General features: G+C 36.1%; 108 protein-coding genes, 1 tRNA gene and 2 other RNA genes (2 of these 111 running past the window's edge). 49 read left to right on the forward strand and 62 right to left on the reverse strand.

From position 1 onward, the window contains the following. The 3 genes from FORMA_RS08535 to FORMA_RS08545 form a co-directional block, all read left to right on the forward strand. Positions 1–494, forward strand: the final stretch of a protein-coding gene (locus FORMA_RS08535) for an isochorismate synthase (RefSeq protein ID WP_069675268.1). It extends 571 nt beyond the left edge of the window; only the last 494 of its 1,065 coding nucleotides appear in the window; its start codon lies off the left edge, out of view; it ends in the stop codon at positions 492–494. 54 nt (positions 495–548) lie between these two features. Beyond that, positions 549–2,234: a 2-succinyl-5-enolpyruvyl-6-hydroxy-3-cyclohexene-1-carboxylic-acid synthase gene (gene menD / locus FORMA_RS08540; protein ID WP_069675269.1), complete on the forward strand. Its 1,686-nt coding sequence runs from the start codon at positions 549–551 to the stop codon at positions 2,232–2,234. A gap of 95 nt (positions 2,235–2,329) precedes the next feature. Continuing rightward, entirely contained in the window at positions 2,330–2,668 is a 339-nt protein-coding gene (locus FORMA_RS08545; RefSeq protein WP_069675270.1) for a DUF2853 family protein, read from the forward strand. 9 nt (positions 2,669–2,677) lie between these two features. On the opposite strand, the gene purU is transcribed toward FORMA_RS08545, so the two are convergent. Then, complete coding sequence (gene purU / locus FORMA_RS08550; RefSeq protein WP_069675271.1) at positions 2,678–3,532, reverse strand: formyltetrahydrofolate deformylase; 855 nt, start codon at positions 3,530–3,532, stop codon at positions 2,678–2,680. Positions 3,533–3,614: 82 nt separating this feature from the next. Here purU and FORMA_RS08555 point away from each other — a divergent pair, with 82 nt between their 5' ends. The 6 genes from FORMA_RS08555 to FORMA_RS08580 are packed head-to-tail and all read left to right on the forward strand — an operon-like array spanning position 3,615 to position 9,275. Further along, positions 3,615–4,454, forward strand: coding sequence for a CvfB family protein (locus tag FORMA_RS08555; RefSeq protein ID WP_069675272.1), 840 nt, complete (start codon positions 3,615–3,617; stop codon positions 4,452–4,454). Between the two features lie 5 nt (positions 4,455–4,459). Beyond that, on the forward strand, positions 4,460–5,299 hold the full coding sequence (locus tag FORMA_RS08560; protein ID WP_069675273.1) for a 1,4-dihydroxy-2-naphthoyl-CoA synthase: 840 nt from the start codon (positions 4,460–4,462) through the stop codon (positions 5,297–5,299). Between the two features lies 1 nt (position 5,300). Continuing rightward, positions 5,301–6,209, forward strand: a complete 909-nt coding sequence (gene menA, locus FORMA_RS08565) for a 1,4-dihydroxy-2-naphthoate octaprenyltransferase (protein ID WP_069675274.1) — start codon at positions 5,301–5,303, stop codon at positions 6,207–6,209. An 18-nt stretch (positions 6,210–6,227) separates the two neighbouring features. Beyond that, positions 6,228–7,262, forward strand: coding sequence for an o-succinylbenzoate synthase (locus FORMA_RS08570; protein ID WP_069675275.1), 1,035 nt, complete (start codon positions 6,228–6,230; stop codon positions 7,260–7,262). Positions 7,263–7,266: 4 nt separating this feature from the next. Beyond that, a complete protein-coding gene (locus FORMA_RS08575; RefSeq protein ID WP_069675495.1) occupies positions 7,267–8,193 on the forward strand; it encodes a CPBP family intramembrane glutamic endopeptidase in 927 nt (308 codons plus the stop codon). 59 nt (positions 8,194–8,252) lie between these two features. Continuing rightward, the gene (locus FORMA_RS08580; protein ID WP_197500758.1) at positions 8,253–9,275 is read left to right on the forward strand and encodes an AMP-binding protein; all 1,023 of its coding nucleotides are present in this window, start codon (positions 8,253–8,255) and stop codon (positions 9,273–9,275) included. On the opposite strand, the gene FORMA_RS08585 is transcribed toward FORMA_RS08580, so the two are convergent. Both FORMA_RS08585 and FORMA_RS08590 read right to left on the reverse strand, forming a co-directional pair. Further along, positions 9,255–10,883: an acyl-CoA carboxylase subunit beta gene (locus FORMA_RS08585; RefSeq protein ID WP_069675277.1), complete on the reverse strand. Its 1,629-nt coding sequence runs from the start codon at positions 10,881–10,883 to the stop codon at positions 9,255–9,257. The two genes, FORMA_RS08580 and FORMA_RS08585, sit on opposite strands and share 21 nt — an antisense overlap. An 87-nt stretch (positions 10,884–10,970) precedes the next feature. Continuing rightward, a complete protein-coding gene (locus FORMA_RS08590; protein ID WP_069675278.1) occupies positions 10,971–11,471 on the reverse strand; it encodes a hypothetical protein in 501 nt (166 codons plus the stop codon). Between the two features lie 63 nt (positions 11,472–11,534). Here FORMA_RS08590 and FORMA_RS09350 point away from each other — a divergent pair, with 63 nt between their 5' ends. Together FORMA_RS09350 and ettA are read left to right on the forward strand one after the other, a co-directional pair. Beyond that, positions 11,535–11,711, forward strand: coding sequence for a CAL67264 family membrane protein (locus FORMA_RS09350; protein WP_197500759.1), 177 nt, complete (start codon positions 11,535–11,537; stop codon positions 11,709–11,711). Next, positions 11,711–13,408 carry an energy-dependent translational throttle protein EttA gene (ettA, locus tag FORMA_RS08595; protein ID WP_069675279.1) on the forward strand — a complete coding sequence of 566 codons (1,698 nt, stop codon included), beginning with the start codon at positions 11,711–11,713 and terminating at the stop codon, positions 13,406–13,408. Before FORMA_RS09350 ends, ettA begins: the two co-directional genes overlap by 1 nt. A 6-nt stretch (positions 13,409–13,414) precedes the next feature. Here the strand turns inward: ettA and FORMA_RS08600 are convergent, their stop codons facing one another. Genes FORMA_RS08600 through rlmD form a run of 3 tightly spaced genes read right to left on the reverse strand, consistent with a single transcriptional unit; the run spans position 13,415 to position 16,086 of the window. Then, complete coding sequence (locus FORMA_RS08600; protein WP_231924987.1) at positions 13,415–14,209, reverse strand: DUF6048 family protein; 795 nt, start codon at positions 14,207–14,209, stop codon at positions 13,415–13,417. Next, on the reverse strand, positions 14,163–14,666 hold the full coding sequence (locus FORMA_RS08605; RefSeq protein ID WP_069675281.1) for a DUF6452 family protein: 504 nt from the start codon (positions 14,664–14,666) through the stop codon (positions 14,163–14,165). The genes FORMA_RS08600 and FORMA_RS08605 overlap by 47 nt, the downstream gene beginning before the upstream one ends. A 7-nt stretch (positions 14,667–14,673) precedes the next feature. Beyond that, positions 14,674–16,086 carry a 23S rRNA (uracil(1939)-C(5))-methyltransferase RlmD gene (gene rlmD, locus FORMA_RS08610; RefSeq protein WP_069675282.1) on the reverse strand — a complete coding sequence of 471 codons (1,413 nt, stop codon included), beginning with the start codon at positions 16,084–16,086 and terminating at the stop codon, positions 14,674–14,676. 175 nt (positions 16,087–16,261) lie between these two features. Between rlmD and rocD the strand changes: the two genes are divergently transcribed. Continuing rightward, the gene (gene rocD / locus FORMA_RS08615) at positions 16,262–17,539 is read left to right on the forward strand and encodes an ornithine--oxo-acid transaminase (RefSeq protein ID WP_069675283.1); all 1,278 of its coding nucleotides are present in this window, start codon (positions 16,262–16,264) and stop codon (positions 17,537–17,539) included. Between the two features lie 65 nt (positions 17,540–17,604). On the opposite strand, the gene FORMA_RS08620 is transcribed toward rocD, so the two are convergent. Then, on the reverse strand, positions 17,605–17,928 hold the full coding sequence (locus FORMA_RS08620; RefSeq protein ID WP_069675284.1) for a CCC motif membrane protein: 324 nt from the start codon (positions 17,926–17,928) through the stop codon (positions 17,605–17,607). Further along, positions 17,925–18,209 (reverse strand): DUF2752 domain-containing protein, encoded by a 285-nt coding sequence (locus tag FORMA_RS08625; RefSeq protein ID WP_069675285.1) that lies wholly within the window; start codon positions 18,207–18,209, stop codon positions 17,925–17,927. Before FORMA_RS08625 ends, FORMA_RS08620 begins: the two co-directional genes overlap by 4 nt. 116 nt (positions 18,210–18,325) lie before the next feature. Between FORMA_RS08625 and FORMA_RS08630 the strand changes: the two genes are divergently transcribed. Both FORMA_RS08630 and FORMA_RS08635 read left to right on the forward strand, forming a co-directional pair. Then, positions 18,326–18,532, forward strand: a complete 207-nt coding sequence (locus FORMA_RS08630) for a hypothetical protein (protein ID WP_069675286.1) — start codon at positions 18,326–18,328, stop codon at positions 18,530–18,532. Further along, positions 18,529–19,086 carry a Smr/MutS family protein gene (locus FORMA_RS08635; RefSeq protein ID WP_069675287.1) on the forward strand — a complete coding sequence of 186 codons (558 nt, stop codon included), beginning with the start codon at positions 18,529–18,531 and terminating at the stop codon, positions 19,084–19,086. The genes FORMA_RS08630 and FORMA_RS08635 overlap by 4 nt, the downstream gene beginning before the upstream one ends. Here the strand turns inward: FORMA_RS08635 and FORMA_RS08640 are convergent. Further along, positions 19,083–19,964 (reverse strand): hypothetical protein, encoded by an 882-nt coding sequence (locus FORMA_RS08640; RefSeq protein WP_069675288.1) that lies wholly within the window; start codon positions 19,962–19,964, stop codon positions 19,083–19,085. The two genes, FORMA_RS08635 and FORMA_RS08640, sit on opposite strands and share 4 nt — an antisense overlap. Positions 19,965–20,068: 104 nt before the next feature. On the opposite strand from FORMA_RS08640, the gene FORMA_RS08645 reads away from it, so the two are divergent. Then, on the forward strand, positions 20,069–21,223 hold the full coding sequence (locus FORMA_RS08645; protein ID WP_069675289.1) for a cysteine desulfurase family protein: 1,155 nt from the start codon (positions 20,069–20,071) through the stop codon (positions 21,221–21,223). Here the strand turns inward: FORMA_RS08645 and FORMA_RS08650 are convergent. Together FORMA_RS08650 and FORMA_RS08655 are read right to left on the reverse strand one after the other, a co-directional pair. Further along, entirely contained in the window at positions 21,220–23,682 is a 2,463-nt protein-coding gene (locus tag FORMA_RS08650; RefSeq protein WP_442856317.1) for a TonB-dependent receptor, read from the reverse strand. The genes FORMA_RS08645 and FORMA_RS08650 overlap by 4 nt on opposite strands. Before the next feature lie 11 nt (positions 23,683–23,693). After that, a complete protein-coding gene (locus FORMA_RS08655; RefSeq protein ID WP_069675290.1) occupies positions 23,694–25,379 on the reverse strand; it encodes a M23 family metallopeptidase in 1,686 nt (561 codons plus the stop codon). Positions 25,380–25,523: 144 nt separating this feature from the next. On the opposite strand from FORMA_RS08655, the gene FORMA_RS08660 reads away from it, so the two are divergent. The 3 genes from FORMA_RS08660 (at position 25,524) to rny (ending at position 27,907) form a co-directional block, all read left to right on the forward strand. Next, the gene (locus FORMA_RS08660) at positions 25,524–25,814 is read left to right on the forward strand and encodes a hypothetical protein (RefSeq protein ID WP_069675291.1); all 291 of its coding nucleotides are present in this window, start codon (positions 25,524–25,526) and stop codon (positions 25,812–25,814) included. Between the two features lie 9 nt (positions 25,815–25,823). After that, on the forward strand, positions 25,824–26,126 hold the full coding sequence (locus tag FORMA_RS08665) for a cell division protein ZapA (protein ID WP_069675292.1): 303 nt from the start codon (positions 25,824–25,826) through the stop codon (positions 26,124–26,126). 203 nt (positions 26,127–26,329) lie between these two features. Then, positions 26,330–27,907, forward strand: a complete 1,578-nt coding sequence (gene rny / locus FORMA_RS08675) for a ribonuclease Y (protein WP_069675293.1) — start codon at positions 26,330–26,332, stop codon at positions 27,905–27,907. A gap of 47 nt (positions 27,908–27,954) precedes the next feature. Here rny and xerD read toward each other — a convergent pair whose 3' ends face one another. Further along, the gene (xerD, locus tag FORMA_RS08680; RefSeq protein ID WP_069675294.1) at positions 27,955–28,854 is read right to left on the reverse strand and encodes a site-specific tyrosine recombinase XerD; all 900 of its coding nucleotides are present in this window, start codon (positions 28,852–28,854) and stop codon (positions 27,955–27,957) included. A gap of 216 nt (positions 28,855–29,070) precedes the next feature. On the opposite strand from xerD, the gene FORMA_RS08685 reads away from it, so the two are divergent. Beyond that, positions 29,071–29,155: transfer RNA gene (locus FORMA_RS08685), tRNA-Ser, on the forward strand. A gap of 107 nt (positions 29,156–29,262) precedes the next feature. On the opposite strand, the gene FORMA_RS09315 is transcribed toward FORMA_RS08685, so the two are convergent. Continuing rightward, positions 29,263–29,652 carry a CsbD family protein gene (locus FORMA_RS09315; RefSeq protein WP_069675295.1) on the reverse strand — a complete coding sequence of 130 codons (390 nt, stop codon included), beginning with the start codon at positions 29,650–29,652 and terminating at the stop codon, positions 29,263–29,265. Between the two features lie 190 nt (positions 29,653–29,842). On the opposite strand from FORMA_RS09315, the gene FORMA_RS08695 reads away from it, so the two are divergent. Beyond that, positions 29,843–30,475 carry an NAD(P)H-dependent oxidoreductase gene (locus FORMA_RS08695; protein ID WP_069675296.1) on the forward strand — a complete coding sequence of 211 codons (633 nt, stop codon included), beginning with the start codon at positions 29,843–29,845 and terminating at the stop codon, positions 30,473–30,475. 3 nt (positions 30,476–30,478) lie between these two features. Then, complete coding sequence (locus FORMA_RS08700; RefSeq protein ID WP_069675297.1) at positions 30,479–31,672, forward strand: DegT/DnrJ/EryC1/StrS family aminotransferase; 1,194 nt, start codon at positions 30,479–30,481, stop codon at positions 31,670–31,672. Here the strand turns inward: FORMA_RS08700 and ribB are convergent. From ribB to FORMA_RS08770, 14 genes are all read right to left on the reverse strand, one after another. Further along, complete coding sequence (gene ribB / locus FORMA_RS08705; protein ID WP_069675298.1) at positions 31,669–32,820, reverse strand: 3,4-dihydroxy-2-butanone-4-phosphate synthase; 1,152 nt, start codon at positions 32,818–32,820, stop codon at positions 31,669–31,671. The genes FORMA_RS08700 and ribB overlap by 4 nt on opposite strands. Positions 32,821–32,859: 39 nt before the next feature. Then, the gene (locus FORMA_RS08710) at positions 32,860–34,842 is read right to left on the reverse strand and encodes an LptF/LptG family permease (RefSeq protein WP_083236591.1); all 1,983 of its coding nucleotides are present in this window, start codon (positions 34,840–34,842) and stop codon (positions 32,860–32,862) included. Positions 34,843–34,849: 7 nt separating this feature from the next. Then, positions 34,850–35,503, reverse strand: a complete 654-nt coding sequence (locus FORMA_RS08715; RefSeq protein WP_069675300.1) for a LolA family protein — start codon at positions 35,501–35,503, stop codon at positions 34,850–34,852. After that, on the reverse strand, positions 35,490–37,856 hold the full coding sequence (locus FORMA_RS08720; protein ID WP_069675301.1) for a DNA translocase FtsK: 2,367 nt from the start codon (positions 37,854–37,856) through the stop codon (positions 35,490–35,492). Before FORMA_RS08720 ends, FORMA_RS08715 begins: the two co-directional genes overlap by 14 nt. Positions 37,857–37,983: 127 nt before the next feature. Beyond that, the gene (locus FORMA_RS08725; protein ID WP_069675302.1) at positions 37,984–38,241 is read right to left on the reverse strand and encodes a DUF6952 family protein; all 258 of its coding nucleotides are present in this window, start codon (positions 38,239–38,241) and stop codon (positions 37,984–37,986) included. Then, positions 38,222–38,536: a thioredoxin family protein gene (locus tag FORMA_RS08730; RefSeq protein ID WP_069675303.1), complete on the reverse strand. Its 315-nt coding sequence runs from the start codon at positions 38,534–38,536 to the stop codon at positions 38,222–38,224. Before FORMA_RS08730 ends, FORMA_RS08725 begins: the two co-directional genes overlap by 20 nt. A gap of 9 nt (positions 38,537–38,545) precedes the next feature. Beyond that, entirely contained in the window at positions 38,546–39,184 is a 639-nt protein-coding gene (locus tag FORMA_RS08735; protein WP_069675304.1) for a peroxiredoxin, read from the reverse strand. A gap of 127 nt (positions 39,185–39,311) precedes the next feature. Beyond that, entirely contained in the window at positions 39,312–40,793 is a 1,482-nt protein-coding gene (gene nhaC, locus FORMA_RS08740) for a Na+/H+ antiporter NhaC (protein WP_069675305.1), read from the reverse strand. Between the two features lie 72 nt (positions 40,794–40,865). Further along, positions 40,866–43,274 (reverse strand): alpha-ketoacid dehydrogenase subunit alpha/beta, encoded by a 2,409-nt coding sequence (locus FORMA_RS08745; RefSeq protein ID WP_069675306.1) that lies wholly within the window; start codon positions 43,272–43,274, stop codon positions 40,866–40,868. Positions 43,275–43,432: 158 nt separating this feature from the next. Next, entirely contained in the window at positions 43,433–46,261 is a 2,829-nt protein-coding gene (locus FORMA_RS08750) for a hypothetical protein (RefSeq protein WP_069675307.1), read from the reverse strand. A gap of 35 nt (positions 46,262–46,296) precedes the next feature. Continuing rightward, on the reverse strand, positions 46,297–46,983 hold the full coding sequence (locus FORMA_RS08755) for a TIGR00730 family Rossman fold protein (RefSeq protein ID WP_197500760.1): 687 nt from the start codon (positions 46,981–46,983) through the stop codon (positions 46,297–46,299). Positions 46,984–47,004: 21 nt separating this feature from the next. Further along, the gene (uvrA, locus tag FORMA_RS08760) at positions 47,005–49,851 is read right to left on the reverse strand and encodes an excinuclease ABC subunit UvrA (protein WP_069675309.1); all 2,847 of its coding nucleotides are present in this window, start codon (positions 49,849–49,851) and stop codon (positions 47,005–47,007) included. A gap of 4 nt (positions 49,852–49,855) precedes the next feature. Next, positions 49,856–50,476 (reverse strand): L-threonylcarbamoyladenylate synthase, encoded by a 621-nt coding sequence (locus FORMA_RS08765; RefSeq protein ID WP_069675310.1) that lies wholly within the window; start codon positions 50,474–50,476, stop codon positions 49,856–49,858. A gap of 2 nt (positions 50,477–50,478) precedes the next feature. Further along, positions 50,479–52,803 carry an ATP-dependent helicase gene (locus FORMA_RS08770; protein WP_069675311.1) on the reverse strand — a complete coding sequence of 775 codons (2,325 nt, stop codon included), beginning with the start codon at positions 52,801–52,803 and terminating at the stop codon, positions 50,479–50,481. A 209-nt stretch (positions 52,804–53,012) separates the two neighbouring features. Here FORMA_RS08770 and FORMA_RS08775 point away from each other — a divergent pair, with 209 nt between their 5' ends. Together FORMA_RS08775 and recG are read left to right on the forward strand one after the other, a co-directional pair. Further along, positions 53,013–53,534, forward strand: coding sequence for a DUF7935 family protein (locus FORMA_RS08775; RefSeq protein ID WP_069675312.1), 522 nt, complete (start codon positions 53,013–53,015; stop codon positions 53,532–53,534). Between the two features lie 7 nt (positions 53,535–53,541). Continuing rightward, the gene (gene recG / locus FORMA_RS08780; RefSeq protein ID WP_069675313.1) at positions 53,542–55,647 is read left to right on the forward strand and encodes an ATP-dependent DNA helicase RecG; all 2,106 of its coding nucleotides are present in this window, start codon (positions 53,542–53,544) and stop codon (positions 55,645–55,647) included. Here recG and FORMA_RS08785 read toward each other — a convergent pair. Further along, positions 55,644–56,228 carry an acyl carrier protein phosphodiesterase gene (locus FORMA_RS08785; RefSeq protein ID WP_069675314.1) on the reverse strand — a complete coding sequence of 195 codons (585 nt, stop codon included), beginning with the start codon at positions 56,226–56,228 and terminating at the stop codon, positions 55,644–55,646. The genes recG and FORMA_RS08785 overlap by 4 nt on opposite strands. Before the next feature lie 69 nt (positions 56,229–56,297). Between FORMA_RS08785 and glmM the strand changes: the two genes are divergently transcribed. After that, positions 56,298–57,680 (forward strand): phosphoglucosamine mutase, encoded by a 1,383-nt coding sequence (gene glmM, locus FORMA_RS08790; RefSeq protein ID WP_069675315.1) that lies wholly within the window; start codon positions 56,298–56,300, stop codon positions 57,678–57,680. A gap of 22 nt (positions 57,681–57,702) precedes the next feature. On the opposite strand, the gene FORMA_RS09425 is transcribed toward glmM, so the two are convergent. Together FORMA_RS09425 and FORMA_RS09430 are read right to left on the reverse strand one after the other, a co-directional pair. Next, positions 57,703–58,023 carry a lysophospholipid acyltransferase family protein gene (locus tag FORMA_RS09425; protein WP_335583341.1) on the reverse strand — a complete coding sequence of 107 codons (321 nt, stop codon included), beginning with the start codon at positions 58,021–58,023 and terminating at the stop codon, positions 57,703–57,705. Positions 58,024–58,025: 2 nt separating this feature from the next. Then, complete coding sequence (locus FORMA_RS09430) at positions 58,026–58,574, reverse strand: lysophospholipid acyltransferase family protein (RefSeq protein ID WP_335583342.1); 549 nt, start codon at positions 58,572–58,574, stop codon at positions 58,026–58,028. A gap of 63 nt (positions 58,575–58,637) precedes the next feature. On the opposite strand from FORMA_RS09430, the gene FORMA_RS08800 reads away from it, so the two are divergent. Next, complete coding sequence (locus FORMA_RS08800; RefSeq protein WP_069675316.1) at positions 58,638–59,279, forward strand: rhomboid family intramembrane serine protease; 642 nt, start codon at positions 58,638–58,640, stop codon at positions 59,277–59,279. Here FORMA_RS08800 and FORMA_RS08805 read toward each other — a convergent pair. Beyond that, on the reverse strand, positions 59,276–60,409 hold the full coding sequence (locus FORMA_RS08805; protein ID WP_197500761.1) for a TlpA disulfide reductase family protein: 1,134 nt from the start codon (positions 60,407–60,409) through the stop codon (positions 59,276–59,278). The two genes, FORMA_RS08800 and FORMA_RS08805, sit on opposite strands and share 4 nt — an antisense overlap. Positions 60,410–60,504: 95 nt before the next feature. On the opposite strand from FORMA_RS08805, the gene mnmE reads away from it, so the two are divergent. Then, on the forward strand, positions 60,505–61,893 hold the full coding sequence (gene mnmE, locus FORMA_RS08810) for a tRNA uridine-5-carboxymethylaminomethyl(34) synthesis GTPase MnmE (RefSeq protein WP_069675318.1): 1,389 nt from the start codon (positions 60,505–60,507) through the stop codon (positions 61,891–61,893). 91 nt (positions 61,894–61,984) lie between these two features. Here the strand turns inward: mnmE and FORMA_RS08815 are convergent, their stop codons facing one another. From FORMA_RS08815 to FORMA_RS08825, 3 genes are all read right to left on the reverse strand, one after another. Continuing rightward, positions 61,985–63,103: a T9SS-dependent choice-of-anchor J family protein gene (locus FORMA_RS08815; protein WP_069675319.1), complete on the reverse strand. Its 1,119-nt coding sequence runs from the start codon at positions 63,101–63,103 to the stop codon at positions 61,985–61,987. Between the two features lie 306 nt (positions 63,104–63,409). Further along, a complete protein-coding gene (locus FORMA_RS08820) occupies positions 63,410–63,973 on the reverse strand; it encodes a hypothetical protein (RefSeq protein WP_069675320.1) in 564 nt (187 codons plus the stop codon). A gap of 80 nt (positions 63,974–64,053) precedes the next feature. Further along, positions 64,054–64,704: a hypothetical protein gene (locus tag FORMA_RS08825; RefSeq protein ID WP_069675321.1), complete on the reverse strand. Its 651-nt coding sequence runs from the start codon at positions 64,702–64,704 to the stop codon at positions 64,054–64,056. 162 nt (positions 64,705–64,866) lie between these two features. On the opposite strand from FORMA_RS08825, the gene dld reads away from it, so the two are divergent. Beyond that, positions 64,867–66,552 (forward strand): D-lactate dehydrogenase, encoded by a 1,686-nt coding sequence (gene dld, locus FORMA_RS08830; protein ID WP_197500762.1) that lies wholly within the window; start codon positions 64,867–64,869, stop codon positions 66,550–66,552. Positions 66,553–66,555: 3 nt separating this feature from the next. Here the strand turns inward: dld and FORMA_RS08835 are convergent, their stop codons facing one another. Continuing rightward, positions 66,556–66,867, reverse strand: coding sequence for a DUF3784 domain-containing protein (locus tag FORMA_RS08835; protein WP_069675323.1), 312 nt, complete (start codon positions 66,865–66,867; stop codon positions 66,556–66,558). An 83-nt stretch (positions 66,868–66,950) separates the two neighbouring features. On the opposite strand from FORMA_RS08835, the gene pdxH reads away from it, so the two are divergent. After that, positions 66,951–67,598 carry a pyridoxamine 5'-phosphate oxidase gene (gene pdxH / locus FORMA_RS08840; RefSeq protein ID WP_069675324.1) on the forward strand — a complete coding sequence of 216 codons (648 nt, stop codon included), beginning with the start codon at positions 66,951–66,953 and terminating at the stop codon, positions 67,596–67,598. Positions 67,599–67,614: 16 nt separating this feature from the next. Here pdxH and FORMA_RS08845 read toward each other — a convergent pair whose 3' ends face one another. Further along, positions 67,615–68,196 (reverse strand): tRNA-(ms[2]io[6]A)-hydroxylase, encoded by a 582-nt coding sequence (locus FORMA_RS08845; RefSeq protein ID WP_069675325.1) that lies wholly within the window; start codon positions 68,194–68,196, stop codon positions 67,615–67,617. 3 nt (positions 68,197–68,199) lie between these two features. Beyond that, complete coding sequence (gene dnaX, locus FORMA_RS08850; protein ID WP_069675326.1) at positions 68,200–69,921, reverse strand: DNA polymerase III subunit gamma/tau; 1,722 nt, start codon at positions 69,919–69,921, stop codon at positions 68,200–68,202. Between the two features lie 92 nt (positions 69,922–70,013). Between dnaX and rnpB the strand changes: the two genes are divergently transcribed. Beyond that, positions 70,014–70,319, forward strand: an RNA gene (gene rnpB, locus FORMA_RS08855) — RNase P RNA component class A. Here the strand turns inward: rnpB and rsmD are convergent. The 3 genes from rsmD to FORMA_RS08870 are packed head-to-tail and all read right to left on the reverse strand — an operon-like array spanning position 70,318 to position 72,366. Continuing rightward, positions 70,318–70,851, reverse strand: a complete 534-nt coding sequence (rsmD, locus tag FORMA_RS08860) for a 16S rRNA (guanine(966)-N(2))-methyltransferase RsmD (protein WP_069675327.1) — start codon at positions 70,849–70,851, stop codon at positions 70,318–70,320. The genes rnpB and rsmD overlap by 2 nt on opposite strands. Beyond that, on the reverse strand, positions 70,851–71,672 hold the full coding sequence (locus FORMA_RS08865) for a DUF3822 family protein (protein WP_069675328.1): 822 nt from the start codon (positions 71,670–71,672) through the stop codon (positions 70,851–70,853). Before FORMA_RS08865 ends, rsmD begins: the two co-directional genes overlap by 1 nt. Further along, the gene (locus tag FORMA_RS08870) at positions 71,635–72,366 is read right to left on the reverse strand and encodes a hypothetical protein (RefSeq protein WP_231924988.1); all 732 of its coding nucleotides are present in this window, start codon (positions 72,364–72,366) and stop codon (positions 71,635–71,637) included. Before FORMA_RS08870 ends, FORMA_RS08865 begins: the two co-directional genes overlap by 38 nt. A gap of 117 nt (positions 72,367–72,483) precedes the next feature. Here FORMA_RS08870 and FORMA_RS08875 point away from each other — a divergent pair, with 117 nt between their 5' ends. From FORMA_RS08875 to FORMA_RS08890, 4 genes are read left to right on the forward strand one after another with little or no spacing between them, the layout of a single operon-like run. Continuing rightward, entirely contained in the window at positions 72,484–73,908 is a 1,425-nt protein-coding gene (locus FORMA_RS08875; RefSeq protein WP_069675329.1) for an ATP-dependent DNA helicase, read from the forward strand. A gap of 60 nt (positions 73,909–73,968) precedes the next feature. After that, a complete protein-coding gene (gene kdsB, locus FORMA_RS08880; protein ID WP_069675330.1) occupies positions 73,969–74,721 on the forward strand; it encodes a 3-deoxy-manno-octulosonate cytidylyltransferase in 753 nt (250 codons plus the stop codon). Positions 74,722–74,725: 4 nt separating this feature from the next. After that, on the forward strand, positions 74,726–75,805 hold the full coding sequence (locus tag FORMA_RS08885) for an iron-containing alcohol dehydrogenase family protein (protein ID WP_069675331.1): 1,080 nt from the start codon (positions 74,726–74,728) through the stop codon (positions 75,803–75,805). 2 nt (positions 75,806–75,807) lie between these two features. After that, positions 75,808–76,350 (forward strand): 1-acyl-sn-glycerol-3-phosphate acyltransferase, encoded by a 543-nt coding sequence (locus FORMA_RS08890; RefSeq protein ID WP_069675498.1) that lies wholly within the window; start codon positions 75,808–75,810, stop codon positions 76,348–76,350. Here the strand turns inward: FORMA_RS08890 and FORMA_RS08895 are convergent. From FORMA_RS08895 to fahA, 7 genes are all read right to left on the reverse strand, one after another. Continuing rightward, entirely contained in the window at positions 76,347–77,060 is a 714-nt protein-coding gene (locus FORMA_RS08895; protein ID WP_069675332.1) for a YebC/PmpR family DNA-binding transcriptional regulator, read from the reverse strand. The genes FORMA_RS08890 and FORMA_RS08895 overlap by 4 nt on opposite strands. Before the next feature lie 62 nt (positions 77,061–77,122). Further along, a complete protein-coding gene (locus tag FORMA_RS08900; RefSeq protein ID WP_069675333.1) occupies positions 77,123–77,956 on the reverse strand; it encodes a sugar nucleotide-binding protein in 834 nt (277 codons plus the stop codon). A 9-nt stretch (positions 77,957–77,965) separates the two neighbouring features. Continuing rightward, positions 77,966–79,048, reverse strand: coding sequence for a glycine cleavage system aminomethyltransferase GcvT (gene gcvT, locus FORMA_RS08905; RefSeq protein ID WP_069675334.1), 1,083 nt, complete (start codon positions 79,046–79,048; stop codon positions 77,966–77,968). Between the two features lie 49 nt (positions 79,049–79,097). After that, on the reverse strand, positions 79,098–80,393 hold the full coding sequence (gene thrC, locus FORMA_RS08910; protein WP_069675335.1) for a threonine synthase: 1,296 nt from the start codon (positions 80,391–80,393) through the stop codon (positions 79,098–79,100). A gap of 12 nt (positions 80,394–80,405) precedes the next feature. Beyond that, positions 80,406–81,326: a homoserine kinase gene (locus FORMA_RS08915; RefSeq protein WP_197500763.1), complete on the reverse strand. Its 921-nt coding sequence runs from the start codon at positions 81,324–81,326 to the stop codon at positions 80,406–80,408. 2 nt (positions 81,327–81,328) lie between these two features. Continuing rightward, positions 81,329–83,779, reverse strand: coding sequence for a bifunctional aspartate kinase/homoserine dehydrogenase I (gene thrA / locus FORMA_RS08920; RefSeq protein ID WP_069675336.1), 2,451 nt, complete (start codon positions 83,777–83,779; stop codon positions 81,329–81,331). 261 nt (positions 83,780–84,040) lie between these two features. Continuing rightward, entirely contained in the window at positions 84,041–85,315 is a 1,275-nt protein-coding gene (gene fahA, locus FORMA_RS08925; RefSeq protein ID WP_069675337.1) for a fumarylacetoacetase, read from the reverse strand. A 115-nt stretch (positions 85,316–85,430) separates the two neighbouring features. Here fahA and glyA point away from each other — a divergent pair, with 115 nt between their 5' ends. Further along, positions 85,431–86,702 carry a serine hydroxymethyltransferase gene (gene glyA / locus FORMA_RS08930; RefSeq protein ID WP_069675338.1) on the forward strand — a complete coding sequence of 424 codons (1,272 nt, stop codon included), beginning with the start codon at positions 85,431–85,433 and terminating at the stop codon, positions 86,700–86,702. Positions 86,703–86,747: 45 nt separating this feature from the next. Here glyA and FORMA_RS08935 read toward each other — a convergent pair whose 3' ends face one another. From FORMA_RS08935 to FORMA_RS08945, 3 genes are read right to left on the reverse strand one after another with little or no spacing between them, the layout of a single operon-like run. Beyond that, positions 86,748–88,322 carry a right-handed parallel beta-helix repeat-containing protein gene (locus FORMA_RS08935; protein WP_069675339.1) on the reverse strand — a complete coding sequence of 525 codons (1,575 nt, stop codon included), beginning with the start codon at positions 88,320–88,322 and terminating at the stop codon, positions 86,748–86,750. A 52-nt stretch (positions 88,323–88,374) separates the two neighbouring features. Then, positions 88,375–88,764 (reverse strand): acyl-CoA thioesterase, encoded by a 390-nt coding sequence (locus FORMA_RS08940; RefSeq protein WP_069675340.1) that lies wholly within the window; start codon positions 88,762–88,764, stop codon positions 88,375–88,377. Then, the gene (locus tag FORMA_RS08945; protein WP_069675341.1) at positions 88,764–89,801 is read right to left on the reverse strand and encodes a glutaminyl-peptide cyclotransferase; all 1,038 of its coding nucleotides are present in this window, start codon (positions 89,799–89,801) and stop codon (positions 88,764–88,766) included. The genes FORMA_RS08940 and FORMA_RS08945 overlap by 1 nt, the downstream gene beginning before the upstream one ends. Before the next feature lie 87 nt (positions 89,802–89,888). On the opposite strand from FORMA_RS08945, the gene ffs reads away from it, so the two are divergent. From ffs to fsa, 3 genes are all read left to right on the forward strand, one after another. Then, positions 89,889–89,987: signal recognition particle sRNA small type (gene ffs / locus FORMA_RS08950), an RNA gene on the forward strand. A 59-nt stretch (positions 89,988–90,046) separates the two neighbouring features. Next, on the forward strand, positions 90,047–90,850 hold the full coding sequence (locus tag FORMA_RS08955; protein ID WP_069675342.1) for an SDR family oxidoreductase: 804 nt from the start codon (positions 90,047–90,049) through the stop codon (positions 90,848–90,850). Between the two features lie 106 nt (positions 90,851–90,956). Beyond that, entirely contained in the window at positions 90,957–91,610 is a 654-nt protein-coding gene (fsa, locus tag FORMA_RS08960; RefSeq protein ID WP_069675343.1) for a fructose-6-phosphate aldolase, read from the forward strand. 134 nt (positions 91,611–91,744) lie between these two features. On the opposite strand, the gene FORMA_RS08965 is transcribed toward fsa, so the two are convergent. After that, positions 91,745–91,960 (reverse strand): hypothetical protein, encoded by a 216-nt coding sequence (locus tag FORMA_RS08965; protein ID WP_069675344.1) that lies wholly within the window; start codon positions 91,958–91,960, stop codon positions 91,745–91,747. After that, entirely contained in the window at positions 91,960–92,907 is a 948-nt protein-coding gene (locus FORMA_RS08970) for a hypothetical protein (RefSeq protein ID WP_157506062.1), read from the reverse strand. Before FORMA_RS08970 ends, FORMA_RS08965 begins: the two co-directional genes overlap by 1 nt. Positions 92,908–93,497: 590 nt before the next feature. On the opposite strand from FORMA_RS08970, the gene fabG reads away from it, so the two are divergent. From fabG to FORMA_RS09030, 12 genes are all read left to right on the forward strand, one after another. After that, entirely contained in the window at positions 93,498–94,244 is a 747-nt protein-coding gene (fabG, locus tag FORMA_RS08975; protein ID WP_069675346.1) for a 3-oxoacyl-[acyl-carrier-protein] reductase, read from the forward strand. Between the two features lie 15 nt (positions 94,245–94,259). Then, positions 94,260–96,287 (forward strand): hypothetical protein, encoded by a 2,028-nt coding sequence (locus FORMA_RS08980; protein ID WP_069675347.1) that lies wholly within the window; start codon positions 94,260–94,262, stop codon positions 96,285–96,287. An 18-nt stretch (positions 96,288–96,305) separates the two neighbouring features. Further along, positions 96,306–97,118 carry a prohibitin family protein gene (locus FORMA_RS08985; RefSeq protein WP_069675348.1) on the forward strand — a complete coding sequence of 271 codons (813 nt, stop codon included), beginning with the start codon at positions 96,306–96,308 and terminating at the stop codon, positions 97,116–97,118. A gap of 209 nt (positions 97,119–97,327) precedes the next feature. Further along, the gene (gene hisG / locus FORMA_RS08990) at positions 97,328–98,185 is read left to right on the forward strand and encodes an ATP phosphoribosyltransferase (protein WP_069675500.1); all 858 of its coding nucleotides are present in this window, start codon (positions 97,328–97,330) and stop codon (positions 98,183–98,185) included. Continuing rightward, positions 98,185–99,477: a histidinol dehydrogenase gene (hisD, locus tag FORMA_RS08995; RefSeq protein ID WP_069675501.1), complete on the forward strand. Its 1,293-nt coding sequence runs from the start codon at positions 98,185–98,187 to the stop codon at positions 99,475–99,477. Before hisG ends, hisD begins: the two co-directional genes overlap by 1 nt. Then, positions 99,467–100,501 carry a histidinol-phosphate transaminase gene (hisC, locus tag FORMA_RS09000; protein ID WP_069675349.1) on the forward strand — a complete coding sequence of 345 codons (1,035 nt, stop codon included), beginning with the start codon at positions 99,467–99,469 and terminating at the stop codon, positions 100,499–100,501. Before hisD ends, hisC begins: the two co-directional genes overlap by 11 nt. A 1-nt stretch (position 100,502) precedes the next feature. Continuing rightward, positions 100,503–101,636 carry a bifunctional histidinol-phosphatase/imidazoleglycerol-phosphate dehydratase HisB gene (gene hisB, locus FORMA_RS09005; protein ID WP_069675350.1) on the forward strand — a complete coding sequence of 378 codons (1,134 nt, stop codon included), beginning with the start codon at positions 100,503–100,505 and terminating at the stop codon, positions 101,634–101,636. Next, positions 101,636–102,217, forward strand: coding sequence for an imidazole glycerol phosphate synthase subunit HisH (gene hisH, locus FORMA_RS09010; protein WP_069675351.1), 582 nt, complete (start codon positions 101,636–101,638; stop codon positions 102,215–102,217). The genes hisB and hisH overlap by 1 nt, the downstream gene beginning before the upstream one ends. Positions 102,218–102,221: 4 nt before the next feature. Further along, positions 102,222–102,938: a 1-(5-phosphoribosyl)-5-[(5-phosphoribosylamino)methylideneamino]imidazole-4-carboxamide isomerase gene (gene hisA / locus FORMA_RS09015; RefSeq protein ID WP_069675352.1), complete on the forward strand. Its 717-nt coding sequence runs from the start codon at positions 102,222–102,224 to the stop codon at positions 102,936–102,938. Between the two features lie 9 nt (positions 102,939–102,947). After that, a complete protein-coding gene (gene hisF, locus FORMA_RS09020; protein WP_069675353.1) occupies positions 102,948–103,703 on the forward strand; it encodes an imidazole glycerol phosphate synthase subunit HisF in 756 nt (251 codons plus the stop codon). Then, positions 103,703–104,293 carry a bifunctional phosphoribosyl-AMP cyclohydrolase/phosphoribosyl-ATP diphosphatase HisIE gene (hisIE, locus tag FORMA_RS09025; RefSeq protein ID WP_069675354.1) on the forward strand — a complete coding sequence of 197 codons (591 nt, stop codon included), beginning with the start codon at positions 103,703–103,705 and terminating at the stop codon, positions 104,291–104,293. The genes hisF and hisIE overlap by 1 nt, the downstream gene beginning before the upstream one ends. Positions 104,294–104,329: 36 nt before the next feature. After that, entirely contained in the window at positions 104,330–105,112 is a 783-nt protein-coding gene (locus tag FORMA_RS09030) for a pseudouridine synthase (RefSeq protein ID WP_069675355.1), read from the forward strand. On the opposite strand, the gene FORMA_RS09035 is transcribed toward FORMA_RS09030, so the two are convergent. The 10 genes from FORMA_RS09035 to FORMA_RS09080 form a co-directional block, all read right to left on the reverse strand. Continuing rightward, complete coding sequence (locus FORMA_RS09035) at positions 105,109–105,507, reverse strand: hypothetical protein (RefSeq protein WP_069675356.1); 399 nt, start codon at positions 105,505–105,507, stop codon at positions 105,109–105,111. The genes FORMA_RS09030 and FORMA_RS09035 overlap by 4 nt on opposite strands. Beyond that, positions 105,491–106,717: a mechanosensitive ion channel family protein gene (locus FORMA_RS09040; protein ID WP_069675357.1), complete on the reverse strand. Its 1,227-nt coding sequence runs from the start codon at positions 106,715–106,717 to the stop codon at positions 105,491–105,493. Before FORMA_RS09040 ends, FORMA_RS09035 begins: the two co-directional genes overlap by 17 nt. 19 nt (positions 106,718–106,736) lie before the next feature. Then, complete coding sequence (locus tag FORMA_RS09045) at positions 106,737–107,021, reverse strand: DUF3817 domain-containing protein (protein WP_069675358.1); 285 nt, start codon at positions 107,019–107,021, stop codon at positions 106,737–106,739. A gap of 141 nt (positions 107,022–107,162) precedes the next feature. Further along, positions 107,163–108,428, reverse strand: a complete 1,266-nt coding sequence (ilvA, locus tag FORMA_RS09050) for a threonine ammonia-lyase IlvA (RefSeq protein ID WP_069675359.1) — start codon at positions 108,426–108,428, stop codon at positions 107,163–107,165. A 10-nt stretch (positions 108,429–108,438) separates the two neighbouring features. Next, positions 108,439–109,920 (reverse strand): ketol-acid reductoisomerase, encoded by a 1,482-nt coding sequence (ilvC, locus tag FORMA_RS09055; protein WP_069675360.1) that lies wholly within the window; start codon positions 109,918–109,920, stop codon positions 108,439–108,441. A gap of 13 nt (positions 109,921–109,933) precedes the next feature. Next, entirely contained in the window at positions 109,934–110,464 is a 531-nt protein-coding gene (gene ilvN, locus FORMA_RS09060) for an acetolactate synthase small subunit (RefSeq protein WP_069675361.1), read from the reverse strand. Positions 110,465–110,472: 8 nt separating this feature from the next. Then, the gene (gene ilvB, locus FORMA_RS09065) at positions 110,473–112,206 is read right to left on the reverse strand and encodes a biosynthetic-type acetolactate synthase large subunit (protein WP_069675362.1); all 1,734 of its coding nucleotides are present in this window, start codon (positions 112,204–112,206) and stop codon (positions 110,473–110,475) included. A 17-nt stretch (positions 112,207–112,223) separates the two neighbouring features. After that, positions 112,224–113,903 (reverse strand): dihydroxy-acid dehydratase, encoded by a 1,680-nt coding sequence (gene ilvD / locus FORMA_RS09070; protein ID WP_069675363.1) that lies wholly within the window; start codon positions 113,901–113,903, stop codon positions 112,224–112,226. A gap of 171 nt (positions 113,904–114,074) precedes the next feature. Beyond that, entirely contained in the window at positions 114,075–114,611 is a 537-nt protein-coding gene (locus FORMA_RS09075) for a CIA30 family protein (protein ID WP_069675364.1), read from the reverse strand. Then, positions 114,608–115,343: the 3' end of a DEAD/DEAH box helicase gene (locus tag FORMA_RS09080; protein WP_069675365.1), read on the reverse strand. It continues 809 nt past the right edge of the window; only the last 736 of its 1,545 coding nucleotides appear in the window; its start codon lies off the right edge, out of view; the stop codon is at positions 114,608–114,610. The genes FORMA_RS09075 and FORMA_RS09080 overlap by 4 nt, the downstream gene beginning before the upstream one ends.

Below are 115,343 nucleotides of genomic sequence, written 5' to 3' on the forward strand. Positions count from 1 at the left end.
ACGTTCAATGGGATTTAAAAAATCATGAAGAACACTCCTTTGTAACTTCATATTTAAAAAACAAACTTTCTGATTATATTTCTGACATTGAAATATCATCCCCAAAGACCATAAGAGCAGGCAAGCTTCTTCATTTACAAACTTCCTTGAGTGGTGTCCTAATTGACAATCCAAACGCTTTAAAAGCGCTTATATCAAGTATTCATCCAACACCTGCAGTTTGTGGGACTCCTAAAAAAGAGGCGATGCTATACATTAACAAATTTGAGCCTATTGACCGCGCCTTCTATTCCGGTTTTTTAGGAGAAATAAATATTTTGAAAAATAATTCAACTGTCACAAACTTAGTCGTCAATTTACGTTGTATGCATATAAATGATCTTAAAGCTACTTTATTTGCAGGGGGTGGTATAACTTCAAAGTCAGATCCAGAAAAGGAGTGGGAGGAAACAGAAGCTAAGTTACGTACTATAAGTTCTGTTTTTACAACTTAAATAACAATGTTTTAACAATGTTAAACCACCCAAAATCAATACCTTTGCACACTGATGAAATGGCCAAAACACGATTTAGCGCAGTTCATAATTCAGCTTTGTAAAGTCAAAGGGCTAAAGCATGTTGTTATTTCTCCTGGCAGTAGAAATGCTCCTCTTACAATAGGTTTTACAAATCAAAATTTTTTTAGATGCTACAGCGTAGTCGATGAACGATCAGCGGGTTTCTTTGCTTTAGGTATTGCGCAACAAACTTCTGAGCCTGTAGCCGTAGTGTGTACTTCTGGTAGTGCTTTGCTAAATTATTACCCAGCTGTAGCTGAGGCTTATTATTCGGGTTTACCGTTAGTAGTTATTTCTGCTGACAGACCACAACATTTAATCAATATTGGTGATGGTCAAACGATTATCCAACCTCACGCATTTGGTAAACATGTTCTTTTTGAAGCCAATTTAAAGCCTCCAACAAAAACACTTTTCAATAGTACTCAGTTTGCACGCGATAAAGCACAAAAATTAATCAATAAAGCCCTCGATACGGCTAGTCGAATGATGGGGCCTGTTCATATTAATGTCCCTTTTGAAGAACCTTTGTATGATACTGTACCTGAACCTTTAAGCTTAAACATCTCCTTTAAAAAAGATATAAAGACAGCATATTTTTATCTTAGTCCTTCCTTCCAAAAAACATGGCAAAACGCTAAGCGTAAATTAGTTTTGGTAGGGGTAAACCCACCAAATTCATTAGATTCAGCGGTAATTGATCAACTAGCTAATGATCCCTCAGTGATAGTTCTCACAGAAACAACATCTAACTTGCACCACAGTAATTTCTTTCCCTTTATAGACCAGCTAATTGCACCACTAAATGAGGAGGGTTATGAAGCGCTTCAGCCAGATTTGCTTTTAACTTTTGGAGGATTAATAATATCAAAAAAAATCAAAGCTTTTTTAAGGGCTTATAACCCCAAACACCATTGGCATGTTGACCCCTACAAAGCCAATGACACTTATTTTTGTTTAAATAAACATTTTAAGATAAATCCAAATGATTTTTTTCGTCAATTATTTAAGAATACTCCTTCAAACAAAAGCTCCTACTTTGATTTTTGGAATAGAGTAAAACTACAGCGTAAAAAGGCTCATAATGAGTATTTAAAATCTATGCCTTTCAGTGATTTCAAGGCTTTTGAGTTGATTTCACATGCTATCCCTCAAAACTTTGTGGTTCAATCAGGTAACAGTTCTGCTATTCGCTATTTGCAGCTTTTCGAATTTCACCCATCCATTTCATTGTATTGCAACAGAGGGACAAGTGGAATAGACGGTTCCACCAGTACTGCAGTTGGAGCTTCTATTGTTTCAAAAGAACCTACCCTTTTGATTACTGGAGATTTAAGCTTTTTCTATGATATTAATGGCTTGTGGAATAAGTATATCCCTTCAAACTTTAGAATAATAGTAATCAATAATAGTGGGGGAGGAATTTTTAGAATTTTACCTGGAAACGATAATTCAGAACTATTTGAAACTTATTTTGAGACAAAGCACAATCGAAATGCAAAAGCTCTAGCTACAGATTTTGGTTTTGCTTACAGTTCTGCAAACTCGGAGCAAACTTTAGCCCTTACTTTAGCTGAATTTTTTAAAAGTTCATCAAGTCCAAAACTTCTAGAAATTTTCACACCCTCTTCTCAAAATGACAAAATTCTTTTATCTTATTTTGACCAAATAGCTTAAAATAATCTCTTGAAATGTGACTTTTGTTGTGATTGCGTGTCTTATGTAACTGAGAAACTGTCCAAGCAGTAATATTAATTCAAACCCAAATTATTATGAACAAAAGAGAGCAATTGATTCAAAAATATGCAAACGATTTAAGAATAAAATGCAATATTAACCCAGATATGAATCTCCTTACTAAAGTGACAATTAATTGTGGCCCATCTATTTACAACAAAGACGCTTCTATGGTTTCTTCAACAGATCCTTCCGAAGTAGACACCATCCGCAATAACTTTTTGATTAAAAAATTAAAGTTGAGAGAGTCACCACTTCTCGATGAGGGGATCAATCAAGTGTTTGAGCTGTATGGCCTATCCAACCGAAATAAATACCGCGCTGTTGTGTATTATCTCTTGACTAAGCACTTTGGTAAAGAATCAATATTTTAACCATTCATTTTAAGAAAATACCACTGTTTTGTTGCCGTACACCATTACTTTTTGGTTTATATGGTGTTTAATGGCTGTAGAAAGAACAATTTTTTCTAAGTCACGACCTTTATTGATTAAATCTTTGATTGTATGTGTATGCGAAACATGAACTACATCTTGTTCAATAATAGGACCCGCGTCCAATTCGGTGGTTACATAATGCGAAGTAGCCCCAATAATTTTCACCCCACGTTTAAAGGCAGAATGGTAAGGCTTTGCGCCAACAAATGCAGGTAGAAAAGAGTGATGAATATTGATGATTTTTGACGGATAAGCATCAATTAGTCTTTGAGGGATAATCTGCATGTAACGTGCCAAAACAATAAAATCAACCCTGTACTCCTTGAGTAACTTTAAATGCTGACGCTCTGAATCAGCACGTGTGTCTGGAGTAATTGGAATATGAAAAAACGGAATTTCGAAGCTATCTGCAATGGGCTTTAAATCCGTATGGTTACTCGCTATAAATGGAATCTCTATATTGAGTTCACCAGATTTAAATCGACCTAAGATATCATATAAACAATGATCATACTTTGACACAAAAATAGCCATTTTTGGTAAAAATTCGGCATCAAATATAGTCCAATCCATTGCAAAAATTTGCGCAACAGAAACATCAAAAAGTTGCTTAAGCTCGTTTGTTGTTATTGAGTTGTTTTCAAAAGTGCATTCAAGTCGCATAAAAAAAACTTCTTGCTCGTGGTCAACATGTTGGTCAACATAAGTAATATTCCCTTCTTGTTTAAAAATAAAACTTGTTGTAGCTGCGATGATACCCGATTGATCTTTACAGTTAATGAGAATTGTAAATTTTTTCATCCAACAAAATTAGAAAAAACTTTAATTGATTAACAGATTTTTTGCAAGTTATTATTACCTCTAATATGCTTACCTTTGTATCATGATTCAGATAGGGGAAATTAACAGATTAAGAATTTTAAGGGATACAGATCCAGGTTTGTTTTTGGGTGATAATGAAGACAATGAGGTTTTGTTACCTAATAGGTATGTACCTGCTAATTTCCAAATTGATGATTTTATTGATGTTTTCGTTTACCTAGACAATGAAGAACGTCTGGTGGCGGTTACAGACACTCCATATATTCAAAGGGGAGAGTTTGCGCTTTTGCGTTGTAATGCCGTAAATGAATTTGGTGCATTTTTAGATTGGGGCATGCTAAAAGAGCTGTTTTGTCCGTTTAAAGAGCAAGCCTATAAAATGAAAAAGGGAGGCTGGTACTTGGTACACTGTTATTTAGATGAGAAGACAGACCGACTTGTAGCCTCCAGTAAAACAAACCGCTTTTTGGACAACAGTGATCTTTCTGTTGCTTTGTACGATGAAGTTGATTTGATTGTTTCGCATCCATCTGATATTGGCATGAACGTTATTATTAATAAACAACATCTAGGGCTTGTTTTTAGTGGAGATATTTTCAAAGACCTAAGTGTTGGTGATCAATTGAAAGGTTTTGTTAAGAAAATACGACCAGGCAATAAAATAGACATTAGCTTGGCCCAAATCGGTTATAGAAATATTGAACCAAGTGCACAAGCATTGCTAGAACTTATAACAGATCACAATGGGTTCTTAGACATAACAGACAAATCAAGTCCTGAAACCATAAAGTCCGTAGCGCAAATGAGTAAAAAAAGCTTTAAAAAAGCAGTTGGTTCGTTATACAAGCAACGACTGATTCGCTTGGAATCAAACGGTATATATTTATCAAGTAAAAACTAATAATTATGAGTTCAATACAATGGAAAACAGCGATTGAATTTGAAGACATTACTTACAAAAAATGTAGAGGTGTTGCCCGCATTGCCTTTAATCGTCCAGATGTACGTAATGCATTTCGCCCGCAAACTACATCAGAATTACTCAAAGCTTTTCACGACGCAAATGAAGATACATCTATTGGAGTTGTATTGCTTAGTGCTGAAGGGCCCTCATCTAAGGATGGCGTATTTTCGTTCTGTAGTGGAGGGGACCAAAAAGCACGTGGTGATGAGGGTTACATAGGTAAGGATGGTTATCACCGTTTAAATATTTTAGAGGTTCAACGGCTTATTCGTTTCATGCCAAAAGCTGTAATTGCTGTAGTTCCAGGTTGGGCTGTTGGTGGTGGTCACAGTCTTCACGTTGTATGCGATTTGACATTAGCGAGTAAAGAGCATGCAATTTTTAAACAAACTGATGCTGATGTTACCAGTTTTGATGGTGGTTATGGATCTGCTTATTTAGCCAAAATGGTTGGTCAGAAAAAAGCACGTGAGATCTTTTTTCTTGGTCGAAATTATTCTGCTCAAGAGGCTTTTGAAATGGGAATGGTGAATGCTGTTGTTCCACACGATCAGCTCGAAACTACTGCTTTTGAATGGGCACAAGAAATTTTACAAAAATCGCCAATTTCCATCAAAATGCTTAAGTTTGCAATGAACCTGACTGATGACGGTATGGTAGGGCAACAAGTCTTTGCTGGCGAAGCCACACGATTGGCCTACATGACTGATGAAGCAAAAGAAGGGAGAGATGCATTTCTTGAAAAACGCTCTCCAAACTTTAATAAAAAGTGGATCCCTTGATATGGCTAACCTAAAAGCTTGGATATCTGCAGCCCGCCTGCGTACATTACCACTTTCTATTTCTGGGGCATTAGTAGGATCAGCTTACGCTTTTCATCTTGGATTTTTTAACACCCTAATATTTTCACTTATCATTTTGACAACACTTAGTTTTCAGATTCTCTCAAATTTTGCTAATGATTATGGAGATGGTATAAAGGGGACAGATAATGAAAGTAGAATTGGACCCAAGCGCGCACTACAGAGTGGTGCAATTAGTCCCAGTCAAATGCGTACTGCCGTAGCAATTAATGCTCTAATTAGTGCAATTTTGTCTATTGCTCTCATTCTTGTTGTTTTTGGATTAAAGCAGTTGTTTACTGCCGCAGTTTTTGTTTGTTTAGGAGGACTTTCAATTTATGCCGCCATCACTTACACGGTCGGAAAATCTGCTTATGGCTATAATGCCCTTGGAGATTTAATGGTGTTTTTGTTTTTTGGCTTTCTCAGTGTTTTAGGCACTTTTTTCTTATTCACTAAGCACATTGATCCTTGGCTATTCCTTCCAGCTTCATCTATTGGGTTATTAAGTGCAGCTGTACTTAATTTGAATAACATGCGTGATTTAGAATCTGATCGAAAATCAAAAAAGAATACTTTGGCTGGTTATTTTGGGCCGAATAATTCTAAGGTATACCATTTCTCCATTGTTCTTCTCGCTATCATTTTTATGCTTGTTTTTGTACTTGTCATGCCCTTTTCATATACGGTATTTTTTAGTTGTTTGGCATTTATTCCTTTGTTACTTCATCTTAAGTCAGTGTATTACATTAGCAATCCAAAAGAATATGACCCACATTTAAAAACTGTTGCACTTTCAACCTTTACTTTAGCGCTATTATTTGCTCTAGGGATAATTTTTGGACAGTAACAAAATTCTTTAATTTTAATGAAGGCATCATTTTTTCCATACCGATTAGAATTCAAGCAAGCCAGTGGGACGTCTCGTGGTATATTAAAGACCAAAGAAACATGGTTTATCAAAATTGAAGATGAACATGCGACCGGTTTTGGAGAATGTGGGATGTTTCGCGGGTTAAGTTGTGATGATCGTCCTGATTTTGAGTCAAAATTAAAATGGGTTTGCAATCACATTGACTTGGGTCTTGAACAACTTTTGATAGAGTTGATCGATTTCCCATCGATTCAGTTCGGCTTAGAAATGGCTTTTTTAGATTTACTATCCGATTCCTCTAATGTTTTGTTTCCTTCAAAATTTACATCCGGTAAGGCATCTATACCTATAAACGGGCTTATATGGATGGGCGATGAGCAATTTATGAAATCTCAGATTCGATCTAAAATTGATGCGGGTTTTGATTGTTTGAAAATTAAAATAGGCGCTATTGATTTTGATACTGAACTGTCCTTAATTAAAGCCATCAGAAAAGAGTACGATGTCGAGACAATAGAACTTAGAGTTGATGCTAATGGCGCATTTTCCCCTTTAGAAGCGATGGAAAAACTCAAACGTTTGTCAGATTTTAATTTACACTCAATAGAACAGCCTATTCGACAAGGTCAGCATGATGCAATGGCAAAACTTTGTGCACATGCACCTTTACCAATTGCTTTAGATGAAGAGCTAATTGGAATTCACGATGTAACAAAACGAGGACTTTTGCTACAAACAATAAACCCCCAATACATTATTTTAAAACCTACTCTTATAGGTGGTTTTTCTGGCAGTCAATCATGGATTGATTTAGCCGAAAAACAATCCGTTGATTGGTGGATTACTAGTGCTTTAGAAAGCAATATTGGGCTAAATGCAATTGCACAATGGACTTACCAACTGAATGTTAATCGCCCTCAAGGTTTGGGCACCGGTGCCTTATACACCAATAATATTGAGGCACCATTGAAAATAGATAATGGGCGTTTAATTTATGCGCCCTCAGTTAAATGGACAATTAATTTTTAGAGATATGTATATTAAACAAGCATTTAAAGTTGAACATGATTGGTGGTTATACCTTGTTGGGGTGATTTTGATTTTTATTGGTGTCATTCTTGGGCAAATTCCTTTTACCCTTGCAGCGTTCGCAAAGGCCATTGGTAATGGAGATGATTTGTCAAAAATGGATACAAATTCCATGATGTCACTATTAGACTCGAATTTGAATTTATTTCTAATGTTGTTGTCATTTGCGGTTGGCTTAGCTTTTCTTTTTTTTGTAGTTAAATACCTTCACAAGCAATCTTTAAAAAGCATTACAACTTCAAGAAGCACCATAGATTGGAGTCGTTTTTGGTTTGCTTTTTTAGCTTGGGGTGCAACAACCTTTTGCTTTATTTTATTAGAATATTTTTCTTCACCAGAAGACTTTAGTTTTAATTTTAAGCCGATTCCTTTTTTGATTCTTGTCTTAATTTCAATTGTTTTTATTCCATTACAAACAAGTTTTGAGGAATATTTCTTTAGAGGATATTTAATGCAAGGCCTAGGAGTCTTGGCTAAAAACCGATGGCTGCCACTTATTTTCACTTCAACGTTATTTGGATTGATGCATATTGCTAACCCAGAAATCGGAAAATTGGGTTATATGTTAATGGTTCATTACATCGGAACAGGTTTTTTATTGGGTATTATGACGCTCATGGATGAAGGTTTGGAATTGGCACTTGGTTTTCATGCCGCAAATAACCTCATTGCTGCCCTTCTTCTTACTGCCGATTGGACAGCTTTTCAAACTAATTCTATTTTAAAAGATATTTCGGAACCTGAGATGTCAAACCTAGAAGTCTTTTTTCCAGTGTTCGTTATTTACCCGTTGATTTTGATTGTTTTTTCTAAAAAGTACCAATGGACAGATTGGAAAGAAAAGCTTTTTGGCAGCGTTACTGCTGATTAATTCTATTTAAATACTTGAGCACCACGGCTAAACATATTAACCCTCACGATTTTTTTCAGTTGAATAACAAAAATTATTCATTTGAAACAATTTCAAACTATGCTCAAAATCTTATAAAAACCGGTACTGAGAACGAATATAATTTAGGTTTATTTATTCTTAAATGGGTTGATGAAAATGAACACATAGATCTTAAAACTTCCGGAACAACTTCTGAACCAAAATTCATTACTATTTCTAAAACTGCTTTTGTTAATTCTGCAAAGGCAACAGGAAGTTTTTTTAATTTAAGCCATGGCGACTCTGCCTTATGCTGCTTACCATTCTCATACGTTGCCGCAAAAATGATGTTTGTCCGTGCTTGGGTTTTAGGTTTGAAATTAGATTTTATTGAACCTTCATCTCAGCCTTTGCAGCATATCACTAAGGTTTACGATTTTTCAGCTATGGTACCTTTACAGGTCCACAATTGTTTTTTAAAAATAAACAAGATCAAAACGCTTCTTATTGGTGGTGCACATGTGTCAGATTCCTTGGCTACTAAATTGAAGAACCATAGATCTGCTGTTTTTGAAACCTTTGGAATGACCGAAACAGTCAGTCATATTGCAGCTAAAAATTTGACTAAAGAGGAAGAAGATTTCAAAGTTTTACCAGATATTTCTATAGCCACAAATGACAATGGTTGCCTAATAATAAACGCACCAAAATTGAGCTCAAAGGTTTTGCATACAAAAGATGTGGTTTCGTTAACGTCCAAGAACTCTTTTGTTTGGTTAGGTCGTTACGATAATGTCATCAACTCTGGTGGTCTAAAAATCTACCCTGAGCAGTTAGAAAAAATAATGCAAAATCAGATTAAAAGTCGATTTTTTATTACTTCAATGCCAGATACTGTATTGGGGCAAAAGGTGGTGTTAATAATTGAAGGAAAACCTAAAACATTACATTTAAATTACAGCACTATTGAACCACAGAAGCATCCTAAAAACACTTATTTTGTAGATAAGTTTTGCACAACAAATTCAGGAAAGGTTCAACGTCAAAAAACACTTGAAACACTAAACTTGGATCACCCCTAAATTGAATTCTTTTTCAATAGGAGCGTGGTTAGCGGCCTCAATTCCCATACTAATCCACGTACGAGTTTCTAAGGGGTCAATAACTGCATCTGTCCAAAGTCTTGCTGCGGCATAATAAGGCGATACCTGTTCGTCATATTTTTGTTTTATACTTGATAACAACTCAGCCTCTTTTTGATCAGATATTTTTTGTCCTTGCTTTTCAAGTGAAGCCTTCTCTATTTGAAGCAGTACCTTTGAAGCGCTAGATCCACTCATTACTGCCAACTCCGCACTTGGCCAAGCAACAATCAATCTTGGGTCGTAGGCTTTACCGCACATGGCATAATTACCAGCGCCATAACTGTTCCCCATAATTACAGTAAATTTTGGCACAACGCTATTGCTGACCGCATTTACCATTTTTGCGCCATCTTTTATGATTCCGCTGTGTTCGCTTTTGCTTCCTACCATAAATCCAGTAACATCCTGAAGAAACACTAGGGGTATTTTTTTCTGATTACAGTTAGCAATAAATCGTGTTGCTTTATCGGCACTGTCGTTATAAATGACACCTCCAAATTGCATTTCTCCTTTTTTGGTTTTAACCAATTTTCGTTGATTTGCTATAACACCAACAGCCCAACCGTCAATTCGGGCGTAGGCTGTTATTATTGTTTTTCCATAGCCAGCTTTATATTCTTCAAACTCTGAATTGTCAACCAATCTTTTAATAATTTCATAAGTGTCATACTGCTCGGCTCGTGAGTAAGGTAAAATCCCAAAAATATCTTCTGGATTTTCTTTTGGTTTTACAGCTTTTGTTCGGTTAAAACCTGCTTTTTCGGCAGCGCCCATTTTATTTATTATGGATTTAATTTTGTCTAAAGCATCTTTGTCATCAGTGGCTTTATAATCTGTAACCCCACTGATCTCGCAATGCGTAATTGCCCCACCAAGAGTTTCATTATCAATGCTTTCACCAATTGCTGCTTTTACCAAGTAACTTCCAGCCAAGAAAATACTTGCTGTTTTGTCTACAATAATTGCTTCGTCGCTCATAATTGGAAGGTAGGCACCGCCAGCCACACAACTGCCCATTATGGCCGAAATTTGAGTGATTCCCATACTGCTCATAACCGCATTATTTCTAAAAATACGGCCAAAATGTTCTTTATCGGGAAATATTTCATCTTGCAAGGGTAGGTATACACCAGCTGAGTCTACTAAATAAATTATTGGAAGTTTGTTTTCGATGGAAATTTCTTGTGCCCGTAAATTCTTTTTAGCCGTTATAGGAAACCATGCTCCAGCTTTTACTGTGGCATCATTCGCTACAACAACACATTGTCTTCCTGAAATATATCCGATTTTTACAACGACCCCAGCAGAGGGACATCCTCCGTGCTTTTTATACATATCTTCCCCAGCAAATGCGCCGATTTCTATAGCCTTTGATTTTACATCCAAAAGATAGTCTATTCGTTCACGGGCACTCATTTTCCCTTTAGCGTGCTGTTTTTCAATTTTATTTTTTCCGCCGCCCTGTTTAACTTTTGTAAATCGCTTTCTGAGATCTGATAAAAGAAGTTTATTTTGATCTTCGTTTTTATTAAAATTGAGGTCCATCTAATAATCTTTAAAACAAAAGTAACAATAATCTAGATTCAACCGATTTTGTTTAACGAAGATTTACAATTAAAACATTAATTTTACTTATTTGGTTGCACCTACAGCTTTGTCAATAAGACCAATAATTTTATTTTTATCGAACCCTAATTCTTGCAGTTCAGATATTGCTGAATTCAAATCAGCTAAAATTTTTGATTTTTCACTCATAAGCTTAGCTTCAAACTCCTTTTCCTGAAGCTCTATCAATTTGTTGGCTACCATTTGAAACAGCTCTATTTGTTCTTTAGATACGTTGTTATATAAACTTTCATTTAATCTGTAAAGAATACTTCTTGAGAGATTTAGAGTTGCTGATTCTGTTGCTAGTTTTTGAATATTATTGGTCAAAGATGTTAATAATTCCGCTTCTGCTTTTATGCTTTCCTCACTTTTATTGCCAATTTTCATTCCAGCTTTTGCGGTAAGGGTTTTTACAAACTCTCGTGCGACATCTGGTTGTTCCTCAGCTAAATACTTTACATAATATTCGTTCACAGTCCTAAAGACTCTAGTTGTGCTAAAAAACATAAAAATTAAATTTTTCATAAAACATAAAAGTTAAGTTTTAGATTTTCACGATATTTGATTTTCAATTTAGAATTTAGAAAAATGAATAAAAACACAGTTTTGGCATGGGCCACATTTATTATGATTTTTGTAGGCTTTGCGTTGATTGGTCTAGGGGCTTTTCGTTACAATGATATAGCTGGCTGGGGCTTCGCTGCAGTAGGAATTGGTTTTTTCGCTATAGCTTGGGTTTTTAATGCACTTAAAGGACGTGTTTAATGAGTAATAGCGACGATAAAAAGATAATTTTCTCAATGACGGGGGTAACCAAAACCTTCCAAAGTGCTAATACACCAGTACTTAAAAATATATACCTCAGTTTTTTCTATGGTGCCAAAATAGGTATTCTTGGGTTAAATGGCTCGGGTAAATCAACTTTGCTTAAAATAATTGCTGGGGTTGACAAGAACTATCAAGGTGATGTGGTTTTTTCTCAAGACTACTCCGTGGGTTATCTTGAACAGGAACCTCAACTGGACAGTGATAAAACAGTCCTTGAGGTTGTTAAAGAGGGTGTTGCTGAAACTGTAGCTGTTCTAGACGAGTATAATAAGATCAATGATATGTTTGGACTTGAGGAGGTGTACTCCGATGCCGAACGTATGGAAAAGCTTATGAATCGTCAAGCAGAGCTGCAAGATCAAATAGACGCTTCCAATGCTTGGGAGTTAGACACAAAGCTTGAAATTGCAATGGATGCTTTACGCACACCTGATGGTAATCAGAAAATTGGTGTATTGTCTGGTGGTGAACGCCGAAGAGTAGCTTTATGTCGTTTACTTTTGAAAGAACCTGATGTTTTGCTTTTGGATGAACCGACTAACCATTTAGATGCTGAGTCTGTTCATTGGCTTGAACAACACTTGGCTCAATATAAAGGTACAGTAATCGCTGTAACGCACGACCGTTATTTTTTAGACAATGTTGCGGGGTGGATCTTAGAACTTGATAGGGGAGAAGGTATACCATGGAAAGGAAATTATTCTTCTTGGCTAGATCAAAAGTCAAAACGTTTAGCTCAAGAAAGTAAAACTGCTTCAAAACGTCAAAAAACCTTAGAGCGTGAGCTCGAGTGGGTACGTCAAGGAGCCAAAGGACGCCAAACTAAGCAAAAAGCTCGCCTTAAGAATTACGATAAATTATTAAATCAAGACCAAAAGCAATTAGACGAAAAATTAGAAATATACATTCCTAACGGTCCACGTTTGGGAACAAATGTGATAGAAGCAACAGCAGTAAGTAAAGCTTATGGAGATAAATTACTTTATGATAATTTAAATTTTAATTTACCTCAAGCAGGTATTGTTGGTGTAATTGGTCCTAACGGAGCTGGTAAAACCACCATTTTTAGAATGATTATGGGTGAGGAGGCAGCCGATAAAGGGGCCTTTAAAGTTGGTGAGACAGCTAAAATTGCCTACGTTGATCAAAGCCATTCTAATATAGACCCTGAGCAATCTATTTGGCAAAATTTTTCTGATAATCAAGAACTCATAATGATGGGTGGGCGGCAAGTTAATTCTCGCGCATACTTGAGTCGTTTTAACTTTTCTGGAAGTGAACAAAATAAAAAAGTTAAACTGCTTTCTGGTGGAGAGCGTAACCGATTGCATTTAGCTATGACTCTCAAAGAAGAAGGTAATGTTCTACTTTTAGATGAGCCTACCAATGATTTAGATGTAAACACCTTACGTGCTTTAGAAGAAGGTCTTGAAAGCTTTGCAGGTTGTGCCGTAGTCATCAGCCATGACCGTTGGTTTCTAGATCGAATTTGTACACACATCTTAGCCTTTGAAGGTAATTCGGAGGTTTATTTTTATGAAGGTAGTTTTAGCGAATATGAAGCCAACAAGCGTCAACGTTTGGGTAGTGATTTGATGCCTAAGCGTATTAAGTACAAAAAACTGATACGTTGAGTTTAGCTATTCAACGGCTGTTTTTTCATTGTCCTCTTCACTAAGCTTTTGGATACGTGTTTTTTTATAAATCGGCAGAAGGTAGGTTATTGTATAGCTAAAACCAGTTCCTATTTTACTGCTGTCGTATGTACGCCCAAATCCAGGAATGTATAAATTTTCAAAATTTGACGGACTTTTTTCTGCTAAGCGCGCTTTTATCTGCACATTTAATCCTAGAAATACATTGTTTAACAATTCGGCTTTAATACCAAAAATAAGCTCTAACCATGCAGCAGTCAATCCAGCGAATTCTTTACTGTCCTCGTTGATGATTCCTCCCCATGTTTGTCCATTTGTATCGTAAATGGTATATCGGTCTCTTGTTTGACTAAAACTAGAAAAACCAAAGCGCAATCCACCAATAATTAAGTTTTCCATGCCTAACCAGTTCTCATATAGGTTGTAATCTATTCCTGCTTTGAAATAATTTCCTTTTGCTTTTGAGTCCAAATAACTGGTTGATGTTGATTTTTCTTCAAAACCAAGCTCACCAGCGGTATATAATTTTTTACTAAGCCTGTAATCAGCATTCAATTCAAACCCAGAGTAATCAGATTCAAAAGCTGTCCTTGCTAACCGACTGATGTCAACACCAAAGCGCAAACCATATTTTTCTTGAAAAACAACACTGTCTTGTTGAATGTTAGGTTTTTTTTCTTCTACATTATTTTGGGCAGATGTAAGACCAAAAGCCAAAATTGAACAAAGTATACTAATGGAATATTTTGACATGACTTTCATTTTCATTAGTAACTTCATTGATTGTAATTTCAGTGCTAATCATCCAGAGATCGATATCCTGCTCAATACTAAAACCCTGAATGCTATAATTGTTCTTGTAACCACAAGCACGAGAGACATAAAACGATTCAGTTTCATAGGCAATGGTTATAACATCAGGATTTCCTTCAACTTCATTGTCTATTATATCATAGTTAGAATACAATTTAAATTGTGTTTGATTTTCAGAACCGTTGAGTGGTAATTCGATTATTGAACGTGAATTAACAACTTCTCCAAGGATTGTAACTTCATTACCCAGATCATCCAAACCTACTGCGAACAGGCCAGGTACAGTCTTTGGAGCTTCAAAATTTTCAATGTCGAAAAACTCAATTACCAATCTAGGGGTTGTTTGTGTATTTTCACTGCAAATGTCATCTGGTTCACAGGAAACCAAGCTAGTAAGAATGTATAAGAACAATATTTTTTTCATAAAAAAGCTAAATTCTTTTTTCCAAAAGTACAACATTTTCTACATGATGTGTCTGTGGAAACATATCTACTGCTTGAGTTTTTGTAATGGAGTAAGATGGATTTAAAATTTCCAAGTCACGTGCCTGTGTAGCACTATTGCAACTAACATATACAATCTTTGAAGGTAAGATTTTCAAAATTTGTTGAACTACATCTTTGTGCATTCCGTCTCTAGGAGGATCCGTAATGATCACATCTGGGTGCCCATTTGTTTTAATAAAAGTATCATTGAAAATGGTTTTCATATCGCCAACAAAAAAATCGATATTATCAATTTTATTATGCAGGGCATTTTCCTTAGCTGCCTTAATAGCATCTGGAACAGCTTCGACGCCAATAACTTTTTTTGCCTTTTTAGCAATAAATTGTGCAATTGTCCCAGTTCCTGTGTACAAGTCATAAACCAACTCACTCCCAGTCAATCCTGCAAAATCTCTCGTAATTTTATATAAATTGAGTGCTTGTTCAGAATTGGTTTGATAAAATGATTTGGCGTTTATTTTAAATTGTAATCCCTCCATTTCCTCAACTATATAAGTTTGTCCACTATAGCAAACAACCTCTAGATCATAAATAGTATCATTGCCTTTTGGATTGATTACGTATTGTAAAGATGTGATCTCTGGAAATGAGTTTTTTAAAAACTCCATAACGATTTCAATTTGCTGTTTTCTGCCTGAAAAAAATTGAACAACAACCATGATTTGTCCTGTACTGCTCGTACGAATCATCAATGTACGGAGTGCACCTTCTTGCTGTCTTGGATTAAAAAATGGAATATTTTGATCTGTCGCAAAATTTTTAAGACCATTTCGAATTGCATTGGAAGGATCGGCTTGCAGCCAACATTTGTCAATATCTAAGATTTTGTCCCACATACCCGGGATATGAAATCCCAATGCATTTCTATTTTCGATGGTTATATCTGCATTAATTTCTTCGAAAGAAAGCCAGCGGTTATTACTGAAGGAAAACTCCATTTTATTTCTGTAAAAATAAGGTTCAGTACAACCCAAAATAGGAGTTACTTTTGGCAATTCAATTTTGCCAATACGTTCCAAATTATTTATGACTTCTTTTTCTTTGAAATAAAGTTGTTGTTTGTAATCCATATGCTGCCACTTACATCCTCCACAAGTACCAAAATGCTCACATTCAGGTTTTACTCTGTGCTTGGAGTATTTGTGGAACTTTATCGCTTTTCCTTCGTAATAGCCTTTTCTTTTTTTGAAAGTTTGAACATCTACCACATCGCCGGGAACGGCATTAGATAAGAACACAATTTTTCCGTCGGGCGCTTTAGCTAAACTTTTTCCTTTAGCCCCAGCGTCAAACACTTCTAATTCAAAAAATTCTTTTTTTGTATTTTTTCTGCGCATACTTGCAAAAATAATGCAAAAATATATGCTCTTCCCATTGAAAGTTGATAAATAAAATATTTTTAAATCTTCTTTTCTAATAATTATAAAAAATCTTACTAATTTGCAGTCCATCTTACGCCATTCAGGCTTATTGGAAATCGATTTTTACCTAATATTTTAATTTTTAATTTATATGTCCGTTCTCAATACTATTTCGTCAAAAGAAGCTATCGATTTAGAGTATAATTTTGGTGCACATAATTACCATCCGTTACCGGTGGTTCTCAACAAAGGCGATGGTGTATTTGTTTGGGATGTTGAGGGTAATAAATACTACGATTTCCTGTCTGCATATTCATCTGTTAATCAAGGTCATTGCCATCCAAAAATTGTTAATGCCATGATTGATCAAGCCAAAACTTTGACCCTTACTTCTAGAGCTTTTCATAACGATCAATTGGGACGATACGAACAGTTTATAACCTCGTATTTTGGGTTTGATAAAGTTTTACCAATGAACACTGGAGCCGAGGCTGTCGAAACGGCACTTAAAATTGCTCGTCGATGGGGATATGAAGTTAAAAAGCTCCCTATTAATAAAGGTAAAATTATAGTATGTGAAAATAACTTTCATGGCCGGACTACCACAATAATTTCATTTTCAAATGATCCTATTGCTCGAGATAATTTTGGCCCCTACACAGATGGTTTCATCAAGATTCCCTACGACGATATTAATGCTCTTGAAATTGTTTTAAATAAACATGATGATATTGCTGGATTTTTAGTGGAACCAATCCAAGGTGAAGCAGGCGTCTATGTGCCTGCTGATGACTATTTGAAGAACGCTAAGGCACTTTGTGTAAATCACAATGTATTATTTATTGCCGACGAGGTTCAAACTGGAATAGCGCGTACCGGTCGTTTATTAGCATCTTGTGGGAATTGTAGTTGTCCAAATAAAGATTGTTCTGCTACTGCAGAAGTAAAGCCCGATATTTTGATTTTAGGTAAAGCCTTGAGCGGCGGTGTTTATCCTGTTTCTGCTGTGTTGGCTAATAACTCTATAATGAATGTAATAACACCAGGCTCTCATGGCAGTACATTTGGTGGTAATCCAATAGCTGCAGCCGTAGCTGTTGCAGCACTTGAAGTTGTAAAAGAAGAGCAATTAACTGCCAATGCTGATCGTCTTGGTAAGCTTTTTAGAGCCCAACTTAATAATTACATACTAAGCAGTTCAATAGTTAAGCTGGTAAGAGGAAAAGGATTGTTAAACGCTATTGTTATTAATGACTCAGAGGATAGTGATACGGCTTGGAATATATGCCTTAAACTAAGAGATAATGGATTATTGGCTAAACCAACTCATGGTAACATCATACGTTTTGCTCCTCCGTTAGTTATGACGGAGGAACAATTACTTGATTGTGTTCAAATTATCGTCAATACCCTAAAGACTTTTGAATAAAGAAAGGCCTTTTAGATTAACTTAAACTAAATCGCTAAAAGGGTTGTTTGATAAGAGCAATGCGCTTATGCACTTTGGTTTATCTCCTCCATCATTTTTCTCCACTCTTCCTGGACTTCACTCATATCCCCAGTGGCAAGAGCATAGATTGTGTACAAAAGATAAAGCACATTGATGATAAGAATGACTAGTGCTACAGTTTTTGCGGTTTCCATACTGTTAGCATTACCTTCATACTCATCAGGATTCAATTTTGCGTCTTTAAGTTTTTTGTTTGCTATCAAGTATGCAGGTCCAGAAAGCAAAAAGCCTAGTCCAGCAAAGCAACAGCACAATAGACCCAAAATACTGAGTACATAAATCAGTGTTGTATTTAGTGATTTTTTCATAAAAAGAATTGTTTTATAATATAGTTAGTAATGATTGTACCAATAGAAATTAATGAAAAGATATTGATGCTTTTTTGGTAAAATTTAAATTTGAAAAATCGAGTAAGGATGATTAATACAGCTAAAATCAGTAGTGGGTAAATTGCAGGGTACATCCAAAATGCAGCTACAAATTTTCCTTGAAAAACGAATAAAAGGGAGCGTTGAAATCCACAGCCCATACATTCCAAACCAAAAAGTGATTTGCTAAGGCAAGGAAACATGTAATTCTCGAAAGTCATATTGGTTTTGAATATCAAAGAAATAAATAATTTATCGATTTTAAAAAAAAATCAAGCATCAATGTTGAATTTAGCTTAAAGACCTTATTTTTATATAATATATATGAAAGAATTATATGGGAACAAATTCTTTAAAGTACATCTTATTTTTAACTGGTAGTGGTATACTTGTTTATGATGATATTTCTACTGAATCAAAGGGACTTCTTTCTTTAATTGGTCTTATTTTGATGGTTATTGGCATTTATTTAATCTCAAAAGGGATTGGAGAAAAGCCCAAAGTTGATCCTTATGCTGTTCAATCTTATGACGAAGAAGAATGAAGTTTAACATCAATGATTACGTATCTGTTTTAGATGATGATCTCTCAGGCTTTGTTATAGCCATTTCTGGATCAGGCATCACTATTGAAACCACTTCAGGATTTGAAGTGATTTACGATGCATCTGAATTGGTTAAAATTGACAATAATTTATTGAAATCATCTTCTTTTAAAGGTCAATCACTACAAAAAATTATTTCTGAAAAAGAATCAAAACAAAAAAAGTCATTAACAAAATTTAAAACCAAATCACGCCTGCAACCACCTATGGAAGTAGACTTACATATACATCAATTGGTCAAATCAACCAAGGGCATGCAAAATCATGATATACTAAACCTGCAATTGGACACTGCAAAAAAGCGACTCGAGTTTGCACTTTCAAAACGTATACAGCGTATTGTATTTATTCATGGTGTAGGATCTGGAGTTCTTAAATTGGAATTGGAATATCTATTGAAAAGATACGATCAGTTGAAGTTTTATGCAGCAGACTACCAAAAATATGGACACGGCGCCACCGAAGTGTATATTTTTCAGCAAAAAAGGATTTAGAATGTAATAATCGTTTCGTAGGTTCCTAGCTCAAGACTATCAGCAGAGAGTACTGAAATATCAATATTAAATAGTGTAATAGTAATTGTTACAATGCGCTTGAATTGATTAGGGTTTGTGGTTTGTACTGCATATGAATTTGAGAAATTTTCGTCTAAAAATCTTGCAGATGATGATCCAGTAGCGATGTCATCAAATAAGTTGCCATTACCATTTTCATCTTCATTAATTGTGAGGGTACCATCACCATCATCATCTTGGTCTAAATAGTCAGGTATTGAATCCCCATCACTATCTTGAGCATCAGCCAAATCCCCATCGTTGTTTGGGTCAGGTTTTTCATTAATGGTGGGTACGTTGTCTCCATCGTCGTCATAATCTTTGTAGTTTGGTATACCATCCCCATCTGTATCCCCATCAAATTCTAGTGCTGTAGGAATCCCATCATCATCATCGTCCTCAAAAAGTGATACGAACTGAGCTGTTCCGCTTGTTGAGGCATAGTTTTGTGTAACAGAAATCCCTGCTGGAGGAATTACAGCACAAATTAAATCATTGGGGTCTCCATTGTATGATCTGTAGTGAAATTGCTTGCTATTTCCATCAATGGCGACGTTTTGCGTGGCACCAGATTCTTCAGGATTAAACATAGCCTCTGTGGTGGTTGTTCTTGGAATCAACAATGTAAGTGATTCAAATGGATCTGTGCGTGTATCGTAAAATAAAAAACTAGATGTTATATTAGATCCATCATCGGCAGTTTGAATTTGACATAAGGATAGTTCTTTATCAAAATCTAATTGAACTTGTAATACATCTCCATCATCACAAGCTGATATCAGCAATAAAACTGAAAATAAATAAAACCATTTGTACATACAGCAATACTTTGATACAAAAGTAACAGAATTAAGAAATAAAAGTATTGTTATTGCCAATTATTTAATTTGATTATTTTTGTTCAACTTAATACACAATTTTTATGTTGCCTATTTATTTAGATAATGCTGCCACCACACAGGTTCGCGAAGAAGTAGCGGATAAAATGGCTGCTGTTTTGAAATCTAATTATGGCAATCCCTCGTCAACACACAGTGTAGGGCGATCATCCAAATCAATACTTGAACAATGCCGTAAGCGAATTGCAGCACATTTTAATGTAAAACCATCTGAAATTATCTTTACCGCCGGTGGTACCGAAGCCGATAATTTAGTTTTGCGTTCTGCAGTATGTGATTTAAATGTAGAGCATATCATAAGCTCAAAAATTGAGCACCATGCTGTTGGCCACACTGTTAGTGCTTTAGCACAAACAACAAATATTAAGCTTAGTTATGTAGATGTGTTATCTGACGGTAGTATTGACTTGAAGCATTTGGAGGAACTTTTAACCAATTCAGCAAAAAAAACTCTTGTTTCATTAATGCACATCAATAACGAAATAGGGACAATATTAGATTTAAAGTTTGTTGCCGATTTATGCAAAACCCATAATGCTTTATTTCATAGCGATTGCGTTCAGTCTGTAGGTCATTATCCACTTGATTTAGAATACATTCCGATTGATTTTTTGGCTGCTAGTGCACACAAATTTCATGGTCCAAAGGGTATAGGCTTTGCTTTTGTGAGAAGTGGTTTAGGGGTGCAGTCTATAATTACGGGTGGTTCACAAGAGCGTGGCTGTCGTGCTGGAACAGAAAGTCTACACGATATTGTTGGAATGGATGAAGCCTTGTCTTTGGCTTATGAGAATTTATCTTCTGAAAAGGTATATGTGGCTGATTTAAAAGCTCATTTTATTAAGTTATTGAAGTCTGAAATACCAGAGGTTAAATTTAATGCAAATTGCGATGACTCTATCAAAAGCACCTATACACTAGTCAACGTTTGCTTACCAGTGTCGGAAGCTAAAGCCCCTTTATTTTTGTTTCAGTTAGATCTTAAGGGCATAGCTTGTTCTAAGGGCAGTGCTTGTCAAAGTGGAAGTGATAAAGGATCACATGTTTTGGCGCAAATTCTTTCTGCTGAAGAACTTAAAAGACCATCAATTCGGTTTTCTTTTAGTATTTATAACAACGTTGACGAATTGGACAGGGTAGTCAAAACGCTGAAAGAATTAGTTTTTGAATCCGCCTAAAAACTCATGTTCAATCTAAGGTTAAATACCCTAGGAGTCAAATAATTTGGTATAGAATATTGACGCTTAGAATAAACATCACGAACCCATGTATTTGTTATTGAATTCTGTACGTCAAATAGATTGAAAATCTCCACCCCAACCGTCAACTCTTTAAAGCGTCTTTTCCAGCGTTTATTGGATTTGTCTTTTGGACTGACCACAACATAAGACATTCCTATATCTGCGCGCTTATAGTCAGGTAAACGGGTTTGGTATTGATAAACGTCAGCATAACTTGGTGATCCGCCTGGCACTCCTGTGTTGTAAACCAAATTTAAATACATCTTCATGTTGGGTAATTTTGGGATATAGTCTTGAAAGAGCACCCCAAATTTTAAGCGCTGGTCCATGGGCCTAGCAATAAAATCTCGTCCATCTATAGATTCTTCAGTTTTTAAGTAGCCAAACGAAAACCACGACTCTGTTCCAGGTACAAACTCTCCGTTGAGTCGTAAATCTAAACCATAGGCGTATGCTTTTGCATTATTATTAGCTGCATAACGAATTCGTACATTTTCAACTGTGTATGGATTAACATCAGATAGGTTTTTGTAGTATATCTCAGATATTAATTTAAAGGGTCTTTTCCATATTTTAAAACTGTATTCGTGTCCAGCAACAATATGTATTGATTTTTGTGCTTTGACATCGCTATTTACGGTACCGTTTAAATCTCTGAGTTCTCGATAAAAAGGAGGTTGGTAGTATATTCCTGCGCTGATTCTATAAAGCATGTCTTTACCATTATCAGGCTTAATACTGAATTGGGCTCTTGGACTAAATACTATTTGCTGTTTCTTGTCAATATTTTTGCCACTGACTGTCCATTGGTGGGCGCGCACACCAAAGTTATAAAACACTTCGCTGTTTCCAAGCTTGCTGCGCTTACTCCATTGTCCAAAGCCCTGTAATCGCTCTACTTTAGTTTCATTCGTTGCACGAATGTTTTCAAACGGTGCTAAAGGACCTGTATTTGGCGTATAGGGTTGATTATCAAACTGATCTAAATTGGGGGGATTTATAGAAAATCCAGCAGAATCGATCACTTCCCACTCCACAACACGATCGCGTATATCTTCATTGGTATATTTGATTGACCATTGGAAATGATTTTTATTTTTTTTGTAGTCACCTCTGTGTTCTATAGTAGTAATTAATGCGTCAAGATCATTTCGCGCATGGTTGATTTGACCTCCAATGCCTTCAGAAAACTCGACATCGCCTAAGTTTTCATCACCAATATTACTATTTACTTCTCCCAATCTGTATTGTGCCAATATGTCAAAATACTCTTGTTCTGTAGTATGGAAGCTCGAAGCAATGAATTTTAAATTTAAATGGTCATTAATTTGATAGGCTCCTTTAAGTGCTCCAAAATAGGTATTATACTGATCTTGTTCTTGCCCCTCGTAAAACACCAACAAAGCGACCGGATTTTCAAGTGTTCCAAAGTTTGTTTGTCTTGTTTTTGGCGCATAATTGTAGACATTGGATGCTATGTTGCCCAAAAAGCTCAACTCAAATTTCGAATTAATTTTATAGCTTAAATATGTTTGTACATCTAAAAACTTTGGATCATAATTTGTTATTGTTTCCTTGGCATCAACAAGCAAGCTATTGTCTCTGTAGCGCAAGCCAACTAAGGCCGAAAACGAATTGTTTTTGCTTATACCTTCAGCAGTGATGCTCCCTCCTAAAAGGCTTAGGTCAGCTCGGACACCAAAACTTGAGGGTTTTCGGTATTTAATATCTAAAACCGAAGATAGTTTGTCTCCATATTTTGCCTGAAATCCGCCTGCTGAAAACTTTAAGTTTTCAACCATATCTGTATTCACAAAACTCAACCCTTCTTGTTGTCCAGAGCGCACCAAAAAAGGACGATAGACTTCAATATCATTCACATAAACTAAATTCTCATCGAAATTTCCCCCACGTACAGAATATTGTGTGCTCAGTTCATTTGAAATATTTACTCCTGGTAATGTTTTTAGAAGGTTTTCTACACCTGGTTGCGCTCCTTTTATAGTACGAATTATATTTGGTGAAATTGTGGTGACTCCCTCAAAAACAGATCGACTTGTACCAGTTATTACAACAGTTTCAATTTGTTCAAAATCTGATTTTAAAACTGGATTAAATTCAAATTCTTGACCACTTTCCAAATTAAATACAACTCGAATCGACTTGTAGTTGACATGCGAAAATTCGACTTCCACATTTCTGGCGGCGGGTATTTTCAATATATAAAAGCCATTACTGTTTGACACTGTTCCTAAAGTTTTGGCACTCACGGTGGCATTTTCTATAGGGTTGTTTTCTTGGTCAAGAAGGATACCTCTTAAGGTTGCGTTTTGTGCAAATAATTGTATGTTGATGAAAACTAGTAGGAGAGTAGTGTATAAATATTTGATTTTCAAAATATAATGGTTTATTTTCTGTAAAAGGTTGCCTCAAATTTAGAACTATTTCCAACATTATCCGTGACTATGAGCTTTAAATTATTTTTGGTGTCAACCACAATACCGTCATTGAAGTCATGTGTAAGTGTGTTGGTCTTTGCGTCATATTCCATTAAAATCCAATGTCCATTTATAGTACCCCTAAAGTTTTTAACACCAGAAATTGCATCTTCGACCCTAATTTTCAAAAAACGGGAATTGCTAAGCCAGCTACCCTCTTTGAAGTTTAGCGGCTTAACTACTGGTCCTTGATCGTCTCGCCCTAAGGTATACGTTCCAAAATATTTCGTTCGAATAGTTAAAGTACTCCCTTTTCGTGTAGTTGTATTATGGTACAACTTACCATATGGAGAAACTTGGCCTATATAAAGATGTGCTAAATCTTTGGCTTCAAATTGACTGGCATCAAATTTTATTGTTATGGATTTTTTTAACGGAATGCTAGGATCGTGAATTTTTAAGGTGTCATTTTTCACTTTAAAGTCTAGATACAGGTCGTCATAAAGTGCATATGCGGGAATTTCCACTTGAATCAAATCTTCATTTAATATGGTAGATTCTGAAGCATTTACAAAAGTAAACTCATTGGGAATATATTGTTCTTTTGTGAGTTCTTTAAAAACGCCGACAATTGGTATTTGAACAGTAGTTGTATTGTTTTTAAAGTCTTTTATTTTTACAGAATAAGACGAATTAGTACTGTCTTTGATACTTAGTATTCCGTTTTGTTCTTGAAACGAAAATAAGCTCAAAGGGTTGTTTTTTTCAACAAATAATTTTTGGATACGTTGTTTATTTGATCGGTAATGAGCGTAATCTATGTAGCGATTAATATGTTTTGTTTCCGTAAATGAAAACCGCTTGAAATCAACACCGATAGACTTTTTTCCATTAAAAAATGCTTCAATCTTATAAACCCCGTTTTTATTTGCGGCATAGTCTTGACGGTCATTGGCTACTATACCAAAACCAATTGTACCAAATGCCTTTAAAGGTTCAGCTATGTAATTGCCGTTGGCTTGTTTTCGGAGTCTAATTTTCTTCTTTTCTTGATTGCCTTCAACATGACTGCGGTCAGAAATAGGGTAGGCATAGAGCTGATAAAGCTCAGGAGCTGTGGTGTCCTTGATGTCAAAGCCAAAGAGCATAGGATTTATGGGGCGCTCGTGCTTATCACGAATTTCGAAATGTAAATGGGGTCCAGAAGAACCTCCAGAATTTCCTGAAAAAGCTACCATTTCATCTGCATCAATTTCCAAAGTACTTGATTTAGGGAATAACTCAATTTCAAATTGCTCTTTTTGGTATTGTTGTCTTTTAATATACTGCTCAATAGTTGGTGAAAATTTTTGTAAATGCGCATATACAGATGTATAGCCATTTGGATGCGTAATGTATAATGCTTTTCCATATCCATAGCGAGAAATTTTTATACGGCTCACATATCCTTCAGCTATTGAATATACCTCTAAGCCTTCTTTTCCATTAGTTTTGATGTCCAGACCTGAATGAAAATGATTAGAGCGAAGCTCAGCAAATGTACCTGAAAGTACCAATTGAATGTCTAGAGGAGAACGGAAGTAGTCCTGGGGATAGGGCGATTGCGCAGCAAGATTGAAGATGCACAATAACAATAAATTTTTTAAAATCTTCATAACATGTTCTTCAGCTAAAATATTGAATTGAAAACAAAATGCAAAGGAATTGATTTGCTTAAATTATTTTGAAAATAAATATAAAGAAATTGCGAATTTAGTTATGGAATGTTAAATTTGTAACAAATGGTATTGAAATTGTAGATGAGCAAAATCGAAACGATAGTCCAAACGCTAGAGCAAAACACAAATCAGATTATTGATCAGATTGGACTTTTACAGAAAGAAAATGGAGCTCTCAAAAGGGAAATTATTGATTTAAAGACCCAGAACAAAGACCAACTTCTGCTGCTTGAAGAAAAACAAGCTGAATTTGATTCTTTGAAAATTGCAAGTTCAATGCTTGGCAGTAATGAAGACAAACGAGCATCAAAGCTCAAAATAAATGCTTTAATCAAAGAAATAAATGATTGCATTGCAAGTTTATCGGACTAAATACAACTTATGAGCGAGCAATTAAAAATTAAATTATCTATTGCCAATAGGGTATACCCCTTGACAATAGCAGCAAGCCAAGAAGAAGGTTTGCGGATCGCTGCTCAAAAGATTGATGCAACCGTTAAAAAATTTGAACAAAGCTATTCTGTGCAAGACAAGCAAGATGTATTGGCAATGTGTGCCTTACAATTTGCGGCTGAATCGGAACAAACTAAAATAAATAAAAATAGTTTAAGTAATGCGCTTGAACAGCGTTTGGTTGATTTGAACCAGCGTTTGGAACAGCACTTGGACGCCGACGTTCTTTAAAATACAATAATACATACTGCCTGTATTGGTCAATTTTTTGATAAACTCAACGAGAATTCTATAAATGGGGTCCGTTTAAGTTGTAAAAGCATGCTGCCTTGTCGCAGACCCTTGATCAGCTTTTCAGCCCTAAATCCTGTTAAAAAGGAGTTTATACAAAACCCAGATCTTTACAGGCTTTTTTTTAATTTAAATTAATATCAATGGACCAAAATATAATATTGATATGTTCAGGAGCCACTATTTTTGGACTCATTATTGGACTTATCATTTCAAAAATAAAAGAAAAAAATAATGCCACTCAAATAACAAAAAATGCAAAACGCACTGCAGAAGAAATTATTTCAAAAGCAAAATCTGAAGGGGAGGCTATAAAGAAAAACAAGATATTTCAAGCTAAGGAGCGATTCCTAGAACTTAAATCGGAACACGAAAAGGTAATAACATCACGAAATAATAAAATGGCTGAAGCCGAAAAACGTACCCGTGACAAAGAATCGCAAATTTCTTCGGAACTTTCAAAAAACAAAAAGTTAGGTGATCAACTTGAATCTGCAAAAAAAGATTATGAACTTCGACTAGGTTTGCTAGACAAACGCCATGAAGAGTTGGACAAACTACATAAAAACCAAGTGCAACAACTCGAGGTGATTTCTGGTATTTCTGCTGAAGATGCAAAGACGCAATTGGTAGAGTCTCTAAAATCTGAAGCCAAGAACGATGTGATGTCTTACGTACAAGATAAAATGGAAGAAGCTAAACTCACAGCTGAGCAGGACGCTAAAAAAATCATAATTAATACCATACAACGCATTGGTACAGAAGAAGCAATAGACAATTGCGTGTCTGTCTTTAATATCGAATCAGATGATATGAAAGGTAGAATTATTGGTAGAGAAGGGCGTAACATAAGGGCCCTTGAAGCTGCCACTGGAGTTGAAATTATTGTTGATGATACACCTGAAGCAATTATTTTGTCCTGTTTTGATTCGGTTCGTCGAGAAATTGCACGTCTTTCTTTACACAAGCTTGTGACGGATGGACGAATTCATCCAGCACGAATTGAAGAAGTAGTGCGAAAAACACAAAAGCAAATAGATCAAGAGATTATTGAAGTAGGAAAGCGGACAGTTATCGATTTGGGTATTCATGGTTTACACCCAGAATTGATTAAAACCATTGGCCGAATGAAGTATCGATCGTCTTATGGACAAAACCTACTTCAACATTCAAGAGAAGTAGCGAAACTTTGCGGTGTAATGGCCGCCGAATTGGGATTAAATCCAAAATTAGCCAAACGTGCCGGGCTTCTCCATGACATTGGAAAGGTGCCAGACTCTGAAGTTGATATGGAAACTCCTCATGCTATTCTAGGCATGCAATGGGCTGAAAAATACGGAGAAAAAGCAGAGGTTTGCAATGCTATTGGCGCACACCACGATGAAATCGAAATGAAGTATTTACTTTCGCCAGTTGTTCAGGTCTGTGATGCTATTTCTGGGGCTCGCCCTGGCGCTAGACGACAAGTTTTAGACTCTTATATCCAAAGACTGAAAGATTTGGAACAGATTGCATTTAACTTCAAAGGTGTACAGAAAGCTTATGCAATTCAGGCGGGACGCGAGTTACGTGTAATTGTCGAGAGTGAAAAGGTAGATGATAACAACGCAAGCCGATTATCGTTTGAAATTTCACAGAAAATTCAAACTGATATGACGTACCCAGGTCAGGTAAAAGTAACTGTTATTAGAGAAACCAGGGCAGTTAATATTGCAAAGTAATCCTAAAAGGATAGGTTAAAAAAGGCAGTTTGTTTCGACTGCTTTTTTTAGTTACTTCTCGGATGAAAATTAGCCATAACCTCTTTTAAATGGCTTCTATCTACATGCATATAAATTTCTGTTGTAGTAATACTTTCGTGCCCAAGCATGACTTGTATGGCGCGTAAATCGGCTCCATTTTCTAAAAGGTGTGTTGCAAATGAGTGCCTAAAGGTGTGGGGTGAAATAGATTTACGTATGCCGGCTTTCTGAGCAAAAGTTTTTACAATAGTAAAAATCATTGCACGTGTGAGTTGACGGCCATGTTGGTTTAAAAATAAAGTATCTATGTGTAATGGTTCAATTTTAAGCAATGAACGAGCGTGCTGTCTGTACAAATTAATAAATTTTTGAGTGTGTTCTCCAATAGGAACAAAACGCTGTTTATTGCCCTTACCATTGACTTTTATAAATCCTTCATCAAAAAATAAGTCAGAGAGTTTTAAATTGGTAAGCTCACTTACACGTAAGCCACAACTGTATAATGTTTCAATAATAGCTCTATTGCGCTCACCAAGCGGGTGACTCAAATCAATTGCGGCAACAATCTTATCGATTTCTTTTACAGAAAGTGTATCAGGGAGTTTACGTCCAATTTTTGGGGCCTCAATTTGCTCCAAAGGGTTAGAAATGCGGTAGTTTTCAAAAATAAGATAATCAAAAAAACTGCGTAAGCCCGAAATTACACGCGATTGTGTTCGAGCGTTAACGGATTTAGCCAGTTCGCGTAAAAAACTTTTTAGATGATCAGTTTCTATTTCAGTCGGAGTTTCCGAGTGGTTGTACTGTTCTAAATAGGAAATTAGCTTTTGAACATCTAAACGGTAATTGACAACAGTATGATTAGATAGACCACGCTCAATTTTCAAGTAATGCTCAAAATCACGAAGGGCGTTATTCCATTTCATCTGTTTATGTGTAATGTAGTTAATCAAACACCTAAAGCATTATTTAGTTGTACAACTAATTTTTTAAAAATGTTTTATACCTCTAAAATACGACTATTTAGGTATTGATATTTAGTTTTTTACAAAATTAAATCAAAGAATTAGACAGGGTCTTGAAATAAAATCAAAAACTATTTGAAAAGAATAGAAAACCCACTTATATTTGCACTCGCATATGGAGAAATGGCAGAGTGGTCGAATGCGGCAGTCTTGAAAACTGTTGAGGGTCACACCTCCGGGGGTTCGAATCCCTCTTTCTCCGCAAAAGAAAACCCACAACATAGTTGTGGGTTTTTTGCTTTTCGAAATATTGCAATCATTTAGAATTGCAAAGGACTGGATATAGAGGACTCTTCGAAAAGCTTTTTTCTAGGTACTAATATTTTTTAAGAATTTATCGAATTCTTTCAAGGCCTCCTGCTGAGATTTACCATACTGTTCTTTAATATAGCCAACGAATTGAGTTTTACTTCCTTTGATTTTTTCCCAATCGTCACCAGTAATATTACTCCACATAGCTTGAGCTTTTCCTTTTACAAGTTCTTCTCGACCTTCCCATTTGAGTTGATCATATTCTTTGTACAATTCCTTTACTTTTTCTCTAGCCTCTGTAGTCGATAATTTAAACTTTTCTTGAGCTAATTCTTCAAATTTTTCAATTTCTCCCTTCACATTTTTCAATTCTTTTTTTGAAACATTCCATTCATCTTTCGCTTTTGTTTTTAATTCTTTCCAGAATTCTTTGATTTGTTTTTCCATGGTTTTTATTCTTTTAGATTTGGGTTTATTTAACTTAATTATTAATAAATTAAATTTAGGTTTAGGTGTTTTTTATTTTTAATCTTGAGAATAAATATATAAAATATAATGTTATTTTCAAAATTCTAAGTTTTAATTTTGAATACACTTGGTCTTTTAAATTTCCCTATTTTTGTAAAAAATATAATTTATGAGTTTACTTAATGCCCTAAAATGGCGCTATGCTGTAAAAAAATTTGATGATTCGAAAACAATTTCTCCCTCTGAAATAGATAAAATAAAGGAAGGGTTTAATCTTTCTGCTTCGTCCTATGGACTTCAACCTGTAGAGCTGTTATTGATTCACAATAAAACCATTCAAAAGGAACTTGTACCCATGTCGATGAATCAACCGCAAGTCGCACAAGCATCGCACGTTGCTGTTTTTTGTGTTAAAACGTCAATAGATGCTGACTATGTAATCGATTATTTCAACCGCATTAAGGAAATCCGTCAAACACCAGACGAAATACTTGAACCTTACCGCTCACATATTATTGAAAGTTTCAGTTCTAAAACAACTGAAGAGGTGTTTTTGTGGAGTGCTAAACAAGCTTACATCGCAATGGGTAATTTACTCGCAGTTTGTGCTGACCTCAGTATAGATTCCTGTCCTATGGAAGGTTTTGAGCCCGATAAATATGATGCCTATTTTGATTTAAAAGCAAAAGGTTTACGTTCTGTTCTTGTAATGCCATTGGGGTATAGAGCGGAGGATGATCCTTTTGCCTCCATGCAAAAAGTACGTAAACCTATCACTGATTCTGTAACTGATATCCTTTAGATTATGCCTGGATTTGAATTATTTGGCGATGCCGAGCGCAAAGAAGTTCAGGATGTATTAGCTTCTGGTGTCTTGATGCGTTATGGGTTTGAAGGTATGCGTAATGGTCATTGGAAAGCTAATGATTTAGAATTGGCTATCCAGAATCGATTCCGTGTAAAGCATGCTCAATTGGTAAGCAATGGCACTGCTGCAGTTAGCATGACTCTTGCTGTTGCCGGCGTTGGTGCTGGTGACGAAGTGATCATGCCTAGTTTTACTTTTGTGGCCAGCTTTGAAGCCATCATGATGATGGGTGCAACTCCAGTTGTTGTTGATATTGACGATACTTTAACACTTGATATTGAAGGGGTAAAAGCTGCAATCACTTCAAAAACTAAAGCCATTATGCCAGTACATATGTGTGGAAGTATGGCAAATTTAGATGCTTTAAAATCCATTTGTGACCAACACAATCTTATATTGATTGAAGACGCTTGTCAAGCCATTGGAGGTTCTTACAAAGGGAAAGCACTCGGTACTTTTGGCGACTTAGGCTGTTTTTCTTTTGATTTTGTCAAAACCGTGACTTGTGGCGAAGGTGGAGGAATCATCACAAACAATGCTACATATGCCAAACGCCTAGACCATTTTAGTGATCATGGACACGACCATATTGGTAAAGATCGTGGAGCAGAAGATCATCCATTCTTAGGATATAATTTTCGAATTTCAGAGCTAAATGCAGCTGTCGGACTGGCACAGTTCAAAAGAATTGATGAATTCTTGGCGCTACAAAAAAGGAATTACACCATTCTTAGAACAGCTTTGAGTGGTATTGATGGCGTTCAGTTTAGAACTGTACCAAACGGTGGGGTAGAAAGTTATGCCTTCTTGAGTTTTTTCTTAGACGATTTAAGTACTGCAAGAGCAGTAAGTAAATCCTTTAAAGCGAATGGAATTGATGTTTGTTTTCACTATTATGACAATAATTGGCATTACATCCGTAAATGGGATCACCTTAAAACGCAAAATTCACTTTATCCATTATCTAAAGAACTCCGTGAAGGTCTGAGTTATTTAAAAACAAAAGATTTTTCTAAATCTGATCATTATATAGGCCGAAATATATCCTGCTTAATTAAAATATCATGGACGGAAGAAGAAGTACTCAAAAGAGCCGAGACAATGGCCCAATGCATAAAAAGCTGTAATTAGTAATTGATGTAATCAATTATTTCAAGTCCGTAACCAATCATTCCAACGCGTTTTTTCTGTTTGCTATTGGAAATTAAATTAAGTTTTTGAATGTTAAGATCATGTAGGATTTGTGCACCAATCCCAAAATCTTTTTCATCCATATTTATGCTTGGTGCTTTTACTACTTTACCATCTTGTTGAATATCTTTCAATACGTTGAGACGTTTGAGCGTTTTCTCTGGACTTGAGTTTTGATTTATAAATACTATCGCACCTTTCCCTTTTTTATTAATCACGCGAAACATCTCATCCAATTTCTTATCGGCATCGTTGGTTAGTGTTCCTAGAACATCATTGTTGACAAGAGTTGAGTTTATTCGCGTAGGAATGGTTTCGCCTGTATTCCAATCGCCTTTAGTAAGTGCAATGTGAATAGCGTCATTGGTAGTTTGCTGATAGGCTCTTAATCTGTAACTTCCAAATCGTGTTTCTATCTGAAAATCGTTCTTTTTTGAGATTAGAGAATCATTCTGCATGCGGTAGGCTACAAGATCTTCAATTGAAATAATTTTTAAATCAAATTTTTTGGCGACTTCTTTTAGTTCGGGCAAACGTGCCATAGTTCCATCCTCATTCAAAATTTCCACTAGTATTCCTGCGGGTTCAAAGCCAGCCAAGCGCGCCAAATCTACAGCAGCTTCTGTGTGTCCTGTTCTTCTTAAAACACCCCCGTTTTTGGCTTTTAAAGGAAATATATGTCCAGGACGTCCAAGGTCTTGTGGTTTCGTATTGGGGTCGACCAAAGACTTTATCGTTTTTGCACGATCAGAAACTGAAATTCCAGTAGTACAACCGTGGCCAATTAAATCGACCGAAACAGTAAACTGCGTATGGTGTAAAACGGTGTTGTTTTGAACCATCATATTCAAATCTAATTCATCGCAGCGTGTTTCTGTGAGTGGAGCACAAATAAGCCCACGTCCATGAGTAGCCATGAAATTTATCATTTCTGGCGTAACTGCAGCAGCAGCAGCTATAAAATCTCCTTCGTTTTCACGATTTTCATCATCGACTACGACCACTACTTTTCCCGCTTTAATGTCTTTAATAGCGTCTTCTATAGTGTTTAATTTTTGTGACGAAGTTGATTTCTGAATTGATGTCATGAATTGTTTTTTGCAAAGATAGGAGAACAGCACTAAAACTTATGAAATTTTAGTTAAATCTTCATTCATTTTTCTATTAAAATAAAGGCGATACAAAAAGAATAGGGGGAGTGCTAAAATAATAAAAACTACATTGTGTGTCATAAATTTCTTTTTTAGTAGCTTGTAAAACTCAGATTGATTCTTCAAAACTTTTGGCAATAATACCAGAAAGAAAATGAGCGCAATTAGTGCTAAAGAAATGAGAATTCCACCAAGAATTTGAATACCATTATTTCTAAGTATTAAACCGCTCATACCAAATATCAGCAAGCTTAAGTGAGAGTAGCTCGCTAATGTTGCATTTTCATGATAATCTTCCAAATGGCGTATTCCCGCTTCATAAGATTCGTTACTTAAGTTCCCCGAAAGCTTAAGTTCTAGTTCTGTAATCCCTCTATTGCGTAAAATCTTTAGCGCATTATTTTTATCCGCTAATTTTAATCCGTAGTGCCTAAAGTTTTTAATCAAGTCGATTAGCTTTTCGTTTTCAAAACGATCGATCTCATTTGTATCTATAGAATGTTTTTCTAAATTTTGTTCATTCACTAATTTTGATCTTACTAGCTTTAGTTTCATTGGAATAAGAAGGGCATCTATGTCCATGAGCGCTCTATCTTTTGTAGCTCTGCTGGTAAGGTAGATACTAAAGGGAAGCATGATGATACCGGCAAGCCAAGTTGCAAAAACGGGGTCTAAACTTCCATCTTCAGAACTGTTTTTAGCGAAGATACTTATGAAGTGATAAGTCAAAAAGATCAAAATTGCAATAACCAAAGGAAGTCCTATACCGCCCTTTCGTATTAAGGCACCTAATGGGGCTCCTACAAAAAATAAAATAACACACATTAAGCCTAAGGCAAATTTATCATGAAGTGCAACAATGTGTTTATTGATATTCATGTTAGAAATAAAAAATGACTTGTTCTTTACTTTAATATTATCTTGTACAGAATTCACAGAAGTGATCGCGATTTCGTACAACTGAATTAGCTTTTTCTTTGTAAATAAATCAAAAATATTCTCAGGGCTTTCAACAATTGAATCGCTTTTTACAGCATTATAATTAAGGTTCAAATTATTTTGATAAGATCTTGAGTTCATTGTTTTTGAAAACACATCTATTGATTTCTGCCTGCTTTTATAAAGGGAATCAATAGTTGCGTTAAGTTCATCTACGCCGAGCATATTAAAACGTGCAGAGGCGTCCTTTTGTTCAAAATCTACATCATTGAATTTTGAAATATCTATATTTATGACGTAACGGTCAAAAGTACTTTTTATTTGTGGCCTATTTTTTGTTCTTTTTTGATAGTCAGCTGGTTGTATTTCATCATAGTAATTTCCATCATAAAGAATTAACTGAATGAGGTCTGATGATTCGTCACTGTAAAATTCTCCAGTCTTTGACTTTATTACAGTATAGTTTGCAGAAGAATTTCCTTTTTTTTGATGGATGATAACATCTTCTAAAAATTCACCATTCGCGCCACTTTTTTTAGCGACTTTAATATTGATGTCCTGCAGTTGATTGAATTGTCCTTCTGCCACAATCATTGCGGGTTGAACTCGGGCAATATTTCGTCTTAGATTAAAAAAATTAAACTCTGCCAAGGGAATTACATTGTTGGCAAAGAAAAAGCTGACTACAGCCAAAAAGACTATAAATATACTCAAGCTTTTCATAGCTCGTTGAAGCGAAATCCCAGTTGACTTCATTGCAGCAAATTCATAGTTTTCTGAAAAATTCCCAAACACCATGATCGATACCAATAGTATGGTTAGTGGTAATACCAAAACTACTATTCGTGGAGAGACAAAAATAAGAAACTTAAGAATCACATCAAATTGTAAATCTTTTCCCGCTAGTTCTGCAATATATACCCAGACGGATTGCAGTAAAAAAATAAGCATTAAAATAGTAAAGACACTAAAGAATGACTTTAAATAGGTGGAAAGTATGTAGCGGTCTAATATTTTCAATTTTACCCTAATCTAAATTATTGATGTAATAATCACTGTAGCGCGCAGCATCAAAGTTAAAAAAAGATTGGGATAGGGGAGCATTTGTTTTGAAATCCAACACAGTAAGTGTTGTTTTTGTGTCATTAGAACCGATTTCAATTAAATTATAGATATGCTTAGTCAAAGTGTCAATTCCTAGCAGAGCATATTTAATTTCAGAATTTGAGTCAATTGGAATTAGTTTTATGTACTGGATTTTTCGTCCAAATTTTTCCTGAATAATATCCATTGAATAATTGTATCCTGACTCATAAAATGAAAGTAATTTACTCGGTGCTATGGTATTATCTTCATCTGGGTTTTCAGTAGAAATAGTTACTTCCTCATCTTCCGGACTTATTGTGTATAATTTGACGCCATCAAAAACACGTTTAATACCCAGAATATCAAGGACATACTTATCGTCTTCTAAGGTTACTTTTCCTTTGGTTTCCTGACGTATGTTTTCTGCCTCGTTCTCAAGTACATACTTGAACGAAATTTGGATATTTTCATAGGACTCTACCTTTTTGTTGACCTGGTTAAGCAACTGCTTCGCCTGCGGGTCTTTGTTCTGTGCGAATAGTGTTCCAATAGAAAATAGTGTACAAAATAAAATATTTTTTTTATAAAAGTTCATTGTCTAATAATTGATTTAATGCAACTAAATCAGAAACTAAAACTTGTCGTGCTTTACTGCCTTCAAATGGGCCAACTATACCAGCGGCTTCTAATTGATCAATAAGTCGCCCTGCACGGTTATATCCAAGTTTCAATTTACGTTGTAATAAAGAAGCAGATCCTTGTTGAGCAGTTACGATCACTTCAGCAGCCTCACGAAACAATTTGTCCCTGTCGTTTATATCAATATCAAGACTTGTGCCAGATTCTTCACTAATATACTCAGGTAGAATATATGCACTGGCATAGGCCTTTTGCGCGCCAATAAACTCTGTTAAGCGTTCTACTTCAGGGGTGTCGACAAAAGCACATTGTATACGCACCAAATCGTTCCCTTGCGTGTACAGCATATCGCCTCGACCAATTAATTGATCAGCGCCAGAGCTATCCAAAATAGTTCTTGAGTCAATCTTTGAAGTGACTCTAAAAGCTATTCGGGCTGGAAAGTTTGCTTTTATAATTCCTGTTATCACGTTGACTGAAGGACGTTGGGTAGCTATAATTAAATGAATTCCAATTGCACGGGCCAACTGTGCCAATCGCGCAATAGGAGTTTCAACTTCCTTTCCAGCAGTCATGATTAAATCCGCAAATTCGTCGACAACCAAAACAATATAGGGTAAAAATTTATGCCCGTCATTGGGGTTCAACTTACGGGCCTTAAATTTTGTATTGTATTCTTTGATATTTCTACAAAACGCAGTCTTGAGCAAATCGTAACGATTATCCATTTCAATACACAAAGAGTTTAAGGTGTTTATCACTTTTGTATTGTCTGTTATAATCGCATCATCAGAATCGGGGAGTTTAGCTAAATAGTGCCGCTCAATTTTATTGAATAAAGTTAATTCCACTTTTTTCGGATCGACCAAAACAAATTTGACTTCGGCAGGATGTTTTTTGTAGAGCAGAGAAGTGAGAACAGCATTAAGCCCTACGGATTTACCTTGACCCGTAGCACCTGCCATGAGCAAGTGTGGCATCTTTGCAAGATCTACAACAAATGTCTCATTGCTGATTGTTTTGCCCAAAGCAATGGGTAATTCCATCTCTGATTTTTGAAATTTTTGAGAGGCCACTGCAGAATTCATCGAAACTATAGTTGCATTTTTATTTGGCACTTCAATTCCTATTGTTCCTCGCCCAGGAATTGGTGCGATGATACGTATACCCAAAGCTGATAGAGAGAGCGCTATGTCATCCTCCAAATTTTTTATTTTAGAAATCCTAATTCCAGCATCTGGGATGATTTCGTAAAGCGTTACGGTTGGACCTACTGTAGCTTTAATACTACTGATTCCAATTTTATAATTATTAAGGGTTTCAACAATTCTATTTTTGTTATCCTCAAGTTCTTCTTGATCAATAGTTATACCCTCAGAATCATATTTCTTAAGCAAGTCTAAGGATGGAAATACAAATTTTGAAAGTTCTAGTGTTGGATCAACTTCCCCAAAATCTTCAACTAACTTTGCAGCTAAATTATCGGTTTCAGAAACTTCTTCTTCTGCAACAGTAATTTCCATTTTGACTCCAGAATCTTTACCTGTTACGGCCTCAACTTGAACTTCATCTTTTGCTATGCTTGAATGTTTTTGTATTGTTGGCTCTAAATTTTTTAGGGGTACCTCAAAAGCAGAGGTTGTTGATTTTTCATCAACAACCTCTGCTTCATTTTCATCAAAAGTGTGTTGAATAGGCGAATTAATGATTTCTTCGTCATTTTTTATTTTATTCTTAAAAGTAAAAAGCTTAGCTATTTGTTGTGGAGTAACTTTGAAACGAATGGCAATGTAACATATGAAACAAAACAATAGGAGCAGGGCAGTACCTATTTTACCTATGTAATCTTGGAAAAATAAATTTAATTGATATCCTATGCTCCCACCAAGATTTGGTAATTTTTGGAATGCAAAGCCAAATGTTATTGAAATCCAAATGATGCCAAGTACACCCCATACCCAATGACGAAATAAGCGTTGTTTGGAAGTGTTCATTAGAACACTGACACCAGAAACAATGAACAGGCCAGAGCATATAAACGAAGCAATACCAAAACCCTTAAAAACTAAAAAATGACTGATCCAAGCCCCGATCTTACTAAGCCAATTATTAGATTGTATATCTCTGCTTGTAAATCTATTTAAAATACTTTGATCACTTTCACCCGTGAAGAAGTAAGAAACAATAGAAATGAAGATAAGTAACCCAAAAATAACCAAAAAACTTCCAAGCACTAGCCTTTGTGGATTGGTAAGTGTGATTTCTGGAAGGATTTTTTTCTTATTCTTGTTGGCCGATGTTCTGGTCATAATCTATTGTAGTTATAACAAAAATACAAATTAAAATACGTTATTCTTGTAGGTAATGGAAATTTGTTTTGAACAAAAAAACCACGCCTTAGGCGTGGTTTTAATTTTTGCCCTTTTGGACATAGGCTTATTTGTCTATTGAACCTAAAACCCGTTTCATAAATGCATTTAGTGCATCCTTTTCTGGTGTACCAGATTTAATCATTTTATGTACTTCCAAAGCGCCATACATGTTTGAAATCAACTCGCCAATAACATCTAATTCTTCATCTTTTAAGCTAGGAACTTCCGTTAAGCTTTCCAAAGTTTCTAAAGTTTCAATGATGTAATCTTCATCATTGTCTTGAATGAATTTATTAAGTTGTTTAATGACTGGCAATTTCATCGACTAGTGTTTTTAGAACGTCAAATTTATTAGTCTGAACTTGGTTTACAAATGCACCGCCTTTAAACGTAGCAAAGGTGGGCAAGTTGTCTACTTTAGCCAGACTACGGCTTTCTGGAAATTTTTCGGCATCGGCTACAATAAAGCTGATGTTTGGGTTTTCTGCAGCCAATTTTTTCATTTTTGGCTTCATAATTCGACAATTTCCACACCAAGTGGCAGAATACTGCACTACCACAGTATCGTGCTCCGATACTACAGTTTTAAGATTGTCTTGAGTGAGTTCTTGCATTATAGCATAGTTTTAGTGCGACGATAAATAATCTGCAGTACTTTTTGCATTGGCTTGCATAGCGTCTTTTCCTTCTTCCCAGTTCGCTGGACAAACTTCACCTTTTTCTTGTACGTGTGTGTATGCGTCTACCAATCTTAAGAATTCAGCAACATTACGCCCAAGTGGCATATGATTGATACTCTCGTGTACTACAGTTCCTTTTTCGTCAATAATATAGGTGGCTCTGTACGTTACGTTATCACCTTCAACAGTAACAACACCTGTTTCCTCATTGTACTCTTCGTTAGTTATGTCTAAAATCCCAAGTGTAGAAGAAAGGTTTCGGTTAGAATCTGCGAGAATAGGGTAGGTTACTCCTTCGATCCCACCATTGTCTTTTGATGTTGATAACCAAGCAAAGTGTACTTCTGGAGTGTCACACGATGCACCAATAACAATACAATTTCTTTTTTCAAATTCAGCTTTAGCAGCTTCAAAAGCATGTAATTCAGTTGGACACACAAATGTGAAATCTTTCGGGTACCAAAACAGTACAACTTTCTTTTTATTGTTAACTGCTTCTTCCAAAACATTGACTTTGAATGTGTCGCCCATTTCGTTCATGGCGTCAACAGTTAAGTTTGGAAATTTTTTTCCTACAAATGACATAATTTTATATTTTAAAGATTAAATAATTTTTGATACAAATATAACCTAGAACCAAGGTTAATCCATAGCTGCAAAATTATAATTTTTTATCCAACTATAAGTTAAAGTTATCCAAATTATTGGCCTATTATTTAGCGTTAAGTTGTTTTATTTTAATTGAAAATCCTGCTACTATTAGCGTCATGAATGGACTGATCCAATTGAAAAAAGCATAAACAAAATATTCTGCTACAGACACACCCAACACACCACTTTGATAAGCACCACAGGTATTCCAAGGGACAAGTACTGAAGTTACTGTTCCCGAATCTTCTAGGGTCCTACTTAGATTTTCAGGTGCTAAGCCTTTGTCTTTATATGCTTTTTTAAACATTTTTCCAGGGACCACAAGCGCTAAATATTGGTCTGAAGCGGTGACGTTAAGGGCCAAACAACTGGCTACAGTACTAGCAAAAAGGCCAAATGTAGAAGTGGCTAAGCTTAAAAGTGCGTTACTAATCCGTGATAATGCACCAATAGCATCCATTACACCACCAAATACCATAGCGCATATGATAAGCCAAATGGTACCCAACATACCACTCATGCCACTCGATGAAAATAAATCATTGAGTTCTGTGCTTGTGGTTTCTACAGCAGTTTCAACTGTCATGGCTTGCATCACTGCTTTGTATGCCGATTTAAAATCTAATTCTTCGACACCACTAATATTTGCGAGAATATGCGGTTGTGCAATAATTGCTGCAACTGCAGCCAAGAGCGTTCCCAATAATAATGCTGCTAATGGCGGTGTTTTTTTTACGATCAAAACAATTACTATGATAGGAACAATGAATAGAAGAGGCGAAATATAAAAAGCTTTTCCAATAGCATCGAGCTTATCAGAAATATCAGGAGTTCCTGAAACTTCTAAGTTTAAACCAATAATCAAAAATAGTATTATAGTGATTATAAAAGTGGGTACAGTTGTAATCATCATATATTTTATATGGCTAAACAGATACCCACCTGCCATAGCAGGTGCAAGATTTGTTGTGTCGCTTAGTGGCGACATTTTATCGCCAAAGTAAGCGCCTGATAGTACAGCTCCTGCAGTCATCCCAAGTGAAATACCTAATGTTTCACCAATGCCAATCAGTGCAATACCAACAGTTGCAGAAGTGGTCCAGCTGCTGCCTGTTGCAATTGAAATTACGGCGCAAATAAGCACACAGGCAACTAAAAAGAAATTAGGATTAAGAATTTGCAATCCATAATATATCATTGTCGGGATAATTCCGCTTATAAGCCATGTTCCAGCAAGAGCACCAACCATAAGTAAAATAAGTAATGCAGCTGTTGCTGTTTTTAGGTTTTCGGCTACTTCATCTATCATTTGACGATAACTAACTTTATTAAAAACACCTACCACTGCCGCTACTGCTGCTCCCAATAAAAGTATAAACTGATTACTTCCACTTAGTGCGTCATCTCCGAAAACAAAAAACACATTATAAAACAACATCACAACTAATGCTATTACTGGAATGAGTGCTTCCCATATGGAAAGTTCTTTGTACGTTGTGGAATTTTTATTTTTTTGGTCCGTCAAGTGTTCATGTTGTTTCATCAAAGAAAAACAGTTAAAGTTATAATGTAATATTACAATTTTTAGGAGTTTTATGCAACCTGAAATAGGAGGTTACCTAAGTTTTGGAAATGCTGATGGATCAGATTCATGCATAATCGCATAAGCAGCTTCGAAAATATCTTCTTTTGAAGGTTTACTGAAATAGTCGCCATCCGATCCGTAAGCTGGTCGATGTGCTTGAGCTGTTAGCATCTGAGGTTTGCTGTCCAGATTTTCGTAAGCGTTGTTTTGCTTTAAAATTTCAGATAAAATATAGGCAGAAGCGCCACCAGGTACATCCTCGTCAACGATGAGCAAACGATTTGTTTTTTCTAAACTTTTAGAAATATCATTATTTGTATCAAAAGGGATAAGCGATTGCACATCGATTATTTCAGCATCAATACCTACTTCTGTAAGTTCTCGAGCAGCTTGTTCAACGATACGAAGCGTAGAACCATAAGAAACAAAGGTCAAATCGTTTCCTGTTTTTAAGTTTTCTACAACACCAATTTTTGTTTTAAATGCACCAAGATTATTTGGTCTTTTTTCTTTTAGTCGGTAACCGTTTAGGCATTCCACTACAAGTGCTGGTTGATCGCTTTCAAAAAGCGTATTATAAAAACCAGCAGCTTTGGTCATATTTCTTGGAACGAGTACATGTACTCCTCTTATAAGTCCTAGAATACTTCCCATTGGTGATCCCGAATGCCAAATACCCTCTAAACGGTGTCCTCTTGTTCTTATGATTATTGGAGCCTTTTGTTTTCCAAAAGTTCTGTAATGAAGTGTAGCCAAATCATCACTAATGGTCTGTAATGCATAGAGGATATAATCTAGATACTGAATTTCGGCAATTGGTCGAAGACCTCGTAAAGCCATTCCGATGCCTTGGCCTATAATAGTGGCTTCACGAATACCAACGTCTGCAATGCGTGTTGCTCCGTATTTCTCTTGCAGCCCCTCTAAACCTTGATTAACATCACCAATGGCACCTGAATCTTGTCCAAATATAAGCGCTTCAGGATATTTTGAAAAAATTTGGTCGAAATTATCACGTAATATTACGCGCCCATCTACAAAATTTGGTGTTGGGTCATAGGTAGGCGGAACAGCTTCAATATTTTCAGGTCTTTTTGGCGATTCGCTGTAAAGTAAGCTGCTGTACTTGGTTTGTGTTTCTTTGGTATACTGATTTATCCAATTTACTAAGGCTCTTTTTGCAGTTGATTCGTCATTAATAAAATATTTTAAAACACTTCTAGACACGCCTAAAACGTCTTTACGCATTGGATCTTTCAAGGCTTCAAGAGCAGAAAGTTCTTTATCAATAAAAACTCTTTGTGGTGAGTTTGATGCAGCGGCCTTGATCAAATCGATTGCTTTTAAACAATCGGATTTAATAGGCTTTAAAAAATCGTTCCACGCTTTTATTTTACTTTCTTTTACTGTTGTTTTAATCTGTTTTTCTAAGGCGAATAATTCATCCTCAGTAGCGATGCCATTGGCTATAATCCAATTTTTAAACTTTAAATTACAGTCATTCGAACGTTCCCATTGAAGGCGTTTAGGATTTTTGTACCGCTCATGAGATCCTGAAGTGGAATGGCCTTGTGGTTGAGTAAGTTCGTCCACATGTATAAGCACTGGCACGTGCTCTTCACGCGCAATGCGACCTGCCTTTTCATAGGTGTTTATGAGTTCTACATAATCCCACCCTTTAACCTTTAGAATTTCATATCCATTATCATTTTGATCTCTTTGAAAGCCGCTTAAGACTTTAGAAATACTTTCTTTTGTTGTTTGATGTTTGGCGTGAACTGAGATACCGTAATCATCGTCCCATACACTTATCACCATCGGAACTTGTAATACTCCTGCGGCGTTAATAGTTTCAAAAAATAAGCCCTCGCTTGTACTCGCATTACCTATGGTTCCCCAAGCTACTTCTTTGCCATTTTTGGAAAAATTAGAGGCATCAGTAGTTAATTCCTTATAAACTTTTGAGGCTTGAGCTAAACCTAATAAGCGTGGCATTTGCGCTGCAGTAGGAGAGATGTCTGAACTTGAATTTTTTTGTGCAGTTAGATTTTTCCAATTGAAATTATCGTCCAGTGAGTGTGTTACAAAATGTCCACCCATTTGGCGACCTGCACTCATAGGATCAAAATTGATATCGGTATGTGCGTAAAGACCAGCAAAGAATTGCTCAATGCTCAATTCACCAATTGCCATCATGAACGTCTGATCGCGGTAATATCCAGATCTAAAATCACCATTTTTGAACGCTTTAGCCCAAGCGAGCTGAGGAAGTTCTTTACCTCCCCCAAAAATTCCAAATTTTGCTTTGCCTGTCAATACCTCGCGACGGCCAAGCAAACTACATTCACGGCTTGTGACGGCAATTTTGTAGTCATTTATAACTTCTAATCTAAATTCTTCAAAAGTTATGTTTTCAGCAAGCTTGTTTTTTGTAGACATCTACGATCCGAAATTTTTTGCAAATATAGGAAATATAAGCATATCAATCAACTTTAGTCAAGTGTAAAGCATTAGAAATTAAAATCCAAAACAACAGTATTTTTAAAAGGATTTAAAGAAAGAAAATATGGGCTTGTGCTTCTTTGATGAATAAAATGTCAGAACCATCTTCGTGTAAATAACTCGGCAAGTGCGGAAAAGTCTGTTGTAAATACAAATCTAATTTTTTGAGGGTAATTGGATTGACTAATCTCCCATCCTAGGTTGGAATACATTGGGAAATAGATTTCGAAGTAATCAGTAACTAAGTCTAATCGTACTCCAGCATCGTAAGCGAAAAATGGGCTTAGTCCTTTGTTTTTCACAAATCCAAGATCACCATAGGCTTGAATGTATCGCCAAATAGAGGCACTTGCATTCAAGGTTGTTAACCATTGATTTGCGAAACCTGGCTCTGTTTTTGACTTAAATCCACCATCGGCAATTACCAATTGCTGGGCTAAAATTCCTGACGATTCTGACTGGCCTAAATAATTGTACTCAAAAAGGTAGTCTGTCGGACGATCTAATGCAAAATTGAAGTTGTTTTCGGTATCCGGAAGTGTGTTGTACAAAAAAGCACCTGCAAATAACCTCAGGTTATAATGCCGATCATTTGGTGTTCTTTTTCTGATTTCATAGCTAGAACTTAGTTTTCCAAAATTTCCAGAAAACTGGAGGTCAACAGACCATTTGTCAAATTTGTGAATGGAGTTGTCCAAATTTAAATAACGTAGATTAAGAACTTTATAGGGCGGAATGGTATTTTCGTCAAGGAAGCTTCTAGAATTATCTTTTTGAATATTTATGTAACGCAACATCAACGTTTCGCTTGCATTGGATCTCAAATTATTAATTTCTCTAAATTGAAATTGAACATAAGGCTGTATTTTTGTTATAAAAGATCCGTAATCAAACGAGGAGCGATCAAAAGTAATTCCAAACATGGTATTATAAAGCCTTGAATCTTCATGGTAAATATTAAACATCGCTTTTGCAAATCCTGTCATCGTCTTTGATTCTAGACCGTAAAAGGGAGCCAGAGCATACAGAAATGGTTTTGCTAAAAGTCCTCTGTTGTTAAAATTCATTCCTAGTTTTAAGCCATCGTAAATGTTCTGAAACTCGACGATAGGAATGAAATAAATTTGCGCCTTTGCGGGATCCTCCACGTCTCTAAGAAAACGAAACTGCAACGGTTTGTTGAACAGTCGACCACGGTCGAGTCGTTTCCAATTGTTACGTCGATTAAATTCCAAACTAGAGTGATCATAATTCAATGCTAGTTCATCAGCACCGTTATTTGCTATAGAAAATTGTTTTTCACTATCAAATCCTTCAATCCATTCATTTGAAATGACCTGTTCGCCTTTCAATGTTGATAAGGAAATTGGATATTTTCCTTTTTTTAGGTTTTTAATTGTAAAGTAAATTGAGTCTTTATCTATTGAATAATTTTTGAATTTATAATCTGAGCTTATAGCGCTGACAATGTAATCCTCAAAATACCACTCTATATTTTTCTTAGTTTTTTGTCTTAAAAATGTTTTGAAATTTGCTACTGATGTAGGTTTTTCAGATTGTATATCAATGAACTCTTGTATCCAAAGAAGTTCATTATTCTGACCTAAATAGGACATTAAATACTTTAAACTTAGACCAGCTTTAAATTTTGCAGTATGCCTTTGATTGAAGTTAATTAACTCTTCACGTTTTGTGTTGAGTGCCTGATCACGCCCCGTTCTTAACATTTGATAATAAGTAAGGCGGTATTGCTCTGCGTATTTTAGTTTTGAAAAATTAAATCCTCTAATTCCCCAAAAATTAGCGAGTTTTCCAAGTAGCTTTTGATCTGGATAGTAGGTTTCTATATAACGAACGAGCAACAATTGTTCGATTCCTTTTTTTAACCAATACTCCGTTCTAGAATCTAGTTTTAAAACTTCATCAATATATTTTTTGATGATGTTTTGCGCTAATGTGATCTCATATTCAAATTCCTTTGAAAAAGGGGACAATACATCTGGAAGAAAGGTTAATCCATAGAGAGAGTTTTTCTTGTATTCACGATTAGATAAAATCAATTTATTTTTAGGGTATACTGCAATATTTGCAGAAGAAAAACCATTAATTCGTTCCAGTATTTCTTTTTCTTTTTCAGGACTAATTTTTTTTAAATTAATATTTAATTGAATGGTTAAATCCTCAAAAGTGTAATGCCTGAATTTTTCCGAGGTGATAAAAATCTTTGAGTCTGTAATATTTTTTCCTTCAAAAGTATGTTGAATTAAACCATCATTACGTTCAAACCCTAGTTCGTTTAAAGCTGTGTAGATATTGTAAGTATCGGCTGTTGTAAGTTTTAGCTTTGTGTCAATACCAGGAGCGTACAAGTCATCCAGATTTTGATTGCTGTAAAGCCTCCAATCTTGTCCGTCAAAAACAGCGGGGGTTAAATACCAAGCGTTTAGTGCATAATCTTTATTCTTATTGATGCCATATCCTGTGAATCGATCATTTTGAATTGTTAATTGATAATCTATCTCTAAGGTTATTGAATCACCTGGTAACAAAGCCTTATCGAGATCAACTTTTATAATATCTGTTTGATTAGCAAGACGATTAAAAACATGTGTATTTTGTGTTTGGCTTTGGATACGATTGATTATCGTATACCCACGATGCTTATCCCTTGCGACATATAAATTTGTATTGAATTCATTTAAAAATTTCTTCGTTAAAGGCGTTTCTGGACTACTGTAACTTGAAGTCCAATCTGTAAAATATAATTCATTCAGTGCTTTATCATGAGAGTTGTAAAATGTAAATGACTGTTGAATATTTATAATTTCAGTATCGGAGTCGACCACTGCCACAATATCCGTCTTGTGTTGTCCATAACACGAGGATATACCAGCCAAGATTAAAGCAAGGTAGATGTTCTGCATGACTTTTTTTGTAGTTCCTTGAGTGTTGATGACAATTAGAAATTTGGGCTGAGTTGATATTGTTTGTAAAAGGCGTCCAATATCGCTGTTACTTCTTCTGGCGAATCGACAGTGTGAATCAAATCTAAGTCTTTTTGACTGATCGTTTTGTATTCGTCGCGAAGTGTTTTTTTAATCCATTCTACTAATCCTTTCCAGTAGGAACTTCCAACGAGAATGATAGGGAATTTCTCAATTTTATTGGTTTGGATCAAGGTTATTGCCTCAAAGAGTTCGTCTAAAGTTCCAAAACCACCTGGCATCACTACAAAACCTTGAGAATATTTAACAAACATAACTTTCCGCACAAAGAAGTAATCAAAATCTAGACTTTTATCAGAATCTATATACGGATTATCATGTTGCTCAAAAGGTAAATCAATATTTAATCCAACAGAAGTTCCTTTGGCGAGTTTAGCCCCTTTATTTCCTGCCTCCATAATACCTGGTCCACCACCAGTAATAACGCCATAACCAGATTCAACAATAGCCTTAGCTATTTCTACAGCCAAGGTGTAGTATTTGTCATCTGTTTTAGTTCTGGCTGAACCAAAAATGGATACACAGGGCCCAATTTTACTCATTCGTTCAAACCCGGTAACAAATTCCCCCATAACTTTAAAAATGGCCCAGGAGTCGTTAGTTTTTATTTCGTTCCAGCTTTTGTGTTGTTGCAGTCTCATAATTTTTATTGTTTCGACCTACTAAAGTAATTCTTTTTTTAAATATTTTGCGGTGTAGCTTATTTTGTTTTTGATAATCTGCTCAGGTGTTCCCTCAGCTACAATAGTACCACCTCCTTTGCCACCTTCTAATCCCACGTCAATAATATGATCTACAACCTTGATTACATCCAAATTATGCTCTATTATCAGAACGGTGTTCCCCTTGTCCACGAGCTTTTGTAACACATCTAAAAGAACGCGTATATCCTCAAAATGAAGTCCTGTTGTGGGTTCGTCAAGAATATATATTGTATTTCCAGTGTCGCGTTTACTGAGTTCAGAAGCAAGTTTTATGCGCTGCGCTTCCCCACCAGATAAGGTTGTGCTCTGTTGACCTAATGTAATATACCCAAGTCCAACATCTTTAATCGTTTTTAGTTTACGGTAAATTTTTGGAATATGCTCAAAGAAACCTACACTCTCATTGATGGTCATGTTTAGTACATCACTTATTGATTTACCTTTGTATCTGATTTCTAAAGTTTCTCTGTTAAATCGTTTGCCCATACAGGATTCACAGCCAACATAAACATCAGGCAGAAAATTCATTTCAATAAGTCTTAAACCACCTCCTTTACATGTTTCACACCGCCCACCAGAAACATTAAAACTAAAGCGTCCTGGTTTATAACCTCGAATCATAGCTTCTGGAATCTTTGCAAAAAGCGATCTAATTTCGCCAAATACACCGGTATAGGTAGCAGGATTACTGCGCGGGGTTCTACCGATTGGAGATTGATTAATATCAATCACTTTATCTAAATGCTCTAAGCCTTTAATGCTTTTGTATGCTAAGGGCTCCTTAACACCATTAAAATAATAATTATTTAGAATAGGGTATAAGGTTTCATTGATTAAAGACGATTTCCCACTCCCTGAAACTCCTGTAATGCCAACCATTTTGCCCAATGGGATTTTGATGGAAACATTTTTTAAATTATTGCCAGTACACCCCTTTAGCTCTAAGGTTTTACCATTGCCTTTACGTCGTTTTTTTGGTATTTCTATAGATTTAATATTACGAAGATACTGAGCTGTAATGGTATCTGCCTTTTGTAAATGGGCAGGCTTTCCTTGGCTTATAATTTCGCCCCCAAATTTACCAGCCTTCGGACCTATGTCAATGATGTGATCGGCTTGCTCAATCATGTCTTTGTCGTGCTCCACTACAATTACAGAATTACCAACATCACGCAATGCCATAAGCGATTGTATCAGTTTTTGATTATCGCGCTGATGTAAACCAATACTAGGCTCGTCTAAGATATAGAGTACACCGACTAGTTCAGATCCAATTTGAGTGGCTAATCGAATGCGTTGTGCCTCACCACCAGATAGTGACTTTGAGCTTCTGTTTAAGGCTAAATAATCTAATCCTACATCAAGCAAAAATTGTAACCGTGTCCGAATTTCTTTGATTATTTCTTTGGCAATTGTATTTTGCTTAGATGAAAGTTGATTTGGTAGGGCTTTGAACCATAATGCTAATTCATTGATGTCCAGTGCAGCTAGCTCAGCAATATTTTTATTGTTTAACTTAAAATAAAGCACTTCCTTTTTTAAACGTGATCCACCACATGAAGGACATTCTATTTTATCCACATAAGCTTTTGCCCAACGTTTTATGGAGCTCGAATCAGTGGTGTTGTATTGATGCTCAATGAAGTTAACAATACCATCAAAATCAATTGCATAATTTCTTGAAACACCAAGAGATTTACTGTTAACGGAAAACTCTTCTTTACCGCCATAGAGTATGATGTCAATTGCCTTTTTTGGAATGGTTTTTATTTGATCTGATAAACTAAAGTCAAATCGTTTAGCAATTAACTCAAGTTGTTTAAATATCCATGAATCTTTTTGTGGCCCTTGTGGTGCTAGTCCGCCATTTTTAATGGATAGCTTGCGGTTAGGAATAATTTTTTGAACATTAACTTTATATAAATCTCCAATACCATTACATTCCGGACAAGCCCCTTTAGGTGAATTAAAAGAAAAATTATTAGGTTCAGGATTAGGATATGAAATTCCTGATGAAGGACACATCAGATTTCCACTAAAGAAGCGTAAGGTTTTCTCATCATGGTCAAACACCATTAACATTTGATCCCCTTGGTCCATAGCAGTATTAATACTTTCATCAAGACGATTGGTATTCATGGTTTTTTCATCGACTTTCAGCCGATCAATCACTATTTCAATGTCGTGAAGCTTGTATCGATCAAGGCGCATTCCAGGTTTTATATCGACTATAGCACCATCCACTCTAACTTTGATGAAACCTTGTTTAGCTATATATTCAAAAAGCTCACGGTAATGTCCTTTTCTAGAGCGCACAACAGGTGCTAAAATAGAAATACGTTTGTCCTTAAATGTGCTGCCAATAAGAGATTTAATTTGTTCATTGCTGTAGCTTACCATTTTTTCATTGGTATTATAGCTGTAAGCATCGGCTGCACGTGCAAACAGCAACCGTAAAAAGTCATAAACTTCGGTTATTGTGCCAACGGTCGATCTTGGTGATTTGCTGGTCGTTTTTTGCTCAATAGCTATTACTGGCGATAGGCCATCAATTTTATCAACATCTGGACGTTCTAAAGTTCCTAAAAACTGTCTAGCATAGGCAGAAAACGTTTCTATATACCGCCGTTGACCTTCTGCATAAATTGTATCGAACGCCAATGACGACTTACCACTTCCCGATAGACCAGTAATAACGACAAGTTGATCTCTTGGGATTTTGACGTCAATATCCTTTAAATTATGTGCTCGAGCACCCTGAACTTCGATATATTCCTCAAATGTAATGTTCTTTGTTTTCGCCATGGGGTTATAAAAAATCTGCTAAGCCTTTGCCTTCACGAATAAGCTTAGGAGGGGTTTGAGTTAAATCAATTACAGTGGATGCAATATTTCCACCAAATCCATTATCAATTATGATGTCGGCAAGGTTCTGCCATTTTTCATAAATCAGTTCAGGATCGGTTGTGTATTCAATAATATCGTCTTCATCATTTATTGAAGTTGACACAATTGGATTGCCAAGTCGCCTGACGAGTTCTAATGCAATTGGATGATCAGGAACCCGAATACCAACTGTTTTACGTTTTTTGAATGGATGAGGAAGGGCTTTGTTACTGGGTAAAACAAAAGTGTATGGCCCAGGAAAATAACGTTTTAACGTCTTAAACGTACTACTATCTATTTGAGCTGTATAGTCGCTTAAGTGGCTTAAATTATGGCAAATAAATGAAAATTGAGCACGTTCAAGTTTGACTCCTTTGATGCGAGCAATACGTTCCATTGCTTTTGTGCTTTTTACATCACAACCCAAAGCGTAAACGGTATCAGTAGGGTATATGACCAACCCGCCGGCTTTTAAGCACTTAACAACCTTATCTAAAGTTCTTGGGTGGGGATTTTCTGAGTAAAGTTTTAATAATTCTGCCATAGCTACGATACAATTTCTAATTTCGCAAAGCGCAAAAGTAATTTCTTTACTCCTGAATTTGAGAACTTAATCTCTGCTTTTAAATCAGCGCCTTTCCCTTCAATCTTCACTACCTCGCCTGTGCCAAAGCGTTGGTGATTCACGATATTGCCTACGGTAAGCTTACTGTCGAATAAATTTGTATTGGGGTTGGTCTTTGATAGTTTTGTTAAATTTTTAGGGGTAAGTCTTGCGGGTTGCTCAGCTTTTTTCTTTGGTTTAGGCTTTGTAAACGAAGGTTTTTTATAGCGAACTTTTGACTGAGGGACATCACCAAATATATCGGCACTAAGCATGGGGTTAAATCGTCGTTCTTCTTTTGGGGTTGTGATTTCTAAATAATCATCGTCAATTTCTTCGATGAAACGACTTGGTTCAGCATCAATAAGTTTACCCCATCTGTAACGGGATAAAGCATAAGTTAAATACACTTGTTTTTCTGCACGAGTTACGGCAACATAAAATAAGCGGCGTTCTTCTTCAAGTTCACTTCTAGTATTCATACTCATGGCACTTGGAAATAAGTCTTCCTCGAGGCCAACAATGTAAACATAAGGAAACTCTAAACCTTTGGCCAGATGAATCGTCATTAGTGCAACTTTTTCTTCGTCCCCTTTTTGCTCATTGTCCAAATCGGTTGCAAGTGCCACATCCTCTAAAAATTCAGCTAAATCAGCAGTTGAGTCTGCAAGTTCGCGCTGGCCTTCTACGAAATCTTTTATTCCGTTTAGGAGTTCTTCAACATTTTCCATTCTTGTGACGCCTTCTGGAGTTCCATCTTTTTTAAATTCTCTAATTAAACCACTTACTCTACAAACATGTTCGGTGAGTTCAAAAGCATTAGCACCATGATTCATAACTTGAAAACTTTCAATCATGGTACAAAAATTTGACAATTTTGTTTTAATCCCAGAATTCAAATTAATATGAGAAGTTTGAATGTGTTTGAGTAGTTCAAATATTGTTGTATTGGCTGCATTTGCAGCAACAATAAGCCGGTCTACTGTTGTTTGACCAATTCCACGTCCAGGAAAATTAATGATACGCTTTAAAGCTTCTTCGTCAGCAGGATTAATAATTAACCTTAAATAGGCCAAAACATCTTTAATTTCTTTTCGCTGATAGAACGACAAACCTCCATAGATTCGGTAGGGTAGACCTCTTTTCCTCAAAGCATCTTCAATTGCTCTTGATTGTGCATTTGTTCTGTAGAGAACAGCGAAATCAGCATTCTTAGCTTGGTTATTCATTTGGTTTTCGAAAATAGAGCTGGCCACATATCGCCCTTCGTCACCATCTGTCAAAGAGCGGTTTACTACAATTTTATTCCCTTCACTATTAGCGGTCCAAACTACCTTATCTAATTTGGTTTGATTTTTATCAATAATAGAATTAGCTGCATTGACAATGTTTTTTGTAGATCGATAATTTTGTTCTAATCGATAAATTTTGACGTTGTCATAATCTTTTTGGAAGTTCAGAATATTATTGATGTTGGCCCCACGAAACGCATAAATACTTTGCGCATCATCTCCAACAACACATATGTTTTGAAAACGATCAGACAGTGCGCGAACAATAAGATATTGAGAATGATTAGTATCTTGGTACTCATCCACAAGGATATAGCGGAATCGATTTTGATATTTTGCTAACACATCTGGAAATCGTGTAAGTAATTCATTAGTCTTAAGTAATAAATCATCAAAATCCATTGCGCCTGCCTTAAAACAACGGTCTACATATTCTTTGTATATAGCACCCAATTGCGGGCGCTTTGCCATGGTGTCTGCTTCTATCAGTTCAGGATTCTGGAAATAGGCACGAACAGTAATTAAACTGTTTTTGTATGAAGAAATACGCGAATGAATTTGCTTGTATTTATATACATCCTTATCTAAGTTTAGTTCTTTTATAATCCCAGATATGAGCCGTTGAGAATCCTGTGTATCGTATATAGTGAAGTTTGATGGATATCCTAATTTATCAGCCTCAAAACGTAAAATTTTAGCAAACACGGAATGAAAAGTTCCCATCCATAAATTTTTAGCCTCGCTATCTCCTACAATGGACGCAATTCTTGATTTCATCTCCCTTGCAGCTTTGTTTGTGAAGGTGAGTGCCAAGATATTAAACGGATCTACTCCTTTACTCATCAAATAGGCAATTCGAAACGTCAACACCCTGGTTTTTCCAGAGCCCGCACCCGCAATTACAATCATGGGGCCATCCATCTGTAATGTTGGTGCTAATTGCGCGTCGTTTAGCTGTTCTAAATAGGCTTTCAAATAAAAAAAAATTAGAACCGTGAAATTAAGTAATGTATTCCTTTTTTAGCTTGGCTTTAACGAATAATTATAAACAATTCACATCATTTTTATGTATTGTTCTTTGGTTATTTTGCAAATTTTATAAGCGGTCAATTTTTATCCATTAATTATTTTGATTGTGTTTGTTATGAAATTATTAAATTAGTGCCACAAAATTATTGTTTAAAATGACTGAAAATTTCTTAGGCTTAATGTTGTATTGTATCCCGGCATTGCTTACTGGCGCCATAGCTTTTTTGTTTTTCAAAGAGCATGTTACTAATGAAAATAACAGGCGTAACTTTATGCTTCACAAAACGTATCATAAAGAAATCTTACCTACACGCTTACAAGCATTTGAGCGTTTGACCTTATTTCTGGAACGCATAAGTGCTCATAATTTACTTTTGCGTGTTCCGCCAATTGCACCACAGCCCGATGCCTACAAAGACTTGTTGATCAAAACAATTGAGCAGGAGTATGAACATAATTTAGCACAACAAATTTATGTTTCTGAGTCTTGTTGGCAAATTATTTCAGCAGCAAAAAACAATAGTATTAAGTTGATTAGATCATTTGAAATCACTGAGGAAACACCTACTGCAAACGACATGAGCGCAGCTCTATTTGAAACTCTAACACAATCAAAACTTTCACCCCAAATGGCTTTAAACGTACTCAAGGAAGAAGTAGGACTCTTACTAAACTAAGCACAACATGGTTCAGGATGTTTTGCAAACACCAATTGATTATCTTAAAGGGGTAGGACCTAACAGAGCTTCTTTGTTGCGTTCAGAATTGGGCATTCATACGTTTCAAGATTTAATCCATTTGTTTCCCAACCGCTACATCGATCGTACTCAATTTTATAAATTAAATGCACTAGAACAAAATAATGCCGAAGTGCAAGTCATAGGGCAAATTACAGAAATTAGAGAAGTAGGACAGCAAAGGGGTAAGCGGCTTGTAGCAACCTTTAGAGACAGTACTGGGAAGATTGATTTAGTTTGGTTTCGAGGTCAAAAATGGATTAAAGAGCGTTTAAAACTGCACACAGATTATGTCGTTTTTGGAAAAACAAATCTATTTAATGGCGTTTTTAATATGCCGCATCCGGACATGGAACTCAAAACAGATTTTGATAAAAGTTTAAGCTCTGCTATTCAACCTATTTATCCATCAACAGAAAAATTATCCAATCGAGGGATTTCTAATCGATCGCTTTCAAAATTAGTTGAACATTTGTTCCAACATGTTGGCAATTCATTCGATGAATCGCTGTCTGACGAAATATTAATGCACAATGGATTAATTTCAAAAAAAGACGCTCTAACCAACATCCATTTTCCTAAAAATCAAAAGTTGCTCGCTAGTGCTCAATTTCGATTGAAATTTGAAGAACTCTTCTTCATTCAACTGCAATTGGTATATAAAAATTTAATTCATAAATCAAAAATTAAGGGGTTCCTTTTTGAAACAGTGGGGACTCATTTTAATGAGTTTTATAATAACCATTTGCCCTTCACTTTGACAGCCGCTCAAAAGCGTGTTGTAAAAGAAATCCGGGGCGATATGGGCAGCAACGCACAGATGAATCGATTGTTGCAAGGGGATGTCGGCTCAGGAAAAACTATTGTAGCTTTTTTATCCATGCTTATTGCCATTGATAACAATTTTCAAGCCACCCTTATGGCCCCTACCGAAATACTAGCAATTCAACATTATAACAGCTTGAAGCCCATGTGCGCTGCTTTAGGAATCAACATAGCATTGCTTACAGGCTCATCAAAAACTGCTTCTAGAAAAGAAATACACTCCGGTTTGGAGGGCGGAAACTTAAATATTTTGGTGGGAACTCATGCCATTTTGGAGGACAAAGTAAAATTTAAAAATTTAGGATTAGCCATCATTGACGAGCAACATCGATTTGGGGTAGCTCAACGCAGTAAATTATGGCACAAAAACACATCGCCTCCTCACGTATTAGTGATGACAGCTACTCCAATTCCAAGAACATTAGCGATGTCGGTTTATGGGGATTTAGACATTTCTGTAATCGATGAGCTACCCCCGGGAAGAAAACGCATTAAAACGGTTCATCGTTATGACAGCAACCGCTTAAAAGTATTTGGGTTTATTCGAGAGGAAATAAAAAAAGGCCGTCAAGTTTATATTGTATACCCACTCATTAATGAAAGTCAAAAATTAGATTTCAAAGATTTAATGGATGGCTATGAAAGCATCGCACGAGAGTTTCCTATGCCAAATTATCAAATTTCCATTGTCCATGGCCAAATGAAAGCTACAGACAAAGACTTTGAAATGCAACGCTTTTTGAAAGGTGAAACGCAAATTATGGTAGCGACAACAGTGATAGAAGTGGGCGTAAATGTCCCAAATGCATCTGTAATGATTATTGAAAGTGCCGAGCGGTTTGGATTGTCTCAATTGCATCAATTACGAGGACGTGTAGGGAGAGGAGCTGAGCAAAGCTATTGCATTTTAATGACGAGCCACAAACTTGGAAATGACAGCAAAACGCGAATGGAAACGATGGTGCGCTCCTCTGATGGTTTTGAAATTGCTGAAGTAGATTTAAAACTTAGAGGACCTGGAGATATCATGGGAACGCAACAAAGTGGTGTTCTGCGTTTAAAAATAGCTAGCATAGTTCAAGATAAAGCGCTCTTATCTTTAGCTCGAACATGGGCTAAAAAAGTACTTAAAGAAGACCCAAAACTAAGTTCACCAAAACATTTGCCCATAAATAAAACATATACTCAAATGGGTAAGTATAAAAACATGTGGAATTACATCAGTTAGTATGGGTTGAGAAAAGCAGCACTCATTTGATTTATATCCTCAAAAACAATCTTGAAATCACGCTCAAAATCTGAATAATACTGCTCCAACTCAAAACTAGCTCGATCCATTCTTGACCGCCCTTGAGTTCTTGTATTCATCCCTGATAAAACACTAGATATCCCTTCAATGGAAGCGTAACTCAATAGCCAATTTCCTTTGGTCATATGGGGGAGTATATATTGCGCTTTTTCAGGCATAATATTAATATTCTTATTTAAAATAGTATAGCAGTGTTGCGCATAGTCTGCTAACGAAATCGAGGTATAAGTAGACCAGTTTTTAGCCAAAAAATGATCAAAAAAAATATCAACAATCACTCCAGAATAATGACTATAATTTTTATGTAATCTTTTTGTGCTAGTTCTAAAATTGGGGTGTGCATCCGTGTGGGTATCAATTTGGCGGTGTAAAAGAATTCCTTGTTGTATTTTAGATGTGTAATCCTTGTATTTTGACCCTATAACGCTATCTGCAATAAAATTACCGATTAAAACGTCTTCATTATTGCCAGAAAGATAGAGATGTGCAAGGTAGTTCATGGGTCAAAATTATGAATACTATCTTACAAAACTAGAATTGAAATCTTATATTTGTAAAAACTTTTTAAAATGACTTTAATCAAATCAATTTCTGGAATTCGTGGTACAATTGGAGGTGCTGTTTCCGATAATTTAACGCCTATAGATGCGGTTAAATTTGCTGCGGCCTATGGCATGTGGGTTAAGGAGCAACGCAAAAAAACCAATTATAGAGTGGTTATTGGAAGAGATGCTCGAATTTCTGGTGAAATGATTCAAAATTTAGTAATGAACACCTTAATTGGGATGGGAATAGATGTGATTAATTTAGGTCTATCGACAACACCAACTGTAGAAGTAGCCGTGCCTATGGAGCATGCCGATGGGGGGATTATCCTAACTGCAAGTCACAATCCAAAACAATGGAATGCTTTAAAGTTGTTGGATGCAAATGGAGAGTTTTTGAATGCAGCGCATAGCCAACGGGTATTGGATTTAGCAGAACGTGCGGATGTAGACTTTGCAGAAGTTGATGATCTAGGGAAAATTACAGTTAATAATGCCTATTTTGATTTACACATAGATGAAGTGTTAGCACTTGATTATGTCGATGTTGAAGCCATAAAATCATGTAAATTTAAAGTCGTTGTAGACGGTGTCAATTCGACGGGTGGTATTGTTGTTCCGCTATTGCTTGAACGATTGGGCGTAGAACCCATTAAATTGCATTGCACCCCCGATGGACATTTTCCGCACAATCCTGAGCCGCTAAAAGCCCATTTGACCGATTTATCAGATAAAGTAGTACAAACCGCTGCTGATTTTGGTATTGCTGTAGATCCCGATGTAGACCGTTTGGCATTTATGGATGAACAAGGGACATTGTTTGGCGAAGAATACACCTTAGTTGCTTGTGCTGATTTTGTTTTGAGTCAGAACAAAGGGAATACCGTAAGTAATTTGAGTTCCACACGAGCGCTAAGAGACGTTACACAAAAACATGGTGGTGCGTATACTGCCAGCGCAGTAGGTGAGGTAAATGTGGTAAATGCCATGAAAGCAAATAAAGCCGTTATTGGTGGTGAAGGCAACGGTGGAATAATTTTACCAGAGGCCCACTTTGGACGTGATGCTTTAGTAGGCATTGCTTTATTTTTAAGTTTATTGGCCGAAAAACAAATTTCTGTAAGTGCACTCAAAAAGACATATCCTTTGTATTATATGAGTAAGAAGAAAATAGATTTAGACCCCAATATAGATGTTGATGGGCTCTTAGAAGCCATGGAAAACAAATATGCAAACGAAACTTTAACCACTGTCGATGGGGTGAAAATTGACTTTGCAGACTCATGGGTACACCTTCGTAAAAGCAATACAGAACCCATTATTAGAATCTATACTGAAGCCCCTTCACAACAACAAGCCGATAAACTGGCAGATCGTTTTATAGTTGAACTTAAGACTCTTTCATAATATAGTGCTGTATAGACATTAGCTATAGCTTTCGGTGTTTCCAGCGTTTGTGTGTCCATAAATAGTATTGTGGCTCTTCATGAATTTGCTGTTCGACAAGTTTTAAAAACTGATCTGTAATCTCGTAATCCTTAAAATCATTGGGGTGTTCTGCCAAGGTTTGGAATGTGGTTTCATAAAACCCTCTTTTTATGCGCTTTACAGAGAAGAAAATGACAGGCATATCCAACTTTTTGGCAAGCATTTCTGCACCGGTATGAATTGGAACCTCAATTCCCATAAATGTATTCCAGTGGTAGGCTTTTCCTTTTTTTGGCGTTTGATCGGAGACAAAACCATTCATCGTTAAAACCCCCTTTTTTTGTTTTCAATAAGGGTAGGGATGGTTTCTTTTGTGGTTACCAAATAACTGTTATAACGTGCTCTTATACCTCGAACAAGCTTATCAAAATATCTATTGTTGAGACGTTTGTAAACCGCATAACCACGAAATTTCACATAAGTTTGTATGATAAAAATCCATTCCCAGCTGCCATAATGTGCACACATTAAGACAATGCTTTTATTTTGCTTTTCAAATTCTTTAATAAGCTCAATATTGGTGAATTTAAAACGTGCTTTCATGTCTTCAACACTAATGCTCATCGATTTTATAGCTTCTAAAATCATATCACACAGGTGGTGGTAAAATCGTTTTGTAATAAGTTGGCGTTCAGCTTCTGACTTTTCAGGAAAAACAAGTTTCAAATTTTCTTGTACAGTTTGTTTTCGATAACCAACAATGTGGTAAAGCACAACATACAAAACATCAGAAACAGCATACAACAAACGAAATGGCAAGATGGAAACAAACCAAAGTAAAGGATAGATAAGCACGAAGGCTAATAATTGCATAAATTAAGCTTAAATTTACATTGCAAAGATAATTTATTTTAAGTGATTTAATAACTTTAGTTCATGAACATACACACCTTAGTCATTATTGCAGCAAATCTTTTTATTTCGTTACGCGGATTTCGAGACTACTCATTTTTTGAACAGTACAAATTTAATGTTGGTGCTTTACGAAATGGAGAAAATAAACGATGGATTAGTTCCGGTTTTTTACATGTTGATTGGCAACATTTCATATTTAATATGTTTACGCTTTATATTTTTGCATCCATAGTCATTAATCAATTAGGGGTGTTTAATTTCTATTTGGTTTATATAGTAAGTTTACTCTCTGGTAATCTTTTTTCATTTTATTTTCACAAAAATGAATCTCGATACAGTGCGGTAGGTGCTAGTGGAGCTGTTACGGGTATACTATATGCTGCTATATTGCTTAATCCCGGGATGAGCTTATATCTTTATTTTATACCCATACCAATTCCTTCGTATATAGTTGGAGTGGGGTATTTGCTGTTTTCGATTTACGGCATGAAAACACGTTTGGGAAACATTGGACATGATGCACACTTTGGTGGAGCCGTTGGAGGCTTTTGCCTGACACTTATTGTTGCACCTTGGGTACTTGAAAATCAACTTTGGGTTGTATTATTGCTGGCAGCACCCATAGGATTACTGATGTTTCTAAAAAAGAATAACAAACTTTAGTCGAGTAGCTCAGCTATTTTTGCTTCTAATCCTCGACCTCTTAATCTTTCAGCTAATATGATTCCTTTATCGTCTATGATAAAGGTAGCCGGAATAGATGAAACATTATAAAGCTTTGCTACTGGGTCATTCCAAAACTTCAAATTAGAAACATTATACCAAGTCAGTTTATCTTTAGCGATCGCATCAATCCAGCGCTGCTTTTGATTTTGGCGGTCTAATGAAACACTGATAATTTCTAATCCTTTGTCGTGGTATTGTTCATACAAACGTACATAGGTTGGGTTTTCTATGCGGCAGGGTTTACACCAAGAAGCCCAAAAATCAATAATGGTAACTTTCCCCTTAATAGCACTCATGGTGATGGCTTTACCATCTGGGTTTGGCGCAGTAAAATCTGGAGCTTTCTCTCCTACAACTATACTATTAGCTGCACTCGCAATATCAATTCTTTGCTGAATTTTCTGTGCGATTATTTTATTATAATTTTTGCTTAATAGATCATTGTTCATCAAAGCTAAAATTTCTTTAGTTTTAGAAACATCAAATGTCTGTTGAGCAGTAATACCTTCTAACAACATTAGCGAGAAGTCAGAATTAGGAAATTCCAATAGAAAATTAAAACCAAAGTTTTTCAATTCTTCTCTTAAGCTATTGTTACGCTCTTGAATACGCTCAATTTCCTCGGGCTTTTCTCTAACCGAAGCGTATTCCTTTCGTAGAGCGCTCAATTCATCAATTAGTACAGCGTAACCAGATTTGTATGCATTAAAAATGTCGTTGTTATCCCCACCATCTACAGTAGATTTTTGAATACTATCCTTATAAGCAACAACATTAATTTCTGCTGATTCCAATACAAAAAACACTTGTCCGCGAACTCCATCTATAGCAAGTGAGCGCATTTCGGGAGTAAGAACCTCTCCTTTAAATAAAAATCGTCCACCCATGGCAATAGCAGTATCAACAGCTGTTGCTGACCTGCCATTATCGTTGCGCATTATGTAAGCACGAACCCCGTCTAATACGCCATCTGCTTCAACATTTACAGAGTAGGTTTGCTCTAGTTTATCTGTAGATTTACAGCCTAAAAAGAGTGCGAAAAAGCAAAACAATAAGAATTTATACATAATTTTCATAGGATAAGATTTTCTGCAAAAATAAATTAAATTTTAATACACCCTTGGTTTGAAGTAATATTAATATTTTTGTCAAAAGTTTGAATATGACCAATAAGGACACCATTATTGCTCTTGCCACTGCATCTGGAGCTGGTGCCATCGCAGTATTGCGTGTTTCAGGACCAAAAGCGATAAGTGTTTCTAATACACTGTTCAAATCTATTCACGACAAAAATCTTTTGAATCAACCAACGCATACGGTGCATTTGGGGCATATTGTCGATGGTGATCGGGTTTTGGATGAAGTGCTGGTGAGTATTTATAAAAATCCACAATCTTATACTGGAGAAGATGTCGTCGAAATTTCGTGTCACGGTAGTAGCTATATTCAGCAACAAATCCTACAGTTGTTTATAAGAAATGGCTGTCGTTCGGCCAATCCAGGCGAATTTACTTTACGTGCTTTTCTAAATGGAAAAATGGATTTAAGTCAGGCTGAAGCCGTAGCCGATTTGATTGCAAGTGACAGCGCAGCAGCGCATCAAATTGCAATGCAACAAATGCGTGGGGGTTTTAGTTCTGAAATCAAAAAGCTTCGAGAGGAATTGCTCAATTTCGCCTCTTTAATTGAATTGGAATTAGACTTTTCAGAAGAGGATGTAGAGTTTGCCGATCGTCGCCAATTTGAAGACCTTTTGCAACGCATTGTGAAGGTTTTAAAATACCTTATTGATTCTTTTTCGACAGGAAATGTCATCAAAAATGGCGTTCCCATATCAATCATCGGAGCCCCAAATGTGGGTAAATCTACATTACTCAATGCACTTCTAAACGAAGACAAAGCTATTGTTAGTAACATCGCCGGAACGACCCGTGATGCTATTGAAGACGAACTAATCATTGAAGGTATAAAATTCCGCTTTATTGATACCGCAGGAATTCGTCAAACGGATGATACTGTAGAGTCAATAGGCATTAAGAAAACCTTTGCAAAAATGGCTGAATCTCAAGTCATCATTCAATTGATTGATGCTTCTCTAATTTCAAAAGCTAATACAGCTGATATTTTAGCCTCACTCGTAGAAACTAAAGCACAATATCCTGAAAAAGAAACGCTTGTGGTGTTGAATAAAATGGATTTAGCAGACAAAGCATTGCTGTCCAAAGTCTTTTCTGAACTTGAACCATTGCACATGAGCGCAAAAACTGGCACAGGGGTAGAGTTACTCAAAACAAAACTTTTGGACATGGTCCACATGGGCAAACTTCAAAACAATGATACTATCATTACTAATGCCCGCCATTATGATGCGTTAAGGCTTGCTTTAAAAAACATACAAAAAGTACAAGTTGGGATGCAAACAGGGCTCTCTGGGGATTTGTTGGCCATAGACATTCGTGAAGCCCTCTATCATTTTGGTCGCATTACTGGCGAGATCTCTACAGACGACCTATTGGGTAATATCTTTGCTAATTTTTGTATTGGGAAGTAATAAATATTTTTTAACATTAATAATCTATTTAATAAAAAAAAAGCCTGTGATAATTGTATCACAGGCTTTTAGATAGTTATGGTAGTAATACTTATTCTTTGATAATTTTTACAGTTTTACTTTTGTTTTCAGCCTTGATTTTCAGCATATACATACCAGGGTTTAAAGTACTAAGGTCTAATCTGTTGTCGTTTAGTAAATCTGCGTTAGATTTCAGTACTAATTGACCTAATTGATTAAACACTTCAACACTATCTAGCCCTGAAAGGTTATTGATTGTGACCACATCTTTCACAGGGTTTGGACTAACAACTATAGAATTAAGTTGATTATCATTAAAAGATAATACGTTTGAACTTGTTGTAAATGACCAAACAGGGGTATTGGCAGCATCAGCAGAGCCTCCAGCATTTTTGGGCACAACTTGCCAGAAGTACGTTGTTTCTGTACTAAGACCATAAAGTATATAACCGTCATTTGCTGTAGTCTCGCTAATTAAACTTAACGTTGAACTATCAGTACCAAAATAATAATCATAAGCCGTCGGCGCATCACCGGTAATACCTGGAGACCAAGTAAAAACGTAATGTTGGTCGGCAGCGGTAATAGAACCATCATTATTCATATCAGTGTCGTTAGTTAAGTCTACTGTAGCTCCATCTGCTGGATTGGGTGTTGTAGCTGGTGATGGAGCACTAGCATATTTATTAGATAATCCTAGGTCATACAAATACAATCTGTCACCATTATTATTAATCCATACAAAAGCGATATAAATACTAGAACCTTCGTATGCACTAAGGTCTGCACTTAGTGTTGCACTTGGGCTAATGTCAACTTCGGTAAAGGATGTAATTTCAGTAAAACCAGAAGTCTGGTCAGTTGTTGACACTTGTATTGATAGCGCAGAACCATAATTATCAGTAAACTGGTCTTCAACACTGAAGTCTAATTGAGAAGTAGTAGTAGTGATTTCGACCAGTGGTGATACCAGCCAATCTTCACATGATTCCAATCCAGATGATGCTTCCCAAGTTATATACATGAATGGAAGTTCACCAGCATAATAGGTCCATGATTGAGCAGAACCTTCTCCATTTGCTCCAGCATATTCAACCCAGCCGCTTTCTAATGGGCTGGTTGACCAATCAAATTGGGCATAAGAAAAAAAGCCTAAAGTAAAGGCCAGTAATAAAGTAATTTTTTTCATAAATATATTTTTTTAAATTTTGTATAAATTTATGTATTTTTTGTTAAACAAAAAAAACAGATTTAAATTTCAATTATCATTAAATTATTTAGTGTATTTAAATATGTAATTCAATAGATAGGCGATTACATTTGGAATAATTCAAGTCATAAATTCCTAAAACCTTATATTTAACTTGACTATTCAAAACAAAAGTGTTTAATGCTATAGCTTAAACTATTTACAAAAAATTCATAAAAAAAATTTAAATCACAAAAAAAAGCCTACCATATGGTAGACTTTATAATATAATTTTTGTTCATGTAATTATTCTGTTTGTGTAGCAACATGAGCCTCAATCTGAGCTTGCATCCCTGAAACATCCATCCAGTCAGAGAACATGACAACTTTTCCATCCTCATTAAAAGCAATTACAGCGTACCATTTGTTATATATAGTTGCACCTGTAGCAGTGTGAGTGCCTGTCCAAGTTCCATAAACGCGAACTCCATTTGGTTCAGAGGTTGACTCTCCAACTTCGGAGTAGTAAGACCCTCCCCAATAGGCACCCTTAGAATCTATTCCTCCATCTCCAGGTAAAAAGGTTAAATTGTCAAATTCCTCAAAATATTGTTCAGCAATATTAACCATATCGTCTTTGCCTAAAATTTTATTTCCATTCCATACCGGAGGACTCCATTTTACAGTGTCGGCCAAATAAGCTGCAACTAAGCTACTGTCTTCAGTTTCAAAACCTTTGACATGATGTTCCAAAAATGATGTGTAATTTTTTTTAAATGTATCTTTTTGTGCTTCAGTTGGTCCTGTAACAGCATCTTGACAAGATGTCAAAACAATTAGAGTCGTAAATGCTAAAAATAAATTTTTCATATTGTAGTGGTTTAGTTAATAATATATTGCAAAGTACAATCTTTATTTTTAAATCAAAAATGACTGAACTAGAATAAAGATTACTGCCGTAAAACCATCAAATTGGCTTTGTAACCCGTGGTCAATAACCATTGTCCGGAGCCAATAATGCTTCCATTTTCGTCATAAACTTTAAGTTCTGCAGTATTGGGACTAGAAGTCCCTTCATTTAAGGCATAAAACTGTATAGAATTTAGCCCTTCATCCAGTTCTATATCCATCACATAGCCCGAATTTCTAAGAACAATATTAGGGTGAAGCACAACTTTATTGAGCATCAATTTTATACGGTCACCATCTTCATATTCATGGTCACGACATACGATGCGTATGTATTTTGATTTTGTTTTTATGTTGCCCAAATAATAATCTTTTCCGTATTTGGATACATCTTTCTGATTTTCACTAAACTTTTGTTTGATTTCCCATGATGGATCCACCACATCTCGAGGAGCTGAAATACTTCGTTCTCGTTTCGAAAAGCCATCAATGGGCGGGATGCCCATTGTTATTTTTACATCCTTCGTTGTTAATCCTCTTATGGGTGAAAGTTCTAGTATAGATGATGAGTTTTCATCGATCTTTCCTATTTCTTTTGCCTTAATCCGCAATGTTTTTCGTGCTGTTTCAGGTTGCGCATTACATAATTGTAACCCAATAAAAACAAAAATATAAATTAAAAATCGTTGCATATAGGTGCACTGGTTAATGACTGTAAAGATAAACACTTGAAACAAAAAACATACCAATCTTTTTAGTTCATGTAATATAAAGTAGGTTCTTCAAATTTCATATCTTTAAGATTTGTAAATCATTCCAAAAAAAATCTTTTTATTTGCTGTAAAATGACTCAAATGAAGTATAAAATCATTCAAGATTTAAAAAATATTTCTGGTGCGAAATACATCCTAACAGCAAATTGGCACAAAAAAAGGTATTCCAAGGGCTGGCGGTATGGAGAAGGCGAGGCCTTGGCTGTTGCAAAACCAGCTACCTTATTGGAAATTTGGAAGCTTTTGGAGGTTTGTGTTTCACATGATCTTATCGTCATTATGCAAGCAGCTAATACAGGACTTACAGGTGGATCTACGCCTTACGGATATGATTATGACAGGCCAATAGTAATCATCAATACAATGCGTGTCAATGGTATACACGTCATCAATGAAGGACAGCAAATTATTGGGTTGTCTGGAAGTACTTTATTTGGATTAGAGAATCTATTAGAGCCTTATGGTAGAGAACCACACTCTGTAATAGGCTCTTCATGCATTGGTGCTTCTATTGTTGGTGGTGTTTGTAATAATTCTGGCGGAGCATTGGTTAAAAGAGGTCCTGCGTACACAGAATTATCCCTTTATGCCCAAATTACTGATGAAGGCGAATTGGTACTTGTTAATGATATTGGCATAGATCTCGGGAATAATCCTGAAGAGATTTTAACAAATTTGGAGCAGAAGAAATACTCTACTCACCAAATAAAATATCCAAAAAAACGTGCCTCAGATAATACATACCACAAAAGAGTTCGCGATGTAGATGCGGATACACCAGCACGATTTAACGCTGACGGTAGACGATTATATGCTGCGTCTGGTTGTGCCGGTAAGATTGCGGTTTTTGCTGTACGTTTGGATACTTATAAAGCGCCTAAACGCAGTCAAGTTTTTTATGTAGGCTCAAATGCTGCTAACACCTTTACACATATTAGGCGAAGTATTTTATCAGAATTTAAAACATTGCCTTCTTCTGGTGAGTATTTGCACCGTGATTGCTATGATGCAGCCAAAAAATACAGTAAAGACACCTTTGTAATAATCGATAAGTTAGGACCAAATTTTATCCCTAAGCTGTTTGGCTTTAAACGTAAAATAGATTTATTGGCAGAAAAGTTTAGTATTCTACCCATCAAGTTTTCTGATAAGTTAATGCAGTTTCTAAGCTACTTTTGGCCCAATCATCTGCCAAAGCGCATGGAAATGTATCGTGATAAGTACGAACACCATTGGGTTATTGAAATGGCTGATGATGGGATTGATGAAGCCAAATTATTTTTCGCTGATTTTTTTAAATCTAATGAAGGTAATTTTTTTATATGTACCCCAAAAGAAGCAAAAAAAGCACTGCTGCACCGTTTTGTTGCCGCTAGTGCTATTGGACGCTACCACGCGCTGAATCAAAAGGATTTAGGAGAGATGATGTCTATGGATATTGCTTTACCAAGAAATGAAAAAAACTGGTTTGAGCAGTTACCAGAAGCAATGAACGATAAATTTGAGATGAAACTTTATTACGGCCATTTATTCTGTCATGTGTTGCACCAAAACTACATTGTAAAAAAGGGAGTTGATGCAGATGCCCTAAAACAAGAGTTGCTTAAAATTTATGATGAACGAGGTGCTGAATACCCAGCCGAACACAATGTTGGTCACGAATATGCAGCAAAGCCTAGCTTATTTAAATTTTATAAAAAATTAGATCCAACTAATGGATTTAATCCAGGAATTGGAAAAACAAGCAAATTAAAATATTGGAAGTAAATGTTATTTTGCTTTTGGTATGCGGTTTGCCCAAATTATTAAAATAACTAACCCAAATACAATCGTTGCAGCAATTACTTTTACTTGAAGTATTTCTGTAACTTTTAAGAAGTACATAATTACACTGGCATCAATTGTGGCAGCACCCGTGAGCACTAGGATGTTGCGTGCTGTTGTGCTAACTTTTTCGATGTCAATTTTCTTTTTCTTTTCTACCGACATCGTGTTGTAACCCGCCAATAGACTGGGGTGTTTTTTCACCATTAACCCGATAAAAACCAATAGCAAGCCTGTAAAAATAAATCCTTGTAGCATTTTGTGAAATTTACATGCTAAATTTAAGAAATCTAAAACATTTATTCTTTTGTAATTTTTTACTTTTGAAGAAATTAGTAGGGATGAATAACGATTTAGGGAATTATAGAAAGTCTTATGATAAAGGCAGCTTGTTAGAAAGCGGTATTTCAGACAATCCTTTAGAATTATTTCAAAAGTGGTTTTCTGAAGTTGATCAGCATTTTCCACAGGATGAAACCAATGCGATGACTTTGTCTACCCTCGGTTTGGATGGCTTCCCAAAGGGCCGTGTTGTGCTTTTGAAAAAATACACGCAGCAAGGGTTCATTTTTTACACCAATTATGAAAGTGAAAAAGGAAAATCCATAATTGCTCATCCAAAAGTGAGTTTATCATTTCATTGGGCAGGCGCAGAGCGGCAAGTCATCATAAAAGGAAAAGCTGAAAAAATTGCAGCTGATGTTAGTGATGGCTATTTCGAATCTCGTCCAAGAGGAAGTCAATTGGGCGCTCATGCTTCTCAGCAAAGTATTGTAGTCCCAAATAGACACACTTTAGAAAATCAGCTTAAAACACTAGAAGAAAAATTTAAAAACAAGTCCATTCCACGACCAGAATTTTGGGGAGGGTTTATTGTGAAACCTATTGAAATTGAATTTTGGCAAGGGCGAGCCAACAGATTACACGATCGTATTCGTTATCAGCTTCAAAGTGATTTAAATTGGAAAATTGAACGTTTATCGCCCTGAAATATTGATCTTGTTCTCAGCCATGTATACTTTGTGATGTTCCAAGCTTTTTCATGATTTTAGCTTCAAATTTTAATAAGCTTTCCCATTTCTGATCGACTTCAAGCCGATTACCATAGTGACGCGCAAATTTGAGAAACATGGTGTAATGGTGCGCCTCGCTAATCATCAGTTTTTTGTAGAATTTTGCTAATTTTTTATTGCTCAGATGTTCTGAAAGGAGTCTAAAGCGTTCGCAACTTCTGGCTTCAATTAATGCAGCATAAAGTAAGCGGTGTACAAGCTGAGTTGTACGGCTACCGCCTTTAGGGAAAAACGTTAAAAGCTGATGAACATATTCATCTTTACGGTCACGACCAAGAACATATCCGTTTTCTAAAATCAAGTCATGTACCATCTTAAAATGACTCATTTCTTCTTCAACTAAAGCGGTCATTTCTTGTACCAATTCTGTATATTCAGGAAAACTAACAATAAGTGAAATGGCTGTACTGGCGGCTTTTTGTTCACAAAAGGCATGATCGGTCAGAATCTCTTCAAGATTCATTTCGGCGATATTCACCCAGCGTGGGTCGGTAGGAAGTTTTAGGCCTAACATGAGCTATAAATCTAAGTTAAACGTTTGTTTTAATGTTTCTAATGCTGGGTTTTTTTTCAAAAGCTTTGCGTATTTATCTTCAGATGTGTACGCATATTTTTTATCCAAGGCTTCATTTACACTAATTTCCAAGCGTATATTAAAATTGTTTAAAGATTTGCGTAAGAATTGTAATAGATCAAATTGGTTTCGTTCTACTTCAATTTTATTTGTTGAATTAGGAAATTCTAACTGAATCACATCATCATCTGTTAGTTTTGGCGTGTCAATTTTAAGTATTGCAGCGAGGTTATATTTTCCTTTTTTTTCAAGCTTATCCACAAAAGTATCCCAATATTCATTTAATTGGTCTTGAGTAAAAGAATCGGAGGGAAGATCTTCTTCTTTAATCTCAACATCCATTTGTTTGATCTGATGTGCCTTTTTCTGCTGTATACTTTTTAGCGATAAGCCCGAAGCCTGTCTTTTGATTCCTTTTATGACTGGCGCTTCAATTTTTGGTGGATTATACTTCGTTTCGGGTTCTTCAACAGAGGGTAGTTCTGTAGAAGAATTAACAGAATTTGTCTGAGGAATATTTTGGTCCGATTCAGTCTTAGATTCAGAAAGATTCTTATCCTTAAAAAAAGAGGCAGGTATTATGAAGCCCTCAGACTTTTTTTTTTCTCCATCAAAATTGATAGAGGCTAGTTTCATTAAGCAAAGTTCTACTAAAAGCCGTTGATTTCTACTCGTTTTGTACTTTAGGTCACAATCATTGGCAAGAGAAATAGCTTCCTTGAGGAATGTGGGGCTTGTACGTTCTGATTGAAGCTTGTAGCGCTCTTTTGTATCTGCACCAACCTCTAAAAGCTCTAGTGTTTCTGTTGATTTTGCAACATAAAGATCTCTGAAGTGTGAAGCTAAACCTGCAATAAAATGCTGACCTTCAAAGCCTCTAGCTAAAATTTGATTAAATTGAATTAGTAAAGATGGGATAGCGTTGTCTAATATTAGATCAGTAATCTTGAAAAAAGTTTCATAATCGAGTACATTTAGATTTTCGGAAACTGCTTTTCGCGTAAGATTTTTCCCTGAAAAACTTACTACTCTGTCAAATATAGAGAGTGCATCACGCATTGCGCCATCAGCTTTTTGGGCGATGATATGCAATGCATCATCTTCAGCTTCAATATTTTGTGCTTTAGCGACAACTTTTAAATAGTTTTTAGCATCCGTTACTGTTATCCGTTTGAAATCAAATATTTGACAACGTGAAAGAATTGTTGGAATAATTTTATGCTTTTCGGTTGTTGCTAATATAAAAATGCAGTGTTTTGGTGGCTCTTCTAATGTTTTTAGAAATGCATTAAAAGCATTAGAGGACAGCATATGAACTTCATCAATAATATAAACTTTATAGCTTCCGACTTGTGGTGGTATGCGAACTTGATCGGTTAGGTTTCTTATGTCATCAACAGAGTTGTTGGATGCAGCATCAAGTTCAAAAATATTGAATGCGTAGTCCTCATTTTCATCGACAGAACCATTGCTGTTAATCATTTTAGCAAGTATGCGGGCACAAGATGTTTTACCCACGCCACGAGGGCCTGTAAAAAGCAGTGCTTGGGCCAAATGGTTTTCTTTTATTGCATTTTCAAGTGTCTGGGTAATAGCAGATTGACCAACGACATCTTTAAATGTTTTTGGTCTATATTTTAAGGCAGATACAACGAAATTTTCCATCTTTAACAAATTTAAAAATTCGTGTGGAATCTCAATAATTAAAGAGAGATAAAAAACAGACTATTTATTAACAATTTATGTATTTTTGCAGCAAAGCAGATCGCCTTATCGCTATTCGCTTTTGCGACTAGAGGAAAGTCCGAACACCATAGTGCAGCATAATGGTTAACAGCCATCGGCCGTGAGGTTAGGAAAAGTGCAACAGAAAGAATGTACAGGTTAAGCTGTAGTGAAATCAGGTAAACTCTATGCGGTGCAATGCCATGTAAACCAGCGTTTGAGCGCAGCACGTGCAATGCTGAAGGGTAGGCAGCTAGAGCGTATTGGTAACAATACGTGTAGATAAATGATAAGGGCTCTTATGAGAACAGAATTCGGCTTATAGATCTGCTTTTTTTATCTAAAAAAACTAAAACAATTTCCACCGTAGGTTTTTAATTCTTCAAAATGATTAAGATCTTTTAAATCCGTTTGTTTGGCGTGTTCAATAATCAATAACCCATCATTGTTTAGATATTTATTTTCAAAGATAAGTGAACTCATTAACTCAAAACTCTCTATTTCCAATGCATATGGGGGATCAGCAAAAATAATATCAAAAGTTTGCGTATTACGTTCCAAAAATGAAAATACATCACTTTTTAGAACGTCTATAGGCATGTTAAATTCTGCTGCTGTCGACTCAATAAATTTTGTGCATCGAAATTCTTTATCAACAGCCAAAACGGACAATGTTCCTCTAGAACAAAATTCATATGCGATATTGCCAGTACCCGAAAATAAATCAAGTACAGATAAATCTCTAAAATCGTATCGATGCATTAAAATATTAAACAATGCTTCTTTGGCCATATCCGTTGTAGGGCGCACTGGTAAATTCTTTGGTGCCTTAAGTCGTCGCCCTTTGTATGTTCCCGATATAATACGCATCAAAAACTATTTAAAAGCGTAAAGTTATTGGTAGTATCATCAACAGAAAAACGCATTTTGTTCGAAGATAGCAAGGATATATTTCGAATGTATTTGTAAGCTATATCGTAAAACGGATCATTTTTTTTAATGTTGCCCATAAACTTGCACTCGAACTGTTCAGGATTTAGTCCTAATTGTTCAGCGGTAAATAATATGTAGTATATGAAGTCTTCTTTGGCTTGGTATTCAAATCGATTGTAGAGTTTTAATTCATTTTGTTGGGTTACAACCAAATCAAAATAATTCATACCAACATGTACATACATTGACTCGTTGTTGTTGTTTTTTTGGATTTGCAGAATATGATCCAAAGCGATTGTCGTGCTGTGTTTATACTCGAAGCTACCAAATCGTTCAAATATGTAGTTGTTAATGTTTACAAAGGGAATATAAACCACCATAAGGTCTTCGTTTTTTATCACATCATAAGTGATAAAATCGGTTTTGAATATTTTTGTGTTATACTTAAGGTAGTCCGAGAGATGTTCTTCTTCAAAAACTGCGGCAGGGACTAAGGTCATCATTTCATTATCGTGAATGACAGTAGTTTTTGAGAATGACTCTTTCAATTTCTCATTGGTATTGAAAAAGTGCATTAACTGATCTAAAACTTGCTTTGGGGTATTTGTTTTTTCAAATGAATAATTGATTAAATCACGTATAGAATTGTTTTCTAATATCAAAAAAGAAAGTCCATTCAAGCTTACTTGAATGGACAATGAAACCTCTTTTTCAAGGTTTTTATTGATCTTTTGAATAGTTTTTTGGCCAGTTCCCATTTGTATTTACCTCTTCCATTGAACCAACTTTTAATGTTGGTCCGTTAACGCCTTCTACAGAAACAACTTCTTTTTCCTTATTTATCAGGTTTTCATCCTGACCGAATAGTAAAATATCTTTTTGCACTGAGGCTTCAAATACAGGAATGTTTATATTGTTTTGATTTACTAAACCTGTTTGAAGTTTAAATTGCTCGCCTTGTTTTCCAACAGGAACATTCATCATTGTTTTATATCGTGGGTCTGCACCAAACAAAGAGTCTTTTACAGCAACATATCCAAGGGTGTCAATGATAACAATATCTTTGGTAGTATCAACTCCATAACGACGAGTCAATACTTCGTCTATAATTGTAGAATCACGACGCTGTGTAATCGTAAATTTTTCGTTTTCAATAAAATTTACCAATGAGTCCCAGTTATTTTGAAATACACCAGTTACAGTTTTGTGTGCAAGTTGAGCATCTCTAATATCTTTAAGATTTTCTATAGCAATCTTGTAGCGCTTTTCTTTGAGTTGATTAAATTGAATTTCTCCATAGACAGACATAAAAGTAATGTAGCCTAAAAAGATGATTATAGCCCAAAGGCTAATGAGAATTGGGGTTTTGAATTTTTTTGGGATAAAGTTGTCGATTGCCCATACAATCAAAATAGTCAAAAGTATGACCGCGATAATTGAAATAATAACCATGTTTTTTGTAAAATTAAATTCAGACCAGACAAATCTACAATTTTTTTTTATTCATTAAAGTGAAAGCACGCAAAAATCATTCTTATATTTGAACAAAAAACTCCTCTTCCCAATTTTATGACAGCATCAGAATTTTATAATCTATTGAAATTGGGATTTCCTTTTGCACCAACATTAAAGCAAGATGCTGGCTTGCAACAACTTGCAACATTTATTACCTCTTCATCCAAACAACATGTTTTTTTACTGAAGGGCTATGCTGGTACAGGAAAGACTACCATCATAGGGACTTTGGTCAAAAATATATGGAAGGCCAATAAAAGCGCTGTTCTTTTGGCCCCAACTGGAAGAGCTGCAAAAGTAATTTCGACCTATGCATCAACCCAAGCTTTTACAATTCATAAAAAAATATACATACCGCGAACAGATAAAAGTGGCAAAATATCTTTTGTATTGTCTCCGAACAAACATAAAAACACTCTATTCATAGTCGACGAAGCTTCTATGATTTCGGATCATTCAAATCAAGGTGGCTTGTTTGGAAGTGGCGCGCTTTTAGACGATCTACTGCAATTTGTTTACTCTGGTATCAATTGCAAACTACTCTTGATGGGGGATACCGCCCAATTGCCACCAGTTAAACTTGAAATTAGCCCTGCTTTAGATGCTGCTAAACTCGAGCTTAATTACAACAAAACTACTCAAGAGATTGAGCTTGATGAAGTTGTACGTCAAGCGCAAGATTCAGGGATACTATTCAATGCAACTTTATTAAGAGAGTCTATTTCAAATCAATTTTTTGATAATTTTAAATTTAAAATCAAAGGGTTTAAAGATATTATTCGATTAGATGATGGTCATGAAATTCAAAATGCACTAAGTGAATCTTACAGTGCTAACGGATCAGAAGACACTGCCTTAATTGTTCGTTCAAACAAGCGTGCTAATGCATACAATCAACAAATTAGATCACGAATATTATTTAACGAGCACGAGCTAACAGCTGGAGATTTTCTTATGATTGTCCGTAATAATTATTTTTGGTTAAAGCCAACTAGTACTGCTGGGTTTATTGCCAATGGTGATATTATTGAAGTCTTAGAACTGTTTAGTATTAAAGAGCTTTACGGATTTAGATTTGCTGAAGTTAAGATTCGCATGGTTGATTATCCTAAAATGAAGCCATTTGAAACTGTTTTGATGTTAGATACCATAAGTTTAGAAACGCCCTCATTGCCTTATGAAAGGGCCAATACACTATACCAAGAGGTTCTTAAGGATTATGCCAATGAAACTTCTGGTTACAAAAAATTTATTGCCGTTAAAAAGAATAAATACCTCAATGCATTACAGGTTAAGTTTTCCTATGCAATTACTTGTCACAAGTCACAGGGAGGTCAATGGGATACGGTGTTTGTTGAGCAGCCCTATCTACCAAACGGTATTGATGTCGACTATCTTCGTTGGCTATATACCGCACTAACAAGAGCCAAGGAAACCTTATATTTGATTGGTTTCAAAGAAGATTATTTTGAAATATAAACTAATCTTTAAATATTTATATTTAAAAAAATAGTAAATTTACTTTCATTAATTATGTCTATGAATGTCATCGCAATGATTCCCGCACGCTACAGTGCTAGCCGTTTTCCTGCAAAACTCATGCAAGATTTAGGTGGTAAAACAGTGATCTTGCAAACGTACCTAGCTACTGTGAATACAGGTCTCTTTGATGCAGTATACGTTGTAACAGATAGTCAAATCATTTTTGATGAAATTGAGCGCAACGGCGGTTCAGTGCTTATGAGTCAAAAGCAACACCAGTCGGGAAGTGACCGAATAGCAGAAGCCATAATCGATATTCCCTGTGATATTGTTGTTAACGTTCAAGGAGACGAACCTTTTACAGAACGTGAAAGTCTATCAAAATTATTGTCAGTTTTTAAACACGACGTAGGCAATGAAATCGACCTTGCATCCTTGATGGTCAGAATTGATGACCAAGAAGAAATTCACAACCCCAATTGTGTTAAAGTTATAACTGATAAGAATAATTTTGCTCTTTATTTTTCACGCAGTCCTATCCCGTACCACAGAGATAAGGAAATAGACGCCCACTATTTTAAACACAAAGGCGTATATGCTTTCCGAAAAAAACCTCTTTTAGATTTTACTAAATTGTCTAATGAAAATCTTGAAGTTTCTGAGAAAATCGAGTGTATTCGTTTTTTAGAACATGGTAAAAAAATCAAAATGGTTGAAACCCATGTCGCAGGAATAGAGATTGACACAGCTGAAGATTTAGCCAAAGCCAAGAAGTTATGGCAATCAAATATAAACCCTTCCCAAATCTAAAACTATGAATTTTAAAAATTTCCCTATGGTATCTAAGGTCGTATTCGGCCGAGGTAGTTTCAATCAAATAAACGAAATTATTGAACCGAAGCGCTTAAATGAACGTGCTCCGTTTATTTATTTAATTGATGATGTTTTTGAATCAAATACAAGTTTAACTTCTCGAATATCTTTACTCTACGACGATTATATTATTTTCATTTCTAGTGAGGAAGAACCCAAAACCACTCAAGTCGATACTTTAGTTGAAGACATCATTTTAAAAACAAAAGCAATCCCATCGGGCATCATAGGAATTGGAGGCGGAACCGTTATGGATCTAGCTAAATCTGTTTCTGTTATGTTAACCAATAACGGTTCAAGCGAGGAATACCAAGGCTGGGATTTACTGAAATATCCTGGTGTATACCATGTTGGTGTTCCTACAATTTCTGGAACTGGTGCAGAAGTATCGCGAACTGCTGTTTTGTCTGGATCGAAGCTAAAATTAGGCTTAAATAGTGATTTTACACCCTTTGATCAAGTGATTCTAGACCCAGAATTAACTAGTGGTGTGGAAAAAAATCAATGGTTTTATACCGCCATGGATTGTTTTATTCACTGTGTAGAATCGCTTAATGGCAATTTTATAAATTCTTTTAGTAAAAGCTATGGAGAAATGGCATACGAGTTATGTCATGAGGTATTTTTGGGAAATGATAGCTTTGAGGAAATGCAAGATAAACTCATGATGGCATCTTGGCATGGGGGGATGAGTATCGCATATTCTCAAGTTGGTGTAGCACATGCCTTGAGTTATGGGTTGTCTTATGTGTTAGGGATTAGGCATGGATTGGGTAATTGTATAGTTTTCAATCATCTCGAAGAATTTTATGCTAAAGATGTGACTTTATTCAAACAAATGATCGATAAACACCAAATTTCTCTACCAAAAGGAATTTGCAAATCAATCAGTCAACAACAGCTCAACAAAATGATTGACGTAGCCATGAATTTAAGCCCGCTTTGGGAAAACGCAATTGGTCCAGATTGGAAATCTGTAATCACAAGGTCAAAGTTGGAAAAGTTATACCTAAAAATGTAATGATTAAATATATTTCTAAGCTTATATATTACAAGTTATTGGGGTGGAAAACTACGGGTTTTAGTGATTTCAGTCAGGTTAAAAAAGCAGTAATTATCGCTGTACCACACACAAGCTGGCATGATTTCTATATTGGCGTATTATTGCGCTCTGTTTTGGGAATTCAAGCAAATTTTGTTGGAAAAAAATCACTTTTTAATCCCCTTACAGGGTGGTTATTTAAAGCTCTCGGAGGTGCTCCTGTTGTTCGTAAAACCAACGAAAAGCAGGTCGATGCAATTGCACGTCTGTTTCAAGAAAAAGGGGAATTTCGAATGGCTATTGCTCCAGAAGGTACACGAAAGAAAGTTGAATCCTGGAAAACAGGATTTTATTATATCGCCAAAAAAGCAAAAGTACCCATACTTATGTTTACTCTTGATTTTAAAAATAAAGAAAATAAGTTTTCTGAGCCATTTTACCCAACTGATGATGTTGAGGCAGATTTTAAATTTATGCGTAAATTTTATGAAGGTGTAGTTGGAAAGGTTCCTGAGTATTCCTAATCTTCGTGCATAGAATGGTACACATTCTGAACATCATCGTCTTCTTCAAGTTTTTCTAGTAATTTTTCAACTTCCAGAACTTGTGCTGAATCCAATTTTTTTGTGCTTTGCGGTATACGCTCAAATCCAGAGGATAGTATTTCAATTTGTCGCTTTTCTAATTCCGATTGTATGGCACCAAAACTTTCAAAAGGGGCATAGATCAAAATCCCATCCTCATCTACAAAAACCTCCTCTGCGCCAAAGTCAATAAATTCTAATTCAATTTCCTCAGGGTCAAGCCCTTCTGCATTAATCCTGAAATTACACGTATGATCGAACATAAAAACAACAGATCCAGAGGTGCCTAGGTTGCCATTACATTTATTAAAATAACTCCTAACATTAGCTACAGTTCTAGTGTTGTTGTCTGTAGCTGTTTCGACCAGCACCGCTATACCGTGGGGAGCATATCCTTCAAATAAAACTTCTTTATAATCACCTTGACTTTTGTCGCTAGCACGCTTTATAGCACGCTCTACATTGTCTTTAGGCATGTTAACAGCTTTCGCATTTTGAATTACAGCACGTAATCTGGAATTGTTTTCTGGGTCAGGACCACCTTCTTTAACAGCCATGACTATATCTTTTCCTATTCGTGTAAAAGCTTTGCTCATTGCTGACCAACGTTTCATTTTCCTCGCTTTGCGGAACTCAAATGCTCTTCCCATTTTTTTAAAATTTTGATTGTAAAATTACAAATGCTTTTTTTAAATTCAAATTAAGCTTTGTATTAATAGCTTCTTTTAATTTCTTCAAATAAAGAACTGCTTTCAAAAAGAAGATGTTTTGGCAATGTATTGTACTTGGGTATTACAGCAAGATAGCGTTCATCGTTGGTCGTGTAAACAAACTTATATTTTGAGTGATTTAGACGTAAAACGCGCATTAAATCCTTAATAAAGTCTTCGTGCGGCACAAGATCTGAACTCCCACAATGATATATACCGTATTTATTTCTATTTATGATGTAATGTACCAATTGAGTGATTTTGCTGTCCCAGCAAACATTCATTATTAGATTTGGAAAAAGCTCAATGAATTCATCTAAATCGTGTAAGGTTTTAAGCTCTTGGACTCTTGGAGAACGAATACCAAAAACCATGGGCAAGCGCAAAATGACAATTTGCTTTTTAGGTAATTTCAATAACTGTTGTTCAACGCGAATTTTAAAATGACCGTAAATACTATTACTTAGCGTGGTGTCATTTTCATAGCTAGGGTATTTACTGTAAGCATCAAAAACATTAGAGGATGAAAGATAAATTATCCGTACTTTTTTATTTGCTTTTGCATACTGAAAGAGATGTTGATGAACAATTAATTGGTATGCAAACGCTCCACGTAAAGCGGAAATAATCACATCGGGTTTTAGAACATTAAGGTGCTGAACAATATCATCATCTTCAAAGTTGTAATTAAAAAAATGCTTATTTGATTTGAATTTTTTTTCTGAAGAACAATAGGTGCCAAAGGTTTTGAAATACGGCGCTAATTCTTTGTAAATTGATTGCCCTAAAAATCCACTTGCACCCAATATCAATACCCGCTTTTTTTTAGGTGCCATAAACTCTAATTATCCTTTATAAAAAGGTAGCTTTATCACTTTAGCTAAAACAATTTTTTTTCTGATTTTTATACCAATTTCAGTACCTACCTCAGAAAATTCACTGCGCACATAACCCATACCAATACCCTTGTTAAGTGAAGGAGACATCGTACCCGAAGTTACAGAGCCAATAACAACCGCATTAGAATCTACAATAGGGTAGGACTGCCTTGGAATTCCACGATCTTTAAGCTCAAAACCAACAAGTTTCCGAGTGACTCCATTAGCCTTTTGTTGCGAAAGTGCATAATCGTTGGTAAATGACTTTGTGAATTTTGTAATCCATCCCAAGCCAGCTTCAATTGGAGAGGTAGTTTCATTGATATCGTTTCCATACAAACAGTACCCCATCTCTAATCTAAGTGTGTCTCTTGCAGCCAATCCTATTGGTTTAATACCATATTTTGCTCCAGCTTCAAAAACTTGATTCCACAATTGTTCGACATCGGTATTTTTGCAATAAATTTCAAATCCACCACTTCCAGTATATCCAGTAGCAGAAATAATAACGTTTTGAATTCCAGCAAAATCAGAAATTTCGAAATGATAAAATTTGAGCGCTTTCAAATCAACGCTGGTAAGAATTTGCATAGCCTCAATAGCCATAGGTCCTTGTATGGCTAATAGGGAATAATCATCACTGATGTTAGTCATCTTTGCACCAACATCATTATTAGCACTAATCCATTGCCAATCCTTTTCGATGTTGCTGGCATTAACAACTAAGAGGTAGGCGTTTTCTTCCAAACGGTAAATAATAAGATCATCTACAATACCACCTTTATCATTGGGCAAACAACTGTACTGCGCTTTACCAATGCTCAAAATTGATGCATCATTAGAAGCTACAGACTGTATAAGTGCTAAGGCATTTGGACCTTCAATTAAGAACTCACCCATATGAGAAACATCAAATACACCAACCCCTTTGCGAACGGTTAAATGTTCTGCATTTACACCTTCATACTGAACAGGCATTTGATAACCAGCAAATGGAACTAATTTTGCACCAAGTGCCTTGTGAATTTCATAGAGCGCTGTTTTTTTCATAAGATCTATTTGAATACAAATTTAGGTAAATTTTATTCAAATTTGATGCTTAGAAGTTCAATAAGAACGTTTTAAATTGAGAATAATCCTCAACATAAATAGCTGATTTTTCTTTTTCAATAACCGCCTGAATTTGAGGAGGTAAAGCAATTTTTTCTGGAATCACAGCTTCAACAACATCCAAAAATTTTGTGGGATGTGCAGTTTCCAAAAAGATGGTTTGCGCTGCTGGATTTTTCTCTCGGTAAGATTTACAGCCTAAATACCCTACAGCTCCATGCGGATCTGCAATGTAGCCTGAGCCTTTATATATTGCTGAAAGCGCTTCTTTTGTTTGTTCATCGCTAAAGCTATACGCAGTTAAGTTGTTTTTTAATGCTTCAAAATTGTTGTCATGCAATTTTTGAATGCGTACAAAATTACTTGGGTTTCCAACATCCATTGCATTGCTTATGGTTTGGATTGAAGGTAGTGGGGAGTACGTATTGGTTTTAAAATAGCGCTCAACAACATTATTGGCATTATTAGAAGCGATAAAATGAGCAAATGGAAATCCGAGTTTCTGTGCTAGCATCCCAGCACATATGTTTCCAAAATTACCACTTGGAACAGAAAAAACAATTGGTTTATTTTTTGATTTTAGCTGTTTGTATGCAAATAAGAAATAAAACATTTGTGGCATCCAGCGTGCAATATTGATTGAATTTGCAGAAGTAAGCGCCATTTTCTCTGTTAAGTCATCATCTAAAAAAGCTCTTTTTACGATGTCTTGACAGTCATCAAATGTACCATCAACTTCTAAAGCAGTAATATTTTGACCAAGTGTGGTTAATTGTTTTTCTTGTACATGACTAACTTTTCCGCTGGGATACAAAATCACTACTCGAACGCCTTTTACGCCTAAGAACCCACTGGCTACGGCACCACCAGTATCGCCAGATGTAGCTACTAAAACAGTTACTTCTTCATTATTATCTTTATTAAAATAACCTAAACAACGCGCCATAAAACGTGCTCCTACGTCTTTAAAAGCCATTGTAGGACCATGAAAAAGCTCTAAAGTAGAAATTCCTTCTTCGATTTCTACTACAGGGAAATCAAAGCTTAAAGTCTCCGAAATGATTTGCTTCAAATCATATTCAGGGATTTCTGGACATATAAACTGTTTAATGGATTGAAATGCAATCTCTGCATCGGAATAATTTTCAATCGAATCCAAAAACGACGCCTCTAAAGGCTCTATATGTTCTGGAAAATACAAGCCCTTATCAGGTGCTAACCCTTTTCGTACTGCTGTTTCAAAGGTTGCTATTGGTGCATTATTATTTAGACTAAAATAATTCATCTAGTATTTTGATTATAGGATGCTAACTCCCTTAGTATTGATTTTAGAAATGTAAACTTCAAAAGATACATCCATTGAATTTAAAACCTTTTTTTGTGTGCTACTTATTTCCTTGGCAATGTCAATGCCTTGACACAAACTAAATATTGACGGTCCAGATCCTGAAATTGACGTTCCCAAAGCTCCAGCAGTTTTAGCAGCTTTTTTCAATATTTCATAAGCTGGAATTACTTTACTTCTATAGGGTTCTGCGACTACATCTTCCAAACATTCGCCGATAAGCGCGTAATCATTAGTATGTAAGGCATGTATTAAGCTTCCCAAGTTGGCCCATTGGGTTGTTGCGTCCTTAAGCTTGATCTGTGCTGGAAGCACAGAACGTGCTTCAGAAGTTTTAATTTCGATCTGTTGGTGTACTATAACAGCGTATAAATCTTCAGGTGATGGGATTTGAAGTATCCGTAATGGATTCAAATTCTTAACTAATGTGAACCCCCCTAAAAGGGCAGGAGCGATATTATCTGCATGTTCAGCAGCACTTGCTAATGCTTCACCTTTCATGGCAAATTCGATCAGCTCATTTTGATTAAATGGTTTTCCCAACAACTGGTTCATCCCAAACACACTTCCCACAGCACTGGCTGCACTGCTTCCAATACCGCTCCCAGGCTTAATACGCTTGTAAATTTCCAATTCAAATCCAAAATCAGGATTTGCCTTTTCATAAAGCGCTTTAGCAGAAACACCAGCAATGTTCTTGTCTATATCAAGAGGTAAATCATATCCATCTGACACTGTAATACGCACCCCTTTGTCTTTAGACTTCCGTATGATCATCTCATCGCCAATTCCATCCAAACAAAATCCTAGCACATCAAAACCACAAGCAACATTTGCTACAGTAGCTGGTGAAAATACTTTAATCTCTTCCATAATCAAATATTAGACGCTCTAATGATGTCGGCAAACAAACCTGAAGCTGTCACTGCGGCACCAGCACCAGCGCCTTTCACAATAAGAGGTTGATCTTTGTATCGGTTAGTGTAGAACATAACTATATTGTCTTTTCCTTCAAGATTATAAAAAGGATGACCTTCAGGTATTTCTTTTAAGCCAACACTTGCAGAACCGTCTTTATACTCCGCAACGTATTTAAGTCGTGCGTTTTGTTTCTGAGCAGCACTCAACAGAGCTTTAAACTCATCGTCTTTATTTTTTATGATGTCATAAAAGGCAGCGACGTCTATAGCTTCTAAAGCACCATTGGGCAGAAAGCTTTCGTTTTTGATCTCTTCAATTTCTATTGACGCTCCTGATTCTCTGATTAAAATTAAGAGTTTTCTTGCAACATCAATTCCACTTAAATCAATACGGGGGTCAGGTTCAGTATAACCTTCTTTCTGTGCTTGTTTAACGACATCGTGAAAGTTATTATCTGCGGTAAAGTTATTAAAAATAAAATTTAAACTTCCAGACAAAACAGCGTTTATAGCGATGATGCGATCGCCCGAAGCAATAAGATGGTTCAATGTATCAATGACGGGCAGTCCAGCGCCAACATTGGTTTCAAATAAGAACGGAGCATTGTACTTTCTTGATAATTTTTTGAGCCGTTCATAATATTCAATATTACTCGAACAAGCAATTTTGTTACAAGCTACGACCGCTATACTCTCCTGAAGATAGTGCGCATAAGTTTTGGCAATGGCGTCGTGCGCAGTTATGTCAACAAAAACAGAGTTTCTAAGGTTTAATTCTTTAGCTTTTTCAAAAAATTCAATCGGATGTGTCTGCGTTCCATTATCCAAGACATCACTCCAAGAATTTAAATCGATTCCATCTGAATCGAAAGCCATTGATTTAGAATTAGATAGCCCAACAACCTTGATTTTTAATTTCAAATTATCTTTAACATAATCTTCTTGTGTATGAATTTGCTCTAACAAGGATGCGCCAACATTACCAACTCCAGCAATGAACAAGTTAATATGCTTTGTTTCTACTTCAAAAAATGCTTCATGAAGACAATTCAATGCTTTTTTCACATCTTTTTCTGTTATTATTGCAGTAATGTTTCTTTCTGAAGCACCCTGTGCAATAGCGCGTATATTAACATTATTTTTACCCAGCATGCTGAACATTCGTCCGCTTATACCTTGGTGATTTTTCATTTTTTCGCCCACTACAGCGACAATAGAAAGTTGTTGCTCAAGAACTAAGGGGTCTATTTTTAATAAGGATATTTCATTTTCAAATTCTTCGTCTAGTGCCAATTTTGCTAATCGAGCATCTTGATCTGAAACGCCAACACAAATAGAGTGTTCAGAAGAGGCTTGAGTGGCAATAACTACGTTTATTTTCTCTCTTGCTAATGTTTCAAACAAACGCTTTGAAAATCCAGGGATTCCAACCATGCCATGACCTTGAAGCGTAAGTAAAGAGATGCCATTTATATTACTTATTCCCTTAATCGGGTTATTGTTGCCATTAATTACATCTTTGGAGATCAACGTTCCTTCCTGATCTGGAGCTAATGTATTTTTTATTCGAATTGGGATGTTTTTAGAAAGTACTGGTAAAACAGTTGGTGGGTACAGTACTTTAGCACCAAAATGAGAGAGCTCGATCGCCTCTTTATACGAAAGTCTCTTTATGGGTTTGGCTTGTTTTACTAATTTTGGATTGGTAGTGAACATTCCACTAACATCTGTCCAGATCTCTAGGATATCCGCTTTAAGCGCCGCAGCCATTATAGCTGCAGTATAATCTGAACCTCCACGGCCTAAGGTAGTGATTTCTTCATCCTCAGATTTAGAAATAAAACCCGGGAGTATAGTGACCATTTTTTTGTTGTGTTCAAAATATGTTTTTATGTTTGAGTTCGTTTCATCAAATTGAACAGCTGCATTAGTGAAATTAGAGTCCGTAACAATTAAGTTTTGGCTGTTTTTTAATTGTACGTTTAAACCCTGTTCTTGCATGGCTTCAAATATAATTAGTGAAGACATAAGTTCGCCAAAACTCAATAATTTATCTGTGGTTTTTGGAGACAATTCTTTAATTAAGAAAATCCCGTCTAATAAACGTTCTAGTTCAGCTAATTTCTCGAGAATTATATCTGTTGTATTTACCAAACTCGTTCCTGACAAAAGCCCCTCAATAACATCGATGTGTTGCTGTTTCAGTTTATTAAAATCATTTTTGTAATTAAGATCGTTATCAATTGCTTTTTGAGAGGCGCTCATCAGCTTGTCGGTAATTCCGCCTACTGCTGATACGACTACTGCAATTTGATCGTTCTCACAAGAGGATTTTACGATTTCAATAACTTTTTTTATGTTTTTTGCGGAACCAACTGAAGTTCCTCCAAACTTTAAAACTTTCATTTTGACTTACGATTAAATGGAATTAGATGAAATAAATCTCCAAAAAAATAGGGGTATAATAGAAGAAATTACTAAGCTCAAATAGTTTTTATTATTCATCGTTTGCGGTTAAGTCTTCAAAGCTATTGCTTTTGTAATAGATTAAAAACTATAAGTTTAAGTTTTGTTAATATGTGAATAAAAGAGGTTATTATTTTGCAATCATGAAATATTATTGCATAATTCTGCGATTTATTCAACAATAAAATTGATGTGCTTTTTTTAGAGAGCAGCTAAAAGTTTTGATTTGACTTCTCCAAAACCAATTCTTAAACTTTCATTTTTGCAATATCCTCGTAGAATTACAGTATCGTTATCATTGATAAATTTTCGTTCTGTCCCATCATTAAGTTGAACGGGTTGCTCTCCTTTCCATGATAATTCTAACATGGAACCATAAGAGTCAGGAGTTGGACCAGAAATTGTACCGCTACCCATCATATCTCCAGAACGTACCGGACAACCATTCACTGTATGGTGCGTAAGCTGCTGTGCCATATTCCAATACATATATTTAAAATTTGATTTTGACACCACAGTTTCATTTGCTCCTTCCGGCTTGATGATGGCTTCAAGGTGAATATCAAAACTTTTTTTTCCCTCGTATTGTAAGTATTCTAATGGCTTTGGCTCTTGTTTTGGTGAATATACTCTAAACGGTTCAAGGGCATCTAAAGTTACAATCCAAGGGGAGATCGAAGAGGCAAAATTTTTACCTAAAAAAGGACCTAAAGGCACGTATTCCCAGCGTTGAATATCCCGAGCACTCCAATCGTTGAATAAGACCAGTCCGAAGATGTAATCTTCAGCTTCATTGATAGATATGGCTTCACCAAGATCGTTAGCGTCAGTTGTAATAAAAGCCATCTCCAGTTCAAAATCTATAGCTTTACTTGGGCCAAATACAGGACTCTCATTGCCTGGGGGAAGGGTTTGCCCCTTGGGCCTACGAACAGGGATGTCTGAAGGTATTATAGACGAACTTCTACCGTGGTATCCCACTGGTAAATGTAACCAATTTGGCATTAAGGCATTGTCTTTACCTCGAAACATGGTTCCAACATTGGTCGCATGCTCGCGGCTGGCATAAAAATCTGTATAGTCACCAACTAAAACCGGAAGTTGCATTTCGATTTCGTCCAGGCTGTAAAGTACAGTGTCTTTGTGTTTCGTTTGTGTCTTTAGGACCGTATTGTTGTTGTCGAAAATTTCTGCAACTTTATTCCGAACTGCACGCCATGTTTTACGACCATCAGCAATAAAATCATTAAGTGTATCTTGTAAAAAGATATCATCCGTTAGTGCAATATCATCAAAATAACCCAGCTGATGTAGAGCTGCTAGATCAATGGCTGTGTCGCCAATACGGGTTCCAATAGTAATAACGTCATCGGGGGTTAAAAACACGCCAAAAGGAATGTTCTGAATCGGGAAATCTGAGTCTGAGTCTACATGAAGCCAAGAAGTTCGGTTGGGATCATTTGCAAAAATTACCATAGCACAAAATGTTAATTAAATTTTTAATAAAAAACTACATCAAATATATGTTTTTTAATGTATATAATTAATGTTATCATTATTTTTGCACTTTATAAATCTTATACCACAACATATGCAACGCGACGAACAAATTTTTGAACTTATTGAGGCTGAAAAAAACCGTCAGCTTAATGGCATTGAACTTATTGCTTCTGAGAACTTTACAAGTGATCAAGTGATGGAGGCCACGGGCTCTGTATTGACCAATAAATACGCGGAAGGTTACCCTGGAAAACGGTATTATGGTGGTTGTGAAGTTGTGGATGAAGTGGAGCAAATTGCGATCGATCGTGCCAAAACACTTTTTGGTGCCGTATGGGCCAATGTTCAGCCGCATTCTGGAAGTCAAGCCAACACAGCTGTTTTTCATGCATGTCTAAATCTAGGTGACAAAATTTTAGGGTTCGATTTATCACATGGTGGACACCTTACTCATGGTTCACCAGTGAATTTTTCTGGACGTCTTTACGACCCTGTCTTTTATGGCGTAGAAAAAGAAACCGGGATGCTGAATTATGATAAAATTCAAGAGATTGCAAGTACAGAACAACCCAAAATGATTATCGCTGGTGCTTCAGCCTATTCTAGAGATATCGACTACAAACGCTTTCGTGAAATTGCTGATAGTGTTGGTGCTATTTTATTGGGCGATATTTCTCATCCTTCTGGGTTGATCGCAAAAGGTGTGCTAAACGACCCATTACCACATTGTCATATAGTCACTACAACAACACACAAAACCCTTCGTGGTCCAAGAGGAGGTCTTATCATGATGGGTAAAGATTTTGAAAATCCTTTTGGATTGAAGTTCAAGTCTGGGAAACTCAAAATGATGTCTTCGCTGCTAGACTCTGCCATTTTTCCTGGAAACCAAGGCGGACCACTGGAACATGTTATTGCTGGAAAGGCAATTGCATTTGGTGAAGCCCTAACAGATGAATTCATGCATTACATTCTTCAAGTAAAAAAGAATGCAGATGCTATGGCTAAGGCTTTTGTAAAACGAGGTTATGACCTGATTTCTGGAGGTACGGACAACCACATGATGTTGATTGACCTGCGCAATAAAAACATCACAGGAAAAGACGCTGAACAAGCGCTAGTGAAAGCGGACATCACTGCAAATAAAAACATGGTGCCTTTTGATACACAAAGTCCTTTTGTAACTTCAGGTATACGCGTAGGAACTCCTGCTGTTACCACCCGAGGCCTAGTTGAATCGGATATGGAAGCTGTTGTGGCGTTGATTGATGAAGTTATTGCGAATCACGAAGATGAAACTGTGTTGAATTCTGTAGCTGAGCGTGTACATGCTATGATGAGCCACAGACCGTTATTTGCATGAGAGCATAGCTAAAATAATAAAAAAGCCAGACAATAGCTGCTTTTTTTAATTCTCTAAATCAACGGCATTGTAAGCACCTATATCTGAAGGGGAAGGTCGAGAAATTTGTCTAATATCACTTCCTAGACTTCCCGCATTAGTTCCTTGACCTGCAGCAGGGGAGGTCAAAGGAATTTGTAATTTGTTTTGTTGAGGGTCAAGAAATTCAGGATCTAAGTTGAACAGCATATTTTCATAAAAATCAGTATCGTTAAAGTTATAATACGGTCCAGTGAAATTGTTGTTCGGATCGTTAAATAGCAGTAAGCAATTTTTGAATTTAAAATTAAAATCAGCTTCTGGAATTTGATCCAACAGCAATTCTGGATTATCATTTCCATAAATAATGCAATTGGTAAAGTTTGCAGAATTTAGATTGTTAGGTATAATATTCTGATCTGAATCCGTTATAAAATTGTTTAGGAGTAGTGCAGGAAATTGCCTGAAGCTGTTACTCCAGTAGTTGGCGATAGTAGAGTGAGTGACATTGTAATTACCTCCATAGGTTGCTGCAAAGGAAGATTGCCCACTTTTATTAATGACCAAGTTTTCAGCTGTAATTGCTGTGGCTCGCCCTAAAACGCCAAAATTACTTGAATTGTATATTTGTGAATTATTGATTTGAAGTTTAGATGAATCGTCTTGGTTACCGTCAACGAGAATACCAACGGTGCTGTTTTTGATAGTCGTGTAGTCAAATTTATTGTCTGTACTGCCACTAAATAACCATATGGTTTGCCACTGCCCAGGGACTTCTGAAAAACCAGGTTCTAGCCGGTCACCTTCAAAAATAATTTCATTTTCCAAAAGTTCATCATCAGTACTCAACAGGCCATTGGCGTGTAAAGATGCATTGTTAGTAACCAAAAGACCGGAATTCGCATGAAAATGCACACGAGCTCCAGCTGAAATGTTAAGTGTTTTGCCTTCATCTACGGCTGCATAACCATAAATAACATAGGGCTTTTCGTTAGTAAAATTCAACTCATCATCTTCCAAAAATCGTCCTTGGATATTGGTTTCATCCGAAACTCCATCACCATCCACATCAAAACTGAGCGTTTCTATTACAGTTGAGCCATCAGGGTTGGTAAATTGCTGTGGGTATATAAAAACGGCATCTTTAACTAGTGTAACCAACTCTACGGTTTGCTTGTTGTTGAGTCCAAATTCAATAGCATCTGTATATAAAAATTGAGTGTCATCAGAAACCAATGATTGTATGTCGATTGTGGTTTCAATAAATATATACATGCTGTCTTTAGCTAATAATTCGACATCCGTAAATTCTTTTCCTGTGAGCGGAGTATCCCCAGTCATTCCATCTACATTTAGGCGATAATTGGAATTTTGTCCTTCTTGAAGCTTAATTTTCGGAATGGAAATATCATTGTTAGAAGTGTTGTACACTTTTAGGGTGTAAGTGCTCGAGCCAATATTAGTAAATACAGTGTCTAAATAGACCGTATCTTTTGAGAATCTTAAGGCTCCCTCAGTGGGGGTGAAATCAAAATCTTTCCGACATGAACTCCATAAGAGTAAGAAACAAAAAGAGGCTAAAAAATAAAAATAACGCTTCATAAAAGTTGAACTGTTTTTGTAAAAATATAACTTTTCATGCAAATGTGAATAATTAATCAAAAATGGTTAAGATATCATTTGGGATGCGTTTTGGGCGTTGTGTTTGGGGGTCAGTCATGCACCACTTTGTTTTGCTATTGACTAAAAGTTTTTGTGTATCAGCATTATAGATTTCTACGATGCGAATGCTTGTTACTCCAGCACATTCAGAAACATAAGTTTTAACACGTAAGGAATCGCCAACAAAAGCAGAAGCTTTGTAATCTATTTCATGCCGCAAAACAACCCAAACATTGGCTTGACGTTGTTCCTGGGTCGTAAGAGAAGTCCAGTGAGCACGAGCTATAGCCTGTATCCATTCTAGATAACGGATATTGTTTACGTGATTCAAATGATCGATATCTTGGGATTCTACAACACGCGATTGTTCATAAACTTGCATTAGTCTTGAGCTATTATACGCACCTCAAAGAGTTTATCCCAACGTTTTCCCGTAAGGAACAAGGTTTGTGTTTTGGGGTTATAGGCCATACCGTTCAATACGTCCAAGCCTGGGTGATTGGTGACTTTGTTTTTTAAATCTTTAAAATCGATAACGGCTTCAATAGCTCCATTTTTAGGATTGATAACCGCTACGCCATTTTTTTGGTATCGGTTGGCGTAAATCTTTCCGTCAACCCACTCGAGTTCGTTTAAATTGGTTAACTTTCCTTTATTGGTATATGCTTGAACAAAACGCTCTTCTTCTAATGTATTTGAATTTAAAATCCAGATGTTTTCTGATCCATCGGTTTTATACAGTTGTTGACCATCATTACACAAGCCCCATCCTTCTTTGCTTTGCCCATAATTGAAACTTCCAATTGCTTCAAAATTATCAACATCATAAATCAGTCCGCGTCCTTCACGCCAAGTCAACTGGTATATTTTATCATTCAAAACTGTCAACCCTTCTCCAAAATAAGTAGGGGCTAAGTTGATGTTCCTTATCACTTTACCATTTTTGTAGTCTAAAGCTCTAAGTTTTGACTCGCCATATTGCCCCGTACTCTCGTACAGAATCCCATTGTAAAACTCTAATCCTTGTGTGTATGAATTAATATCGTGTGCGTAGGTGTTTACCAATTCGTAAGTATAGAGTTTTGGTTTTTTGTTATTGACAACAATAAGTTTTTGTAAAACTACTTCTTTGTCATCATCATAATACACCAAAGCTTTAATCATTTTTTCTCCAAGGGCAACATCTTTTAAATCTTCCAAATTGGAGATGGGTGTGTTATTCATCATGAACTGCACAGAATCAACTTTAATCGCATTGAGGTTTTTTAAGCTCAATTTAAGTACTTCAGCATTGCTAATAATGTTCTTTTTTGCATTGGTTTGAATCACGAAATTTGATTTAACAGCTTTGGACGTATTTCCGCATCCAAAAGCAATTATTCCAATAGTTATGATTCTCAATACTTTAGAAAAATTCATGGACCTGTTTATTTTCTGGCAATTTATTTATTTATCTTCACTAAAAAAAATGATTAAAAGAATATTAAAACATTGTATCTTTGCCAAAGGCAAGTCCTACACAACCAGCTCCTGTTGAATCCTCCAGGGCGGGAACGCAGCAAAGGTATACGGTCGTAGCGGTGTGATGTAGATCGCTTGCCTTTTTTTGTGTCTTTAAGTTTCCTAAATCTTTATATCTTTAACCTTCAATTTACGACTGTACTATGTCAAAGACAATACTCATCACAGGGGGTTCTTCAGGGATTGGGAAATCTATGGGTGAATTTCTTACCCAAAAAGGGTTTAAGGTTTATGGCACGAGCCGATTTCCCGAAAAATACACCAACTCCATATTTCCTATTCTAAAATTGGACGTCACCAAGCCTGATTCCATTCGTGCTTGTGTGGAAACATTGTTGAGTAAAACCAAAGCCATTGATGTTTTGATCAACAACGCAGGGGTAGGAATTACTGGTCCATTAGAAGAAATTCCTATGGCTGAAATGAAAAACAATTTTGAAACAAATTTCTTTGGTCCCATTGGCATGATCAATGCGGTGTTGCCAAGTATGCGGGCACAAAAATCTGGACTCATCATCAACATCACATCTATTGCTGGATATATGGGACTTCCATTTCGAGGGGTGTACAGTGCAAGTAAAGGTGCTTTAGAGCTCATTACAGAAGCCTACCGCATGGAATTAAAACCTTTTGGGATAAACATGACCAATATAGCACCAGGCGATTTTTCGACCAATATTGCCGCTGGACGCTATCATGCGCCATTGAAAGACAATTCTGCTTACCAAAAAACCTATGGCGCTACATTAGAGTTACTCGATGATCATGTAGATGACGGAGAAGATCCACAAATCCTAGCCAAAGTAGTGTACCGGATAATGCAAACAAAGCATCCTAAAATTCATTATAAAGTTGGTGCGTTTTTACAAAAATTCTCAATTGTTCTGAAACGTTTATTGCCAGACCATTGGTACGAACGCATTTTGATGTCGTTTTATAAGCTCTAATGTTCAAAACTATTTGCAGTTGTTGATATATTTTTTACTTTAACATTTGCTTAAGTACACTAAAATTCTATTTTTACAACCTAACTAAAAAAACAGCACAAACCTCATGAAATTTTTTATCGACACTGCAAACTTAGATCAAATTAAAGACGCACAAGACCTTGGAGTTTTGGATGGCGTAACCACCAATCCGTCTTTGATGGCAAAAGAAGGTATTACTGGTGCCGATAATATTTTGAACCATTACAAAGCCATTTGCGCTATTGTAGATGGTGATGTTTCTGCGGAAGTAATTGCCACCGATTTTGAGGGAATGGTAAGAGAAGGGGAGGCCCTTGCTGCGCTGAATCCACAGATTGTTGTAAAACTCCCCATGATCAAAGCAGGGGTAAAGGCCTGTAAGTATTTTAGTGATAAAGGCATTAAAACCAACGTAACTTTGGTCTTCTCTGTTGGACAAGCGATTTTGGCCGCAAAAGCAGGGGCAACCTACGTTTCCCCTTTTATTGGACGTTTGGATGATATCTCTACCGATGGTCTTAATCTTATTGCTGAAATACGTCATATTTATGATAACTACGGCTTTACGACCGAAATTTTGGCCGCTTCTGTTCGCCATACCATGCATGTCATTGACTGTGCCAAAATAGGCGCCGATGTAATGACAGGACCACTGAGTTCTATTGAAGGACTATTAAAACACCCACTGACCGATATTGGTTTAGCTAAGTTTTTGGCGGATTATAAAAAAGGGAATTAGGATTCTTGCATGGAACGGTCTTGTATATGAAAAGTAGAGGAGTAAAACACTATCATTTTCAGTTTAACAATATAGATAGCAGAAAAGCACAAACTTTGTAGTTTGCACTTTACTGCTATTTTTTATATACCGTGTTATGGGCTTTTTTTAAATAAACTAACTATTAAATCTATTAAATCTTTTGCTCCTTTTTTCCTCTGTTTTCTCCAAAAGAAAAATTCTACAACTAATCCAGAAAAAACACCAATTAATAAAAGTTCTATAAAACTTTTCATATCATTTGCAAAAAAATAAACAATGCTTATAATAATAAGTACGATTAAAAATGTTATTGCTTTTGTTATATTCATTACCAAAGTTTTGAAATCCATTTACCTAGTCTACCTATAACTCCAGTTGAAGCAACTACAGCCCCTATAAGTGCACCTTCTCCAGCTCCTTTCCATGAGCCGCTCTTTATTCCTCCTATTGCACCTCCAACTACTGCTCCAGCTATATCGTTAGCTATAATTGGAGCAATAAGTACTTTTTGACTTCTGCCGTTTACATTTTCTCTGGAAAAGACCTCATTTTCTTCCCAAAAGTCAAGAGAAGCTCTTCCTATTGCTATAGTTTGAGCTGTTAATCTTCCTGCTTTAGAATTTTCAGTATACTTCATGTTTGACCATCTTTTTTCCATCATATCTAGTTGATTTCTTAACTCATCAGCTCCAACAATACCTGAAAAATTTTTCTTTATTAACTCGCCTAAAGAAATTAATTCTTTATATTCAAAATCATCAATAACTCCATTATTTTTAGCTTCGAATAATAGGTTATTGTAGGCACCTTCGTTTTCAGTTTTTTTTAATTGAACTCTATTACTTGTAGCAGAAAAATCAAAATAACTTGAGTAAGTAACTAGATCTTTTTCTGTCATTCTTTTTGAAAGAGCTTCTTTGTCTTTAAATAAGTATTGCTCAAATCCTTTAGAGATTACAAAATATTTTGAGGCATTAAAAATGTTTGTCGATTGAGAATTATTTTCTTTAAAGTAATCAACATTTTTTGCATAATCTGTATTAAAATCATTTATTGAATTTATAGCTTTAGAAAGAGATTTTTCTTCACTTTCTATTTTAAACTTTTTATTAGTATTGTCTAAAAAAGCATTATGGATTTCCCCTAATTCTTTAAATTGTGAAATCTGTAATAGTTTATCCTCCTTTATACTTTGGTCATCATTATTGCAATTTGTAAACAAAAGTAAACTGATTATGAGTGTAACTAAAATTGGAATTTGTTTTAAATTTTTCATTTTATTTTGTTTTAATATTTCACGCATTCAATTTTTTAAAGAGTATTGAACATTTGCAATTTTGCCTTCTTTTTCAAGAAACTCCGTTTATGAACAATTCAAGATTTTAACTCTTTTACTTTTTTCTTCCAAGCAGAGTTTTTCTCGGATATGATTGAACGTCGGTTTTATTTGCCCATAACTTGTATATATCCGCAGTGTTGCGTTTATTTTTTTTATATATTATTTGTTTTTATTTGTTTTAATGTGTTGTTTTTCAGCCTGTTGATTTTCAATAATTACATCTAATGGTCTTTTTGTTTTTGCAAGAGTTAATATCCATTCTTTAACAACACAAACAATTTGCAAGACAGCAAACAAACAGAACAGAGCGTCGAAACGGAAGTCTGTTTTAAGGATACTTTTATCGTACGAAAAGGTGTGATATATAGGTTATCCCTGTTACAAGCGTAACATATTTGGGTTGGAGCGTACACAAATATATATAAAATATTATATATAAATAAAGAAAATCTATTTTATTAGAAGTTAAATTGAAAATTATAGAGGATTACCTATCTTTGCCCATATAAAAAACCAACACAAAGTACATGAAATTATTAGAAGGAAAAACCGCAATTATCACAGGAGCTAGTAGAGGCATAGGGAAGGGTATTGCTACTGTTTTTGCACAACAAGGCGCTAATGTGGCGTTTACCTACAGTTCCTCTTCAGAGGCTGCTGAAGCTCTCGAGAAAGAGCTTTCAGGCTTAGGTGTGAAAGTGAAGGCATACAAAAGCAATGCTGCTGATTTTGAAGCCGCACAGCAACTCGCTACTGATGTTCTAAACGATTTTGGGCAAATTGATATTTTAGTCAACAATGCAGGCATCACTAAAGACAACCTCTTGATGCGTATGGGCGAAGAGGATTTTGATAAGGTCATTGAAGTGAACCTAAAATCGGTATTCAATATGACCAAGGCTGTACAACGTACTATGCTGAAACAACGCAAAGGATCCATCATCAATATGAGTTCTGTTGTGGGGGTGAAAGGGAATGCTGGACAAACCAACTATGCAGCTTCTAAAGCTGGAATTATAGGATTTTCTAAATCTGTTGCACTAGAATTGGGCTCACGAAACATCCGCAGCAATGTAATCGCACCAGGATTCATTGAAACTGAAATGACCGCCAAGCTCGACGAAGCTACCGTAGCGCAATGGCGCGCAGGGATTCCACTAAAACGTGGAGGATCACCAGATGATATTGCCAATGCATGTGTCTTTTTGGCAAGTGATCTGTCTGCCTATATTACTGGACAAACGCTAAATGTTGACGGCGGTATGCTCACATAAAATCCTGCAGTTGCTATGACATCATCATTGGTTCTATATGGCGTCTTTGCAATCGCTTTAGCTACTTTTTTAGCACTTATCAATTACAAACCATGGGCCACCAAAAGGGTGTTTTGGGGACTTACAGCGCTTAGAGCCCTAACCTTTAGTGTTCTTTTTTTGTTGCTGCTTAATCTACAATACACCAAAAATACAATAGAACTCATCAAACCGAAACTTTCTGTTTTGGTAGATAACTCAGAGTCTATAAAGTTTATAAACAAAGACAGTACTGCATTAGAGCTTTTAGAGCAATTAAAAACGAACGCTGAATTGGCAAAAAAATTTGACCTTCAGTATTTTTATTTTGATACTGATTTGAAATTTTCAGACGAATTAGTCTTTGATGCACCACAAACAAATATCGGAAAGGCTATTTCTGAGGTTCATGAACTGTATAAAGATGAAATAGCTCCTATTTTATTGATTTCTGATGGTCAGCAAACTGTTGGCACATCTTATGAGTATATGGCCAATCAGTTTGAACAAAAAATATACCCATTGGTATTGGGGGACACCGCACGTTATACGGATTTGCGTATCAAACAAATAAATGTAAATGCCTATGCCTTTTTAGACAACACATTTCCTGCTGAAATTTTCGTTCAATACAATGGTACTACCGACACCACTTCTGTCTTAGAAGTGTTTTCTGGCGCAAAACTCGTATATCGTGAAAAAATAAATCTATCATCAGAGAATAACACACTCATAGTAAGTCCTAAACTCAAAGCAACTCAAGTAGGTATACAACGGTATTCTGCACGGTTACGCCCACTAAGCGATGAGCTAATAATTAGCAATAACCGCAAACCTTTTGCGCTTGAAGTTATTGATCAAAAACTTAATATTGCTTTGGTTTCCAGCCAAAGCCATCCTGATTTAAGAGTGTTCAAATCGATGGTTTCCAATCAAAAAAATTACAGCATTCAAAGACTCACTCCAGAAGAATTCTTGAAAAGTTCTAAAGACTTCGCTTTTGTTGTGCTTTATCAACCCAATCCTAGTTTTGCGGATGCTTACAACTTTGTAAAAGAGAACAACATCAATACCTTTACTGTAGCTGGACCAGAAACAGACTGGGCTTTCTTAAATAGAATACAACAGCATTACGCGCAAGAAATTAATCAATACAAAGAGGCTTATCAAGCCGTGTTTAACACAAACTTTGATGCATTTGCACTCGATCCGTTAGATTTTGAAGATTTCCCTCCTCTTCAATCTGACTTTGGTTCAGTAGCAATCCGTATGCCACATCAAGTCCTATTGTACAAATCCGTTGGAGGATTAGAAACAAAAAACCCACTGCTGTTTACATACCAGGCCGAAAATACACGTCATGCAGTTGTGTTAGGGTCGGACTTATGGAAGTGGCGCTTGAAAGCCTATCAGTTATACAACAAATTTGATGATTTTGATGCGTTTTTCAATGTTGTTTTTCAATATTTAAGCACCCAAAAAAAAGCAGATCGTTTACGGGTGACCTACGAAGCTGTTTTCGATGGAACAGAGCCTATTGCGGTTTATGCACAGCTATACGACGAAAATTTTCAATTTAATCCTAATGCCCAACTAGAAATTGAAATTAGTAATCCACAGCTCGATCGTCCAATTACGTTTTCATTTGTGCAAAGCGAAAGTGTGTACAAAGCTGAGCTTAGTAGCCTTAATTCTGGTACTTATCAATACCAAGTCCGAACCAAAGACCGAAAATTTGTTAGCTCAGGACAATTCGAAATCTTGGCTTATAATATTGAAACACAATTTTTGAATGCCAATTATAAGGCAATGAATCAATTGGCTAATACCACAGGTGGGCAATTGTTTTTAGAAAATCAATACAGTGGGTTGCTCAATGAATTACTCAAGAATTCAAACTATAAAACCATACAAAAAATAAGTAAAAAAACAGTACCTTTGGTGGACTATAAATGGTTACTGTTGTTGCTTGTTTTAAGTTTAGCTACAGAATGGTTTATAAGAAAGTATAACGGATACGTATAATTATTTAAATCTATTAAAATGCAAAAATTACCCAAAATTGGTCTTCCAATAATTTTCACAATCGCTGTTGTTTTGATCTTAATTTCAAAATCTGCAGTCACCATCGGCCCTGGAGAAGGCGGAGTATTATTTGAACGCTTTGGTGATGGTATCAATACTGATAAAACTTACGGAGAAGGTTTTCATGTCGTTGCGCCATGGAACTCCATGCTGATATTCAAGGTGCGTCAACAATCAATTTCAGATGAAATGAACGTTCTTTCAGTAAATGGACTTGAAGTACGCGTCAATGGAACCATATGGTACGAACCAGAATACGAAAACTTAGGGAAATTGATCAAAACTAAAGGACAAGATTACGTTCTTGAACTGCTAAACCCTGCTGTCAATGCTGCAGCACGAAGTGTAGTTGGTCGTTATACTCCAGAACAGTTGTATTCAAGCAAGCGGGATGTGATAGAGCAAGAAATTTTGGATGAGGTAGTTAACCTCACACAAGGACAATTCCTAAACGTGAAGCGCGTTTTGGTAGAGGATGTAAAGCTGCCAGAAACAATCAAAAATGCAATTGAAGGCAAACTAAAACAAGAGCAACAATCCTTAGAATATGAGTTTAGATTGGTTACTGCCGATAAAGAGGCTCAAAAGCAACGTATTGAAGCACAGGGTAAAGCTGATGCTAACCGAATTCTTAGTGCTTCTTTGAATGATAAAATCCTTCAAGACAAAGGAATAGAAGCCACTGTAAAACTTGCTGAGTCACCGAACAGTAAAGTAATAGTGATTGGCTCTGGAGATTCTGGAATGCCAATAATTTTAGGTAACCAATAATTTTTTCAAAAAAAGCTAGGAAATAAAAAAATATTTTCTGAATATTTGTCAAATATTACTTTAATTATGAAAAATATCAATTTAATACATCACCATGTACATACTGGCCCCCAGGCGAGTTGTTTGTGTATGGATTAAATTTAATTTATAATACAACATTAACCCGCTTGAAACGTCAAGCGGGTTTTTTTTATTTAAAATTTTTAACAATGAAAACATTAAAAATTGCCGTTCAAAAATCAGGAAGACTAAAGGATGATTCCTTGAAGTTATTAAAGGACATAGGCATATCTATTGACAACGGAAAAGAACAACTTAAAGCTAGGGCGACAAATTTCCCCATAGAGGTGTTTTATTTACGCAATGGAGATATCCCTCAATATTTAGCCGATGGTGTTGTCGATGTGGCGATTATTGGAAGCAATGTTTTAGCTGAAAAAGGAAACTCAATAAAATCGGAACTGGCGCTTGGATTCTCGCGTTGCCGTGTTTCTGTTGCTGTTCCTAAAACAACTCCTTATTCTTCGATAAAAGATTTAAATGGTAAAAAAATAGCCACCTCTTATCCCAATACAGTCCAGGCGTTTTTAGACGAACAAGGCGTTCAAGCCGATATCCATATCATCAACGGCTCTGTTGAAATTGCACCAAACATTGGTCTTGCCGACGCTATTGTAGATATTGTTTCTACTGGTGGAACACTCTTTAAAAACAATTTGGTCGAAAAAGAAGTTATCCTCGAATCAGAGGCGGTTTTGGCTGTGTCGCCAAAGATCCAAAGTAAACAAATTCAAATTTTAGAACGAATAAAATTCAGAGTGGCTTCTGTGCTTAAGGGGCGAACCTCAAAATATGTACTACTGAATGCCCCTAATGAAAAACTCGAACAAATTATTTCAATTTTACCAGGCATGAAAAGTCCAACTGTCCTGCCTTTAGCAAAATCGGGTTGGAGTTCTGTACATAGTGTGATCGATCAACATCAATTTTGGGACATTATTGACGATTTAAAAGTCAATGGTGCAGAAGGTATACTTATATGTCCAATCGAAAAAATGGTACTCTAATGGAAATCATAAAGAATCCTAACCCAGCGCAATGGGGCCAGATTTTGAAGCGCCCCACACAGTCTCTAGAAGCCCTAAACAATACTGTTGATGAAGTATTTGCACAAGTACGAGAAAATGGTGATGAAGCCCTAAAATCATACACAAAGGCATTTGACGGTGTTAATGTAGCGGATCTTGCAGTGTCTGAAGAAGAATTTAAAGCTGCTGAAGATAATCTATCAGCTGCGCTTAAAAAAGCTATTCTACAAGCAAAATCTAACATAGAAAAATTCCACACAGCACAGCAAACACCAAAGGTTTCTGTTGAAACACAACCCGGAGTGCGCTGTTGGCAAGAAAAAAGGGCTATTGAAGCTGTAGGGCTTTATATTCCTGGGGGTAGCGCTCCATTGTTCTCCACAGTTTTGATGTTAGCGATTCCTGCAAAAATAGCAGGTTGTACTTCCGTAATTTTATGTACGCCACCAAATGAAAAAGGATCGATTGCCAGTGAAATTATTTATACAGCTGCTCTTTGTGGGGTGAAAAGCATCTATAAAGTGGGCGGTATTCAAGCAATAGCGGCAATGACTTTTGGAACCCAGAGCATCAGTCGTGTTTCAAAAATATTTGGCCCCGGAAATCAGTATGTAACTGCTGCTAAACAAGCGGCTACAAAGTTTGGTGTTGCTATTGATATGCCTGCTGGTCCTAGCGAGTTGTTGGTGATGGCAGATGCTTCTGCTAATCCCGATTTTGTAGCCTCAGATTTATTGAGTCAAGCCGAACATGGAGCAGACAGCCAAGTGGTATTGGTCTCAACCAACGAAACCCTTCTTAAAAATGTTTCAAAAGCAGTGGTTTTACAAACCAAAAGTTTGAACCGGAAAGCGATCATCGAACAAGCCTTAAAAAACATGAAGTTGATTGGCGTTTCTGACGATAGCACAGCCGTAGATTTAATAAACTTTTATGGTCCAGAGCACTATATTATTGCTACCTCAAATAATTCATATTTTGTAGATAATGTTCTAAATGCAGGATCTGTATTTATTGGCGATTATACCCCTGAAAGTGCGGGTGATTACGCATCAGGAACTAACCATACACTTCCTACAAACGGTTATGCTAAAGCGTATTCTGGTGTGAACCTAGATAGCTTTCTGAAAAGTATTACGTTTCAAGAAATTTCAAAAGAAGGGCTTAAAAACTTAGGACCTACTATCGAATTAATGGCAGAAGCCGAAGGTCTTATGGCACATAAAAATGCGGTTACAATCCGTCTTAAAACACTAAGCAATGAATCTTAATAAACTGATAAGACCAGCCGTTAAAGCTATGAAGTCATATTCATCAGCACGTGATGAGTTTGAAAGTCAGGACAAAGACCTGGTGTTTTTGGATGCTAATGAGAATCCTTTTCCCAATGGACTTAACCGATATCCAGACCCCCAACAAATGCAACTTAAAAATAAACTTGCAGCTTTAAAGGGGTTAAGGCCTTCTCAAATATTATGTGGAAATGGAAGTGACGAAGTTTTAGATTTGATATTCCGTGCATTCTGTGAACCTAATGAAGATGGAATAATTACGCTTACACCAACTTATGGTATGTACGCAGTCCTGGCTAACCTAAACGGCATACAACAGCAATGCGTATCTTTAACCGCCGATTTTCAAATTGATGTGCCAGCTGTTTTGAATGCAATCCGACCCAACAGTAAACTTCTATTTATTTGTTCGCCAAACAATCCCTCTGGAAATGTAATGAGCAGAACAGCTATAAAAGAGATTTTAAAAGCATTTAAAGGCTTGGTAGTAATTGATGAAGCCTATATAGATTTTACGGACACTGAAAGTTGGTTGGAGGATTTATCGGAGCATCCAAATTTGGTGGTAACTCAGACTCTGTCTAAAGCATATGGCTTAGCAGGAATTCGTCTAGGGATTTGCTACGCAACGGAAGAGATTATTGCAGTATTAAATAAAATTAAGCCTCCTTACAACATCAACAGCTTAACTCAAAAAGCTGCTATATCAGCGATATCCCAACGAGAAAATACCAAACAACAACTAAAGACAATCCTTGATCAACGCACTAAATTGATTAGAGAATTTAAAAAAATAGCTTGGATTGAAAAGCTTTATCCCACTGATGCGAATTTTATTTTAATTCGTGTTGACAATGCGAACTTGAGGTATGAACAATTAAAAAACAAAGGAATTATTGTTCGTAACAGGACCCGTGAAGACGGTTGCACAAATTGCTTGCGCATCACAGTTGGGACAGCAGAAGAAAATAAAAGACTAATCAATACATTAAATACACTATAGCATGAAAAATGTACTATTTATTGATCGTGACGGAACACTCATCAAAGAACCAGAGGACAACCAAATTGATGCCTTTGAAAAACTTGAATTTTACCCCGAAGTGTTCACTTACCTAAAAAAGATTGCAACTGAACTGGATTATGAATTGGTTTTGGTGACCAATCAAGATGGTTTGGGAACGGTATCACATCCAGAAGAACACTTTTGGCCAGTACACAATTTTATGATTAAATGTTTTGAAAATGAAGGTATTGTCTTTGCCGATGAACACATCGATAGAACTTTTGCAGACGATAATGCACCAACACGAAAACCACGCACTGGTCTATTGACATCTTATTTTTCCGACGATTATGATTTAAAAAACTCATTTGTTATTGGTGATCGTCTTACCGATGTTGAGTTAGCCAAAAACTTAGGTGCAAAAGGAATTTACATCAATGATCAGACATTTTTGGGGACGAATGAAGTCAGTAGCACAAAAGAGGCCCTGGCCCCTTATATTGGTCTTGAAACAAACACTTGGTCGGAAATTTATGAGTTCTTAAAGTTGTCCAACCGATCTGGGAATATCAGTCGAAAAACTAATGAAACAGATATATCGATCGCATTAAATCTTGATGGAACAGGCAAAAGTAATATAGACACTGGCTTGGCATTCTTCGATCATATGCTGGATCAAATTGCACGTCACGGTCAGATGGATTTAGACATCAAAGTTAGTGGCGATTTAGAAGTTGACGAACACCACACTATTGAAGATACTGCTATAGCTTTAGGAACATTATTTAATAAAACATTAGGAAATAAGCTAGGAATAGAACGTTATGGTTTTTGTTTGCCCATGGACGATTGTTTAGCGCAAGTGGCTATTGATTTCGGAGGGCGTAACTGGTTAGTTTGGGAGGCAGAATTTAAAAGAGAATACATTGGTAAAATGCCAACAGAAATGTTTATGCACTTTTTCAAATCTTTTACTGATGGTGCAAAATGCAATCTCAACATACAAGCAAATGGTACAAACGAACACCACAAAATTGAGGCTATTTTTAAAGCCTTTGCAAAATCTATAAAAATGGCTGTAAAGCGCGATGTGCATAAAATGATTCTTCCATCAACAAAAGGGATGCTGTAATGAAAGTAACAATTCTAGATTACGGCGCTGGAAATATTCAAAGTGTACAATTTGCCTTGGCACGTCTAGGTATTGATGCTTTGCTTTCAAATGATAAAGAACTTATTTTAACTTCAGATAAAATTATTTTTCCCGGCGTTGGTCACGCCACTCAAGCAATGAAACAACTAAACGCAGCAGGATTGACAGATCTTATTCCGGAGCTTAAACAAGATGTCTTGGGGATTTGCTTGGGGATGCAGTTGTTGTGTAAACACAGCGAAGAAGGGGATACAATGGGCTTAGGAGTTTTTGATGCTGAAATCAAACGCTTTAGCAATTCTGTTAAAGTCCCACACATGGGATGGAATACTATCGATAACCTTAAATCAGATTTATTCAAAGGGATTAATACCGGGGCTTATATGTATTCGGTTCATAGTTATTATGCACCTCTAACAAAGCAAAGTATAGCCAAAACGTCTTACGAACTGCCTTTTTCAGCAGCTTTACACCATAAAAACTTTTATGGGGTACAATTTCATCCAGAAAAAAGTAGCGTCGACGGAACTCAAGTGCTCACAAATTTTTTAAATCTTTAATGCTATGAAAATTATTCCAGCAATTGATCTTATAGACGGGCAATGCGTGCGGCTCACTAAGGGCGATTATGCCACAAAAAAAGTATATAATTCGAACCCTGTTGAGGTTGCCAAACAATTTGAAGGTTCAGGGATTAAGTATTTACACCTAGTAGATTTAGATGGGGCAAAGGCACAACATATTGTAAATTATAAAGTGCTGGAAGAAATAAGTCATAAAACACAATTACATATTGATTTTGGTGGAGGATTAAAAACAGATGAGGATTTGCGGATTGCTTTTGAATCAGGTGCTGATCAGGTTACTGGTGGGAGTATAGCGGTGAAAGATCCGCCTAAATTTGAAAATTGGCTTTCAAAATATGGTGCCGAGCGCATTATTTTAGGTGCCGACTGTATACGGCGAAAAATAGCGGTTCACGGATGGCAAGAGGAAAGTGACATGGAAGTTGTTTCGTTTATTGATGCCTATGTTCAAAAAGGGGTTCGTAATGTTGTCTGTACCGATATCTCAAAAGACGGAATGCTGCAAGGGCCATCTTTTGAACTCTATACAGAAATTTTAAACAAAACCCCCCTGATTAACCTTATTGCATCTGGAGGTGTTTCAAGATACGAAGAACTGCCTAAATTGGCTGATTTAGGGTGTTCAGCTGTTATCATTGGTAAAGCAATTTACGAAGGTAAAATTACGTTAAAACAACTCGAATCATTTCAATAAAAAAATAAAATGCTTACAAAACGAATCATACCTTGTTTAGATATTAAAAATGGCCGTACAGTCAAAGGGGTTAATTTTGTTAATCTCAGAGATGCTGGTGATCCAGTAGCCTTGGCCAAGCAATATGCAGCGCAAGGGGCTGACGAATTGGTTTTTTTAGATATTGCAGCAACTTTAGAATCACGAACAACTACCCATGACATGGTTCGTGAAGTTGCGCGGCAGATTGATATACCCTTTACAGTTGGCGGTGGAGTAAGAAGCGTTGAAGATGCTGAAAAACTTTTAAAATCTGGCGCTGATAAAATCGCGGTAAATTCTTCAGCTATAAAACGACCAGTACTCATTAAAGAATTAGCACAGGCCTTTGGAAATCAATGTATTGTAGTGGCTATAGATGCAAAAAAATTGAACGATCAATGGATGGTGTATTTGGCAGGAGGTACTATCCCAACAGATTTAAAACTATTTGATTGGGCCAAAACAGCTGAATCCCTGGGAGCAGGTGAAATTCTTTTTACATCAATGAATCACGATGGAGTCAAAACAGGCTTTGCAACCAAAGCACTAAAAACACTGTCAACTTCTTTAAATATACCAATAATTGCGTCTGGTGGTGCAGGACTAAAAAATCATTTCGTAGATGTATTTAAAGCTGATGCAGCTGATGCTGCATTGGCAGCTAGTGTATTTCATTTTGGTGAAATTTCAATAACTGATCTAAAAAAAGAATTAAAAGAACATAACATTTCAATAAGATTATAATGGAAATAAAATTTAACACTCAAGGATTAGTTCCGGCAATTGTTCAAGATGAACACACCAAAACAGTCTTAATGCTGGGGTACATGAATCAAGAAGCTGTTTCTAAAACATTAGAAACCAAAAGAGTAACTTTTTATAGCCGCAGCAAACAACGCCTGTGGACAAAAGGGGAGGAGAGTGGTCATTTTTTAGAATTCATTTCGATGAAATCCGATTGTGATCATGATGCACTGTTGGTAAAGGCATTGCCTAAAGGCCCTATTTGCCATAAAGGGACGGATAACTGTTGGGGTGAAGAAAATTTTACTAACCTCTCTTTTTTGAATTTTCTGGAGGATTTAATCGATCAACGCAAAAACGAAAGTAAATCTGTTGATTCGTATGTTGCTGGGTTATTTGAAAAGGGAATCAACAAAATTGCTCAAAAAGTAGGAGAGGAGGCTGTAGAAGTCGTTATTGAAGCAAAAGACACTAATGAGGATTTGTTTTTGGCAGAAAGTGCCGATTTGTTGTTTCACTTCATGATTTTACTTAAAGCAAAAGGTTTTCAACTTAATGATGTGGTAAAGGTGCTTAAATCAAGACACTAATTTTTATATAAAGCTAAAAAGCACGACCTTGAGCGCATGTTTCAAAAGCGCTTTTACTACCTAGTCAGATTTCAATTTTTGGGCTATCGTTTTCATGGGTGGCAAAAACAACCAAATACCAAAACTCTGCACCTGATGATTGACCGAACATTGAAGTATGTTCTTAAAGATCAATATTTTAAAACCTTAGCCGCCAGTCGAACAGATGCTAAAGTTTCTGCAGAAGAAGCCGCTTTTGAACTCTTTCTTAAAGATAAGCCTCTAGATGATTTAGAATTATTTATGGCAGAATTTAATGCAAATTTGCCTCAAGACATAAGAGCGCTATCTATCGATGAAGTTACATCTGACTTTAACATCATTCAAGATTCAAAATACAAGGAGTATCATTATATTTTTTCTCAAGGGGAGAAGTGCCATCCATTTTGTGCCCCCATAATGACTACAATTTTGGAACCTTTAAATATTTCAATGATGATTAAAGGCGCAGCTCTTTTTAAAGGGAAGCACAATTTTAAATCCTACTGCTACAAGGCCACTGATAAAGGATTGTATGAACGCGAGTTGCTGTGCTGTGAGCTTTTGGAAAATAAGCTCTACACCGCAAATTTTTTTCCCGAAAAGAGCTATATCTTGCGCGTAATAGGTAAGGGGTTTGGACGACACCAAATTCGCTTGATGATGGGGGCTTTGATTAAACTTGGTCGGGGTGAAGTAGATTTAGAGTACATAACCAAAAGCTTAACAAAAGAGTTTGAGGGTAATATTGATTACATTGCGCCTGCATCAGGGCTTATTTTACACAAAATAAATTTTTAATTTAAAGAAATTAACTGGTCTTTCAATCGTTCTTTTAACATCGAAAAAATACGCTTATTGAATATCGAACTATCTTTGTGGTAGGTAATGAGCTCTTTAGCAGTAAACAGACCAATTACGATGCCCAAAAGCTGTTGTTTTAATGCCATGTTTGACTTGAAGTGATTATCTATTGAGGACGTCTTTTCCAAATTGTTGAGTTGATTAAAATCTTGTTTTTTGTTTTTTAATTCCGTTAAAAAGGTGCTTACAATGTGCTCATTTTGAAATTTCAAAAGGGGACGTAAAACAGTGTTTTGAAAGGCTTCTATTGAACTTGTATCTCCTAAAACCTGTGCAGAAGAAATTTCAGGCCTAATTTGGATGATTTTTTCATCTCTAGAATTTACGCTCATAGATCTCTAAGTCGAATGTAGAAGCAGAAGCTATAATATGATCAAAAATATCGGCTATAATGTACTCGTAATTTTGCCAGCGTTTATCGTTACTGAAGGCATATATTTCAATAGGCAAGCCGTTTTCATCAGGTTGGAGTTGGCGAGCCATTACCATTAAATCTTTATTGATTGCAGAATGTTTTTCTATATAAGATTCGATATACTTTCGAAAAACACCAATATTAGTCAAGTTCCTTCCATTTATTAAAAGAGACTTATCCACTTGATAAGACGAGTTATATGCTGTAATGTCCTCAACCTTTTTTGATAGGTATTCCTGAATCAAATCAATTTTAGATAATTTTTTCAAATCTTCATTAGTTAAATGGCGAACACTTGACATACGGATATTCAAAGAACGTTTGATGCGGCGCCCATTAGATTCGGTCATACCACGCCAGTTTTTGAAGGAATCAGAAATTAGCGCATAGGTTGGAATTGTGGTAATTGTATGGTCAAAATTACGCACTTTAACAGTCGCTAAATTAATTTCAATTACATCGCCATCAGCGCCATATTTTTGAAAGGTAATCCAATCACCAATGCGTACCATATCATTTACAGAAACTTGGATGCTGGCTACAAAACCAAGAATTGTATCTTTAAATACTAAAATAACAACAGCAGACACTGTACCTAAACCAGCCATAAATTCCCAGAACGAAATCCCAGAAAGTGCTGCGAAAGTGGCAAAAACAGCCGTAAGCCACACAAAAATCATAATCACTTGAATGTAACTATCTATAGGTTTGTCTTTTAGGCGTTCAACAGATTTAAAAAAATCTTTTACCGAGCCTAAAACACTGCGAAGGCCCCAAACGGTAAAAATAATTCCAATAACTATTATTAGTTTTTCAAGTGAAAATTGCCAACGCGCATGTTCAAAAAATATACTTGGAATACATTTGTATGCTACAATAAGAGGAAAAATATGAGCGAGGTTTCTTGGAACTTGATGCATAATCATTATGTCATCAAACTTAGTCTTTGAGCGCTTTGCAATCTTACTAAATGTAACGCGAATAATAGTTCTAATGATAAAGTCTAGTACGAAAATAATCACCAGAATGGCAAAAACAAGCAGTAAAATACTGGTCCAATCGGCCACAGTTTCACTGACTCCAGCAGAGGATAAAAGATGCTTAAGTTTGTTGAGAAAAAATTCCATTTAAAATTAAAGCTAAGGTTTAGTTTTTCTTATTTAAATTGTATTCTACTACAAATGTACCAAAAGGAATGACAGATGCTGCTAAAACAGCCAAAAAGTTATTTTTTATCCACTGATTGTCAACTCTCAAGACTAAAGCTAAAGCTATATAGCCCATAAATAAGAGGCCGTGTGGCATTCCCAGCATTTTAACGAACGATGGATCGTCTTTCAAGTACTTAACAGGAACAGCAATTCCAAGCAGAAGGATGTACGATAAACCCTCCATAAAGGCAACAACGCGAAAAACAGTAATCAATCTCATTTATTATAAATTAGAAATAGGGTACAAAAATACAAAATATATATATGTAGAAGATGAATAACTCAATTTTACATAATATAAATTATAATACAACGTAACAACTCAATTTTTGAGGCTAGAGTTTGTGGGTACAATAAAAGACTAAACTAAAAATTGGAACAACTCTGGTTTATCGTTCAAATAATCTCCGAAAAAATTATGTTTTTTAAGTTTTGTAATTAAAGGTTGAAGATCGTCTTGAGATTTGAGTTGAATACCAACTACAGCTACATCATTCTCACGATTTACTTTTTTAGTATACTCAAAGTGTGTGATATCATCATTGGGACCTAACATGTCAACCACAAATTCGCGCAAAGCACCCGGACGCTGTGGAAATTTAATTATGAAGTAATGTTTTAAATTTGCATACAATAGCGCACGTTCTTTTATTTCTGCTGTTCTGGTAATATCATTGTTACTTCCACTTACCAAGCAAACAACTGTTTTGCCTTTAATTTCGTCTTTAAATTCATCCAAAGCAGCTATACTCATAACGCCAGCAGGTTCTGCAACAATTGCATCTTTATTGTACATTTCTAGGATTGTTTGGCATATTTTCCCTTCGTGCACAGTAGTCATTACATCCAGATTCTTATTACATATTTCGAATGTTAAATCACCAACACGTTGTACAGATGCTCCATCAACAAATTTTTCTATTTTCTCTAATTGAACTACTTCTCCTTTTGAGATTGATTTTGACATTGACGGTGCTCCAGCTGGTTCTACTCCAATAATTTTGGTTTTTGGAGATAATCCTTTAACGATAGAAGATAATCCTGATGCTAATCCACCGCCACCTACTGGAATAAATATATAATCAATACTTTCTTTAGCCTGCTGTACAATTTCTAATCCTACTGTACCCTGCCCTTCTATAACTTTAGGGTCATTGAACGGATGTACCAGGGGTTTTCCAAATTGTTTACATTCTTCTGTTGCTTTGTGGTATGAATCGTCAAAAGTATCTCCTACCAAAACAACCTCGACAAAATCTTGACCAAACATTTTTACTTGCTCCACCTTTTGATTTGGTGTTGGAGCTGGCATAAAAATCTTTCCTTTAATCTTCAACAAACGACAGGAAAGCGCTACACCTTGAGCGTGATTACCGGCACTAGCACAAATAATACCATTTTTTGTTTCTTCAGGATCTAAAGAAGAAATCTTATTGTAAGCCCCTCTAATTTTGTAGGATCTTACTTGTTGTAAATCCTCACGTTTAAAAAGAATTTTACATTTGTATTTCTCAGAAAATCGAATATGTTCTTCTAAAGGCGATACAGCAGCAATGCCCTTAAGTTTTTCAGCCGCAGCCTTTATGGCTTTTACTGTTGGAATATATTTAGTTTGAAGAACACTCATATGGATTGAATTATGCTTCTGTTTTGATTACCTTCATATCGGTCATCGCTTGTCTCAAAGTACTGCCAATTGATTCAATTGAATGAGTTCTAATTGCTTGATTTACAGAAATTAAAGTTGCATTATCTACGGCATTAGTTTCAGAAGAATATGCCAAGCCTATAACATCTGTTTTTACTGTTTTCATAAAATCTACCAATAATGGTTTACATGCATGATCAAACAAATAACAACCATATTCAGCAGTATCAGAAATAATACGGTTCATCTCAAATAATTTTTTTCGAGCGACAGTGTTGGCAATTAATGGTAATTCATGTAAAGATTCGTAATAAGCAGATTCTTCAACAATACCTGAAGCAACCATTGTCTCGAATGCTAGTTCAACACCAGCACGAACGAAAGCTACCATAAGCACACCATGGTCAAAATACTCCTGTTCATCAATAGAATTGGAGGTTGCTGCTGTTTTTTCAAACGCTGTTTCACCTGTTGCAGCGCGCCATGATAATAAGTTGACGTCATCGTTAGCCCAATCTTCCATCATTGTTTTTGAAAAATGCCCAGACATGATGTCGTTCATGTGTTTTTCAAACAACGGCTGCATTATCGTTTTTAACTCTTCAGATAATTCAAAGGCTTTGATTTTCGCAGGATTAGACAAGCGATCCATCATATTTGTAATTCCACCATGTTTTAGTGCTTCTGTGATTGTTTCCCATCCGTATTGAATCAATTTAGAAGCATACGAAGGCTCTATCCCCTCCTCTACCATTTTATCAAAGGATAAAATAGAAGCGGTTTGCAATACGCCACAAAGGATAGTCTGCTCTCCCATAAGATCACTTTTTACTTCAGCGACAAAAGAAGATTCTAAAACCCCTGCTTTGTGCCCGCCTGTAGCTACGGCATAGGCTTTAGCTTGCGCCCAACCTTTTCCTTCAGGGTCATTTTCTGGATGTACGGCTATAAGAGTAGGTACACCAAATCCACGCTTGTACTCTTCGCGAACCTCACTGCCAGGACATTTAGGTGCTACCATAATTACAGTCAAATCTTTTCGAATTTGCTTTCCTTCTTCAACAATATTAAAGCCATGAGAGTACGATAGTGTTGCTCCATTTTTCATAAGCGGCATTACGGTATCTACAACATTAGAATGTTGTTTGTCTGGGGTAAGATTTAATACCACATCTGCAGTAGGAATTAAATCTTGATATGTTCCGACTGTGAATCCATTTCCAGAAGCATTTTTGAATGATTGGCGTTCTTCAGCGATGGCTTGTGCGCGTAGTGCATAGGAAATATCTAAGCCCGAATCGCGCATGTTAAGTCCTTGATTTAATCCTTGAGCGCCACATCCTACAATGACGATTTTTTTACCAATTAAGGCCTCAACACCAGCTTCAAACTCTGATGTTCCCATAAATCGACATTTCGATAGTTGATCGAGTTTTTGTCCTAAAGAAAGTGTATTAAAATAATTTACCATTTTTTTTATTTGATTAGTTATTAAATGCAGCGAGCATTTCAGTTATTTTCATTTCATCTTTTGTGACGGCGATACGTCCTGATCGAACAAATTGCATGATGCCAAAAGCACTCAGTTCTCTATGCAACATTTCTATTTCATGTCTTCTTCCCGATTTTTCAAGCACAAAAAAGTCGCGATTTACTGTTACAATACGTGCATCACTTTCTTTAATTATGTTTTGAATTTGTCGTTCTTCAAACAATAGTTCTGATTTTATTTTGAACATACAGGATTCTAGGTAAATAGTTTCCTCATCGGTGTGGTAAAATGCCTTGATGACTTCTATCTGCTTTTCTATCTGTCCAATAATTTTTCTGACATTGACTTCCGTCATATTAACCAAGATTGTGAAACGTGATACCGCTTCAATTTCCGAAACGGAAATATTCATACTTTCAATATTGATATGTCGGCGTTGAAAAATAGCAGAGATACGATTGAGTAGCCCAATGTTATTTTCTGTGTAAACAGAAATAGTGTATTGCTTTCTTGTGTGTTCCATCTTTATTATTATTCAAGTCTTATTTCAGATACCGAAGCACCAGATGGTATCATCGGAAATACATTGTCTTCTTTCTCAACACAAACTTCCAAAAAATATGCTTCTTCAGAAGTCATCATTTCTTGGATTGCGGTTGCCAATTCTTCTCTTTTAGTGACACGCTTTGCCTCAATGTGGTATCCTTTTGCGATGGTCACAAAATCAGGGTTAGTCATTTCTGTTGAAGCATAGCGTTTGTCAAAAAATAATTGTTGCCACTGACGCACCATTCCTAAGAAATCATTATTCAAAACAACAATTTTTACCGCTGCTTTCGTTTGGAATATTGTTCCGAGTTCTTGTATTGTCATTTGGTATCCGCCATCTCCAATCACAGCCACGACTTCACGTTCTGGTGTAGCCATTTTTGCTCCTATTGCTGCTGGTAAAGCAAAGCCCATGGTCCCCAAGCCACCAGAAGTAATATTACCTCTAGATTTGTTAAACTCTGCGTAACGACAAGCAATCATTTGATGTTGTCCAACATCAGACACAATAGCTGCCTCACCTCTACTCTGGAGATTTATCTCCTTTAAAACTTCACCCATCGTAAGTCCATCTTTGGTTGGATGCAAGTCATTTTTTATTACTTTTTCAAATTCTATTTTTAATAAATCTTTGAATTGCTGATGCCAATCACCATACGATTTTTCTTTAATCATTGGCAATATTTCAGACAAGGTTTCTTTCACATCGCCAAGGACTGGAATATCTGCAATTACATTTTTATCAATTTCGGCTGGATCTATTTCAAAATGGATCACTTTTGCTTGGGTTGCGTAATCGCTAAGTTTTCCAGTAACACGGTCATCAAAGCGCATTCCTATGGCCAACAAAACATCACATTCATTGGTCAATTTATTTGGCGCATAATTTCCATGCATACCAACCATACCAACGTTTAAAGGGTGGGATGTTGGAATCGCAGATACACCCATGATTGTCCATGCCGCAGGAATACCAGATTTTTCCACAAATGCTTTAAACTCATCCTCTGCTTCTCCCAAAATAACTCCTTGCCCCCAAACAATCATTGGGTTTTTGGCGTCATTTATAGCTTGGGCAGCTGATTTTAAGATACTTGTATCTACTTTAGGCACAGGCTTATAACTGCGTACACCCTCACATTTTTTATATGTAAAATCAAAAGTTTCAAATTGTGCGTCCTTGGTGATGTCAATCAATACTGGCCCTGGTCTTCCACTTTTGGCAATGTAAAACGCCTTAGCAATTACTTCTGGAATTTCTTCTGCACGAGTAATTTGATGGTTCCATTTAGTGACAGGTGTTGAAATACCGACAATATCGGTTTCTTGAAATGCATCACTACCCAACAAATGCGAAGGGACTTGACCCGTTATGCATACCATAGGGGTCGAATCAATTTGCGCATCAGCAATGCCCGTGATAAGATTTGTAGCTCCAGGACCTGAAGTCGCCATAGCAACTCCTACACGTCCTGAAATTCGAGCAAACCCTTGAGCTGAATGTGTAGCACCTTGTTCATGACGCGTAAGCACATGATGAATTTGATCTTGATATTTAAACAGTTCATCATAAACAGGCATTATTGCACCGCCAGGATAACCATAAATTATATCTACTCCTTCAGCGATTAAACTACGTACTAGAGCCTCACAACCTGTAATATGTTCACTTTCTTGATTAAGATAGTTTGTTTTAGTTTTAGCTTTTACATCCATAAATTATTTTTTTTGGATTAAAATTCATCTGTTACACATCCCTGAGATGCAGACGAAACAGTTTTTGCATATTTAAACAGCACACCTCTAGAAACTTTAAGATCAGGTGCTGTCCATTGTTCTTTTCGTTTTGCTAATTCTTCATTAGAAATTCCTAAGTTGATGCTGTTAGATTCAGCATCTATGGTAATGGTGTCACCATCTTTAACTAATGCGATCGCTCCCCCCTCTTGAGCTTCGGGAGTGATGTGCCCCACCACAAATCCGTGGGTGCCACCAGAGAATCGACCATCTGTTATTAAAGCTACATCTTTACCTAATCCTGCACCCATGATCGCTGCAGTTGGCTTAAGCATTTCTGGCATTCCTGGTCCACCTTTTGGGCCCTCGTAACGGATGACAACTACGTCACCCTTTTTGACTTTACCATCGCGAATACCGTCATTTGCAGCATACTCACCATTGAATACTTTTGCTTTTCCAGTAAATTTGAGCCCCTCTTTACCAGTGATTTTTGCAACACTTCCTTCCGTAGCTAGATTTCCATACAACATGCGTAGGTGACCTGAAGCTTTTATGGGATTTGTTAGCGGTTTGATTACTTCCTGCCCTTCAACTAAGCCACTTACATGCTCAAGATTCTCAGCAAGTGTTTTTCCGGTGACTGTCAAACAATCCCCGTGTAATAAATTGTGCTTTAAAAGGTATTTAAGAACGGCTGGTATACCTCCAACACGATGAACGTCTTCCATTAAAAATTTGCCACTAGGCTTGAGGTCTGCTAAAAATGGTGTCTCATCGCTTATGCGTTGAAAATCTTCTAAGGTGAATTTGATATTTGCTGCTCTAGCAATTGCCAAGAAGTGAAGTACAGCATTAGTTGACCCCCCAAGCACGGTAATAAGTCTAATCGCATTTTCTAAAGACTTTTTTGTGATGATATCCGAGGGCTTAATGTCTTTTTCAAGAAGTAAACGAATGGCCTCTCCTGCTGCTATTGCTTCTTCTTTTTTTTCTTTTCCTGTCGCTGGGTTAGAAGAATTGTATGGAAGTGCCATTCCCAATGCTTCTATTGCCGAGGCCATTGTGTTTGCAGTATACATTCCACCACAAGCGCCAGCACCTGGACAGGCTTTCTGAACAATATTTTGAAATTCACTTTCCTCCATAGTCCCAGCAACCTTGCTTCCCCAAGCTTCAAAAGCAGATACAATATCTAACTTTTGACCATTGTGACAACCAGAATCAATTGTACCGCCATAAACCAAAATAGAGGGCTTGTTCACACGTATCATGGCCATTAGTGCGCCCGGCATGTTCTTATCACAACCCACAACAGTAATCATTCCGTCGTAACTCATAGCTTGAACAACGGTCTCCATAGAATCTGCTATAACATCCCTTGATGGTAATGAAAAACGCATACCTGGAGTACCCATTGAAATACCGTCGCTGACACCGATGGTGTTAAAGATCAAACCAACAACATCTTTTTTAAGAGTTCCAGACTTAACCAACTTAGCTAAATCGTTCAAATGCATATTACATGGATTTCCCTCATAGCCTGTACTTGCGATACCAACAAATGGTTTTTCGAAATCTGACCGAGTCAGACCAATAGCATGTAGCATAGCTTGTGCAGCGGGCTGAGTTGGGTCTTGTGTTATAGCTTTACTGAACTTATTTAATGACTGCATATTTTGGAGAAATAACGTTAAAATGTGTTATGTATCAAAAATAAATAATCCCCCATTACTTAATTTTAAATTCAATTAGATAAGATCTAAACTCAATTTAAAAAATAATAGCATAAATATCTGTAAATCAGTTATTTAAATTAAAAAATTTATGATGTTCAATGCCCTTAATTATTTTAAACTAATTCGTTTAATTTCAAGTTGAAATGAAGTATTCTTTTTTGAAGATCTCAAAATACCTAACTGATTAAATTGCTTTTGATTGAAATTGGGAAGGTTTACTGCAAATCCTCTAAAGCTTGCTGTCATTTTATTAAGTGGGATCAAAATTGTTTCCCATTCGCCAGAGGTTTTAAAATTATAAACAAAAGAGTGGCGGTCATAAATGGAAGCCTTAATGCGCAATTGAAATTCAGAGCCATCTCCTTTAACATCTAAAACAATAGCCTTTTCTTTGCCGATTTTGAAGCTGTCTAAGTTCAAACGTACAGACGAAAACCCACCATTATTCTCTATTGAAACACCGCCGTTAAACAACCCGTTACCTTCTTCTGTTAATGTGAAATTACCACTAGATTTCCCACCCATGACCACATCATCAACTACTTGCCATAATTCAATTGGGCAAGCACTATTGAACTCAAATACTGTTTTAGAATTTTGGTTGGATGATAACAATGCCATTAGAACTAATATATGTTGGATCATGATTTTAAACTGAGTTCAGATTTAATAACATCAAAGTTTAGCCTAAGAAAAGAACGCAACTTTTTTTTGTAGTCTTCTTTTAACCAAGCTAAGAAATTGTGCGTACTCTTACTGATGCATTTTGAATAGCGATTAATCCTAAATTCAATATCATCATCTAACAACTTAATTAAAGTCAAGGCATCAAAAATATCTTCACTATTTTCAATACATATTTTGGCGTGTTGCTCTATGGAGCGCTTTAAAACTACTTTTGAAGACTCTCCCCTTCTAATGGATTCAATATATGTTTTATTTATGTCGAAATAAACTTCCTCAGATTTTGAAAAAGACAGTCTGATTGCCTCGGGCATTTCATACTTAAAATTATTTTCAAGATCTTCATCACTTAATATTCCATCCAAATAATGACTCGGATATTTAAAAATACGCTGCCAATCCAAATTGGTACTGCCCCAAGGCCCAAAACGATGAAAATTATTCCCTAAATCAATGACATTAAAACTATCCTTGGCCTTGTAAATTCGAGAACCACGACCAATCATTTGGTAATAAAGAGTTAGCGATTTAGTCGCACGATTCAATATTATCGCTTCGACACTGGGTTCATCAAAACCAGTGGTCAAAATACTGACAGAAGTAAGTATGGCGCCTGGTGTATTCTTAAACCATTTCAGGATATTGGCACGTTCTTTTTTTGTGGTAGTGTTGTCTAAGTGCGCTATTGGAAGT

The organism is Formosa sp. Hel3_A1_48, from assembly GCF_001735715.1.
GTDB lineage: Bacteria > Bacteroidota > Bacteroidia > Flavobacteriales > Flavobacteriaceae > UBA3537.

Bases quoted from the DNA above. Each gene is read 5' to 3' on its own strand.
- rocD (WP_069675283.1), top strand. From the start codon at position 16,262: ATGTCCGTTCTCAATACTATTTCGTCAAAAGAAGCTATCGATTTAGAG.
- FORMA_RS08765 (WP_069675310.1), bottom strand. From the start codon at position 50,476: ATGGCAGAATTATTAAAACTTTACTCAGAAAATCCCCACCCAAGAACT.
- FORMA_RS09030 (WP_069675355.1), top strand. From the start codon at position 104,330: ATGTTTCAAAAGCGCTTTTACTACCTAGTCAGATTTCAATTTTTGGGC.
- FORMA_RS08935 (WP_069675339.1), bottom strand. From the start codon at position 88,322: ATGAAGCGTTATTTTTATTTTTTAGCCTCTTTTTGTTTCTTACTCTTA.
- FORMA_RS08725 (WP_069675302.1), bottom strand. From the start codon at position 38,241: ATGAAATTGCCAGTCATTAAACAACTTAATAAATTCATTCAAGACAAT.
- FORMA_RS08945 (WP_069675341.1), bottom strand. From the start codon at position 89,801: ATGAATTTTTCTAAAGTATTGAGAATCATAACTATTGGAATAATTGCT.
- FORMA_RS08590 (WP_069675278.1), bottom strand. From the start codon at position 11,471: ATGAAAAATTTAATTTTTATGTTTTTTAGCACAACTAGAGTCTTTAGG.
- FORMA_RS08585 (WP_069675277.1), bottom strand. From the start codon at position 10,883: ATGGACCTCAATTTTAATAAAAACGAAGATCAAAATAAACTTCTTTTA.
- thrC (WP_069675335.1), bottom strand. From the start codon at position 80,393: ATGAATTATTTTAGTCTAAATAATAATGCACCAATAGCAACCTTTGAA.
- uvrA (WP_069675309.1), bottom strand. From the start codon at position 49,851: ATGGCGAAAACAAAGAACATTACATTTGAGGAATATATCGAAGTTCAG.
- menD (WP_069675269.1), top strand. From the start codon at position 549: ATGAAATGGCCAAAACACGATTTAGCGCAGTTCATAATTCAGCTTTGT.
- dnaX (WP_069675326.1), bottom strand. From the start codon at position 69,921: ATGGAAAATTTCGTTGTATCTGCCTTAAAATATAGACCAAAAACATTT.
- fabG (WP_069675346.1), top strand. From the start codon at position 93,498: ATGAAATTATTAGAAGGAAAAACCGCAATTATCACAGGAGCTAGTAGA.
- FORMA_RS09045 (WP_069675358.1), bottom strand. From the start codon at position 107,021: ATGAGATTGATTACTGTTTTTCGCGTTGTTGCCTTTATGGAGGGTTTA.
- pdxH (WP_069675324.1), top strand. From the start codon at position 66,951: ATGAATAACGATTTAGGGAATTATAGAAAGTCTTATGATAAAGGCAGC.
- fahA (WP_069675337.1), bottom strand. From the start codon at position 85,315: ATGGTAATTTTTGCAAATGATCCCAACCGAACTTCTTGGCTTCATGTA.
- glmM (WP_069675315.1), top strand. From the start codon at position 56,298: ATGACTTTAATCAAATCAATTTCTGGAATTCGTGGTACAATTGGAGGT.
- FORMA_RS08630 (WP_069675286.1), top strand. From the start codon at position 18,326: ATGGGAACAAATTCTTTAAAGTACATCTTATTTTTAACTGGTAGTGGT.
- purU (WP_069675271.1), bottom strand. From the start codon at position 3,532: ATGAAAAAATTTACAATTCTCATTAACTGTAAAGATCAATCGGGTATC.
- xerD (WP_069675294.1), bottom strand. From the start codon at position 28,854: ATGAAATGGAATAACGCCCTTCGTGATTTTGAGCATTACTTGAAAATT.
- FORMA_RS08605 (WP_069675281.1), bottom strand. From the start codon at position 14,666: ATGAAAAAAATATTGTTCTTATACATTCTTACTAGCTTGGTTTCCTGT.
- mnmE (WP_069675318.1), top strand. From the start codon at position 60,505: ATGACCAATAAGGACACCATTATTGCTCTTGCCACTGCATCTGGAGCT.
- dld (WP_197500762.1), top strand. From the start codon at position 64,867: ATGAAGTATAAAATCATTCAAGATTTAAAAAATATTTCTGGTGCGAAA.
- gcvT (WP_069675334.1), bottom strand. From the start codon at position 79,048: ATGAAAAAAACAGCGCTCTATGAAATTCACAAGGCACTTGGTGCAAAA.
- FORMA_RS08665 (WP_069675292.1), top strand. From the start codon at position 25,824: ATGAGCGAGCAATTAAAAATTAAATTATCTATTGCCAATAGGGTATAC.
- FORMA_RS08965 (WP_069675344.1), bottom strand. From the start codon at position 91,960: ATGAATATAACAAAAGCAATAACATTTTTAATCGTACTTATTATTATA.
- ilvB (WP_069675362.1), bottom strand. From the start codon at position 112,206: ATGGATGTAAAAGCTAAAACTAAAACAAACTATCTTAATCAAGAAAGT.
- hisIE (WP_069675354.1), top strand. From the start codon at position 103,703: ATGGAAATAAAATTTAACACTCAAGGATTAGTTCCGGCAATTGTTCAA.
- FORMA_RS08825 (WP_069675321.1), bottom strand. From the start codon at position 64,704: ATGCAACGATTTTTAATTTATATTTTTGTTTTTATTGGGTTACAATTA.
- FORMA_RS09350 (WP_197500759.1), top strand. From the start codon at position 11,535: ATGAATAAAAACACAGTTTTGGCATGGGCCACATTTATTATGATTTTT.
- FORMA_RS08545 (WP_069675270.1), top strand. From the start codon at position 2,330: ATGAACAAAAGAGAGCAATTGATTCAAAAATATGCAAACGATTTAAGA.
- FORMA_RS09425 (WP_335583341.1), bottom strand. From the start codon at position 58,023: ATGAATGGTTTTGTCTCCGATCAAACGCCAAAAAAAGGAAAAGCCTAC.
- FORMA_RS08865 (WP_069675328.1), bottom strand. From the start codon at position 71,672: ATGGGAACTGGCCAAAAAACTATTCAAAAGATCAATAAAAACCTTGAA.
- FORMA_RS08735 (WP_069675304.1), bottom strand. From the start codon at position 39,184: ATGTCATTTGTAGGAAAAAAATTTCCAAACTTAACTGTTGACGCCATG.
- FORMA_RS08620 (WP_069675284.1), bottom strand. From the start codon at position 17,928: ATGAAAAAATCACTAAATACAACACTGATTTATGTACTCAGTATTTTG.
- ilvA (WP_069675359.1), bottom strand. From the start codon at position 108,428: ATGAGTGTTCTTCAAACTAAATATATTCCAACAGTAAAAGCCATAAAG.
- thrA (WP_069675336.1), bottom strand. From the start codon at position 83,779: ATGAAAGTTTTAAAGTTTGGAGGAACTTCAGTTGGTTCCGCAAAAAAC.
- FORMA_RS08800 (WP_069675316.1), top strand. From the start codon at position 58,638: ATGAACATACACACCTTAGTCATTATTGCAGCAAATCTTTTTATTTCG.
- ribB (WP_069675298.1), bottom strand. From the start codon at position 32,820: ATGACATCAATTCAGAAATCAACTTCGTCACAAAAATTAAACACTATA.
- fsa (WP_069675343.1), top strand. From the start codon at position 90,957: ATGAAATTTTTTATCGACACTGCAAACTTAGATCAAATTAAAGACGCA.
- FORMA_RS08900 (WP_069675333.1), bottom strand. From the start codon at position 77,956: ATGGCACCTAAAAAAAAGCGGGTATTGATATTGGGTGCAAGTGGATTT.
- hisA (WP_069675352.1), top strand. From the start codon at position 102,222: ATGAAAATTATTCCAGCAATTGATCTTATAGACGGGCAATGCGTGCGG.
- ilvC (WP_069675360.1), bottom strand. From the start codon at position 109,920: ATGGTAAATTATTTTAATACACTTTCTTTAGGACAAAAACTCGATCAA.
- FORMA_RS08575 (WP_069675495.1), top strand. From the start codon at position 7,267: ATGTATATTAAACAAGCATTTAAAGTTGAACATGATTGGTGGTTATAC.
- FORMA_RS08660 (WP_069675291.1), top strand. From the start codon at position 25,524: ATGAGCAAAATCGAAACGATAGTCCAAACGCTAGAGCAAAACACAAAT.
- FORMA_RS08980 (WP_069675347.1), top strand. From the start codon at position 94,260: ATGACATCATCATTGGTTCTATATGGCGTCTTTGCAATCGCTTTAGCT.
- hisC (WP_069675349.1), top strand. From the start codon at position 99,467: ATGAATCTTAATAAACTGATAAGACCAGCCGTTAAAGCTATGAAGTCA.
- FORMA_RS08560 (WP_069675273.1), top strand. From the start codon at position 4,460: ATGAGTTCAATACAATGGAAAACAGCGATTGAATTTGAAGACATTACT.
- FORMA_RS08845 (WP_069675325.1), bottom strand. From the start codon at position 68,196: ATGTTAGGCCTAAAACTTCCTACCGACCCACGCTGGGTGAATATCGCC.
- FORMA_RS08940 (WP_069675340.1), bottom strand. From the start codon at position 88,764: ATGCAAGTTTATGAACAATCGCGTGTTGTAGAATCCCAAGATATCGAT.
- FORMA_RS08870 (WP_231924988.1), bottom strand. From the start codon at position 72,366: ATGGTTATTATTTCAATTATCGCGGTCATACTTTTGACTATTTTGATT.
- FORMA_RS08715 (WP_069675300.1), bottom strand. From the start codon at position 35,503: ATGAACTTTTATAAAAAAAATATTTTATTTTGTACACTATTTTCTATT.
- FORMA_RS09430 (WP_335583342.1), bottom strand. From the start codon at position 58,574: ATGCAATTATTAGCCTTCGTGCTTATCTATCCTTTACTTTGGTTTGTT.
- recG (WP_069675313.1), top strand. From the start codon at position 53,542: ATGGTTCAGGATGTTTTGCAAACACCAATTGATTATCTTAAAGGGGTA.
- nhaC (WP_069675305.1), bottom strand. From the start codon at position 40,793: ATGAAACAACATGAACACTTGACGGACCAAAAAAATAAAAATTCCACA.
- glyA (WP_069675338.1), top strand. From the start codon at position 85,431: ATGCAACGCGACGAACAAATTTTTGAACTTATTGAGGCTGAAAAAAAC.
- hisF (WP_069675353.1), top strand. From the start codon at position 102,948: ATGCTTACAAAACGAATCATACCTTGTTTAGATATTAAAAATGGCCGT.
- FORMA_RS08805 (WP_197500761.1), bottom strand. From the start codon at position 60,409: ATGTATAAATTCTTATTGTTTTGCTTTTTCGCACTCTTTTTAGGCTGT.
- FORMA_RS08875 (WP_069675329.1), top strand. From the start codon at position 72,484: ATGACAGCATCAGAATTTTATAATCTATTGAAATTGGGATTTCCTTTT.
- FORMA_RS08640 (WP_069675288.1), bottom strand. From the start codon at position 19,964: ATGTACAAATGGTTTTATTTATTTTCAGTTTTATTGCTGATATCAGCT.
- hisB (WP_069675350.1), top strand. From the start codon at position 100,503: ATGAAAAATGTACTATTTATTGATCGTGACGGAACACTCATCAAAGAA.
- FORMA_RS08700 (WP_069675297.1), top strand. From the start codon at position 30,479: ATGCCTGGATTTGAATTATTTGGCGATGCCGAGCGCAAAGAAGTTCAG.
- FORMA_RS08745 (WP_069675306.1), bottom strand. From the start codon at position 43,274: ATGTCTACAAAAAACAAGCTTGCTGAAAACATAACTTTTGAAGAATTT.
- FORMA_RS08625 (WP_069675285.1), bottom strand. From the start codon at position 18,209: ATGACTTTCGAGAATTACATGTTTCCTTGCCTTAGCAAATCACTTTTT.
- kdsB (WP_069675330.1), top strand. From the start codon at position 73,969: ATGAATGTCATCGCAATGATTCCCGCACGCTACAGTGCTAGCCGTTTT.
- hisG (WP_069675500.1), top strand. From the start codon at position 97,328: ATGAAAACATTAAAAATTGCCGTTCAAAAATCAGGAAGACTAAAGGAT.
- FORMA_RS08720 (WP_069675301.1), bottom strand. From the start codon at position 37,856: ATGACCAGAACATCGGCCAACAAGAATAAGAAAAAAATCCTTCCAGAA.
- FORMA_RS09040 (WP_069675357.1), bottom strand. From the start codon at position 106,717: ATGGAATTTTTTCTCAACAAACTTAAGCATCTTTTATCCTCTGCTGGA.
- FORMA_RS08555 (WP_069675272.1), top strand. From the start codon at position 3,615: ATGATTCAGATAGGGGAAATTAACAGATTAAGAATTTTAAGGGATACA.
- rlmD (WP_069675282.1), bottom strand. From the start codon at position 16,086: ATGCGCAGAAAAAATACAAAAAAAGAATTTTTTGAATTAGAAGTGTTT.
- FORMA_RS08775 (WP_069675312.1), top strand. From the start codon at position 53,013: ATGACTGAAAATTTCTTAGGCTTAATGTTGTATTGTATCCCGGCATTG.
- FORMA_RS09035 (WP_069675356.1), bottom strand. From the start codon at position 105,507: ATGAGCGTAAATTCTAGAGATGAAAAAATCATCCAAATTAGGCCTGAA.
- ilvN (WP_069675361.1), bottom strand. From the start codon at position 110,464: ATGGAACACACAAGAAAGCAATACACTATTTCTGTTTACACAGAAAAT.
- FORMA_RS08835 (WP_069675323.1), bottom strand. From the start codon at position 66,867: ATGCTACAAGGATTTATTTTTACAGGCTTGCTATTGGTTTTTATCGGG.
- FORMA_RS08915 (WP_197500763.1), bottom strand. From the start codon at position 81,326: ATGGAAGAGATTAAAGTATTTTCACCAGCTACTGTAGCAAATGTTGCT.
- FORMA_RS08815 (WP_069675319.1), bottom strand. From the start codon at position 63,103: ATGAAAAAAATTACTTTATTACTGGCCTTTACTTTAGGCTTTTTTTCT.
- FORMA_RS08635 (WP_069675287.1), top strand. From the start codon at position 18,529: ATGAAGTTTAACATCAATGATTACGTATCTGTTTTAGATGATGATCTC.
- hisH (WP_069675351.1), top strand. From the start codon at position 101,636: ATGAAAGTAACAATTCTAGATTACGGCGCTGGAAATATTCAAAGTGTA.
- FORMA_RS08755 (WP_197500760.1), bottom strand. From the start codon at position 46,983: ATGAGACTGCAACAACACAAAAGCTGGAACGAAATAAAAACTAACGAC.
- FORMA_RS08985 (WP_069675348.1), top strand. From the start codon at position 96,306: ATGCAAAAATTACCCAAAATTGGTCTTCCAATAATTTTCACAATCGCT.
- FORMA_RS08695 (WP_069675296.1), top strand. From the start codon at position 29,843: ATGAGTTTACTTAATGCCCTAAAATGGCGCTATGCTGTAAAAAAATTT.
- FORMA_RS08885 (WP_069675331.1), top strand. From the start codon at position 74,726: ATGAATTTTAAAAATTTCCCTATGGTATCTAAGGTCGTATTCGGCCGA.
- rsmD (WP_069675327.1), bottom strand. From the start codon at position 70,851: ATGCGTATTATATCGGGAACATACAAAGGGCGACGACTTAAGGCACCA.
- hisD (WP_069675501.1), top strand. From the start codon at position 98,185: ATGGAAATCATAAAGAATCCTAACCCAGCGCAATGGGGCCAGATTTTG.
- FORMA_RS08570 (WP_069675275.1), top strand. From the start codon at position 6,228: ATGAAGGCATCATTTTTTCCATACCGATTAGAATTCAAGCAAGCCAGT.
- menA (WP_069675274.1), top strand. From the start codon at position 5,301: ATGGCTAACCTAAAAGCTTGGATATCTGCAGCCCGCCTGCGTACATTA.
- FORMA_RS08895 (WP_069675332.1), bottom strand. From the start codon at position 77,060: ATGGGAAGAGCATTTGAGTTCCGCAAAGCGAGGAAAATGAAACGTTGG.
- FORMA_RS08600 (WP_231924987.1), bottom strand. From the start codon at position 14,209: ATGAAGTTACTAATGAAAATGAAAGTCATGTCAAAATATTCCATTAGT.
- FORMA_RS08820 (WP_069675320.1), bottom strand. From the start codon at position 63,973: ATGAAAAATTTATTTTTAGCATTTACGACTCTAATTGTTTTGACATCT.
- ilvD (WP_069675363.1), bottom strand. From the start codon at position 113,903: ATGCAGTCATTAAATAAGTTCAGTAAAGCTATAACACAAGACCCAACT.
- FORMA_RS09315 (WP_069675295.1), bottom strand. From the start codon at position 29,652: ATGGAAAAACAAATCAAAGAATTCTGGAAAGAATTAAAAACAAAAGCG.
- FORMA_RS09075 (WP_069675364.1), bottom strand. From the start codon at position 114,611: ATGATCCAACATATATTAGTTCTAATGGCATTGTTATCATCCAACCAA.
- ettA (WP_069675279.1), top strand. From the start codon at position 11,711: ATGAGTAATAGCGACGATAAAAAGATAATTTTCTCAATGACGGGGGTA.
- FORMA_RS08655 (WP_069675290.1), bottom strand. From the start codon at position 25,379: ATGAAGATTTTAAAAAATTTATTGTTATTGTGCATCTTCAATCTTGCT.
- rny (WP_069675293.1), top strand. From the start codon at position 26,330: ATGGACCAAAATATAATATTGATATGTTCAGGAGCCACTATTTTTGGA.
- FORMA_RS08970 (WP_157506062.1), bottom strand. From the start codon at position 92,907: ATGAAAAATTTAAAACAAATTCCAATTTTAGTTACACTCATAATCAGT.
- FORMA_RS08645 (WP_069675289.1), top strand. From the start codon at position 20,069: ATGTTGCCTATTTATTTAGATAATGCTGCCACCACACAGGTTCGCGAA.
- FORMA_RS08750 (WP_069675307.1), bottom strand. From the start codon at position 46,261: ATGCAGAACATCTACCTTGCTTTAATCTTGGCTGGTATATCCTCGTGT.
- FORMA_RS08955 (WP_069675342.1), top strand. From the start codon at position 90,047: ATGTCAAAGACAATACTCATCACAGGGGGTTCTTCAGGGATTGGGAAA.
- FORMA_RS08785 (WP_069675314.1), bottom strand. From the start codon at position 56,228: ATGAACTACCTTGCACATCTCTATCTTTCTGGCAATAATGAAGACGTT.